The 109,588-nt window shown below is 69.2% G+C and carries 104 protein-coding genes, 5 tRNA genes, 2 pseudogenes and 2 riboswitches; of the genes and pseudogenes, 45 read left to right on the plus strand and 66 right to left on the minus strand.

The features are described 5' to 3' along the window. The first annotated feature begins 277 nt into the window (after positions 1-277). A complete protein-coding gene (locus tag Tfont_RS05620) occupies positions 278-1,171 on the plus strand; it encodes a LysR family transcriptional regulator (protein ID WP_012614048.1) in 894 nt (297 codons plus the stop codon). Positions 1,172-1,197: 26 nt separating this feature from the next. On the opposite strand, the gene Tfont_RS05625 is transcribed toward Tfont_RS05620, so the two are convergent. Beyond that, a complete protein-coding gene (locus Tfont_RS05625; RefSeq protein ID WP_021205759.1) occupies positions 1,198-1,506 on the minus strand; it encodes a helix-turn-helix domain-containing protein in 309 nt (102 codons plus the stop codon). Positions 1,507-1,595: 89 nt separating this feature from the next. Here Tfont_RS05625 and Tfont_RS05630 point away from each other — a divergent pair, with 89 nt between their 5' ends. Next, positions 1,596-2,237, plus strand: coding sequence for a substrate-binding domain-containing protein (locus tag Tfont_RS05630; protein WP_012614047.1), 642 nt, complete (start codon positions 1,596-1,598; stop codon positions 2,235-2,237). 66 nt (positions 2,238-2,303) lie between these two features. Here Tfont_RS05630 and Tfont_RS05635 read toward each other — a convergent pair whose 3' ends face one another. From Tfont_RS05635 to Tfont_RS05695, 13 genes are all read right to left on the minus strand, one after another. Then, positions 2,304-4,247 carry a tyrosine-type recombinase/integrase gene (locus tag Tfont_RS05635; protein WP_012614046.1) on the minus strand — a complete coding sequence of 648 codons (1,944 nt, stop codon included), beginning with the start codon at positions 4,245-4,247 and terminating at the stop codon, positions 2,304-2,306. 226 nt (positions 4,248-4,473) lie between these two features. Further along, a tRNA-Gly gene (locus tag Tfont_RS05640) sits at positions 4,474-4,549 on the minus strand. Between the two features lie 33 nt (positions 4,550-4,582). Beyond that, positions 4,583-4,656 (minus strand) — tRNA-Cys (locus Tfont_RS05645). 62 nt (positions 4,657-4,718) lie between these two features. Continuing rightward, positions 4,719-4,794: transfer RNA gene (locus Tfont_RS05650), tRNA-Gly, on the minus strand. Between the two features lie 109 nt (positions 4,795-4,903). Further along, a complete protein-coding gene (lon, locus tag Tfont_RS05655; protein ID WP_143968715.1) occupies positions 4,904-7,324 on the minus strand; it encodes an endopeptidase La in 2,421 nt (806 codons plus the stop codon). 80 nt (positions 7,325-7,404) lie between these two features. Further along, the gene (clpX, locus tag Tfont_RS05660; protein WP_143968716.1) at positions 7,405-8,670 is read right to left on the minus strand and encodes an ATP-dependent Clp protease ATP-binding subunit ClpX; all 1,266 of its coding nucleotides are present in this window, start codon (positions 8,668-8,670) and stop codon (positions 7,405-7,407) included. 51 nt (positions 8,671-8,721) lie between these two features. Continuing rightward, positions 8,722-9,330, minus strand: coding sequence for an ATP-dependent Clp endopeptidase proteolytic subunit ClpP (gene clpP / locus Tfont_RS05665; RefSeq protein WP_068609070.1), 609 nt, complete (start codon positions 9,328-9,330; stop codon positions 8,722-8,724). Positions 9,331-9,484: 154 nt separating this feature from the next. After that, on the minus strand, positions 9,485-10,795 hold the full coding sequence (gene tig, locus Tfont_RS05670; protein ID WP_143968717.1) for a trigger factor: 1,311 nt from the start codon (positions 10,793-10,795) through the stop codon (positions 9,485-9,487). Positions 10,796-11,081: 286 nt separating this feature from the next. Then, entirely contained in the window at positions 11,082-12,353 is a 1,272-nt protein-coding gene (locus Tfont_RS05675) for an anion transporter (RefSeq protein WP_143968718.1), read from the minus strand. Between the two features lie 6 nt (positions 12,354-12,359). Beyond that, positions 12,360-12,758, minus strand: coding sequence for a type II toxin-antitoxin system VapC family toxin (locus tag Tfont_RS05680; RefSeq protein WP_143968719.1), 399 nt, complete (start codon positions 12,756-12,758; stop codon positions 12,360-12,362). Beyond that, positions 12,755-12,991, minus strand: a complete 237-nt coding sequence (locus tag Tfont_RS05685) for a ribbon-helix-helix domain-containing protein (protein ID WP_185974480.1) — start codon at positions 12,989-12,991, stop codon at positions 12,755-12,757. The genes Tfont_RS05680 and Tfont_RS05685 overlap by 4 nt, the downstream gene beginning before the upstream one ends. A gap of 164 nt (positions 12,992-13,155) precedes the next feature. Then, positions 13,156-13,242: transfer RNA gene (locus tag Tfont_RS05690), tRNA-Leu, on the minus strand. Positions 13,243-13,321: 79 nt separating this feature from the next. Beyond that, positions 13,322-14,356, minus strand: a complete 1,035-nt coding sequence (locus tag Tfont_RS05695) for a GGDEF domain-containing protein (protein WP_143968721.1) — start codon at positions 14,354-14,356, stop codon at positions 13,322-13,324. A 102-nt stretch (positions 14,357-14,458) separates the two neighbouring features. Between Tfont_RS05695 and hpnC the strand changes: the two genes are divergently transcribed. Genes hpnC through hpnE form a run of 3 tightly spaced genes read left to right on the plus strand, consistent with a single transcriptional unit; the run spans position 14,459 to position 17,678 of the window. Then, on the plus strand, positions 14,459-15,397 hold the full coding sequence (gene hpnC / locus Tfont_RS05700; protein WP_260682289.1) for a squalene synthase HpnC: 939 nt from the start codon (positions 14,459-14,461) through the stop codon (positions 15,395-15,397). Then, a complete protein-coding gene (gene hpnD / locus Tfont_RS05705; protein WP_143968722.1) occupies positions 15,394-16,278 on the plus strand; it encodes a presqualene diphosphate synthase HpnD in 885 nt (294 codons plus the stop codon). Before hpnC ends, hpnD begins: the two co-directional genes overlap by 4 nt. 5 nt (positions 16,279-16,283) lie before the next feature. Continuing rightward, positions 16,284-17,678: a hydroxysqualene dehydroxylase HpnE gene (hpnE, locus tag Tfont_RS05710; protein ID WP_185974481.1), complete on the plus strand. Its 1,395-nt coding sequence runs from the start codon at positions 16,284-16,286 to the stop codon at positions 17,676-17,678. Here the strand turns inward: hpnE and Tfont_RS05715 are convergent. Then, the gene (locus tag Tfont_RS05715; RefSeq protein WP_143968724.1) at positions 17,650-18,312 is read right to left on the minus strand and encodes a glutathione S-transferase family protein; all 663 of its coding nucleotides are present in this window, start codon (positions 18,310-18,312) and stop codon (positions 17,650-17,652) included. The genes hpnE and Tfont_RS05715 overlap by 29 nt on opposite strands. A 44-nt stretch (positions 18,313-18,356) precedes the next feature. Continuing rightward, positions 18,357-19,133, minus strand: a complete 777-nt coding sequence (locus tag Tfont_RS05720; protein WP_143968783.1) for an HAD-IA family hydrolase — start codon at positions 19,131-19,133, stop codon at positions 18,357-18,359. 22 nt (positions 19,134-19,155) lie between these two features. Between Tfont_RS05720 and hemH the strand changes: the two genes are divergently transcribed. Continuing rightward, positions 19,156-20,247 carry a ferrochelatase gene (hemH, locus tag Tfont_RS05725; RefSeq protein WP_143968725.1) on the plus strand — a complete coding sequence of 364 codons (1,092 nt, stop codon included), beginning with the start codon at positions 19,156-19,158 and terminating at the stop codon, positions 20,245-20,247. Between the two features lie 37 nt (positions 20,248-20,284). Here hemH and Tfont_RS05730 read toward each other — a convergent pair whose 3' ends face one another. The 7 genes and pseudogenes from Tfont_RS05730 to Tfont_RS05760 form a co-directional block, all read right to left on the minus strand. Continuing rightward, the gene (locus Tfont_RS05730; RefSeq protein ID WP_143968726.1) at positions 20,285-21,157 is read right to left on the minus strand and encodes an alpha/beta fold hydrolase; all 873 of its coding nucleotides are present in this window, start codon (positions 21,155-21,157) and stop codon (positions 20,285-20,287) included. Continuing rightward, on the minus strand, positions 21,154-22,245 hold the full coding sequence (locus Tfont_RS05735; RefSeq protein ID WP_143968727.1) for a branched-chain amino acid ABC transporter permease: 1,092 nt from the start codon (positions 22,243-22,245) through the stop codon (positions 21,154-21,156). Before Tfont_RS05735 ends, Tfont_RS05730 begins: the two co-directional genes overlap by 4 nt. 13 nt (positions 22,246-22,258) lie before the next feature. Next, positions 22,259-23,191: a branched-chain amino acid ABC transporter permease gene (locus Tfont_RS05740; RefSeq protein WP_143968784.1), complete on the minus strand. Its 933-nt coding sequence runs from the start codon at positions 23,189-23,191 to the stop codon at positions 22,259-22,261. A gap of 110 nt (positions 23,192-23,301) precedes the next feature. Continuing rightward, positions 23,302-24,057: an ABC transporter ATP-binding protein gene (locus Tfont_RS05745; protein ID WP_143968728.1), complete on the minus strand. Its 756-nt coding sequence runs from the start codon at positions 24,055-24,057 to the stop codon at positions 23,302-23,304. Further along, on the minus strand, positions 24,054-24,809 hold the full coding sequence (locus Tfont_RS05750; RefSeq protein WP_143968729.1) for an ABC transporter ATP-binding protein: 756 nt from the start codon (positions 24,807-24,809) through the stop codon (positions 24,054-24,056). Before Tfont_RS05750 ends, Tfont_RS05745 begins: the two co-directional genes overlap by 4 nt. Before the next feature lie 15 nt (positions 24,810-24,824). After that, positions 24,825-26,011: pseudogene (locus tag Tfont_RS05755) on the minus strand (substrate-binding domain-containing protein). Between the two features lie 174 nt (positions 26,012-26,185). Beyond that, a complete protein-coding gene (locus tag Tfont_RS05760) occupies positions 26,186-27,739 on the minus strand; it encodes a sigma-54 interaction domain-containing protein (RefSeq protein WP_143968730.1) in 1,554 nt (517 codons plus the stop codon). A 63-nt stretch (positions 27,740-27,802) separates the two neighbouring features. Between Tfont_RS05760 and Tfont_RS05765 the strand changes: the two genes are divergently transcribed. Together Tfont_RS05765 and Tfont_RS05770 are read left to right on the plus strand one after the other, a co-directional pair. Beyond that, entirely contained in the window at positions 27,803-28,264 is a 462-nt protein-coding gene (locus Tfont_RS05765) for an RNA-binding S4 domain-containing protein (protein WP_143968731.1), read from the plus strand. Between the two features lie 29 nt (positions 28,265-28,293). Continuing rightward, positions 28,294-28,881, plus strand: coding sequence for a peroxidase-related enzyme (locus tag Tfont_RS05770; RefSeq protein WP_068609039.1), 588 nt, complete (start codon positions 28,294-28,296; stop codon positions 28,879-28,881). A gap of 56 nt (positions 28,882-28,937) precedes the next feature. Here Tfont_RS05770 and Tfont_RS05775 read toward each other — a convergent pair whose 3' ends face one another. Next, the gene (locus Tfont_RS05775; RefSeq protein ID WP_068609860.1) at positions 28,938-29,366 is read right to left on the minus strand and encodes an acyl-CoA thioesterase; all 429 of its coding nucleotides are present in this window, start codon (positions 29,364-29,366) and stop codon (positions 28,938-28,940) included. A gap of 134 nt (positions 29,367-29,500) precedes the next feature. On the opposite strand from Tfont_RS05775, the gene Tfont_RS05780 reads away from it, so the two are divergent. From Tfont_RS05780 to gcvP, 5 genes are all read left to right on the plus strand, one after another. Further along, positions 29,501-31,186, plus strand: a complete 1,686-nt coding sequence (locus tag Tfont_RS05780; protein ID WP_068609037.1) for an electron transfer flavoprotein-ubiquinone oxidoreductase — start codon at positions 29,501-29,503, stop codon at positions 31,184-31,186. A 48-nt stretch (positions 31,187-31,234) separates the two neighbouring features. Continuing rightward, positions 31,235-32,116, plus strand: a complete 882-nt coding sequence (locus Tfont_RS05785) for a DUF6671 family protein (protein ID WP_143968732.1) — start codon at positions 31,235-31,237, stop codon at positions 32,114-32,116. 65 nt (positions 32,117-32,181) lie between these two features. Further along, positions 32,182-32,278, plus strand: a riboswitch (glycine riboswitch). A gap of 15 nt (positions 32,279-32,293) precedes the next feature. Next, positions 32,294-32,428: riboswitch (glycine riboswitch) on the plus strand. Positions 32,429-32,475: 47 nt separating this feature from the next. Continuing rightward, positions 32,476-33,615 (plus strand): glycine cleavage system aminomethyltransferase GcvT, encoded by a 1,140-nt coding sequence (gene gcvT, locus Tfont_RS05790; protein WP_143968733.1) that lies wholly within the window; start codon positions 32,476-32,478, stop codon positions 33,613-33,615. Positions 33,616-33,650: 35 nt separating this feature from the next. After that, positions 33,651-34,016 (plus strand): glycine cleavage system protein GcvH, encoded by a 366-nt coding sequence (gene gcvH, locus Tfont_RS05795; protein WP_068609031.1) that lies wholly within the window; start codon positions 33,651-33,653, stop codon positions 34,014-34,016. A gap of 13 nt (positions 34,017-34,029) precedes the next feature. Further along, a complete protein-coding gene (gene gcvP, locus Tfont_RS05800) occupies positions 34,030-36,963 on the plus strand; it encodes an aminomethyl-transferring glycine dehydrogenase (protein ID WP_143968734.1) in 2,934 nt (977 codons plus the stop codon). 9 nt (positions 36,964-36,972) lie between these two features. Here gcvP and Tfont_RS05805 read toward each other — a convergent pair whose 3' ends face one another. After that, positions 36,973-37,605 carry a trimeric intracellular cation channel family protein gene (locus tag Tfont_RS05805; protein WP_143968735.1) on the minus strand — a complete coding sequence of 211 codons (633 nt, stop codon included), beginning with the start codon at positions 37,603-37,605 and terminating at the stop codon, positions 36,973-36,975. Between the two features lie 120 nt (positions 37,606-37,725). On the opposite strand from Tfont_RS05805, the gene Tfont_RS05810 reads away from it, so the two are divergent. After that, a complete protein-coding gene (locus Tfont_RS05810; protein WP_068609024.1) occupies positions 37,726-38,028 on the plus strand; it encodes a hypothetical protein in 303 nt (100 codons plus the stop codon). 24 nt (positions 38,029-38,052) lie between these two features. Here Tfont_RS05810 and Tfont_RS05815 read toward each other — a convergent pair whose 3' ends face one another. Then, a complete protein-coding gene (locus Tfont_RS05815) occupies positions 38,053-38,904 on the minus strand; it encodes a DODA-type extradiol aromatic ring-opening family dioxygenase (RefSeq protein WP_068609022.1) in 852 nt (283 codons plus the stop codon). A 106-nt stretch (positions 38,905-39,010) separates the two neighbouring features. On the opposite strand from Tfont_RS05815, the gene aroE reads away from it, so the two are divergent. From aroE to Tfont_RS05845, 6 genes are all read left to right on the plus strand, one after another. Beyond that, positions 39,011-39,844, plus strand: coding sequence for a shikimate dehydrogenase (gene aroE / locus Tfont_RS05820; protein WP_143968736.1), 834 nt, complete (start codon positions 39,011-39,013; stop codon positions 39,842-39,844). A 32-nt stretch (positions 39,845-39,876) separates the two neighbouring features. Then, positions 39,877-40,833, plus strand: a complete 957-nt coding sequence (gene tal / locus Tfont_RS05825) for a transaldolase (protein WP_143968737.1) — start codon at positions 39,877-39,879, stop codon at positions 40,831-40,833. Between the two features lie 22 nt (positions 40,834-40,855). After that, positions 40,856-41,551 (plus strand): glutathione S-transferase family protein, encoded by a 696-nt coding sequence (locus Tfont_RS05830; RefSeq protein ID WP_143968785.1) that lies wholly within the window; start codon positions 40,856-40,858, stop codon positions 41,549-41,551. Positions 41,552-41,593: 42 nt separating this feature from the next. Continuing rightward, complete coding sequence (locus tag Tfont_RS05835; protein ID WP_068609016.1) at positions 41,594-42,070, plus strand: MerR family transcriptional regulator; 477 nt, start codon at positions 41,594-41,596, stop codon at positions 42,068-42,070. A 10-nt stretch (positions 42,071-42,080) separates the two neighbouring features. Next, positions 42,081-42,157: transfer RNA gene (locus Tfont_RS05840), tRNA-Pro, on the plus strand. A 243-nt stretch (positions 42,158-42,400) separates the two neighbouring features. Further along, on the plus strand, positions 42,401-45,232 hold the full coding sequence (locus Tfont_RS05845; protein ID WP_143968738.1) for a DNA methyltransferase: 2,832 nt from the start codon (positions 42,401-42,403) through the stop codon (positions 45,230-45,232). Positions 45,233-45,354: 122 nt separating this feature from the next. On the opposite strand, the gene Tfont_RS05850 is transcribed toward Tfont_RS05845, so the two are convergent. From Tfont_RS05850 to pmbA, 5 genes are all read right to left on the minus strand, one after another. Beyond that, positions 45,355-45,933 carry a DUF3782 domain-containing protein gene (locus tag Tfont_RS05850; protein WP_221934269.1) on the minus strand — a complete coding sequence of 193 codons (579 nt, stop codon included), beginning with the start codon at positions 45,931-45,933 and terminating at the stop codon, positions 45,355-45,357. A 52-nt stretch (positions 45,934-45,985) separates the two neighbouring features. Further along, positions 45,986-46,876 carry a hypothetical protein gene (locus Tfont_RS05855; protein WP_143968739.1) on the minus strand — a complete coding sequence of 297 codons (891 nt, stop codon included), beginning with the start codon at positions 46,874-46,876 and terminating at the stop codon, positions 45,986-45,988. A 7-nt stretch (positions 46,877-46,883) separates the two neighbouring features. Beyond that, the gene (locus tag Tfont_RS05860) at positions 46,884-48,404 is read right to left on the minus strand and encodes a hypothetical protein (protein WP_143968740.1); all 1,521 of its coding nucleotides are present in this window, start codon (positions 48,402-48,404) and stop codon (positions 46,884-46,886) included. A 203-nt stretch (positions 48,405-48,607) separates the two neighbouring features. Beyond that, positions 48,608-48,970, minus strand: coding sequence for a Co2+/Mg2+ efflux protein ApaG (apaG, locus tag Tfont_RS05865; protein ID WP_143968741.1), 363 nt, complete (start codon positions 48,968-48,970; stop codon positions 48,608-48,610). A 41-nt stretch (positions 48,971-49,011) separates the two neighbouring features. Beyond that, positions 49,012-50,430: a metalloprotease PmbA gene (pmbA, locus tag Tfont_RS05870; RefSeq protein ID WP_143968742.1), complete on the minus strand. Its 1,419-nt coding sequence runs from the start codon at positions 50,428-50,430 to the stop codon at positions 49,012-49,014. A 22-nt stretch (positions 50,431-50,452) separates the two neighbouring features. Here pmbA and yjgA point away from each other — a divergent pair, with 22 nt between their 5' ends. The 3 genes from yjgA to Tfont_RS05885 are packed head-to-tail and all read left to right on the plus strand — an operon-like array spanning position 50,453 to position 52,497. After that, entirely contained in the window at positions 50,453-51,082 is a 630-nt protein-coding gene (gene yjgA / locus Tfont_RS05875; protein WP_143968743.1) for a ribosome biogenesis factor YjgA, read from the plus strand. Positions 51,083-51,090: 8 nt separating this feature from the next. Next, positions 51,091-51,690 (plus strand): molybdopterin adenylyltransferase, encoded by a 600-nt coding sequence (gene mog / locus Tfont_RS05880; RefSeq protein ID WP_143968744.1) that lies wholly within the window; start codon positions 51,091-51,093, stop codon positions 51,688-51,690. Between the two features lie 9 nt (positions 51,691-51,699). Further along, the gene (locus Tfont_RS05885; RefSeq protein ID WP_143968745.1) at positions 51,700-52,497 is read left to right on the plus strand and encodes a PDC sensor domain-containing protein; all 798 of its coding nucleotides are present in this window, start codon (positions 51,700-51,702) and stop codon (positions 52,495-52,497) included. On the opposite strand, the gene cysE is transcribed toward Tfont_RS05885, so the two are convergent. Both cysE and Tfont_RS05895 read right to left on the minus strand, forming a co-directional pair. After that, on the minus strand, positions 52,378-53,148 hold the full coding sequence (gene cysE, locus Tfont_RS05890) for a serine O-acetyltransferase (RefSeq protein ID WP_068608997.1): 771 nt from the start codon (positions 53,146-53,148) through the stop codon (positions 52,378-52,380). The two genes, Tfont_RS05885 and cysE, sit on opposite strands and share 120 nt — an antisense overlap. Positions 53,149-53,177: 29 nt before the next feature. Beyond that, positions 53,178-54,035, minus strand: a complete 858-nt coding sequence (locus tag Tfont_RS05895) for an RNA methyltransferase (RefSeq protein ID WP_143968746.1) — start codon at positions 54,033-54,035, stop codon at positions 53,178-53,180. On the opposite strand from Tfont_RS05895, the gene Tfont_RS05900 reads away from it, so the two are divergent. From Tfont_RS05900 to Tfont_RS05920, 5 genes are all read left to right on the plus strand, one after another. Beyond that, positions 54,034-54,987 (plus strand): inositol monophosphatase family protein, encoded by a 954-nt coding sequence (locus Tfont_RS05900; RefSeq protein ID WP_068608993.1) that lies wholly within the window; start codon positions 54,034-54,036, stop codon positions 54,985-54,987. The genes Tfont_RS05895 and Tfont_RS05900 overlap by 2 nt on opposite strands. Positions 54,988-55,017: 30 nt before the next feature. Continuing rightward, the gene (gene mutS / locus Tfont_RS05905) at positions 55,018-57,696 is read left to right on the plus strand and encodes a DNA mismatch repair protein MutS (RefSeq protein WP_390612329.1); all 2,679 of its coding nucleotides are present in this window, start codon (positions 55,018-55,020) and stop codon (positions 57,694-57,696) included. Positions 57,697-57,782: 86 nt separating this feature from the next. Then, positions 57,783-58,475 (plus strand): protein-L-isoaspartate O-methyltransferase family protein, encoded by a 693-nt coding sequence (locus Tfont_RS05910; protein ID WP_068608989.1) that lies wholly within the window; start codon positions 57,783-57,785, stop codon positions 58,473-58,475. 10 nt (positions 58,476-58,485) lie between these two features. After that, positions 58,486-58,836, plus strand: coding sequence for a rhodanese-like domain-containing protein (locus tag Tfont_RS05915; RefSeq protein ID WP_143968747.1), 351 nt, complete (start codon positions 58,486-58,488; stop codon positions 58,834-58,836). A gap of 74 nt (positions 58,837-58,910) precedes the next feature. Continuing rightward, on the plus strand, positions 58,911-60,281 hold the full coding sequence (locus Tfont_RS05920; RefSeq protein ID WP_143968748.1) for a TolC family outer membrane protein: 1,371 nt from the start codon (positions 58,911-58,913) through the stop codon (positions 60,279-60,281). On the opposite strand, the gene Tfont_RS05925 is transcribed toward Tfont_RS05920, so the two are convergent. From Tfont_RS05925 to Tfont_RS05935, 3 genes are read right to left on the minus strand one after another with little or no spacing between them, the layout of a single operon-like run. After that, positions 60,256-61,602 (minus strand): 3-deoxy-D-manno-octulosonic acid transferase, encoded by a 1,347-nt coding sequence (locus Tfont_RS05925; RefSeq protein WP_260682290.1) that lies wholly within the window; start codon positions 61,600-61,602, stop codon positions 60,256-60,258. The genes Tfont_RS05920 and Tfont_RS05925 overlap by 26 nt on opposite strands. A 58-nt stretch (positions 61,603-61,660) precedes the next feature. Further along, positions 61,661-62,752 (minus strand): glycosyltransferase family 4 protein, encoded by a 1,092-nt coding sequence (locus Tfont_RS05930; protein ID WP_143968750.1) that lies wholly within the window; start codon positions 62,750-62,752, stop codon positions 61,661-61,663. Positions 62,753-62,776: 24 nt separating this feature from the next. Continuing rightward, positions 62,777-64,183 carry a phosphomannomutase/phosphoglucomutase gene (locus Tfont_RS05935; protein WP_143968751.1) on the minus strand — a complete coding sequence of 469 codons (1,407 nt, stop codon included), beginning with the start codon at positions 64,181-64,183 and terminating at the stop codon, positions 62,777-62,779. A 138-nt stretch (positions 64,184-64,321) separates the two neighbouring features. Here Tfont_RS05935 and Tfont_RS05940 point away from each other — a divergent pair, with 138 nt between their 5' ends. Then, the gene (locus Tfont_RS05940; RefSeq protein WP_143968752.1) at positions 64,322-65,227 is read left to right on the plus strand and encodes a DMT family transporter; all 906 of its coding nucleotides are present in this window, start codon (positions 64,322-64,324) and stop codon (positions 65,225-65,227) included. On the opposite strand, the gene Tfont_RS05945 is transcribed toward Tfont_RS05940, so the two are convergent. From Tfont_RS05945 to thrS, 7 genes are all read right to left on the minus strand, one after another. Beyond that, positions 65,172-65,534: an integration host factor subunit alpha gene (locus tag Tfont_RS05945; RefSeq protein WP_068608977.1), complete on the minus strand. Its 363-nt coding sequence runs from the start codon at positions 65,532-65,534 to the stop codon at positions 65,172-65,174. The two genes, Tfont_RS05940 and Tfont_RS05945, sit on opposite strands and share 56 nt — an antisense overlap. 47 nt (positions 65,535-65,581) lie before the next feature. Continuing rightward, the gene (pheT, locus tag Tfont_RS05950; protein WP_068608975.1) at positions 65,582-68,002 is read right to left on the minus strand and encodes a phenylalanine--tRNA ligase subunit beta; all 2,421 of its coding nucleotides are present in this window, start codon (positions 68,000-68,002) and stop codon (positions 65,582-65,584) included. A gap of 21 nt (positions 68,003-68,023) precedes the next feature. Continuing rightward, a complete protein-coding gene (pheS, locus tag Tfont_RS05955) occupies positions 68,024-69,094 on the minus strand; it encodes a phenylalanine--tRNA ligase subunit alpha (RefSeq protein WP_143968753.1) in 1,071 nt (356 codons plus the stop codon). 109 nt (positions 69,095-69,203) lie between these two features. Beyond that, positions 69,204-69,584, minus strand: coding sequence for a 50S ribosomal protein L20 (gene rplT / locus Tfont_RS05960; RefSeq protein ID WP_068608971.1), 381 nt, complete (start codon positions 69,582-69,584; stop codon positions 69,204-69,206). 38 nt (positions 69,585-69,622) lie between these two features. Further along, positions 69,623-69,826, minus strand: a complete 204-nt coding sequence (gene rpmI, locus Tfont_RS05965; protein WP_068608969.1) for a 50S ribosomal protein L35 — start codon at positions 69,824-69,826, stop codon at positions 69,623-69,625. Between the two features lie 255 nt (positions 69,827-70,081). After that, the gene (gene infC, locus Tfont_RS05970; protein ID WP_082955447.1) at positions 70,082-70,684 is read right to left on the minus strand and encodes a translation initiation factor IF-3; all 603 of its coding nucleotides are present in this window, start codon (positions 70,682-70,684) and stop codon (positions 70,082-70,084) included. 15 nt (positions 70,685-70,699) lie between these two features. Then, entirely contained in the window at positions 70,700-72,625 is a 1,926-nt protein-coding gene (thrS, locus tag Tfont_RS05975; protein ID WP_068608965.1) for a threonine--tRNA ligase, read from the minus strand. Positions 72,626-72,910: 285 nt separating this feature from the next. On the opposite strand from thrS, the gene Tfont_RS05980 reads away from it, so the two are divergent. Continuing rightward, on the plus strand, positions 72,911-73,489 hold the full coding sequence (locus tag Tfont_RS05980) for a malonic semialdehyde reductase (RefSeq protein WP_143968754.1): 579 nt from the start codon (positions 72,911-72,913) through the stop codon (positions 73,487-73,489). 123 nt (positions 73,490-73,612) lie between these two features. Here Tfont_RS05980 and aceA read toward each other — a convergent pair whose 3' ends face one another. The 4 genes from aceA to nadC form a co-directional block, all read right to left on the minus strand. Then, positions 73,613-74,932, minus strand: a complete 1,320-nt coding sequence (gene aceA / locus Tfont_RS05985; RefSeq protein ID WP_143968755.1) for an isocitrate lyase — start codon at positions 74,930-74,932, stop codon at positions 73,613-73,615. 277 nt (positions 74,933-75,209) lie between these two features. Further along, positions 75,210-75,866, minus strand: a complete 657-nt coding sequence (locus Tfont_RS05990; protein ID WP_143968756.1) for a hypothetical protein — start codon at positions 75,864-75,866, stop codon at positions 75,210-75,212. A gap of 67 nt (positions 75,867-75,933) precedes the next feature. Beyond that, positions 75,934-77,031 (minus strand): quinolinate synthase NadA, encoded by a 1,098-nt coding sequence (gene nadA, locus Tfont_RS05995; RefSeq protein WP_143968757.1) that lies wholly within the window; start codon positions 77,029-77,031, stop codon positions 75,934-75,936. 11 nt (positions 77,032-77,042) lie between these two features. Continuing rightward, positions 77,043-77,939 (minus strand): carboxylating nicotinate-nucleotide diphosphorylase, encoded by an 897-nt coding sequence (gene nadC / locus Tfont_RS06000; RefSeq protein ID WP_143968788.1) that lies wholly within the window; start codon positions 77,937-77,939, stop codon positions 77,043-77,045. A gap of 118 nt (positions 77,940-78,057) precedes the next feature. Here nadC and panB point away from each other — a divergent pair, with 118 nt between their 5' ends. After that, positions 78,058-78,933 carry a 3-methyl-2-oxobutanoate hydroxymethyltransferase gene (gene panB, locus Tfont_RS06005; RefSeq protein WP_068608958.1) on the plus strand — a complete coding sequence of 292 codons (876 nt, stop codon included), beginning with the start codon at positions 78,058-78,060 and terminating at the stop codon, positions 78,931-78,933. Between the two features lie 51 nt (positions 78,934-78,984). Next, positions 78,985-79,836 (plus strand): pantoate--beta-alanine ligase, encoded by an 852-nt coding sequence (gene panC, locus Tfont_RS06010; RefSeq protein WP_143968758.1) that lies wholly within the window; start codon positions 78,985-78,987, stop codon positions 79,834-79,836. Between the two features lie 15 nt (positions 79,837-79,851). On the opposite strand, the gene Tfont_RS06015 is transcribed toward panC, so the two are convergent. From Tfont_RS06015 to Tfont_RS06030, 4 genes are all read right to left on the minus strand, one after another. Continuing rightward, positions 79,852-80,874, minus strand: coding sequence for an NAD(P)H-dependent glycerol-3-phosphate dehydrogenase (locus Tfont_RS06015; RefSeq protein ID WP_143968759.1), 1,023 nt, complete (start codon positions 80,872-80,874; stop codon positions 79,852-79,854). A gap of 58 nt (positions 80,875-80,932) precedes the next feature. Further along, a complete protein-coding gene (secB, locus tag Tfont_RS06020; RefSeq protein WP_068608952.1) occupies positions 80,933-81,391 on the minus strand; it encodes a protein-export chaperone SecB in 459 nt (152 codons plus the stop codon). A gap of 142 nt (positions 81,392-81,533) precedes the next feature. Continuing rightward, the gene (gene grxC, locus Tfont_RS06025; protein WP_143968760.1) at positions 81,534-81,800 is read right to left on the minus strand and encodes a glutaredoxin 3; all 267 of its coding nucleotides are present in this window, start codon (positions 81,798-81,800) and stop codon (positions 81,534-81,536) included. 24 nt (positions 81,801-81,824) lie between these two features. Next, positions 81,825-82,235, minus strand: coding sequence for a rhodanese-like domain-containing protein (locus tag Tfont_RS06030; RefSeq protein WP_068608948.1), 411 nt, complete (start codon positions 82,233-82,235; stop codon positions 81,825-81,827). 108 nt (positions 82,236-82,343) lie between these two features. Here Tfont_RS06030 and gpmA point away from each other — a divergent pair, with 108 nt between their 5' ends. From gpmA to Tfont_RS06045, 3 genes are all read left to right on the plus strand, one after another. Then, the gene (gene gpmA, locus Tfont_RS06035; protein WP_143968761.1) at positions 82,344-83,087 is read left to right on the plus strand and encodes a 2,3-diphosphoglycerate-dependent phosphoglycerate mutase; all 744 of its coding nucleotides are present in this window, start codon (positions 82,344-82,346) and stop codon (positions 83,085-83,087) included. An 86-nt stretch (positions 83,088-83,173) separates the two neighbouring features. Next, positions 83,174-84,637, plus strand: coding sequence for a S41 family peptidase (locus Tfont_RS06040; protein WP_143968762.1), 1,464 nt, complete (start codon positions 83,174-83,176; stop codon positions 84,635-84,637). A 7-nt stretch (positions 84,638-84,644) separates the two neighbouring features. Beyond that, entirely contained in the window at positions 84,645-85,406 is a 762-nt protein-coding gene (locus Tfont_RS06045; protein WP_068608942.1) for a HesA/MoeB/ThiF family protein, read from the plus strand. On the opposite strand, the gene Tfont_RS06050 is transcribed toward Tfont_RS06045, so the two are convergent. The 7 genes from Tfont_RS06050 to Tfont_RS06080 are packed head-to-tail and all read right to left on the minus strand — an operon-like array spanning position 85,339 to position 91,302. Further along, positions 85,339-86,301 (minus strand): DUF429 domain-containing protein, encoded by a 963-nt coding sequence (locus Tfont_RS06050; protein WP_143968789.1) that lies wholly within the window; start codon positions 86,299-86,301, stop codon positions 85,339-85,341. The two genes, Tfont_RS06045 and Tfont_RS06050, sit on opposite strands and share 68 nt — an antisense overlap. Positions 86,302-86,319: 18 nt before the next feature. After that, positions 86,320-86,745 (minus strand): BLUF domain-containing protein, encoded by a 426-nt coding sequence (locus tag Tfont_RS06055; protein WP_068608940.1) that lies wholly within the window; start codon positions 86,743-86,745, stop codon positions 86,320-86,322. Positions 86,746-86,749: 4 nt separating this feature from the next. Then, positions 86,750-87,469 carry a GTP cyclohydrolase I gene (gene folE / locus Tfont_RS06060; protein WP_143968790.1) on the minus strand — a complete coding sequence of 240 codons (720 nt, stop codon included), beginning with the start codon at positions 87,467-87,469 and terminating at the stop codon, positions 86,750-86,752. Between the two features lie 41 nt (positions 87,470-87,510). After that, the gene (clsB, locus tag Tfont_RS06065) at positions 87,511-88,761 is read right to left on the minus strand and encodes a cardiolipin synthase ClsB (protein WP_260682291.1); all 1,251 of its coding nucleotides are present in this window, start codon (positions 88,759-88,761) and stop codon (positions 87,511-87,513) included. Continuing rightward, positions 88,758-89,525 carry an endonuclease/exonuclease/phosphatase family protein gene (locus Tfont_RS06070; RefSeq protein WP_143968763.1) on the minus strand — a complete coding sequence of 256 codons (768 nt, stop codon included), beginning with the start codon at positions 89,523-89,525 and terminating at the stop codon, positions 88,758-88,760. The genes clsB and Tfont_RS06070 overlap by 4 nt, the downstream gene beginning before the upstream one ends. A gap of 15 nt (positions 89,526-89,540) precedes the next feature. After that, a complete protein-coding gene (gene nudB, locus Tfont_RS06075; protein WP_143968764.1) occupies positions 89,541-90,002 on the minus strand; it encodes a dihydroneopterin triphosphate diphosphatase in 462 nt (153 codons plus the stop codon). A gap of 13 nt (positions 90,003-90,015) precedes the next feature. Further along, on the minus strand, positions 90,016-91,302 hold the full coding sequence (locus Tfont_RS06080) for an HD domain-containing protein (RefSeq protein ID WP_143968765.1): 1,287 nt from the start codon (positions 91,300-91,302) through the stop codon (positions 90,016-90,018). Between the two features lie 188 nt (positions 91,303-91,490). Here Tfont_RS06080 and Tfont_RS06085 point away from each other — a divergent pair, with 188 nt between their 5' ends. The 3 genes from Tfont_RS06085 (at position 91,491) to Tfont_RS06095 (ending at position 94,870) form a co-directional block, all read left to right on the plus strand. Next, positions 91,491-92,327: a flagellin N-terminal helical domain-containing protein gene (locus Tfont_RS06085; RefSeq protein ID WP_143968766.1), complete on the plus strand. Its 837-nt coding sequence runs from the start codon at positions 91,491-91,493 to the stop codon at positions 92,325-92,327. Positions 92,328-92,472: 145 nt separating this feature from the next. Beyond that, positions 92,473-93,882, plus strand: a complete 1,410-nt coding sequence (gene fliD / locus Tfont_RS06090) for a flagellar filament capping protein FliD (RefSeq protein ID WP_143968767.1) — start codon at positions 92,473-92,475, stop codon at positions 93,880-93,882. A gap of 145 nt (positions 93,883-94,027) precedes the next feature. Further along, a complete protein-coding gene (locus tag Tfont_RS06095) occupies positions 94,028-94,870 on the plus strand; it encodes a flagellin N-terminal helical domain-containing protein (RefSeq protein ID WP_143968768.1) in 843 nt (280 codons plus the stop codon). A 24-nt stretch (positions 94,871-94,894) separates the two neighbouring features. Here Tfont_RS06095 and Tfont_RS06100 read toward each other — a convergent pair whose 3' ends face one another. Genes Tfont_RS06100 through Tfont_RS06130 form a run of 7 tightly spaced genes read right to left on the minus strand, consistent with a single transcriptional unit; the run spans position 94,895 to position 101,738 of the window. Then, a complete protein-coding gene (locus Tfont_RS06100) occupies positions 94,895-95,584 on the minus strand; it encodes an acylneuraminate cytidylyltransferase family protein (RefSeq protein WP_221934270.1) in 690 nt (229 codons plus the stop codon). 16 nt (positions 95,585-95,600) lie between these two features. Further along, a complete protein-coding gene (locus Tfont_RS06105) occupies positions 95,601-96,662 on the minus strand; it encodes a nucleotidyltransferase family protein (protein WP_143968770.1) in 1,062 nt (353 codons plus the stop codon). Next, positions 96,659-97,306: an acetyltransferase gene (locus tag Tfont_RS06110; protein WP_143968771.1), complete on the minus strand. Its 648-nt coding sequence runs from the start codon at positions 97,304-97,306 to the stop codon at positions 96,659-96,661. The genes Tfont_RS06105 and Tfont_RS06110 overlap by 4 nt, the downstream gene beginning before the upstream one ends. Beyond that, positions 97,299-98,396, minus strand: coding sequence for an N-acetylneuraminate synthase (gene neuB, locus Tfont_RS06115; protein WP_143968772.1), 1,098 nt, complete (start codon positions 98,394-98,396; stop codon positions 97,299-97,301). The genes Tfont_RS06110 and neuB overlap by 8 nt, the downstream gene beginning before the upstream one ends. After that, positions 98,389-99,564, minus strand: a complete 1,176-nt coding sequence (gene neuC, locus Tfont_RS06120) for a UDP-N-acetylglucosamine 2-epimerase (protein WP_143968773.1) — start codon at positions 99,562-99,564, stop codon at positions 98,389-98,391. The genes neuB and neuC overlap by 8 nt, the downstream gene beginning before the upstream one ends. 4 nt (positions 99,565-99,568) lie before the next feature. Then, positions 99,569-100,729: a LegC family aminotransferase gene (locus Tfont_RS06125; RefSeq protein ID WP_143968774.1), complete on the minus strand. Its 1,161-nt coding sequence runs from the start codon at positions 100,727-100,729 to the stop codon at positions 99,569-99,571. Next, positions 100,722-101,738 carry an NAD-dependent 4,6-dehydratase LegB gene (locus Tfont_RS06130; protein WP_143968775.1) on the minus strand — a complete coding sequence of 339 codons (1,017 nt, stop codon included), beginning with the start codon at positions 101,736-101,738 and terminating at the stop codon, positions 100,722-100,724. Before Tfont_RS06130 ends, Tfont_RS06125 begins: the two co-directional genes overlap by 8 nt. A gap of 75 nt (positions 101,739-101,813) precedes the next feature. On the opposite strand from Tfont_RS06130, the gene Tfont_RS06135 reads away from it, so the two are divergent. The 3 genes from Tfont_RS06135 (at position 101,814) to Tfont_RS06145 (ending at position 105,290) form a co-directional block, all read left to right on the plus strand. After that, on the plus strand, positions 101,814-104,375 hold the full coding sequence (locus Tfont_RS06135) for a motility associated factor glycosyltransferase family protein (protein ID WP_143968776.1): 2,562 nt from the start codon (positions 101,814-101,816) through the stop codon (positions 104,373-104,375). Between the two features lie 167 nt (positions 104,376-104,542). Beyond that, the gene (gene fliS / locus Tfont_RS06140; protein ID WP_185974482.1) at positions 104,543-104,938 is read left to right on the plus strand and encodes a flagellar export chaperone FliS; all 396 of its coding nucleotides are present in this window, start codon (positions 104,543-104,545) and stop codon (positions 104,936-104,938) included. A gap of 13 nt (positions 104,939-104,951) precedes the next feature. Further along, entirely contained in the window at positions 104,952-105,290 is a 339-nt protein-coding gene (locus Tfont_RS06145; RefSeq protein ID WP_260682292.1) for a flagellar protein FliT, read from the plus strand. A 24-nt stretch (positions 105,291-105,314) separates the two neighbouring features. Here the strand turns inward: Tfont_RS06145 and fliE are convergent, their stop codons facing one another. After that, positions 105,315-105,680, minus strand: coding sequence for a flagellar hook-basal body complex protein FliE (gene fliE, locus Tfont_RS06150; protein WP_143968778.1), 366 nt, complete (start codon positions 105,678-105,680; stop codon positions 105,315-105,317). Between the two features lie 136 nt (positions 105,681-105,816). On the opposite strand from fliE, the gene fliF reads away from it, so the two are divergent. From fliF to Tfont_RS06170, 4 genes and pseudogenes are all read left to right on the plus strand, one after another. Continuing rightward, on the plus strand, positions 105,817-107,559 hold the full coding sequence (fliF, locus tag Tfont_RS06155) for a flagellar basal-body MS-ring/collar protein FliF (protein WP_143968779.1): 1,743 nt from the start codon (positions 105,817-105,819) through the stop codon (positions 107,557-107,559). 27 nt (positions 107,560-107,586) lie between these two features. After that, positions 107,587-108,588, plus strand: coding sequence for a flagellar motor switch protein FliG (gene fliG, locus Tfont_RS06160; protein ID WP_143968780.1), 1,002 nt, complete (start codon positions 107,587-107,589; stop codon positions 108,586-108,588). Next, the gene (locus Tfont_RS06165; protein WP_143968781.1) at positions 108,575-109,279 is read left to right on the plus strand and encodes a FliH/SctL family protein; all 705 of its coding nucleotides are present in this window, start codon (positions 108,575-108,577) and stop codon (positions 109,277-109,279) included. The genes fliG and Tfont_RS06165 overlap by 14 nt, the downstream gene beginning before the upstream one ends. Beyond that, positions 109,272-109,588: pseudogene (locus Tfont_RS06170) on the plus strand (hypothetical protein); the annotation flags it as partial. The gene Tfont_RS06165 and the pseudogene Tfont_RS06170, both read left to right, overlap by 8 nt.

Raw genomic sequence — 109,588 nt, forward strand, 5'->3', positions numbered from 1 at the left:
ACCGCCCGCGCGCCATCCACGGCTTCTACCCTCCGATCGCGGTCTACCAGGCCATGCTGCAGAAGGCCACCCAAGCCAGCCACTCCCTTCAGTGATTCCACCGTTGCACTTGGTGGTTGACACCGCCCATGAACATATGTATTCTTATTCAGATACACCGATGGCCTTTTTCCTCGCCCTGAAGAGGGACCCAGCACTACGTCGCCCCCTCTAAGCGCACTTCGGCAGCAATGCGCCGTGGCCAACCCAATGACCAGGATTGCTGAAGGACGTGCCCATGGAACTTCGTCATTTGCGCTGCTTCGTGGCTCTCGCCGAAGAGCTGCATTTCACCCGTGCTGCGGAGCGCTTGCACATCGAGCAGCCGCCGCTGTCCCGCACGATCAAGGAATTGGAAGACGAACTGGGGGTGCTGCTCTTTGACCGCGATCGGCGGGGAACGCGGTTGACGCCAGCGGGCACCACCTTCCTTCAGGACATTCGCAGGCTGTTCACCAACCTGGAGCAGGCACGAGAAAACGTCAGGGCGATCGCCGCAGGCCTAAGAGGCAGCGTGCGCATCGCCATCTCCGATGGCGCCATCGACCCGCGGCTGTCTGCACTTCTTGCCCTGTGCCGCCAGGAGGAGCCGGAGATCGAAATACGGCTCTCCGAGGTCACCCTGGCGGAACAGTTGCGGGGACTGCGATCCGGCGACTTCGCGATCGGTTTCGCACACACCGCGGACGTCGGCGACGGACTGGTGACGGAGCCCATCTGGCAGGACCCGCTGGTGGTGACCGTGCCGATCCGGCACCCGTTGCTGGCCCACAAGGAAGTGTCGCTACGTGAACTCGTGAGTTACCCGCTGGTGATGTGCGATCCGCAGCTTTGCGAGGGCTACTGCCGCGAATTGACCCGGCTGCTACATCCCCTGGAGCGCGAGTCCACCATCGTTGAGCATGTCTCGTCGCTGGACATGATGCTCACATTGGTCGGAGCTGGTTACGGCATCGGCTTCGCAACGGCGACCCGAATCGCGGCGTGTCAACGTCCCGACGTGGTGATCCGGCCGTTGGCGCTCGATTCGGCCGTCATCATCACCTACCTGCTTCGGCCCGAAGGCGGTAGCGGACTATCCGCACCCGTAGAGCGCTTCATCGAGCGTTTGCGTTCGCCAAAGAGCGATTAGCTACGACGCCTGCGCCACATCCGGCGTCACGCATCGCCCTGAAGGTAGAGGTTGCGCTCCGTGGCCGTCATCAGTTCGGCCGAGCTGATCTTGAGAGCCAGGGAAATTTTTAGAATGAGAGCGAGTGTCGGCATGTGCTCGCCGCGCTCAATCTTGCCCATGTGCGAGCGCGCGATCCCCGCCAAGCCCGCGAACTCATCCTGAGCAATCCCCTGAGCCAGGCGAGCGGCTCGCACCGCTTGCCCGAACGCCAACGCCGGTGCGGACTCATAGGTGGTTACTCCGGCGGGCCGTCCAGGCCGAATAGTGCGCTTCTGCATTCGCAGAAGCGTCATGGAATCACTGATCTTTAACCACGTTAAAGATATCTCTTGAGTATGATGTCGGCTGCTCTTTTCGATCCCGTTGCCTCTTGGGGGCATCCATGCACAACGCCATCAGACCGTCCCCGAATTTCACACTCGCCATAGCGCCAGGTGTGCCGTCTTCACGGCTGTCGGCGCTGCTTGCACTGCAGCGAGCGCACGAGCCGGGTGTCGCGATCGCCGTGCGTGAAGTTTCGGATCAAGAGCTGGTAACGGGCCTGCATGAGGGCCGCTACGACGCGGGGCTATCTCTTAGCAGTGCGGGGGATCACCTGACGAGTAGCCGGAGGCTGTGGTGCGAAAGCATGGCCGTCGCGATACCACCGCGGTTCCGTTTGGTTGATCAGGCGAAGCTCACCATCTCCGATCTTCAGGACTATCCAATCTATCGCTGGCAGGCGGAGGCTTGTCCCTTGCTGGACGAGAGGTTGGCCTCCCTGATGCCAGTGGACCAAGAGAACATCCTGCCTGCAACTTCATTCGAGATGATGGCGCTGTGGGTTTCAGCCGGCTACGGCATCGGCGTATGCGCGCAATCGCGCATCGAGCGTGCCCATCAATGGGGGGTAAGCATGCGACCGCTCGCCGATGGCCCCTATGAGATCGTGACGTACCTCCAACGGCCCCACGCGCAAGCAGATTCTGCTGCCAAGCGTTTCGAGCGCAGGGCGCTGCAGATCGCCGAGGCAGGCGCCCTGTAGCAGGCACTCCTATAGGCCGGAGCCGTCTCATCCCGGCCATAGGTTGCAGCATGGGACTAGACCGGACTAGACCCCTTCAAGCACCGCTGCGCTGTCCACCAGTCGGCGGACGCTCTGCCGCACGTCCTCGGGGATGGGCCGCGGGGCAACGGCCTCGGGCACATCCGCATGGTGCTGGTAGTCGCCCATGAGAACCCGGATGATTGCGGGCACGTTCGTTGGCGTGACCGCATCAATGGCCGCACGATCACCCAGGTCGGGGTGAGGCTGGGTCAGCATGCGGTACAGGTCCCACGAATCGGCGTGCGGGCATTGGTTCATGAGCACTTGGGCCAGCTTGTGCTTGAGCGGCACCAGTTGCCAGTCGGGAACCCGCTGCCCCCGGTTGCCCAGGCTGATCGACAGCAGCTTGCCCGCCTTCAGCTCGCGGTTGATCTGGTCCTTGGACTTCCCGGCCAGCTTGCCGAACAGCGGGACCGGCAGATTGTTCGGCGACTCGTAGATGGCCAGCATTTCCTCGCGCTCGCGCTGGATCGCGGAGACTTCCGGCTCCGGGGCATGCACCGGAGGCGGCGGCACCTGCGACAGCCGCTGGAACATGATTCCGCCGCTGTTGGGGGTCACGACGATAGGCGTGGCCACCACGGGCGGCACGCCGGGGACAACAGGCTCAGCAGTCGTGGAGACCGCGCCCACCACTTCCTCCACTTCCGCCATTGCCGGCACCCCGTCGATACGGATGGTCAGATGCGCGCTCGCGGCTTCGACTTCACCCTGTTCGAGCAGGTCAAGACGGTCTGCCCAGTCCTGCATCATGCGACGCCGAGGCTCCACGTACTTGGCGTGGTTGTAGGCCGAACTCACCTTGTTGGGGTCGGAGTGCGAAAGCTGAGCGTCCACCCAAATCTTCGGGTATCCGATCTCGTTGAGCGCGGTCGAGATGGTGCCGCGGATGCCGTGGCCGGTCAGGCGCCCCTCGTAGCCCATGAGCTGCACGGCCTTGTTGAGGGTGTTCTCGCTGATGCGCTTCTTGAGTTCGCTGCGATGCGACAGCAGGTACTTCTGCGCTGGACGCATCACGCCCAGGAGATAGCGCACGATCTCGATGGCCTGCAGGGACAGGGGCACGATGTAGGGCGGCACGTCCTGCGGCCGCTTGCCGGCCTTGCGCATTTCGTCCTGGAGTTGCTTGACGACCTGCGGCGGGATGATCCACAAGCCGCGGTCGAGGTCGAATTGCTCAGGCTCGGCCAGGCGCAACTCGCCCGTGCGCACCCCCGTCAGGAACAGCAGCCGGACGCCAAGCTGGGTCTGCCAGCCCCGGGGGTTGTAGCGCCGGAGCTTCTGAAGGAACTCGGGCAGCTCGGGCAGGTGCAGATAGGGGTTGTGGGCCACCGGGGGCTTGGGCTCGGCCACCACGTCCAGGTCCGCGGCCGGATTGACTTCCAGCCCTTCGGCGATGACCAGGGCATAGCGGAACATCTGGTTGAACCAGGTGCGGACCTTCTCGGCGGTGGTGAACGCCTTGCGTTTCTCGATCGCCGCCACGACGCCCACGAGCTGGGGCCGTCGAATGTCGTAGATCGACATCTTCCCCAGGGTAGGCAGCACGTCCTTGTTGAAGATGCGCAGGATCTGCGAAAGCGTGCTCTGACGGCCTTCCTTGAGTTCCTTGCGGCGATGCTCGACCCAAGCATCGAAGACGTTCTTGAAGGTGTATTCGCCCGCCAGCTTGGCCGCGTGCCGGCGCTGGTCGCGTTCGATTTGGGGATCAATGCCCTTGGCGAGCAGAACCTGAGCCTTGTCCCGCTCGGCGCGGGCCTCGCGCAGACTGAGGGCGGGATAGCCACCCAGGGACATGCGCTTTTGCTTGCCCAGCCAGTAGTATCGGAAGATCCACGACTTGCCGCCTGCGGCAGAGACCATCAGGCCCAGGCAGTCGTTATCGGAGAGGGTGTAGCGCTTGCCGGTGGTTCTTGCCTGCCGGACTGTCAGATCAGAGAGTGCCATTTCGAGGCTCCTAAGTTATGACTTAGGCCTAATGCTCGTCATGGTTCCCGCTCAGCCCCAGCAACTATCCGGTAGCCGTCCCAACCGTATTCTTGTGCCTCAATTGGTCACTCAAAAACGGTAGCTGTGGGTGGATTTCCGTGGCGCTCGCTGGAATGAAAAAAGGGGCCAAAGCCCCTCTTTTCAACGACTTACAGACGTCAGTAGAAGTCTGTAGATCACTATCTGGAGCGGGAAACGAGTCTCGAACTCGCGACCTCAACCTTGGCAAGGTTGCGCTCTACCAACTGAGCTATTCCCGCCTGTGTCCCCGCCTGTGGCAGGGAACGTGACCCTGGAGGCGCGGGCCGGAGTCGAACCGACCTACTCGGATTTGCAATCCGGTGCATAACCGCTTTGCTACCGCGCCTTGTCTGGTTCAACCCGACAGACCGCCGGATTGGGCGACTGGCCAGCCAGCCACCCGGGATCTGGAGCGGGAAACGAGTCTCGAACTCGCGACCTCAACCTTGGCAAGGTTGCGCTCTACCAACTGAGCTATTCCCGCGTTGTTTCAGAGGTCTGCGACGTTGGTGGCGTCGCGTCGTCTGAAGCCATTATTCTACACCAAAAATCGGCGACTTTCCCTGCGGATCGCCGCCGATATCGGCAAGCGGTCAGTGCTTGACCGCGGGCGGCTCCACGCTCGGGGCAGTCGCCGCTTCCAGAACCGGCTCCACCTCCGGCAGCGGCACCGGCTGGCGCTCCAGCGCCAGCTCCAGCACGCGGTCGATCCACTTGACCGGCACGATCTCCAGCCCCTGCTTGACGTTGTCCGGGATCTCGGCCAGGTCCTTGACGTTTTCCTCCGGGATCAGCACGGTGCGGATGCCGCCGCGCAGCGCCGCCAGCAGCTTTTCCTTCAGCCCGCCGATGGCGGTGACTTCGCCGCGCAGCGTGATCTCGCCGGTCATCGCCACGTCGGCGCGCACCGGGATGCCGGTCAGCGCCGAGACGATCGCGGTGGTCATCGCGATGCCGGCGCTCGGGCCGTCCTTCGGCGTGGCCCCGTCGGGCACGTGGATGTGGATGTCCTTCTTTTCGAACAGCTCATCGGCAATCCCTAACTGCCGGGCGCGGCTGCGCACCACCGTGCGCGCGGCCTCCACCGACTCCTTCATCACGTCGCCCAGCGACCCGGTGCGGATCACGTTGCCCTTGCCAGGCATGATCGCCGCCTCGATCGTCAGCAGGTCGCCACCGACCTCCGTCCACGCCAGCCCGACCACCTGCCCAACCTGGTTCTGCTGCTCGGCGCGGCCGAACGCATACTTGCGCACGCCGAGGAAGTCGGCCAGGTTGTCCGGCGTGACGACCACGGGCTTGGTCATCTTGCCCAGCAGCAGGCCCTTGACCACCTTGCGGCAGATGCGCGAAATCTCGCGCTCCAGCGCGCGCACGCCGGCCTCGCGCGTGTAGTAGCGCACGATGTCGCGCACGGCGGCCTCGGTCACCTCCAGCTCGTCGTCCTTGACCCCGTTGTGGGCGCGCTGCTTCGGCAGCAGGTAGCGCAGCGCGATGGCCACCTTCTCGTCCTCGGTGTAGCCCGAGAGGCGAATCACCTCCATGCGGTCCAGCAGCGCCGGCGGGATGTTGAGCGAGTTGGACGTGGCCACGAACATCACGTCCGACAGGTCGAAGTCCAGCTCGACGTAGTGGTCCTGGAAGGTGTGGTTCTGCTCCGGATCCAGCACCTCCAGCAGCGCCGAGGCCGGGTCGCCGCGGAAGTCCATGCCGAGCTTGTCGATCTCGTCCAGCAGGAACAAGGGGTTGCGTACGCCCACCTTGGTGAGGTTTTGCAGCACCTTGCCCGGCAGCGCGCCGATGTAGGTGCGCCGGTGGCCGCGGATCTCGGCCTCGTCGCGCATGCCGCCCAGCGCCATGCGCACGTACTTGCGCCCGGTGGCCTTGGCGATCGACTGGCCCAGCGACGTCTTGCCGACGCCGGGCGGCCCGACCAGGCACAGGATCGGCGCCTTGACCTTGTCGACGCGCTGCTGCACCGCCAGGTACTCCAGGATGCGCTCCTTGACCTTCTCCAGCCCGTGGTGGTCGGCGTTGAGCACCTCATCGGCGTAGGCCAGATCGTGCCGGATCTTGGTCTTCTTGCTCCACGGCAGGTTGACCAGCACGTCGATGTAGTTGCGCACGACGGTGGCCTCGGCCGACATCGGCGACATGAGCTTGAGCTTCTTGAGCTCGCTCTCGGCCTTCTTGCGCGCCTCCTTGGGCATGCGCGCGGCCTTGATCTTCTTCTCCAGCTCCTCGAGGTCGGCGCCCTCCTCGCCCTCGCCGAGCTCCTTCTGGATCGCCTTGACCTGCTCGTTGAGGTAGAACTCGCGCTGGTTCTTCTCCATCTGGCGCTTGACGCGCCCGCGGATGCGCCGGTCGACGTTGAGGATCTCGACCTCGGCCTCCAGTTGCGCAAACAGATTTTCCAGCCGCGCAACCAGCCGCTCCAAATCCAGCACGCTCTGCTTGGCCTCGAGCTTGAGCGGCAGGTGGGCAGCGATGGTGTCGGCGAGCCGCCCCGGATCGTCGATGCTCGCGATCGAGGTCAGGATCTCGGCCGGAATCTTTTTGTTGAGTTTGACGTACTGGTCAAACTGCTGCATGACCGCGCGGCGCAGCGCCTCGATCTCGGTCGGGTCGGCGTCGCGCCGCTCCGCCTCGGCATCGACCGGCATGACGCTGGCGGAAAAATGCGTCTCGCCTTCTTCCACCTGCAGCACCTTGGCGCGCTGCACGCCCTCCACCAGCACCTTGACGGTGCCGTCGGGCAGTTTGAGCATCTGCAGGATGCTGGCGACGCAGCCCATGTCGAACAGGTCGCCGGGTTGGGGCTCGTCCTTGGCCGCGGTTTTCTGCGCGACCAGCATGATGCGCCGCTCGTTGGCCATCGCGGCCTCGAGCGCCTTGATGCTCTTGGGCCGCCCCACGAACAGCGGGATGACCATGTGCGGAAAGACCACCACGTCGCGCAGCGGCAGCAGCGGCAGCTCGACGGGCTGAGGGGGGAGCGCGGGGTGTCCGGACATCGGGAATTCCTTTCTCGCGGCTAAGTTGGGGGCGGCGAAGCCGGACTTCAAGCCCGCCCCCCTGCGCCGCCGGCACGGGGTCAGGCCTGCTTGGCCGCTTCGCGGTAAACGAGCAGGGGCGCCTTGCCTTCGGTGATCGTGGCCTCCTCGACGACGACGCGCTCGACGTTGTGCAGGCTGGGCAGCTCGAACATGGTGTCCATCAGCGCCTGCTCCAGGATGGAGCGCAGGCCGCGCGCGCCGGTCTTGCGCTGCAGCGCCTTGCGCGCGATCGCGCGCAGCGCGGCGGGACGCACCTCCAGCTCCACCCCCTCCATGCCAAACAACTCGGCAAACTGCTTGACGACGGCGTTCTTGGGCACCGTGAGGATGTCCACCAGGGCGTCCTCGGTCAGTTCGGCCAGCGCGGTCACCACGGGCAGGCGGCCCACCAGCTCCGGGATCAGGCCGTAGCGCACCAGGTCGTCCGGCTCCACCTGCGCGAACAGCTCGGTCAGCGGGCGCTCGCGCTTGCTGCGCACGGCCGCGCCAAAACCGATGCCCGAGGCTTCGGTGCGCTGCTCGATGATCTTTTCCAGGCCGGCAAACGCGCCCCCGCAGATGAACAGGATGTTGGTCGTGTCGACCTGCAGCATGTCCTGATTGGGGTGCTTGCGCCCGCCCTGCGGCGGAACGCTGGCGATCGTGCCTTCGATCAGCTTGAGCAGGGCCTGCTGCACGCCCTCGCCCGAGACGTCGCGGGTGATGGACGGGTTCTCGGACTTGCGGGTGATCTTGTCGATCTCGTCGATGTAGACGATACCGCGCTGGGCCTTTTGCACGTCGTAGTCGCAGGTTTGCAGCAGCTTGGCGATGATGTTTTCGACATCCTCGCCGACGTAGCCGGCTTCGGTCAGCGTGGTGGCGTCGGCCATCACGAAGGGCACATCCAGCTTGCGCGCGAGCGTGGCGGCCAGCAGCGTCTTGCCGCTGCCGGTGGGGCCGATCAGCAGGATGTTGCTCTTGGCCAGCTCGACACCGCTCTTTTTGACCGCGTCGTTGTGGCGCAGGCGCTTGTAGTGGTTGTAGACCGCGACGGCCAGGGTCTTTTTGGCGGCCTCCTGGCCGATGACGTACTGATCCAGGTGTTCCTTGATCTGCCCCGGCGTGGGCAGCGCGTCGGTCAGCGCCGCGGTCCCCAGTTCCGTGGCCGGTGCTTCGTCACGGATGATGTCGTTGCACAGGTCGATGCACTCGTCGCAAATGAAGACCGAAGGGCCCGCGATGAGCTTTTTGACCTCGTGCTGGCTCTTGCCGCAGAACGAGCAATACAGAGTCTTGTCGCGGCTACCTTTCTTGTCGGCCATGGGGAGTGCTGTATAGAGGGGTCGAAAAGGAAACGGTCGGACGGACCCGGATCACGCGCGCTTGTCGATGACTTTGTCGACCAGCCCGTACTCGGCCGCCTCGGCCGCGGACATGAAATAGTCGCGCTCGGTGTCGCGCTCGATCTTCTCCAGCGGCTGGCCCGAGCGCTCGCTCAGGATGCGGTTGAGGTCGGCGCGCAGGCGCAGGATCTCGCGCGCGTGGATCTCGATGTCGGTGGCCTGGCCCTGGGCGCCGCCCAGCGGCTGGTGGATCATCACCCGGGAGTTGGGCAGCGCAAACCGCTTGCCCTTGGCACCGGCCGCCAGCAGGAACGCGCCCATGCTGGCCGCCATGCCCACGCACAGCGTGGAGACATCCGGCTTGATGAAGTTCATCGTGTCGAAGATGGCCATGCCCGCGCTGACCGAGCCGCCCGGCGAATTGATGTAGAGCGAGATGTCCTTGTCCGGGTTCTCGCTCTCCAGGAACAGCAGCTGCGCGACCACCAGGTTGGCGGACTGGTCGTTGACCGGTCCGACCAGGAACACGACGCGCTCCTTCAGGAGGCGGGAGTAGATGTCATAGGCCCGCTCGCCCCGTCCCGACTGCTCGATGACCATGGGGACCAAGCCGAGGTTCTGTACGTCCAATGCGCTCATGCGTCGTCAGCTCCGAATCAAAGGGGTGTCCTTGGGGGCTTACTGTAACCGCTCGGGGCGGTTTGCGACGGCACCCCAAGAAAAAGGGCGGACCGGGGTCCGCCCTCGTGGGTGGGGCCATGCCGCCCCATGGACGGCAGCGGCCGCGCCAAGATCAGCCCTGGCCCATCAGCTCGGCAAACTCGATGCGCTTGGGCGTGACCTTGGCCTTGCCGAAAACGAAGTCGGCCACGTTGTTTTCGAGCACGATGGCCTCGATCTCCGACAGGCGCTCGGCGCTGGACTTGTACCAGCGCACGACCTCTTCCGGGTACTCGTAGGACGCGGCCAGCTCGCGCAGGTGGGCGTCGATCTGCTCCGGCGTGGCGCGCAGGTCGTTGGCCTTGATCAGCTCGGCCACCACCAGACCCAGGCGCACGCGGCGCTCGGCCTGCTGCTGGAACAGCTCGCGCGGGATGGGCGCCTTGTCGGCGTCCTTGATGCCGCGCTGCTTCAGGTCGTTGCGCGCGCCCTCGACCAGGCGGTCGATCTCGGCCTCCACCGCGGCCTTGGGCAGGTCGAGCTCGGCCGCCGCCGCCAGCGCATCCAGCGCGGCCGTCTTGTTGCGCGCCTGCAGGCGGAACTTGACCTCGCGCTCCAGGTTGCGGCGGATGTCCTCGCGCAGCGCCTCGAGCGTGCCCGCCTCGATGCCGAGGGACTTGATGAAGGCCTCGTCGACTTCGGGCAGGTGTTGCTGCTCGATCTTCTTGACCGTCACCAGAAAGTCCGCGGTCTTGCCGGCCACTTCCTTGCCGTGGTAGTCCTCGGGGAAGGCGAGCGGGAAGGTCTTGGACTCGCCGACCTTCATGCCCAGCACGGCGTCCTCGAACTCCTTGAGCATCTGGCCATCGCCCAGCACGAAGGCAAAGTCGGTGGCCTGACCGCCCTGGAAGGGCTCGCCGTCGATCTTGCCCTCGAAGTCGATGGTGACGCGGTCACCCGACTGCGCGGCCTCGCCGTCGGCACGGGCGGCAAAGGTGCGGCGCTGCTTGCGCAGAATGTCCAGCGTACGCTCGATGGCGGCCTCGTCGACCTCGGCCTGCAACTGCTCGACCTCGGTGGCCGACAGGTCCCCGATCTTGACTTCGGGGAACACCTCGAACACCGCCTCGAACGCCACCACGCCCTCGGGGGCGCCGTCCTTCTCGGTGATGCGCGGCTGGCCCGCCACGCGCAACTGCGCCTCGGCGACGGCGGCGTTGAAAGCCTGACCGACCTGGTCGTTCATGACCTCGTAGTGGACCGAATAGCCGTAGCGCTGCGCGACGACCGACATCGGCACCTTGCCGGGGCGAAAGCCGTCGAGCTTGACCTGGCGCTGCAGACGCTTGAGGCGGGTGTCCACCTCTTTCTGGATCGCCTCGAGCGGCAGCTCGAGCGTGATCTTACGCTCGAGCTTGTCCAGGGTTTCGACATTGACTGCCATGATTGCTCCTGTGTATCGAAGACGGACCTGCCCGCAGGACAAATCCAGGGATATTCCGCGGCGGCGAATCGCCCCCATCGGCACGCCAGCGACCTTCTTTGGCGGTTGCAGCGGTCTCAGCGACGATCGGTTGCCGCTTTGACCGCTCAGCCTGGCGATGCTGCCAACGGGGCGAACGCCACCCACACCCGACGGATCGGGCAAACTGGCAATTGTAGCGAAGCCCGCCGAGGGCCCCACGCGGGGAACCCCAAGCGGCAGCCCGCACCCATCTCCGCGCCCCGGCTCAGAGCCCCAGGACCGCGCTGCCCCATTGCCACGCCCACCACGTCAGCAGGCTGATCGCCGTGGCCGGCACCCCCACGGCCGCGTGCCGGCGCCAGTCGATCGCGACGCCGTCACGTCCGGCCAGATCGGCCACGATCAGGTTGGCGATGGAGCCGACGAGCAGCAGATTGCCCGCGTAGGTGCTGACCAGCGCCAGCGTGACCGCCTGGGCGTGATCGCCCAAATGTGGCAGCAGCAGCATGACCGCCGGCACGTTGGAGACGAGGTTGGACAGCGTCACGCCCGTGACGGCCAGCACCAGCGGGTCGGCCAGAGTGATGCCCTGGGCCGCCAGCGCCGCCACCGCCCGCGCCGCCAGCCCCGTACCTTCGAAGCCATGGTTGACGATGAACAGCCCGGCAAAGAGCAACAGCAACGGCCAGTCCACCAAGCCCATGACCTGGGAGGAGTGCATGCGCCGGCTCAGCAGCAGCACACCGGCCGCCACCAGCGCCGCAACCTCCCGCGGCCAGTCGGTGAACAAAAAGACGACGAGCAGCGCCCCCGCGACCAGCAAGCCCTTGGTGGCCTGCCACCGGTCGAAGGGCGGGCCGTCATCCACCTCGCTCGCACTGGCGGGCACGACCACGGCGCCGCTGCGCTGGCCGACCCGCAAGCGCCAGACCATCAGCCCCCACAAGCCGACCAGGGCCAGCAGCACCGGCGGCAGCGCGGCCTGCAGATAGGCGCCGAAGGGCACCCCCATGACGGAGCCGATCAGCATATTCTGCGGATTGCCGATCAGCGTCGCGGCGGAGCCGATGTTCGACGCGCAGGCCACCCCAACCAACCATGGGATCGGATCCCAGCCGCGCCGCCACGCGATGCGCACGACGACCGGCGTCACCGCCAGACACACCACATCGTTGGAGAACACCGCCGACAGCACCGCCACGACCGCCAGCAACGCCCCCATGAGCGCCGCGGGCGGCAGGGGCCAGCCCCCGACGGCACGCGTGACGGCCGCGTAAAAGCCCCCCAGGCGCATTTGCGCCGACACCAGCATGAAGGCAAAGAGCAGCACCACCGTCGGCAGATCAATGGCGGCCGCAGCCTCCGCCACCGACCAGCCATTGACCGCGATCATGGCGATGGCCCCCAGCACCGCCACGCCGGTGCGGTCCAGGCGCAGCCGCGGCAGCCCCCCGAGGAACATGCCCAGATAGACGACGGCAAACACCGCCGCGGTGGCGGCGTGGCGGACATCGGGATCGGCCCAGAACGCAATCATGGAGTACTACCGCCAGTTCTCCACCTGCAAGCCGCTGACCCGATGGAATTCGCCGACGTTGGAGGTGACCACGATCAAGCCACGTGCCACAGCGGTGCCGGCAATCACAGCATCATAGGCGCCGATGGGCTGGCCCTTCGACTTCAGGGCAGCGCGAATCGCCGCCGTAGCTCGCGCATCCGCCTCATCGAACGGCACAGTGCTGACGACCGAGAAAAAGGCGTCGAGCACCGGGGTCAGTTTCCGGGCACGCTCACTGTTCAAAGCCAACCCGTAGTCGATCTCCATGCGCGTCAGCGCGGAGACGACGATTTGTCTTGGTGAGAGCGCTTTGATGCGCGCCATCACGCCCGGCTGGCCCTTGACGAAGTCCGAGACCGTGCAGGTGTCGAGCAGGTACTTCATGCCAGCGGATCGTCCACTGGCGGCTTCAGCCGATCACGACCGGCCTCGAACCGGGGCGCATCGGCCATGCCCGTGAAGTCCAACACGGCTTGCGGCCACTGTGGCTGGGACTGGTGGGCCAGCCATTCGCTAACCGCCCTGCGGATCAGCGCGTTGCGGCTCTCGCCGACCTGCTGGGCCATGGCGTTCAGCTTCTGCCCGGTGGCGTCGTCGAGATAGATGTTGAAGTGCATGGCGCCCACCCCAAGCAACATATAACACGTGCATATGTTATGCGCTGCGGTGAGCCATGACATGGCTTCAACCTCTGCGCGCCCCCCCCCAGTAGCCATCGCACGAAGACGTATCTGGCGACCGAACCGTGTGGAAGGCCCGCTCGCCACCCGGGCCATGATCGTGGTGCGCGGGGGGGGACTCGAACCCCCACGGTGTCGCCACCATCAGGACCTAAACCTGGTGCGTCTACCAATTTCGCCACCCGCGCGCTGGCGGGCCGGATGGTGCCCGCACAAACGAGGGCCGATTGTAGCCGGGCGTCGCACTGCCCTCGGCGGCGCGGCGGGTCAAAACAGCTCGACGTCGCGTTCCGCGCCGCGCTGCGGGGACGGCTCGCCGATCTGGACGGCGGTTTCGAACCCCCGAACGGCGTTGCGCCCCTCGGCCTTGGCCAGGTAGACGGCCCGGTCGGCGCGCTCGAAGGCGTCGGAGGGGGTGTCGTGCTCCCGCACGACCGTGTAGCCGATGCTGACCGTGATGCGCCCCACCTGCGGAAAGGGGTAGTCCTCGACGTTGCGGCGCAGGCGCTCGAAGGCCGCAGCGGCGGCCTGCGCATCGCAGGCGCGCACCAGTGCCACGAATTCCTCGCCGCCAAAGCGGTACAGCCGATCGTCGTGCCGGAAGGTGCTGCGCAGAATCCGTGCGATCAGCAGCAGCACCTCGTCGCCGATCAAGTGGCCGTAGCGGTCGTTGACCGATTTGAAGTGGTCGACATCGACCACGGCCAGCCAGTAGGGCCCGTGGCAGCGGCGCTGCTCGCCCGGAGCATCTGCGGGGGCGGGGTCGCGCTGCGTGGCCTTGAAAAACGTGTCGTCGAACGACTTGCGGTTGAGCAGCCCGGTCAGGGTGTCGCGCTCGCTGGAGTCGAGCAGGTTGATGAAGTTCTCGAAAATCCGCGCCATGCCCTCCACCACGCGCACCGAATGCGTGGCCGGGGCATGGTCCAAGCGGGCTTCGATGAGCAACCGGCGCTCGGACTCGGTGATCAAGGGCACCAACAGGTGCGCTTCGCCCTCCCCGACGATGACGCGCGATTGACCGGTGCGCCATGCTTCGACCCGGGCCGGGTCATCGTCCACCCGGGGCAGATCGGCCAGGGGAGCCCAGGGGGCGGAGGATTGCGGAACGGCCATGCCCCGTTCCAGCCGCGCGCGGGTCAGCAATCGGTCTTGCCCTTCGTCAGGCAGGGCCTCCCACAGCACGACGCTGCGCGCCTCCAGCAACGGCAGCAGCACCTCCACCAGCGTGGCGTCCATACTGTCGCGGTCTTTCCCGCGCGTCAGGCGCGCGAGCTGCTCGAGATGTTGCAAGACCTGACGCATGACTCCCCGCCTAGCTTGTTTGTTGATGTTTTTGTGAGGGGACTGATGACCCTAAATGATCTATCGTAACACCCCTCGGTCGCCGGACAAAATCGTTGCGACATGGCGCTGTGGCAACATCGCGACATGTCGCTGGCCTCCGGTATCGATCATTACGAGAACTTTCCCGTCGCGTCCATCCTGTGCCCGCGGCGCTGGCGCTCGGCGGTGGTGGCGATTTACCGCTTTGCCCGCACGGCCGACGATCTGGCCGATGAGGGGGACGCGGCGGCACCGGACCGATTGGCGGCATTGGCCACCTTGCGCCAGGCACTGCGGATCATGTGGCACGGCGGGCAGCCGTCACTGGCGCTGCCCCCGGCATGGACGCCCATGCTGACCGCTCTGGACGATGCGCGGCGCCGCCACGATCTGCCGCTGCCCCCCCTGGAGGCGCTGCTGGATGCGTTCCAGCAGGATGTGCGCTGGAGCGCCGAGGGGCGGCGCTACCGCGACGACGCGGAGCTGCTGGCGTATTGCGCCCGATCGGCCAACCCGATCGGCCGCCTGCTGCTGCACCTGGCGGGTGTACGCGGCGCCGAAGCCGAGCGCGAAAGCGATGCCATCTGCACGGCCCTGCAACTCATCAACTTTTGGCAGGACCTGGGGCAAGATCTGGCGCGGGGGCGCTGCTATCTGACGGACGCCACCCTGCGGGCGCACGGACTGCCCGCGCAGGGGGATGTGCGCGCGCTGCCGGAAGCGGCGCTCGCGCCCCTCGTGCTGGAAGGCTGCCGCCGCGCGCGGGCGCTGCTGCGGCAGGGCTGGGGGCTGCCCACTCGCCTGCGCGGGCGCTTTGGCTGGGAGTTGCGGCTGGTCCTGCAGGGCGGGCTGCGCGTGCTGGAGCGGATCGAGGCCGTTGGCGGCCGCACCCTCACCCACCGGCCCCGCCTGCGCGGCGGCGACTGGCCGATGCTGCTGGCCCGCGCCATCCGGCACCGCCCCCCGGCAGCGCCGGCGAGCGGCTCGACGCGCCCGACCCGTGACGCGGAGGGGGCATGAACGCCACGGACCCCTTGCAGCAGGCCCAGGCCTACGCCCAGCAGCGGGCCGCCGCCTCCGGCAGCAGCTTTTATTACGCCTTTTTGTTTTTGCCGCCGGCGCGGCGGGCGGCGATCACGGCGTTCTACGCCTTCTGCCGCGAGATCGACGACGTGGTCGACGAGGTGAGCGACCCCGGCGTGGCGCAGACCAAGCTGGGCTGGTGGCGCCAGCAGGTGCTGCGCGCTTTTGGCGACGGCGCGCCGCCCGAGCACCCCGCCCTCGTGGCGTTGCGCCCACACATCGCGCCGTACGGCCTGACGGCCGAGCCGTTGTTGCAGATCATCGACGGCTGCGAGATGGATCTGCAGCAAAGCCGCTATCTGGACTACCCGGGGTTGCAGCGCTACTGCCACCTGGTCGCCGGCGTGGTGGGCGAGGTGGCGGCCCGCATCTTTGGCCAGACCGAAGCGCAGACCACCGCCTACGCGCACCGGCTGGGGCTGGCGTTTCAGCTCACCAACATCATCCGCGACGTGGGCGAGGATGCGCTGCGCGGCCGCATCTATTTGCCGATCCAGGAGCTGCAGCGCTTCGACGTCAAGGCGCACGAGCTGCTCAAACGCGGCATTGGGGCCGAGCCGTCGTTCCCGCAGCGGTTTGCGGCGTTGATGGCCTTCCAGATCGAACGCGCACTGGCCACCTACGACGAGGCGATTGCCCTGTTGCCCAGCGCGGATCGGCGCGCGCAAAAACCGGGGCTGATGATGGCCAGCATCTACCGCACGTTGCTGCGCGAAATCGCGCGGGAGCCCGCCCTGGTGCTGACCCAGCGGGTCGGGCTGACGCCGCTGCGCAAATTCTGGCTGGCGTGGAAGATGCAAGCCTTGGGGCGGTTTTGAACACGGTGGCACCGCGCACGCTCACGGTCATCGGCGGGGGCTGGGCGGGGCTGGCCGCCGCCGTGGCCGCCTCCGACGCTGGCTGGGGCGTGACGGTGCTGGAAGCCGCGCCCCATTGGGGCGGACGGGCGCGCCGGCTGCCAGCCGACGACCGGCACGGCAACACCGCCGCCTTGGACAATGGCCAGCACATCCTGATCGGCGCCTACACCGCCACCCTGCGCCTGATGCGCCGCCTGGGGGTGGACCTGGAGGCTGCCCTGCAACGCATGCCGCTGGCCTTGCCCTACCCCGACGGCACCGGTCTGGCACTGCCCCGCTGGGCGGATCGTCTGCCGGGGCGGCTGGCTCCCTGGGGCCTGGCCGCTGCCCTGCTGTGCGTGCGCGGTTGGTCTGCGGGTGAGCGGTGGGCGATGCTGCGTGCCGCCGGCCGCTGGCAGCGCCAAGCCTTTGCCTGTGCGGCAACGGCCACGGTGGCGGACCTGTGCGCCGAGCTGCCGCCGCGGGTGGTGGCGGAGCTGATCGAGCCGCTGTGCGTCGCCGCCCTCAACACCCCGATGGCGCGGGCGAGCGGGGCGGTGTTTTTGCGTGTGCTGCGCGATGCGCTGCTGGGGGAGGCGGTGCCGCCGTTCGCGCCCAGCGACTTGCTGATTCCACGGGTCGACCTGGGGCAATTGCTGCCCGACCCCGCCACGGCCGCGCTGCGCCGCGCGGGGGCACACTTGCTGACCGGCGCCCGTGCGGTCGCGCTCGACCGTGCGCCCGACCGCAGCGATTGGCGCATCACTTTGGGCAGTGGCCGGGTCGTCCAATCGACCGCCGTGATCCTGGCCTGCCCGGCGTGGGAGGCGGCACGGCTGCTGGCTGGCATGCGCGACCTTGCGGGGGATGGGCCGGACGGTGTTGCCCCGTGGATAGAGCAGGCGCGGGCGTTGACACACACCCCGATCGCCACGGTCTATCTGAATCCGCCCGCTGGTTGGCGTTGGCCCGCCGCCACCCCGATGCTGGCGCTGCGCAGCGATGGCCGCGGGTCCCCCGCGCAATTCGTGTTTCGCCGGGCGGTGCCGAAGGACGGGTGGGATGGCCTGGCCTTCGTGGCCAGCGCACCCGACCCCGCCCTGGCGGCCAACCGGTCGGCCCTGACCGAGGCGGTTCAGGCGCAGGCGGCGTCAGCGCTGGGATTGCACGGTGGTGCGGTTCGACAAACCGTCATGGAAAAGCGCGCCACCTTCGCCTGCACGCCCGGCCTGCGCCGGCCGGCCGCGCGCATCGCCGACGGGCTGGTGGCTGCCGGCGACTACGTGACGGGCCCCTACCCCGCCACGCTGGAGGGCGCCGTGCGCAGCGGGCTGGCGGCGGTGGCGGCGCTCACCCCTGCCCCTTCGCTGCGGCCTTGAGCACCTGATAGGCGGGCCGGGCGTGGCAGCGCTGCAGCCAGTCGTGCACGCGCGGGAAGGCGTGCATCAGCTCCTGCGACGGGCGCGCCCAGTTGGCCACGCAGGCCACGCACAGGTCGGCGATGGTGAAGCGCGCTGCCGCCAGATGGTCGTGCCCCTGCGCGGCGCGCGCTGCCAGATGGTCTTCCAGCACCCGCAGCGGCACGCGCAGGCGCTTTTCGGCGGCGGCGAGCTTGTCGGCATCGCGCCGCTCGGGCGGCAGGCCCAGGCGGTGCATCAGCACGCACAGCGCGTCGGCCTCCAGCTCGGTGACGGCCCAGAACGCCCAGCGCAGCGCCTCGGCGTCCTCCGCCGGGCCGGCCGGCGCGAGGTCGCTGCCGTCACCCTTGCCGTAGTGCCGCGCCAGATACAGCGCGCAGGCCATCGACTCCCACACCACCACGCGCCCCTGCGGCCGCTCGTCGACCAGCACCGGGATGTGGCCGTTGGGGTTGAGGGCCAGGAACTCCGGCGTGCGCGTCGCCCCGCCCTGATACGGCGTCGGCACGTGGGTGTAGGGCAGGCCCAGCTCCTGCGCGGCCCACAGCGGCCGCACCGCGCGCGAGGCAAAGATGCCGTAGATCGTCAGCGCCATCGGTTCATGCTCCTCAATGCTCATTGCCTTGGCCGCCCAGTGCCTCACACCAGGCCCAGCCGCTCACACAGTTCTAGCAGATGCGCCACCTGCGCGTTCGGGCGCTCGTGCGGCTGCGGCTGCACGCTGCCGGCGTGCAGCGCGCGCGCCATGTCCCCGCCGCCGCAGCCGCAGTCCTTCGGCTGCACGGTGGCGTCCCAGTCGTGGCCGTGGCGGTTGACCCAGACGGCGGCCAGCCCCGCGCGGCGCGCGCCGACCACATCCAGCAGCGGGTCGTCGCCGACGTGCAGCGCCGCCTGCGGCGCCGCGCCCGCCGCCGCCAGCGCCGCCTGGTAGATGCCGGGGTGCGGCTTGGCCACACCCGCCTCGCGCGCGCCGACGTGGGCGACGAAGTAGTCGCCCAGGCCCACGCGGCGCACGTCGGCGTTGCCGTTGGAGACCGCCACCAGCGGCCAGCGCGCCGCCAGCCGCTCCAGCGCCGGGCGCGCGTCCGCGAACAGCTCGACGCGCTGGCGCTCGGCGTAGAACACCTCGAACGCCGGTTCCGCCAGCGCCGGGTCGTCGCCGCTTTCACGCAGCGCGACGCGGATCGCCTCGCGGCGCAGGAAGGTCAGGTCGTGGTGGCGGTCCGGGTGATCGCGCTGCACGCCGGCGCGCACCGCGCGCGCCCAGACGCGGTCGCGCAGCCGCGCGGCGGTGGCAGGCGCGTGCGCCTCCAGCCACGCCTGCAGCGCGGCCTCGGCGCGCTCGATGGTGGGCCGCATCGGCCACAGCGTGTCGTCCAGGTCGAGGGTCAAGGCCCGCAGGCCGGCAATGTCCATCATCGTGCTCCAGAATACCACCATGCGCATGCACCCCGAACCCGCCTACACCCACGGCCAGCCCGCCCGCACGGGCATCCTGTGGATCAACCTCGGCACGCCCGAGGCGCCGACCCCGGCGGCGCTGCGGCGCTACCTGGGCCAGTTCCTCGGCGACCCGCGCGTGGTGGAGTTGCCGCGCGCGCTGTGGTGGCCGATCCTGCACGGCATCATCCTGAACGTGCGGCCGCGCAAGTCGGCGGCCAAGTACGCCACCATCTGGACGCCGGAGGGCTCGCCGCTGAAGGTGTGGACCGAGCGGCAGGCCAAGCTGCTGCAGGGCCTGCTGGGCGAGCGCGGCCACCACGTGACGGTGCGCTGGGCCATGCGCTACGGGGAGCCGGCTATCGCGCGCGAGCTGGAGGCGCTCAAGGCCGCCGGCTGCACGCGCGTCCTGATCCTGCCGGCCTACCCGCAGTATTGCGCCGCCACCACCGCCAGCGCCTTCGACGAGGTGTGGCGCTGGGCTGGCGCGCGGCGCTGGGCGCCGGAGCTGCGCTTCGTCAACCACTACCACGACGACGCCGGCTACATCGGGGCGCTGGCCGCGCGCGTGCGCGCGCACTGGGCCGAGCACGGACGGCCCGAGCGGCTGGTGATGAGCTTCCATGGCATGCCGGCGCGCACGCTGCAGCTCGGCGACCCCTACCACTGCGAATGCCACAAGACCGGCCGGCTGCTGGCCGAGGCGCTGGAGCTGCCGCCCGGGCAGGCGGTCGTGACGTTCCAGTCGCGCTTCGGCAAGGCGAAGTGGTTGCAGCCGTACACCGAGCCGACGCTGGTGGAACTCGCGCGCCAGGGCGTGGGCCGGGTGGACGTGGTGTGCCCCGGCTTCACCGCCGACTGCATCGAGACGCTGGAGGAAATCGACCAGGAGGCGCGCGCAGCCTTCCTGTCCGCCGGCGGGCGGGAGTTCCATTACATCCCGTGCCTGAACGACGACCTGGGCTGGCTGCGGGCGCTGGCGGATCTGGCCGAGCGGCACCTGGCCGGCTGGCCGACGCGCACGCCGCACGACCCCGCCGCCGCCGAGGCCACGCGCCAGCGCGCGCGGGCGCTCGGTGCGGCGATGTGAGGCGCGATGGACCCGCCGACGAGCGGAAACCGCCGCGTCAAACGTCGCCCTCCAGAAACCGCTGCACCAGATCCAACTGCGCCGGCACATTGAGGGCGGGGGCATGGCCGCAACCCGCCACGGTCACCACCACCGCCCGCGGCCCCCGGTCGCGCATCGCCTCGGCCGTCTCGGGCAACAGCAAATCGGAGTCGGCCCCGCGCAGGCACAGCACGGGCACGTCCAGGCTGTCGTAGACCGGCCACAGGTCGTAGTCGTGCGGATGGTGGATGAACTGCTGCACCATCGCCGGGTCGTAGTGCGGCGTTACCCGACCGTCCGGCAGCCGGCGCACCGACGTCTCGGTCAACCGCCGCCACTGGGCATCGGACAGGTAACCGTACGGCTGGTACACCGTGCGGAAGTAGGCCTCCAGCGCCGACACGGTGTCGAACGCTGCCGGATTGCCGGCGTAGGTACGGATGCGCTGCACGGCGGCGGGCGCCAGCGCCGGGCCGATGTCATTGAGCACCAGACGGCGAATGCGCCCCCGCAGCGGCCCGGCCGCGCAGACCATGCCGATGGCGCCCCCCATCGACGTGCCCACCCAGTGCGCACGCTCGATGTCGAGTTGATCGAGCAACGAGGTGGCCAGCCGCGCGTAGAAGGCCAGGCAGTACTCCTGGGCCGGATCGGGGCTCCACTGGCTCAGCCCGCGGCCGATCGTGTCCGGGCACAGGACGCGATAGCGCGGACTCAGCCAGGCGGCCAGTTCGTCCATGTCGCGGCCGGTGCGGGCCAGCCCGTGCCAGGCCAGGACGACCGGCGCATCCTCCGGCCCCCAGTCCATGAAGTGGATCTCGCGGCCCTCGCACACGAGGTAGCGCGAACGCGGGGCGGCCACGGTGGCGGATGCGGAAGCGGTGCTCATGCGGACGTCTCCGGACGAAGGGGGGAACGGTCGGCGCGCTCGCGCAACCAGCCGACGATGCCATTGGGAAAGCGATAGACGCACACCACGAACAGCACCCCCAGCCACAGCAGCCAGCGGTCCGGCGAAACGAGCTGCGACAGCACCGGCACCCCCTCGACACCGCCGGCCGCCAGCCGCATCAGATCCTGCAAGTAGTTTTGCGCCAGCACGAACAGCACGCTGCCGACCACCGCGCCGTACAGCGTGCCCATGCCCCCGATCACCACGATGAGCAGCACATCGAGCATGATCTCGAAGCTCAACGACGTGTCCGGCCCGTTGTAGCGCAGCCAGATGGCCAGCATCGCCCCCGCCAGGGTGGCAAACAGCGCCGCCAAAACATTGCCCAGCGTGCGATAGACGACGGTGCGGTAGCCGATGGCTTCGGCACGGAAATCGTTCTCGCGGATGGCCTGCAGCACCCGCCCGAACGGTGAATTGACAATGCGCAGCATCAGCAGCACCAGCGCCACGGCCAGCACGAGCAGGCCGTAGTAGGTGATCAGCCGGCCGTCGATCAGCACGCCCAGCACCTCTTCCTCGAACGGCTCGAAGCTCGGGCTCAGCAGCTCGGGCAGGCGAAACGTCAGCCCATCCTCGCCCCCGGTGAACTCGGACAACTGCGACGCCAGCGTCTGGAACGCCGAGGCCACCGCCAGCGTCACCATGGCGTAGAAAATGGCGCGCACCCGCAGGCTGAACAGGCCGATGGCCAGGGACAGCGCCAGCGACAGCAGCAGCGCCAGGACGATGCCGGTGCCCAGCGCGGCCCAACCCTCGCCCATGCGGGTGGAGGCGATCGCCACCCCATAAGCGCCGATGCCAAAGAACATGGTGTGCGCGAAGCTGACGATCCCGGTGTAGCCCAGCAACAGGTCGTAGCTGGCCACGAGCACGACGAAGATCAGGATCTTGGCCGCGACATTGAGCGATTTGCTGCCGGGCAGGGCAAACGGCGCCACCAGCAAGGCCAGCACGATCAGCACCAGGGCCAACGCGAGCCAACGGCTGCGCGGCAGGTCGTGGGAGAGCAGTCGATGCAGCATGGTCGCCCCCCGTTCAGCGTGCGGCCACCGGATACAGCCCGTTGGGCCGCCACAGCAGGATGGCGACCATCAGGCCGATGTTGGAAAACAGCGCCACCTTCGGCGCCAGAAAGCCGGTGTAATTGGCCATCAGCCCCACCAGCAGCGCCCCCACCAGGCAGCCAAACGAGGACCCCAGCCCGCCGATGATGATGACGATGAACAGCAGAACATTGATCTGCGCGCCCATCTGCGGCGTCACCATCTGCTGGTACAACCCCCACATCACGCCCCCCAGCCCGGCCAGCGCCGAGCCGGCGACGAACACGCCGACGAACAGGCGCCGCACGCGGTAGCCCAGGCTCTCCACCATCTCCAGGTCCTGCACGCCGGCGCGGATCAGCAGGCCGATCTTGGTGCGGTTGAGCAGATAAAGCATGGCCAGCAGCACCGCGGAACCGATCGCCACCGCCAGCACGCGGTACTTCTCCACCGCGGCATCGCCCCACAGCAGGGCACCACGCAACGCCTCGGGCAGCGGCAGCGGGGTCTGCTCCGGCCCCCAGATCACCTTGATCAGCTCCTCCCCGATGATCATGCCGCCCATGGTGATGAGGATTTGCTTGAGGTGCTGGCCATACACCGGCCGCACCACCACACGCTCGAAGGCATAACCGATCGCCCCGGTGACCGCCATCGCCACCCCCATCGCCGCGAAGATGGCGATCAGGTTGGCCGCCAGCGAGGCGCTGCCGGTCCAGTCCGCCATGCCCGCCAACACCGTCGTCGCCACGAAGGCGCCCAGCGCGATGAACACACCGTGGCCGAAATTGAGCACATCCATCAGGCCGAAAACCAGCGTCAGCCCCGACGCGATGACGAAAATGATCATGCCCATGGCCAGACCGGCGACGGTGAGCGTCAGCCACGTCGGTACAGAACCTACCAGTGGCAGTGCCACGGCCATCAAGGCGGCCACCAGCAGCAGCGGAATCCAGTCCAGCCGGACCTTGGCGAGGGCCACCTCGGCCGCCGGCAGGGGGGAAGTGACGGTGTTCACGTCGGTGTGCTCCTCGTTCAACCGTGGGCCGCCAGCGACAGGCCCAACAGGCGCTGCTGCAGCGCCGCATCCTCGACCAGCTCGGCCATCGACCCGCGGTGCACGACGCGCCCGTCGTCCATCACCGCCACGGTGTCGCCCAGGGCCTTGGCCATGGCAAAGTTCTGCTCCACCAGCAGTACGGTGGTCTGGGTTTGCTTGAGCTCGCGCAAGGCACCGATCAAGTTCTGCACGATCGCGGGGGCCAGGCCCTTGCTCGGCTCGTCGATGAGCAGCAGCTCGCGCGGCTCCACGATGGCGCGCGCGACCGACAGCATTTGCTTTTGCCCGCCCGAGAGTTTGCCGGCCGGATACAGCCAGAATTTGCGCAGCGCCGGAAACAGCGAAAAAATCCATTCCAGCCGGGCGGTGTCGATGTCGTCCACCCTGCGAGCGCTGCGCGCCGCCAGCAGCAGGTTGTCCTTGACCGACAAGTCACCGAAGATCCCCATGTTCTCTGGCACGTAGGCGATGCCGCGGCGGGCGATCTCGGGCGTGGACAGGGCGACGCCGGCACCGCCGATCGGTTGCCCCGCGAAGGCGATGCGGCCGCTGCGCGCGGGCCACAGCCCCATGATCGTGCGCAAGGTGGTCGTTTTGCCGGCGCCGTTGCGCCCCAGCAGCATGGTCACCTGCCCGCGCGGCACGGACAGGTCCACCCCGTGCAGGATGTGGTACTGGCCGATGTACGTGTGCACACCCTCCAGGCTCAGGACGGGGGGCGCTGCACTCATGCCGCGACCTCCACATCCAGGCCCAGATAGGCCCGTTGCACCACCGGGGAGGCGATCACCGCCTCCGGCTCGCCATCGGCCACGAGCTGCCCGTTGTGCAGCACGATGATGCGGTCGGCCAGCTCCCGCACGACGTCCATCTTGTGCTCGACCAGCAAAATGGTCTTGGTCTTGTCCGCCTTGAGCGCACGGATCAGGTTCAGGACCACGGGCACGTCATCCACACTCATGCCCGCGGTGGGCTCGTCGAACATGAACACCTGTGGCTCAAGCGCCATCAGAATCGCAACCTCCAGCTTGCGTTGGTCACCATGAGGTAACGCGGCGGCAGGAACATCCTGCTTGTCGGCCAGGGCAACGGCGGCAACGATCTCGCGTGCGCGCCCCAGCAACTCGCGGCGGTCACTCCAGATCTGCCACAGGTTTAGCCCCTCCCCCGCGCGCGCCTGCACCGCCAAGCGGACGTTCTCCAGCACCGTCAGGCGCGGGAACAACTGCGTCAACTGAAAGGCTCGCCCCAGGCCGGCGCGGGTGCGCTCGGCCGCGCCCAGACCGGTCAGGTCCTGACCGTTGAGCCGCACGCGGCCCGCGGTGGCGCGGATCTGCCCCGAGATGAGGTTGAAGTACGTCGTCTTGCCCGCCCCGTTGGGGCCGACGATGGCCGTCAGCGTCCCCGGCGCGAAGGTGCAGCTCACCCCATCGACCGCGACGTGCCCGCCGAAGCGGACCGTCAGTCCCTCCGTCTGCAGCATGGTGGCCCCCGGCGCTCAGCGCTTGTTGCGGATGGGCACCTGCATTTCCTCCGGCTTGATTTCGCGCACCAGCTCGGGCACGCCCCACGGGAAGGCCGGGTCCACCTTGATGCGGAAGTGGTACATGGCCTGCATCGCCTGATGGTCCTCGGGGCGGAAGGTCATCTCCCCCTTCGGCGTCTGGAAGCGCATGCCCTCCATCGTCTTGATCAGCTTGTTGGTGTTGGTGTCGCCTTGGGTCTTTTTCAGCGCCTCGACGATCGCGATGGCCGCGCTCATGCCCCCGCGGTGAAGAAGTCCGGCGGCGACTTGAAGCGCTTATAGTGGTTGGCCACCAGCCATTCGTTGACCGGATTTTTGGGGATACCGAAGTAGTAGTACGTGGCGCCCTCCATGCCAGGGAAGTTTTTGTAGGCCGCCATGGCGGGCAGAATGTTGCCGCCCGTGGCGATTTCGATGCCGTGGCGCTTCAGATCGAGGTCGGCGATCTTGAACGGGTTGCCGGCCCCGGCCCAGATGATGAAGATGACCTTGCGGCCGGGCTGGTCCTTGAGCTTGTCGATCAGTCGCTGCGCCCCGGCCGTGAAGTCGGTGGTGTTGGTGGGCAGATATTCCTCGTGGACCAGCTTGGCCTTCTTGAGCGCTTGTTTGAAGGCGGCGACCCCATCGCGGCCAAAGGCGTAGTCCTGCGCCAGCGTGGCGATGACCGTGCCCTCTTTGTCCAGCGCCACGGCGTTGGAGATCGCATCCTGCGAACTGTTGCGCCCCGTGCGGAAGATGTACTTGTTCCACTTGTCGCCGGTGATGGAATCGGCCACGGCCGGCTCCACGAGCAGGATCTTTTTGTACTCCTCGGCCACGGGCAGCATGGCCAGCGCCACGCCGGAGGACGTCGGACCGACCGCGATGTCGGCCTTGTCGTCGCCGTACGCGGCGGCGAGCAGGCTCTTGCCCACGTCGGGCTTGCCCTGGTCGTCCTTCTCGATCACGACGATCTTTTTGCCCGCCACGGTCATGGTGCCGCCCGTGGCGTACTCCAAGCCCATCATCAGGCCGCTCTGCGTCTGCTTGCCGTAGGCTTCCAGCGGCCCGGTCTTGCTGTAGACGTGGGCGATGCGGATTTCCTGCCCCGACTGGGCGTGCGCCACGACGGCGGAACATGCCAAGGCCACGACGGCCAGACGGCGGGTGAAGTCAACCATATCTGTCTCCTCTGTGCGGTGGGACCCGGCGGCGCCGATGCGCGCGCGGTCCCCGCCACAGAAGCAGAACCCATGCCAAGCGAAAACGGGGCCAAACACCCCGGGTTAACCCGCAAATGGGGGCGGTCTATGTCCAGATTTCAGACACCCGCGACGGTTGGCGGTGTCCAACTTTCAGGCAACGGTCAAATTCTGGACACCCCAAGCGGACAGCTTGGCATACAGCGTGGCGCGAGAGATCCCCAACAGCCGCGCTGCCCCCACGCGGTTGCCTGCGCAGCGGCGCAAGGCCGCTTCGATCGCTTCGCGCTCCACACGAGCGATGCGCTGCGGCAGGGGCTCGAATGGCTCGGCGGGCGGCGCGGGCTCCGGCTCCGCCACCACGGCGGACAGCGTCGCGCCTGGCTCCGGCGGCTGGGCGCCATCGAGGCCCCCGGCTGCCGCCACCGGCTGCGGGGATGCCTGCAGCGGCGCACCGGCCGCGGCCAACACGGACGCGACTTCGGGGGCATCGACCCGAGGGTTGTCGCACCGCAGGGCGATTTGCTCGAGCGCATTGCGCAGCTCGCGCACATTGCCGCGCCAGGGCTGCTCCATCAGCAGGGCCAAGGCCGCCGGCGTCAGCTCCAGCGCGGGAGTGCCGCTGCGCAGCGCAATGTCCTCGCACAGCATATCGACCAGCAAGGGGATGTCGCTGCGCCGCTCCCGCAGCGGGGGCACGCGGATCGGCAGCACGTGGAGGCGGTAGTACAGATCCTCCCGAAACCGTCCTTGCGCAACCATCTGCGCCAGGTCGCGCGAGGTGGCGGCGATCACCCGCACATCCACCGGCTCGACGCGGTTGGACCCCAGCGGTTCGATCTCGCCTTCCTGCAGGGCACGCAGCAGCTTGACCTGCACCGCCGGCGGCATGTCGCCAATCTCGTCCAGAAAGAGCGTGCCCCCATCGGCCAGCTTGAATTTGCCGTCGCGCGCCTTGCGATCGGCCCCCGTGTAAGCGCCGGGTGCCACGCCAAAGAACTCGGCCTCCAGCAGCGTCTCGGGCACGGCGGCGATGTTGACACCCACGAAGGCCCGCCCGGCCCGCGCCGACGCCGCATGGATGGCATGGGCGAGCAGTTCCTTGCCGGTGCCAGTCTCGCCCAGCAACAGCACGGGCGATGTGCTTTGCGCCGCGCGCCGCGCCTGTCGCTTGACCTCCAGCGCCGCGGGGCTGCGCCCGACGAAGCTGGCAAAGGTGTATTTGCTGCGCCGCTGGCGGGCCAGCTCGCGCCGGGCATCGTCCAAGTCCTGCTGCAGCCGGGCAAACTTGGCGATCAGGGGCTGCAGGGTCGTTTCGGGATGGTCGAACAACACGATGCCCAGCGCCCCGATGACCGTCCCCTGGTCATCGCGCAACGGGATGCGGCTGACGACGAAGGTGCCGGCGCGGTTGCTCAGCAAATCCACGAGGATCGGCTGCCCCGTCTCCAGCACGCGGTGCATTTGCGTGTTTTGCACCACCGCCGACACCGGCTGGCCGACGAAGTCCGATTCGCGCTCGAAGCCCAGCGCCGGCAGAAAGCGCCGGTACTGGTCGTTGATCCAGACCACGCGCGCCTGCCGGTCCACCAGCATCATGCCTTGGCTGGCGTTGGCAAACAGCTCGAACATCGAGCGCGCTGCCAGCTCCAGGATGCTGCGGGCATCGCTGGGCAGCTCGCCGGTCGGGGGCCTGTGCATCGCCATGGGCAAATGGTAGCCGCTGTCCGGGGAGATCGCGCCACGGCAGTCGCGCTACCATTGCCGGCCATGAGCCGCTCGCCCAAGCCCGACGACGACAGCCCCGGCCGCGTGCGCCTGGACAAGTGGCTGTGGGCGGCGCGCTTTTACAAGACCCGTGCCCTGGCGGCCGAGACCATCGACCGCGGCCGCGTGCTCGTCAACGGCACGGTGGCCAAAGCCAGCCGCGAACCGCGCGTGGGCGACGTCATCCAGATGCGCACCGGCGACGTCGTCCGCACCGTGGTCGTGCGGGGGCTGAGCACCGTGCGCGGCCCGGCCCCACAGGCCGCGCTGCTGTACGAAGAAACCCCCGAATCGATCGCTGCGCGCGAGCGGTATGCGGAGCTGCGCCGACTGGCGCCCGAGCCCGCCGCTACTCTTACCCAGGGCCGCCCCACCAAACGCGACCGCCGCCGCATCGAAGAATGGCGCGCAGCCCCCGGGCGCCGCGACTGGAACGCGCGCTGGAGCGCATCCCTGGACGATTGAACCCCCCATACCCCACCGGAGGAGGCCCCATGACCACCCGCTATCCCCTGCCCGATCTGGCCGACGTGCCCGAGGACATCCGCGCCCGCATCCTGGAGGTGCAGGAGAAAGCCGGCTTCGTGCCCAACGTCTTTTTGATGTTCGCCCGCCGCCCGGCGGAGTGGCGCGCCTTTTTCGCCTACCACGACGCGCTGATGATGCCGGAGACGGTCGGGCGCCCCTCCAACCTGACCAAGGGCGAGCGCGAGATGATCGTCGTGGCCACCAGCGCCGCCAACCAGTGCCTGTACTGCGTGGTGGCGCACGGCGCCATCCTGCGCATCTACGAGAAAAAGCCGCTGGTGGCCGACCAGGTGGCGGTCAACTACCGCAAGGCGGACATCTCGCCGCGCCAGCGCGCGATCCTGGACTTCGCGATGAAGGTGTGCCAGCGCTCGCACGAGGTCGAGGAGGCCGACTTCGCCGCGCTGCATGCGCACGGCCTGAACGACGAGGATATCTGGGACATCGCCGCCATCACCGCCTTCTTCGGCCTGTCCAACCGCATGGCCTCGTTCAGCGGCATGGTGCCCAACCCCGAGTTCTACCTGATGGGGCGGTTGCCGAAGGCCAAGTGACCGCGGCCGCGCGGCCCGGCCGGCGCCAGGGGGCGCCCCTGCCGGCGCGGCCGGCCTCAGGCGCCGGCGGTCAGCCGCGCGCGCAGCGCCTCGGGCAGGGGCAGCGAGCGCTGCGCCGGAAAGTCCACCCACACCACGGTGGCGCCGCCGTTGGCGTAGACGGTGTCGCCGCCGTCGCTGCGCCGCATCTCGTGGAACATGTCGAACGAGCGCTGGCCCAGCGCGCCGACGTAGCTGTGCACGATCACCTCGCCCGGGTACTCCAGCTGACGAAAGAAGTTGCAAAACGCGTTGACGATCACCGGCCCCTGGCCCTGCGGGTTGGCGGGCATCCCCCACTCGCCCATCCACTGCAGGCGCGCCGTCTCCATGTAGCGGAAGTAGATCGTGTTGTTGACGTGGCCCATCGCGTCCATGTCGCCCCAGCGGATCGGGATGGTCATGGTGTGGACGAGGCGTTTGTCGGCGGGTAAATCGAGTCGCATCGAGGGGTCCATCGTGTCGGTGGCTTGACAGCGATGGTACGGCAGGCGCCACTACAATCCGTCGCGCATCCGACAACGACGCCGGTGCGACACGCACCCGGCGAACGGCCACCCCCGAGGAAGACCCCAACGCCATGAAAACCCCGGCGCATCTGATCGAGCAATTCGGCCCCCGTGAGGCCATGGAGTACGACGTCGTCGTGGTCGGCGCCGGCCCGGCGGGGCTGGCCACCGCGATCCGGCTCAAGCAACTGGCCGCCGCCCAGGGGGCGGAGGTGTCGGTCTGCGTGCTGGAAAAGGGCTCCGAGCCGGGCGCACACATCCTGTCGGGCGCGGTGATGGACCCGCGCGCGATCACCGAGCTCTTCCCCGACTGGAAGGAGCGCGGCGCGCCGCTGAACCAGCCCGTCAGTGGGGACGAGGTGCTGTTCCTGCAACCCGAGGGGGCCATGCGCACCCCGGGCTGGCTGATGCCCGAGTGCTTTCACAACGAGGGCAACTACGTCATCAGCCTGGGCGCCGTCACCAAATGGCTGGGCGAGCAGGCCGAGGCGCTGGGCGTGGAGATCTTCCCCGGCTTCACCGCCGCCGAGGTGCTGTTCGATGACAACGGCGCGGTCAAGGGCGTGGCCACCGGCCACATGGGCTTGGGCAAGGACGGCGAGCCGACCGATGCCTTCCAACTGGGCATGGAGCTGCATGCCAAGTACACCGTCTTTGCCGAGGGCGCGCGCGGCCACCTGGGCAAGGAGCTGATCGCGCGCTTCCGGCTGGATGAGGGCCGCGACCCGCAGACCTACGGCATCGGCATCAAGGAGCTCTGGGAGATCCCGCCCGAGAAGGCCAAACCGGGCCTGGTCGTGCACACCGCCGGCTGGCCGCTGGACGAGCACACCTACGGCGGCGGCTTCCTCTACCACATGGAGGGCAACAAGGTCACGCTCGGCTTCGTCGTCGGGCTGGACTATCAGAACCCGTGGCTGAGCCCCTTCGAGGAGATGCAGCGCTGGAAGACCCACCCGGCGATCCGCGCCCATCTGGAGGGCGGCAAGCGCATCGGCTACGGCGCGCGCGCCATCACCGCCGGCGGGCTGCTGAGCCTGCCCAAGACCATCTTCCCCGGCGGGGCGCTGGTCGGCTGCGACGCGGGCTACCTCAACGCCGCGCGCATCAAGGGCAGCCACGCCGCCATCAAGACCGGCATGCTGTGCGCCGAGGCGGCCTTCGAAGCGCTGCGCGCCGGCCGCGCGCACGACGAGCTGACGGCCTACCCGGCCGCGTTCGAGCGGAGCTGGCTCTACGAGGAGCTGCACCGCGCGCGCAACTTCAAGACCTGGTTCAAGAAGGGCAACACGATCGGCGCGCTGATGACCGGCATCGAGCACTGGCTGCTGCCGCGCCTGGGCATCAAGAGCCCGCCGTGGACGGTGCACCGCCACACGCCCGACCACGCGCGCCTGCACGCCGCCAGCCAGGTCGAGCCGATCCGCTACCCCAAGCCGGACGGCGTGCTGACCTTCGACCGGCTCTCCAGCGTCTTCCTCTCCAACACCAACCACGAGGAAAACCAGCCCGCGCACCTGACGCTGAAGGACGCCTCGGTGCCGGTGGCGGTCAACCTCGCCGTTTACGGCGGGCCGGAGGGCCGCTACTGCCCCGCCGGCGTCTATGAGTTCGTCGAAAAAGCCGACGGCCCCCAGCTCGTCATCAACGCGCAGAACTGCGTGCACTGCAAAACCTGCGACATCAAGGATCCGACGCAGAACATCGTCTGGGTCACGCCCGAAGGCGGCGGCGGGCCCAACTACGCGGGCATGTGACGCCGCCGCAGCGGTGACCGCCTCGGGCCGCCGAGCGCGGCCTCTCGCATGGATTCGACCCCAACGTCCCCTGCTCCGGGCACCTACGCCGCGCACTGCCGCGGCCGGCGCGTGGCCCTGCTGACCCAGCACGGCAAGGAGGCGCTGCTCGGCCCGCCGCTGCAGGCCCTGCTGGGCTGCACCGTGCAGCGGGTGGACGGTTTTGACACCGACACGCTGGGCACCTTCACCCGCGACGTCGAACGCGCCGGCACCCAAATCGAGGCCGCGCGGCGCAAAGCGCGCATCGGCATGCAACTGAGTGGCCTGCCCCTGGGACTGGCCAGCGAGGGGGCGTTCGGTCCGGATCCGTTCACGGGTCTGTTGCATTGGGACATCGAGCTGGTGGTCTGGATCGACGACGAACGCGGGCTGGAAGTCGTCGGCATGGCCCAGGGGCCGGCGCGCAGCGCGCATGCAACGGTGCGCGACTGGGCCGAGCTGGAGGCCTTTGCCGCGCGGGCCGGGTTCCCCGGTCACCAGCTGGTCATCCGGCCGGAACACGCGGACCACCCCGATGTAGCCAAGGGCCTGGGCGACCCCAACGCCCTGCGCCGTGCCTTCGAAGACGCGCGCGCACGCGCCGCCAACGGCCAGGTCTTCGTGGAAAACGACCTGCGCGCCCACACCAACCCCACGCGCCAAGCGCTCATCCGGCAAGCGGGGCTGGATCTGGCCCGGCGGCTGACCTCCGACTGCCCGGCGTGCGGACGGCCCGGCTACTGGATCACGGCGCAGGTGCCCGGCCTGCCGTGCGCCCGCTGCGGCCTGCCCACGCGCGAGCCGCTGCGCCAGCGCTGGAGCTGCGCCGGCTGCGGCCACAGCGAGGAGCGCCTCCGCCCCGGCCCCGACCGCGCCGACCCGAGCCGCTGCGACCACTGCAACCCTTGAGCCAGCGCGCTTTGCGGTCCGCACCCCGATGCCCGCGCGCGAACGCGAGCGGCTACAATCCGCGCCATCAGGAGAGAGCCAGCCCGGACACCCCCACGGGTTCCGCCCAGCGGCCGCCGAAGGCGCAGGCCCCCGCCGAACGCTCAGGCAAAAGGACTGATGCAGCACCCCGCGGGGTGCTTGCCTGCTGGAGAGAGGCGTCGCCGCCGGCCCCGCGCCCGGCGCCGTCCACCGAAGGAGCAAGCGGGCCCACCACCGCACGGGCGGCGTCGGCGCGTGAATCTCTCAGGTAAAGCGGACAGCAGGTGTGCCCCGGCGCCCTTGGGCGCCGGCCGTGACCACCTGTTTGGAACCGTTCCATGTCCGCCGCCGACGCCCTGCTCAAGACCCCTCTGCACGACCTGCACCTCGCGCTCGGTGCGCGCATGGTGCCGTTTGCCGGCTACCACATGCCGGTGCAGTACCCGGCGGGCCTGATCCGCGAACACCAGCACACACGCCAGGCGGCCGGCCTGTTCGACGTGTCGCACATGGGGCAACTGCGCCTGGTCGGCCCGGAAGCCGCCGCCGCGCTGGAAAGCCTGATCCCCATGGATGTGATCGGACTCGCCGCGCACCGGCAGCGCTACGGGCTGCTGCTGGCCGATGACGGCGGCATTCTGGACGACCTGATGTTCGTCAACCGCGACTGGGCCAACGGCGGCGACCTGTTCCTGGTGGTCAACGGGGCGTGCAAGCAGGCCGACATCGCCCACATCCAGGCCCGCATCGGCCAGCGCTGCCGGGTGGAACCCCTGCCCCAGCAGGCCCTGCTGGCGCTGCAGGGTCCGCAGGCCGTCACGGCCCTCGCCCGCCTGCTGCCGGGGGTGGAGGGCCTGGTGTTCATGGCGGGTGGGGCGTTCGACTGGCAGGGCGTGCCGCTGTACGTGACCCGCAGCGGCTACACGGGGGAGGACGGCTTCGAAATCTCGCTGCCCGGCGAAGCAGCGACCGCCTTCGCCCAGGCGCTGCTGGCCCAGCCGGAAGTCCAGCCCATCGGTCTGGGGGCCCGCAATTCCCTGCGGCTGGAAGCCGGCCTGTGCCTGTATGGCAACGACATCGACACCGGCACCACGCCGGTGGAGGCCGCGCTGACCTGGGCCATCCAGAAAGTGCGCCGCAGCGGCGGCGCGCGCGCGGGGGGCTTTCCCGGCGCGGCGCGCGTGCTGGCGCAATTGGACGGCACGCAGCCCGTGGCGCGCGTGCGCGTTGGCCTGCAGGCCCTGGAACGCGTGCCCGTGCGCGAGCCGACACCGCTGCAAACCCCCGACGGCACCCCCGTCGGCCAGGTGACCAGCGGCCTGCTGTCGCCGACGCTGGACCGCCCGATTGCCATGGGCTATGTGACCCGCGAACACGCCGCCGCCGGCACCCGGCTGCAGGCGCTGGTGCGCGGCAAGCCGGTGCCGATGGAAGTGACCGCCCCGCCTTTCCTGCCCCCGCGCTACCACCGCGGCTGACCCGTTTTCCCACCCTTGATCCCCAGGAGCCTGCCATGACCCTGAAGTACACCCCCGACCACGAATGGATCCGCGTCGACGGCGACATTGCCACCGTTGGCATCACCCACCACGCCCAGGACGCGCTGGGCGATGTGGTGTTCGTGGAACTGCCCGAGGTGGGCAAGACCCTGGCGCAAAAGGACGTCGCGGGCGTCGTCGAGTCCGTCAAGGCCGCAGCCGATGTGTACATGCCCGTCAGCGGCGAGGTGGTCGAGGTCAACGAGGCGCTGCGCGCCGACCCCTCGCTGGCCAACAGCGACCCACTGGGCGCGGGCTGGTTCTTCAAGGTGCGCCTGAGTGCCCCGGCCGAGGTCGATGCCCTGCTCGACGAGACGGCCTACGGCCAACTGACCCAGTGAGCGGAGCGGCCCCATGACCACCCCCACCCCACTGTCGGCGCTGGAAAACGCCGGCGAGTTCGTCGACCGCCACGTCGGCATCGGCCCGGCGGACGAGCAGCGCATGCTCGCCGCGATCGGCGAAGCCAGCCGCCGCGCCCTGACCGACAGCATCGTGCCGCGCGCCATTGCCCGCGTGCGCGCGATGGACCTGCCCGCCCCGCTGCCCGAGGCGCAGGCGCTGGCCGAACTCAAGGCCATCGCCCAGAAAAACCGCCTTCTGCGCAGCTTCATCGGCCAGGGCTACTACGGCACCCACACGCCCGGCGTCATCCTGCGCAACATCCTGGAAAACCCCGCCTGGTACACCGCCTACACCCCGTACCAGGCCGAGATTTCGCAGGGCCGCATGGAGGCGCTGGTCAACTTCCAGACCATGGTGACCGACCTGACGGGCATGGACATCGCCAATGCGTCCATGCTGGACGAGGCCACCGCCGCCGCCGAAGCCATGACGCTGGCGCGCCGCTCGGTCAAGGCCACGGGCAACGCCATCGTCGTCTCGGGCGACTGCCACCCGCAAACCATCGAAGTGGTGCAGACGCGCGCCCGCCCGCTGGGCCTACAGGTGATCGTCACCCATTCGGCCGAGGCTTGGCAGCAAGCCCTGCGCGGTGACGGCTACTTTGCCGTGCTGATGCAGTATCCGGCCACCCATGGCCGCATCGACGACCTGCGCGCCGATGCGGAAGCCGCCCACGCCAAGGGCGCGGCAGTCATCGTCGCGTCGGACCTGCTGGCGCTGACGCTGCTGACGCCCCCCGGCGAGTGGGGGGCCGACATCGTGGTGGGCAGCAGCCAGCGCTTTGGCATGCCCATGGGCGCAGGGGGGCCGCACGCCGGCTTCATGGCCTGCCGCGACGCCTACAAACGCTCGCTGCCCGGGCGCCTGGTCGGTGTCAGCGTGGACGTGCACGGTCAGCCCGCCTACCGGCTGGCGCTGCAGACGCGCGAGCAGCACATCCGCCGCGAAAAGGCCACCTCCAACATCTGCACCGCGCAGGTGCTGCCCGCCGTCGTGGCCAGCATGTACGCCGTCTACCACGGCCCGCAGGGGTTGCGCCGCATCGCCGAGCGCGTGACCAGCTACACGGCCATCCTGGCGCGCGGACTGACCGCCCTGGGGCACGCCCCGGCCAACGGCACCGCGTTCGATACCCTGTGCCTGCACACCGGCAACGCCACCGCGTCGCTGCTGGCCCGCGCGCGCGAGCGCGGCATGAACTTGCGCGACCTGGGGCATGGCAACCTGAGTATTTCGCTGGACGAGACGACCACGCGCGCCGACATCGAGGCCCTGTGGGCCGTGTTCGCCGCGCCGGGGCAGGCGCTGCCGTCGTTTGCCGACTTCGAGGCCGGCATCGAGCCGCTGATCCCCGCTGCGCTGCGGCGCACCAGCGCCTATCTGACGCACCCGGTGTTCAACACCCACCACAGCGAAACCGGCATGCTGCGCTACATCCGCAGCCTGTCGGACAAGGATTTGGCGCTGGACCGCACCATGATCCCGCTGGGCTCGTGCACCATGAAGCTCAACGCCACCAGCGAGATGATCCCCATCACCTGGCCCGAGTTCGCGCAGGTGCATCCCTTCGCGCCGGCGGATCAGTTGGAGGGCTACCGCCTGCTCGACGAGCAGCTGCGCGCCTGGCTGTGCCAAGCGACCGGGTACGCCGCCATCAGCCTGCAGCCCAACGCCGGCTCGCAAGGCGAGTATGCCGGCCTGCTGGCCATCCAGGCCTACCACGCGGCCCGGGGTGAATCCCACCGCAACATTTGCCTCATCCCGCAGTCGGCCCACGGCACCAACCCCGCCAGCGCCCAGATGGTGGGGCTGCAGGTCGTGGTGGTGGCCTGTGACGCCCAGGGCAACGTGGACCTGGACGACCTGCGCGCCAAGTGCGAGCAGTACAGCGAGCGCCTGTCCTGCGTAATGATCACCTACCCCAGCACGCACGGGGTGTTCGAGACCGGCGTCAAGGCCTTGTGCGAGCTGGTGCACCAGCACGGGGGGCGGGTGTACATCGACGGGGCCAACATGAACGCCCTGGTCGGCACCGCCGCACCGGGCGAGTTCGGCGGTGACGTCAGCCACCTGAACCTGCACAAGACCTTCTGCATCCCGCACGGCGGCGGGGGCCCGGGCGTGGGCCCGGTGTGCGTGGTGGCGGATCTGGCCCCCTACCTGCCGGGGCACGCCACGGCCCATGCAGCGGGCGCCTACGCCGGCGGCGCACGCGCGGATGCGACGGTCGGCGCGGTCTCGGCCGCCCCGCTGGGCAACGCCGCCGTGCTGCCCATCTCGTGGATGTACATCCGCATGATGGGTGCCGACGGCCTGCAGCGCGCGACCGAGACGGCCATCCTGGCGGCCAACTACGTCAGCGCCCGCCTGCGCGAGCACTACCCGACGCTCTACGCCAGTGCCAACGGCCATGTGGCGCACGAGTGCATCCTGGACTGCCGCGGCTTCAAGGACACCTGCGGCGTGATGGCCGAAGACATCGCCAAGCGGCTGATGGACTACGGCTTCCACGCGCCGACGCTGTCCTTCCCCGTCGCCAACACGCTGATGGTGGAGCCGACCGAAAGCGAGACGCTGGAGGAGCTGGACCGCTTCATCGACGCGATGATCGCCATCCGCGAGGAGATCCGCGCCGTGGAGCTGGGCGTCTGGCCGCGGGAGGACAACCCGCTGAAAAACGCCCCGCACACCGCCAGCCGTTGCCTGACGGAGGATTGGCCCCACCCGTATGCCCGCGAGCTGGGCGCGGCGCTGCCATTCCACCGCGCCCACGGCCGCGCGGGCACCAAGTACTGGCCCCCGGTGGGGCGCGTGGACAACGTCTACGGCGACCGCAACCTGTTCTGCAGCTGCGTGCCGGTGGCGGAACTGGCCACGACCTGACGCGGGGGGTCAGGGTCGGCGGGGATGCCAGCGGGGCAGACGCCACCCCAGTGCCACGGCGGCCAGTCGGCTGCCGGTGGCCACCGCCACCCCGGCTGCGCTGGCCCACTGGGCCCCTGCACCCGCGGCCGCCAGCCCCAGGTAGGCCGCGCTGCCCGCCAGCGCACACACCGCATACGGCCGGTGGTCGTGATAGACCTGCGGCACCTCGTTGCACAGCACGTCGCGCGCCACACCGCCGACGATGGCGGTCGTCACCCCCATCAGCGCACTGACCAGCGGTGACATGCCGCTGGCCTGGGCGATGCTGGTGCCCGCAATCGCAAACAGCCCCAGTCCCAGCGCGTCGGCCACGTGCATCAGCCGCGCGCCCGTCTCGCGCAGGGCCATGGGCAGCCAGGCCGGCGCCGTCAGCGCCATCGCCAGCACCAGCCACAGGTAGGCTTCGTGCTCGATCCAGAACAGCGGCCGGCGATCCAACAGCAAATCGCGCACCGTCCCGCCACCAAAAGCACTCACGAACGCCACCGAGAACACCCCCACCGCGTCCATGCGCTTGCGCATGGCCTCGATCAGACCGGAGGTGGCGAACGCCACGACGCCACCGACTTCGATGGCGATGAGCAAGCTGGACAACTGCATGGGACGACCGTGGGTAGAACGGGGTGGAGCAAGGTTTCGCAGCGGATGACCCATCCTATCCCGAAGTCTGTGGGAGAGAGAGTTGCGGCCCCGCGCGGCCGTGCGCATAATGACCCGATCATGGCCGATACCGACGTGCCCACCCTGTTGCCCGAGACCGAGGCGTGGTTGCGCGCCCTACCCGGGGTGGCGTACCCGCAGGCGCTGGCGGCGCAGTTTCCGCGCATCGCCAACGCGCTGGCCGCCGTGCGGCACGATCCGCAGGCCCTGCGCGAGCGGTTTCACGAGCTGACGCACGACCACCGCGGGGGGCGGCGGGGCTTTCCGTTCGATGTGATGATGGACCTGTTGGTCCTGCGCGAGGCCCTGATCAAGGACGACGACCTGCCCGGTGACAACGACGCGACCAAGTGGGTGTCGTGATGCCGGACGCGAGCCGGCGCCGGATCACACGAAGGCATAGCTGTCCATCGCCAGATAGCGGTACTGCACCTCGCGCGTGATCGCATGCACGACGGGCTGACCGTCTGGCGCCCCGGCCTTTGGCCAGCCCGCGGCCCCCAGCGCAAAGAACAACGGCAACAGGTGCTCTTCGCTCGGGTGGGCGCGCGCCGCCTGCGGGGCCCGGTCCCGGTAGTCCAGCAGCGCCGGCAAATCGCCGGCCTGCAGCGCCTGCCACACCCACGCCGAAAACGCCTGCACATAGGGGTCGGCCGCCTCGTCGATGGCCGGCCGGCCGCCAAAAAACTCCATCAGGTTGTGCGTGAGGCTGCCGGAGCCGACCATCAACACACCGTCCCGGCGCAGATCGGCCAGCGCCGCACCGATGGCGTATACCTCGGCCGGGCCGGCATCGGCCGGCAGGGCCACCTGCACCACGGGCCAGCGCGCTTGCGGCAACAAAAACCGCAACGGCGCCCACGCGCCGTGGTCGCGCGGGCGCTGCGGGTCCTCCCCCGTGGGGATGCCGGCGGCTTGCAGGCGCTCGGCGACGGCGCGGGCCAACGCCGGATCCCCGGGCGCGGGATACTGCAAGCGGTACAGCGCAGGCGGAAAACCGCCAAAGTCGTGCCACGTCGGCGGCATGGGGTGGCTGCCCACCGCCGCCACGGGTGCCATCCAATGGGGCGACATCACCACCACCGCACGCACATCGTCACGCGCGGTCAGCGACTGGCCCCAGCGCTGCAAAGCCGCCCCGGCCTCGCCTGGGGCCAGGGCCATCATCGGCGATCCATGGGAGACGAACAACACGGGCAAGGCAGACACAGGCAACTCCGCACGACGGTCACGACGCATCCATGCTAGCGGTTGCCCGCCTCACGGCCCATCAAAGGCTTTGACGACACCGTTCAGCCGCGCACGGGTAGCCAGCACCCCGGCCGGGATCGGCGACAATGCCCGCATGGACCGTTATGCCGTGATCGGCCACCCCATCGGCCACAGCCAATCGCCCCGCATCCACACCCTGTTCGCCCAGGCCACGGGCCAGGCCCTCACCTACACCGCCATCGAGGCTCCGCTGGACGGCTTTGCCGCCACGGTGGACGCGTTTCGCGCCGCGGGCGGGCGGGGCGTCAACGTCACGCTGCCGTTCAAAGTCGAAGCCTGCGCCTACGCCAACGACGTCAGCGAGCGTGCCCGCATCGCCGGCGCGGCCAACGCCCTGGCTTTCGACGGCCCCCGCTGCCGGGCCGAGAATTTCGACGGCATCGGCTTGGTGCGTGACATCACGGCCAACCTGGGCCAGCCCATCGCCGGCCGGCGCGTGCTGGTGCTGGGGGCCGGGGGGGCCGCGCGCGGCGCCTTGCAGCCGCTGCTCGCGGCGGGCCCCGAGCGGCTCTTCGTCGCCAACCGCAGTGCGGACAAAGCACATGAACTGGTGCAGTCCTTCCACGCCCTCGGACTGGGCCGGGGTGTGCTGGCCGCGGGCGGCTGGGCGGACTTGCCGGCCACGGGGGCGTTCGACATCGTCATCAACGCCACGTCGGCCAGCCTGACGGCCGATGCGCTGCCCCTGCCCGCGGGGGTGTTTGTGCGCGATGGCTTGGCCTACGACATGGTGTACGGCAAGGGGCTCACACCCTTTCTGCGTCAGGCGCGCGAGGCCGGCGTCGGCCACCTGGCCGATGGCGTAGGCATGCTGGTCGAGCAAGCCGCGGAGGCCTTTGCCTGGTGGCGCGGCGTGCGCCCGGACACCCGGCCCGTGATCGATCAACTGTCCGTTCCCCTGACCTGACCCCGCGCACTCCCCTTCCCCTGCACGGCACCATGAACCAGCTCGACGCCCTCAAGCGCCACACCACCGTCGTCGCCGACACCGGCGACTTTCTGCAGATGGCGCAATACCAGCCGCGCGACGCGACCACCAACCCTTCCTTGATCCTGAAGGCCGCGCTCAAGCCCGAATACGCCCCGTTGGTGGACGAGGTACTGGCTCGCCACCGCGATCGACCGCTCGACGAGCGCGTGGATCGGCTGCTGGTGCGATTCGGCACCGAGATTTTGCGCATCGTGCCGGGCCGCGTCTCCACCGAGGTGGATGCGCGCCTGAGCTTCGACGCCGCCGCCACCGTGGCGCGCGCCCGCCGCCTCATCGCGCTCTACGAGGCCGAGGGCGTGCCGCGCGCGCGCGTGCTGATCAAGATCGCCGCCACCTGGGAGGGCATCCGCGCCGCCGAGCTGCTGGAGCGCGACGGCATCCACACCAACCTCACGCTGCTGTTCAGCTTCTGCCAGGCGGTGGCCTGCGCCGACGCCGGCGTCCAGCTGATCTCGCCGTTCGTCGGCCGCATCTACGACTGGCACAAGGCGCGCGCCGGCGCGCAGTGGGACGAGGCCGCGATGGCCGGCCCGAACGACCCCGGCGTGCAGTCGGTGGCGCGCATCTGGCGCCACTACCGGCACTTTGGTATCCGCACCGAGGTGATGGGCGCCAGTTTCCGCAACACCGGCCAGATCCTGGCGCTGGCCGGCTGCGACCTGCTCACGATCAGCCCGGAGCTGCTGGCGCGCCTGGCTGCCACCCCGGGCGACGTGCCGCGCGCGCTGGACGAGGAGGAAGCCCGCCGCGCCGACCTGCCGCAGGTGCACTACCGCGCCGACGACGAGGCGGCGTTTCGCCTCGCGCTCAACGACGACGCCATGGCCACCGAGAAGCTCGCCGAAGGCATCCGCCTGTTCTGCGCCGACGCCCAGCGGCTCGATGCGCTGATCCGGTCCCGCTGACCCAACGGAGCCCCCCATGACCCTGCTGGTCGTCCACCACCTGGAGCACTCCCGCTCGCACCGCGTGCTGTGGTTGCTGGAAGAACTGGGCGTGGCCTATGAGCTGCGCACCTACCCCCGCGACGCCCGCACCCGGCTGGCGCCGCCCGAGCTGAAGGCCATCCATCCCCTGGGCAAGGCGCCCGTCATCACCCACGGCGACGTCACCGTGGCCGAATCGGGCGCGATCCTTGAATACCTGGCCGAGTCCTTTCCGCCCGCGCCGGACGGCGAACTGGGGAATCTGGTGCCGCCGCCGGGCACCGCCGCCCACCGCGACAACCGGTTCTGGATGCACTTCGCGGAAGGCTCGCTGATGAACTGGGTGGTCATGAAGCTCGTGTTCGTCAACATCCCCAAGCAGCGCATGCCGTTCTTCGCACGCCCGATCGCGCGCGAGATCAGCCGGCAGGTGCTGCAGCGTTTTGTCGACCCCAACATCGACGCCGCGCTGGGCCTGCTGGAGCAGACGCTGCGCGACCGCCCCTGGCTGACGGGCCAGCGGCTGGCCCTGGCGGATTTTCAGATGAGCTTTGCGGTGGAGGCCGCACTGGCCCTGGGCGGACCGCAGACGGCTGCACGCTTGCCCGGCGTCGCCGCCTACCGCGAGCGCTACCGTGCCCGACCCGCGTACCAGCGCGCGCTGGCCAAGGGCGGGCCGGAAATCATGGGCGTCTGACGCGGTTGCGGTAAATTTGCGGGTTTGGGAGTCCCGAACACCATGTCCAGCGACGACGCGCTGCCCCCCATTCCGCCCAAGCGCTACTTCACCATCGGCGAGGTGAGCGAGCTGTGCGGCGTCAAGCCACACGTGCTGCGCTACTGGGAGCAGGAGTTCACCCAGCTGCGACCGATGAAGCGCCGGGGCAACCGCCGCTACTACCAGCACCACGAGGTGCTGATGATTCGCCGCATCCGCGAATTGCTGTACGACCAGGGCTTCACCATCCACGGCGCACGCAACCGGCTGGCCGAGCTGGCCCAGCAGGAGCGCGACCAGCGCAAAGCCCCCCCGGACGCGCCCGCCGGCGCCCCCGAAGCGCCGCAAGCGGCCGCCGGAACCCAACCCACCCCTGTGTTGCCCCTCACCGCTGGCGCGGAACAGCGGCATGCCCTGCTCGCGGAGCTGCGCGCCATCCGGGCATTGCTCGAACCGGCGACGCTGGCGCCGGGGAAGGCCGCGGAAAACACCGTATAATCCCGGTTCTCGGCGTGTAGCGCAGCCTGGTAGCGCACTTGCATGGGGTGCAAGGGGTCGCGAGTTCGAATCCCGCCACGCCGACCAATCCAACCAAGGGCTTACGTGAGCGATCGCGTAAGCCCTTTTTCCTTTTTCCTTTTTCAGCGACGCAACGGACGCCGTGCGCCGCTGCTGACGCCCGCCGCAGGCCCCCGCTGGACGCGGGTCAATGCCGCGAGCTACCGCGCCGAGGCCGCGGCCGGCTCGCCCGATCTGGCTGCGCTATGCTGCTACCCTTGGCGGCGCCACTCGCACGCCGCGCCGCCGCCAAGAGGGAGGAGCCGACCCGTGCCGCTGTCGTGGAACGAAATCAAGCACAAGGCGCTGGCCTTCGCCAAGCGCTGGGAAGACGCCAGCCGCGAAGACTCGCAGGCCAAGCCGTTCTGGCTGGATTTCTTCGACATCTTCGGCATCAGCGACAAGCGCGTGGCCACCTTCGAGCACGCCGTCAAGCGGCTGGGCGGCCCCAGGGGACGCACCGACGGCTTCGTCGATCTGTTCTGGCCCGGCATGCTGCTGGTCGAGCACAAAAGCCGCGGCAAGGACCTGGACCGCGCCATGGAGCAGGCGATGGGCTACCTGCACGGCATCGCCGAGCGCGACTTGCCGCAGCTCGTCGTGGTTTGTGACTTCGCGCGCTTTCGCGTGCGCATGCTGGCCAGCGGGGAAGAACGCGAATTCGCGCTGGCGGACCTGCACAAGCACATCCGGCTGTTCGGCGCGCTGGCCGGCTACAAAGTCCACGCCATCCAGCCGCAGGACCCCGTCAACATCCGCGCCGCCGAACGCATGGGCCGGCTGCACGACATGCTCAAGGCCAGCGGCTACGGCGGCCATGCGCTGGAAGTGCTGCTGGTGCGTTTGCTGTTCTGCCTGTTTGCTGACGACACCGGCATCTTCCAACCCGCGCAGGCGCTGCGCCAGTTCATCGAGGAACGCACCGCCCCCGATGGCAGCGACCTCGGCCCGAGGCTGGCGCAGCTGTTCCAGGTGCTCAACACCCCCGAGGCCCAGCGCAGCCGCACGCTGGACGCGCAACTGGCCGCGTTCCCCTACGTCAACGGCCGATTGTTCGAGGAAGTGCTGCCGATGGCCGACTTCGACGCCCAGATGCGCGATGCGCTGCTGGACGCCTGCGCGCTGGACTGGTCGGCCATCAGCCCCGCCATCTTCGGCAGTCTGTTCCAGTCCATCATGGACGAGCAGGCGCGCCGCCAGCTCGGCGCGCACTACACCTCCGAGGACAACATCCTCAAGCTGATCCGCCCGCTGTTCCTCGACGCGCTGTGGGAAGAGTTCGAACGCGTGCGCCACCACCGCCAGCGGCTGTGGGAGTTCCACCAGAAGCTGCGGCGGCTGACCTTCTTCGACCCGGCGTGCGGCTGCGGCAACTTTCTGGTCATCAGCTACCGCGAGCTGCGCCGGCTGGAGCTGGAGGTGCTGCGGGCCAGCTACCAGGACGGCCAGCAGATGCTGGACATCCACCAGTTCATCCGCGTGGACGTGGACCAGTTCTACGGCATCGAGATCGAAGAGTTCCCGGCCCAGATCGCACAGGTGGCGTTGTGGCTGGTGGACCACCAGATGAACCTGCGCGTCAGCGAGGAGTTTGGCCTCTACTACGCGCGCATCCCGCTGCGCTCCAGCCCGCACATCGTGCACGGCAACGCGTTGGCGCTGGACTGGAACACCGCGCTGCCCGCCGCACGCTGCAGCCATGTGCTGGGCAACCCACCGTTCGTCGGCGCGAAAAACATGGACGACGGGCAGCGGGCCGAGATGCGCGCCGTCTGCGCCGGCATCGACAACGCCGGGCTGCTGGACTACGTGGCGGCGTGGTACGTGAAGGCGGCCCGCTACCTGCAGGATGCCCGCGCCGCCCAGCCCGACGGCTCACCGTCCCCCACCGCGGCTTTTGTCTCCACCAACAGCATCACGCAGGGCGAGCAGGTGGGCGTGCTGTGGAGCTGGCTGCTGGCGCAGGGCGTGCGCATTCACTTCGCGCACCGCACCTTCCAGTGGACCAACGAGGCGCGCGGCAAGGCCGCGGTGCACTGCGTCATCGTCGGCTTTGGGCTGCACGACGCGCAGGCCAAGCGCCTGTTCGACTACGAACACCCCCGGGGCGAACCGCTGGAGCGCCGCGTCGAGCGCATCAATCCGTATCTGGTGGATGGCCCCGATGTGCTGCTGCCGCGCCGCAGCCAGCCGCTGGCGGCGGTGCCGCCGATCGGCATCGGCAACAAGCCGATCGACGGCGGGCACTACCTGCTGACGCGCGAGCAGCGCGACGAGCTGTTGGCCCGCGAGCCGGCCGCCGCGCCGTGGCTGCGCCGCTGGCTGGGGGCCGAGGAATTCCTCAACGGCGCCGAGCGCTGGGTGCTGTGGCTGCGCGACTGCCCGCCGGCGCAGCTGCGCGCCATGCCCGAGGTGATGCGGCGCGTGCAGGCGGTGCGCGACTGCCGGCTGCGCAGCCCCAGCGCCCCCACCCGGCGGCTGGCCGACACCCCGACGCGCTTTCACGTCGAAAACGTCCCGGAGGCGCCGTATCTGGTCATCCCCAAAGTCTCATCCGAGCGCCGAGAATACCTGCCGATCGGCTTTGAGCAGCCCAGCACACTTTGCAGCGATCTGGTGTTCATCGTGCCCGGCGCCACGCTCTACCACTTCGGCGTGCTGTCCAGCGCCATGCACAACGCCTGGCTGCGCGCGGTGTGCGGCCGGCTTGAAAGCCGTTTTCGCTACTCCGCCGCCATCGTGTACAACAACTTTCCGTGGCCCGAGTTGCCCGACGACGCCCCGCCCGGCAGCCCCGCGCAGCGTGCCCGCGCCGCCATCGAAGCCGACGCGCAGGCGGTGCTGGACGCGCGGGCGCTGTTTCAGCAAGGGCCGCAGCCGGCGACGCTGGCCGACCTCTACGACCCGCTGACCATGCCGGCGGAGCTGCGCCGCGCCCACCAGCGGCTCGACGCTGCGGTGGACGCCGCCTACGCGTTGTCGGGCGGCCCGCGCCGCTACGCCGGCGACGCGCAGCGGGTGGCCGAGCTGCTGCAGCGCTACCAGCGCTTGACCAGCCTGCTTCCGGCGGGGCCGGTGCGGCGTGCCCGGGCGCGCCGCTGAACGGCCGCTGCCGGCCGACACCGGGCCCGACAGCCGTTCGTGGCCGATGGCCACGATACGTCACCGCCTCGTGGCCGGCTGGGTCGTCTGCCACCGTGCGAGGCGCGCCCCTGGCCAGCCCGTCACCACTTGCGCGGCTTGAAGCCCTTCGGTGTCGTCAGCTCGAACATCTCGTCGCGGATGCGTGCGGTGTAGAGCCCAGCGGCCTGCGCCTCCTCCTCCACCCCCGCGTCCCAGTCGATGCCCGCCAAGATCCCCACGCGCGCCTTGCCCTTGAGCTCAGGCAAGAAGTCGAACAACGTCTCTAGCTGCTCGATCAGTTGAGCAATCGCCTCGAGCTTGACGCGGCTTTTGACCTCCACCACCACGACCGTGTTGACCTTACCGTTGGCCCAGGCCAGCACGTCGTATTCGCGCTCGCAGCCGTCCTTGCGGATGCGGCTGCGCGGGTTGACGATCTCCATGTGAAAGCGCCGCCGCAGCAGCTTTTCCATCGTCGGCAGCGCCATGCCCTCGGCAAAGTAGCCGAACTTGTCCCCGATGCCGCCGATCTGGCGACCCTGCTCGGCGATCTGGCGCTTCAGTTCCCGCAGCTGACGGTCGGTCTCCTGAATGCGGCGGTCGGTCTCGCGGCTCTGCTCGGCCAAGGCGGCGATCATGGCCTTGAGTTCGTCCCACGAGAGGTCGGTGGTGGCGGTCATCTCGGTCCAAGCGGTATCAGTCAGCGCAGTCCCAGTCTAGCAGAGGCTAGTGTTACTCATCGGCCCCCCAAGCACTGCCGATCCACAGCCCAATCAGCAGCGGCCAGACCCAGCTGCCGCGCCGCGGTGGGGCGGATGGCGGCGTGGCAGCGGCTGCCTGCGCCCACGCTGCCCGTTGGGCCGCGGCGTGCTGCACCACCGCTTGCCGTTGCAGCGGCGTCAGCCCCGCCCCGACCGCCAGCGCCGAGGCCAGGGCCAGCAGCCCCGCCGCGAGGGGAATGACCAGGATCACCGAACCGATCAGCCACAGCAGCACGCCCAGGATCAGTGCAACCAGGAACATCTGATCCTCGACCAGCCAAAACCACAGCGTGACGGCCACCGGCGCGGCAAGCATCCAGACTACCCAGTGCTGCTCGAACACCTCGCGGAGGTAGCTGCCCAGCCCCTGCGCGGACCACGAGGGACGCCCAGGCCGGTGTCGCGCGACGCGCGGTGCCGTGCGGGTTGCGCGCGCGGCAGGCCATGCGATGATCGCAGCGCCCGCCCTCGCGCGGGCACGCTCGCGCCGCAAGCGGCGCAGCCGCCTGCGTTGCCACAGCGCGAAGGGATGGCTCAGGAAGGGCTCGCGCGGCTGGGGCTGGCGGCGCCACGGTCGATGCCCCCGCTGTCGCCATGCCCACTCGACGGCCATCGACAGGAAGGCCAGCGGCGCCAGCAGCCACCACGGTATGCGCAGCATCGCCGCCACCACCACCCCGATGGCGACGACGAAAAACGCCACGATGAACGCCACCGGCATGAGCAGCCAGAGTGGCTCGTGCGGAAACAGGCTGACGTAGTAGCCCGCCAGCCCGGCAACGCCCAGCATCAGCCAGCCCTGCACGTGTGCGCGGTAGCGGTGGCGCAAGAAGGCGGCAAAAGGAGTCAAGCGCTCGCTCATGTCGGCCTCAGTCAGGGTAGCCGCGCAGCCGGTTCCAGCGCCGCCACATCTCCAGGGGCTTGCGCTCGGGGTCGGGCTCGTTCAGCCAGGCGTCCCATTCGGCCATGTAAGCCCGCACGAGGACGCGGTAGCGCGGATCGCGCATCCGCGCCCGGTAGCTTTCGGGGTCCACATCCTCATCCTCGGGGCCGGACCAGGTCGTGCGCCGGAAGCGCTCGCGCGCCTCGTTCAGCCGCGGGGTCAGCCACTGGCCGTCGTCGGTTTCCGTCAGGTCCTCTGCCAGAAGGCTGTTGACGGCTTCATCCAGCCCGAAGCCGCAAACGTCGCAGTCTTGGACCTCGATCCACACGTCATCGGTGGACGGGTAGCCGCACACCGGGCAGACGATGTCCACCGGCGAGGCGTCGAGTTCCCAAAAGCGCAGCCGGCGCTGGTCGATCGGGTCGAGGCTGGCACGGTTATCGAAGCGGGGGCCATGCGCCACCGGCCAGCGCCAGTTGGAGCCATCGCAAGCGGCCAACAACTGCTCCCGGGTGATGCGGCCGTCCTCCCAATACAGCAGCGCATGGCCGCCGCGCACGTCGATGACCACCGCACGCCGACCTTGCCCGTCGGCCACGTGGCTGCCTCGGGCCATCGGCAGCCGGGGCCGGATCGCCTGCACGATGGCGGCCTTGGCATCGCGACAGGCCTCGCTGACCTGCATGCAGGCCTGGAAAAGTTCTCGTTTGTTGGCGGCGCGGAAACCCTCCTGCCCAGCGCGCACGGCATCGCAGACGCTCTGGATCTGCCGCACCGCCTCCTCCCCCGGGGGATCGTCGTCGAACAACATGCTCCACGCCGCCTGCGTGGCATCCAGCGCAAAGGACTCGCCCTTGAGCAGGCTCAGCGTCCAGCCGACCGGATCGTCCGCGAACGCTTCCGAGAACCGGCCGAACTCCACATGGCGCACCAGCAGCAGGTAAAACCACGCCACGCGCGCCGGCAAGGGCCAAGGCGGCGGCTCCAGGGACGGCACCTCGGCCACGGACAGCCAAGGCTTGCGCCACCGGCGTCCTTTTGCCTCGTGCGCCGGCGCCTCGCCGGAGGCCGCACTGGGCAGGATGGCATCCCACATCGCACCCAGGCGGCGCACCAGGTCGGCCCGCGGCTCGCGCCAACGGATACCGGCCAGCGCGCGAGCCTTGTCGAAGGGCTCGTCCCCATCGGCCCGCATCAGGCCGAGTTGCAGGCGACCGTCGGGCTCGGGCTGCGCCCACAGCCAGAGGGTGTGCGCCTGCGTGTCCAGAGGCACCGCGGCGGGCAGCAACCCCCAGGCCACCGCCAGCGACCAGAACCACAGGTCGAAGAACTGCGCGCCGTTGTCACCGAGCGAAACGACGGTGCGCTCATCCCACGACGGCTCGACCACGAAGTCGATTGTGTCGGGCTCGGGGTTGAGCAGACGCAGCGCGGGCGGCGTGGTCAGCTCGCGCACGACGGTGGGTTCGACCGAGGGCGTGGCGCCGTAGTGCAGATCGAAGGTCATGGCGAAACCCTCCCTGGGCCGGCATGCGCCGTCGCTCGCAGTTCTTCGGATCCGGGTGGCCTCTCTGCCCCATGCACCCGCAACCGCGGTCCCGAGGCTCAAGCGTCCGAAACGATGAGAGGCTAGATTCATTCTAGCCCTTGACGCGGCAGCTTGTCACTCTGCCGCCGCCCTGTGGGCATCGAGGCCAAGCCCCACCCGCGTCACGACGCCTTGAGCACGAACGGCGCAATCGCCGCCTCGAACCGGGTGCCGTCCACGGCGACGCAGAAGTAGTGCCCGCTCATGATGCCCATGGGCGTGCGCAGCTCGGCCGAGCTGGTGTAGCGAAATGCCTCGCCGGGGTGCAGCAGCGGTTGCTGGCCCACGACGCCCAGACCATCGACCACCTGCGTGCGGCCTTCGGCGTCCTCGATCTCCCAATGGCGGGCGATCAGTTGGGCGGCGACGTCGCCCACGTTGTGGATGGTGATGGTGTACGCGAAGCGGTAGATGTCGTCGCCGGGCGACGAGTGCTGCGGCAGATATTCCGGTTCCGCGTCGCAGGTGAAGTGGTAGCAGGCCATGGTCGGATGGTAAACCCGGATCCATTGGCCCTGCGCCCACCTCAGCTGCCGGCCACCTTCATGCGGTTGACCAGCACCGAGCCGACGTTCTTGGCCCCCAGGTTGTACACATCGGCGCCGATGGCTTCGATGCCGAGGAACATGTCCTTCAGGTTGCCGGCGATGGTGATTTCCTGCACCGGGTAGGCAATGGTGCCGTCCTCGACCCAGAAACCGGCCGCACCGCGCGAGTAGTCTCCGGTCACGGGGTTGACGCCCTGGCCCATCAGCTCGGTCACGAACAGCCCGCGGCCCAGCCGGCGCAGCATGGCCGGCAAGTCGTCGTCCGGCTGGGTGAGGCGGCTGGTCATCAGCAGGTTGTGCGACCCGCCGGCATTGCCCGTGGTGCGCATGCCCAGCTTGCGCGCCGAGTAGGTGCTCAGAAAATAGCCTTTGACACAGCCCGCGCTGACCACGGGGCGGGCCAGCGTGCGCACCCCCTCATCGTCGAAGGGCGCGCTGCCCTTGGCCCCGATCAGGTGAGGGTCCTCCTGGATGTCGATATGCGCCGGAAACACCTGCCGCCCCAGGCTGTCGGGCAGGAAGGTGGTGCGCCGGTACAGCGCGCCGCCGCTGACCGCCTGCACGAAAGCGCCCAGCAGCCCTGCGGCCAGCGGGGCATCGAACAGCACGGGGCATTCGGTGGTCGCGATCTTGCGCGGCTTCAGCCGCGCCAGGGCGCGCTCGGCGGCGTAGCGGCCCACCGCCTCGGGGCTGGCCAGCTCGGCCGGGTTGCGCTGCGAGCTGTACCAATAGTCGCGCTGCATGCCATCGCCCTTGCCGGCGATGGGCGACACCGACAGGCTGTGGCGGGAGCTGGCGTAGCCGCCGGCAAAAATGCCCTGCCGCCCGCGCGCCCCGCCGCGCATGTGCTCGGCCCAGAAGTGCGATTGCTGCGCCGAAACCGCCGCGCCCTCGCTGTTGGTGATGCGCGGGCTCACGGCAAAGGCCGCGGCCTCGCAGCGCAGCGCCAGCTCCACCGCCTGCTCGGCCGTGATCGGCCAGGGGTGGAAGAGCTCCAGATCGGGGTAGTCGTTGGCGACGTCGATCTCGTCCGGCAGGCCCGCGGCCGGGTCCTCGGCGGTGAAGCGCGCGATGTCGTACGCCGCCTGAACCGTGCGGCGGATCGCCTCGGCCGAGAAATCCGACGTCGATGCATTGCCCCGCCGCTGCCCCAGATAGACCGTGACGCCCAGCGACTTGTCGCGGTTGCGCTCGACGTTCTCAAGCGCGCCGCAGCGCACCGACACACTCAGGCCGCTGCCCTCGGACACCTCGACACCGGCGTCGGCCACCCCCAGTTGGCGGGCGTGCTGCAGCGCCAGGTCGGCCAGGGCACGAAACTGTTCTTGCGAAAACTGAAAACCCGGGAGCGCGCCGTCGTTGGCGCGGGGGGGCTTTTTGGAACGGGTGGCTTTCATGTGGCTGGCTATGATACCGGCCATGCCACGCAAGCCACCCAAAGGGTATTTCGTCAAGGGTCACTTCGTCGCCTACGGCAGCGAAGAGGACGCCGAACTCAAGCGTGCCGCGAAGTGGGACGCCGAGCACAGCAAGACCGACCTGAAAAAGCACAGCGCCCACCTGCAGACCGTGGGGGAGCAGTTGTTGACGCTCAAGGCCTCGCTGTTGCAGCGCCTGACCCTGCCCGATGCGCTGCTGGACGCCGTCGCCGAGGCCAAACGCATCAGCGACTTCGAGGGCCGGCGCCGCCAGTTGCAGTACGTCGGCAAGCTGATGCGCCGGCTGGACGAGGACCAGGTCGCCGCCATCGAAGCCGCGATCGCCGAGCAGCACCAGGGCAGCGCCGCCGAGACGCAGCGCCTGCACGAGGCCGAGCGCTGGCGCGAGCGGCTGATCGCCGACGACGCTGCCCTGGACGCATGGCGCGACGTGGAGCCGCAGGCCGACTGGCAGCGGCTGCGCGCCCTGGTCCGCCAAGCGCGCAAGGCCGCGGAGGCCCGCCCCGACACGGCCCCCGGCCAGGCGCAGCGCCAGGGCCGCGCCTATCGCGAGCTGTTCCAACATGTGCGCGCCGCGCTCGACGCCCGCGCCGATTCCACCCCCGAATGACCCCGACCATGAGCGCCTTCGATCCCGTCACCATCGGCATCGTCTCCATCAGCGACCGCGCCAGCCAGGGCGTGTACGAGGACAAGGGCCTGCCCGCGCTGCGCGACTGGCTGGGCCGCGCGCTGAAAAACCCCATCACCTTCGTCGAGCGGCTCATCCCCGACGAGCGCGAGCGCATCAGCGACACATTGATCGAGCTGGCCGACCAGGCCGGCTGCAGCCTGATCCTGACCACGGGGGGCACCGGCCCGGCCCCGCGCGATGTGACGCCCGAGGCGACGCTGGCCGTGGCCGACAAAGAGATGCCGGGCTTTGGCGAGCAGATGCGCCAGATCAGCCTGCGCTTCGTGCCCACGGCCATTCTGTCGCGGCAGGTGGCGGTGATCCGCGGGCGCAGCCTGATCATCAACCTGCCGGGGCAGCCCAAATCGATCGCCGAAACGCTGGAAGGCCTGCGCGACGGCGACGGCAAACCCGTGGTGCATGGTATCTTTGCCGCCGTGCCTTATTGCATCGACCTGATCGGCGGACCGTATCTGGAAACGGACGACGCCGTGTGCGCGGCCTTTCGGCCCAAGTCGGCCGTGCGCCCGCCGCGCGCCCCTTGATCGCCCACCGTGGACGCCCCCGTCCCCCCACACGCCGCCACCGAGCAGCCGCCGTGGCGCGTCTGGGCGGCGGGCGTGGCGGTGAGTTTTTCCCAAGGCGGTGAGGTGCGCGCCCTGCTGCATGCGCTGGCGCAAAACCCCACGCCGCCTCCGCCCGCGATCGCGCAGCGGCTGCGGCAACTGGATGCGCGGCTGGACATTGGCGTGCGCGAGCTGGGGCTGGGCCTGATCGCCGTCGCCGACCGGGAGGGGGTGGTGGTGGCCTCAGGCGAGCCCCCGGGCATCCGCTCCTTCGTGGGCAATCGCTACCGCGACGGGCCACTGTACGCTGCCACCCGCGAGGGGCAATCGGCGCGCATGTTCATGGTCGGCGAGACGACCGGCCGGCGCAGCGTGGTTTTTGCGGAACCGGTGATGGTGGACGGCCGCTTCGTGGGGTATGTGGGGGTGTCGATCACCTTGGACGAAGGCGTGCTGCCCGCCGAAGCGGACAACGCCATCGTCAGCGACGCACACGGCGTCGTGGTGCTGAGCCGCGAGCGGCGCTGGTTGTTCCGCCGTCTGGTGCATGTGCCCACCTGGCCCCCGCCGCCAGCGGAAGGCTGGCCCATCTATGGCGGCCAGCCGCCACGGCTGTGGCCCTGGCAGCCGGGCGCGACCGGGTTCGCTGGGCCAACGGCACCGACCTCATTTGCCCACCAGCTGATTGAGCCGCTCCGCCTCGAAGTGCTCGGTCTTCGCGGCATCCGACGGCACGCAGTCGCCGCGCTGTGCGCACGCCAGCTTCTCGATGGCCTGCCACAGTAGCGCGATCTGGTGCTCGTGGCCGGCGGCGTTGTCGATCAAACCGCGCAGCGCCTGACTCAGCGGGTCGTCGTTTTGCGTCACGCCGTACGCCGAAAAGCCCATCTTGGCCGCTGCGGCCTCGCGCTTTTCGTCCGCATCGGCCACGATGATGCGCGCCGGGTTGCCCACCGCCGTGGCGCCGGCCGGCACCGGCTTGGTCACGACGGCGTTGCTGCCGATCTTGGCCCCGTCACCGACCGCAAAGCCCCCCAGCACCTTGGCGCCCGCGCCTACGATCACATTGCAGCCCAGCGTGGGGTGGCGCTTGGCGCCCTTGTAGAGCGACGTGCCGCCCAGCGTGACCCCGTGGTAGATGGTGCAGCCGTCGCCAATCTCGGCGGTCTCGCCGATCACCACGCCCATGCCGTGGTCGATGAAGACGCGCTCGCCGATGCGCGCGCCGGGATGAATCTCGATGCCCGTGAGCCAGCGGTTCCAGTGCGAAATCCAGCGTCCCAGCCACTTCCAGCCCGCGTTCCAGCACGCGTGCGCCAGCCGGTGCAGCACGATGGCGTGAAAGCCCGGGTAGCACGTCACCACCTCCCAGCGCGAGCGCGCCGCGGGGTCGCGCTCCAGGATGGCGTCGATGTCGGCTTTGAGGCGTCGAAACATGGCGGGCGGGCGGCGGTGGGATGCAGAGTCTAGCGCCTGCCGCCCCGGGCGGCGGCGATCATCGCGCGCGCCACCCCGCGCAGGATGTGGACTTCGGACGCGGTCGGCGCGGCGCGCTGGAACAGCAGGCGCAGCCGCGGCATCAGCTTCTTGGGCGCGGCGGGGTCCAGATAACCCACGGCGACCAGCGCCTCCTCCCAATGCGCCAGCATGGCCGAGACGGTCGGCGCGTCCGCCGGTGGCTCGGCCGCGGGGCCGCGGGCCCGCGCCGGCACCGACTCGGCGTCGAAGCCGCCCAGGGCCTGCCGCCACTCGTACGCGATCAACTGCACCGCCGCCGCCAGATTGAGCGAGCCGTAGTCCGGCGCCGTGGGGATGCGCAGACACACGTGGCAGCGGTAGACGTCCTCGTTGGCCATGCCGTAGCGTTCGGGGCCGAACAAAAACGCCACCCCGCCCACCTCGCCGGCACGGGCGCGGGGCGCCAACGCGGCCAGATGTTCCCGCGGCGCGGCCGTCGGGGGGCCAAAGTCGCGCGGGGTCATCGCGGTGGCGCACACATGATCCATGCCCCCCAGGGCTTCGTCCAGCGTATCCACCACGCGGGCGCGGGCCAGCACATCCGTCGCGCCGCTGGCCCGCTCGATGGCCTCGGGGCGCTGCAGCACGTCCGGCCAGCGCGGCCGCACCAGCACCAGATCGCCAAAACCCATGACCTTGAGCGCGCGCGCCGCCGCGCCGACGTTGCCGGCGTGGCTGGGCTCGATGAGGACGAAGCGGGTGGGTGTATCCGGGCGCACGGTTTGGCGAAACGGTGGGGCATCGGTAGAATCCCGCGTATTGTCGCTGCCATCGCGCAGCCCCCGTCGCTCTTGCCCACAATCCATGTCCTCCCACCTTCATCCCATGCTCAACGTGGCCATCAAGGCCGCGCGCGCCGCCGGCGCCCTCATCAACCGGGCCTCGCTGGACCTCGACACCCTGCGCGTCGGCGCCAAGCAGACCAACGATTTCGTCACCGAGGTCGACCACGCCGCCGAAGCCGCCATCATCGAGACGCTGCTGGGCGCTTACCCCGACCACGGCATCTGGGCCGAGGAATCCGGCCGCCGGGAGGGCAAGGGCAAAGGCCGCGCCTTCACCTGGATCATCGATCCGCTGGACGGCACCACCAACTTCATCCACGGCTTTCCGGTCTATTGCGTGAGCATCGCGCTGATGGTGGACGGGCGGCTGGACCAGGCGGTCATCTACGACCCGTCGCGCAACGACCTGTTCACCGCCAGCAAGGGCCGCGGCGCCTATCTCAACGACCGCCGCATCCGCGTGGCCAAGCGCACCCAGCTGCGCGACTGCCTGTTGAGCACGGGCTTCCCCTTCCGCCCCGGCGATGCGTTCCAGACCTATTTGCGCATGCTGGGCGACGTGATGCCGCGCGTGGCGGGCGTGCGCCGGCCCGGTGCCGCGGCGCTGGATCTGGCCTATGTGGCTGCGGGCTTCAGCGACGGGTTTTTCGAGACGGGTCTGAGCCCATGGGACGTGGCAGCCGGCGCGTTGCTGGTCACCGAGGCGGGCGGCCTGATCGGCAACTTCACGGGCGAAGCCGACTTCCTGGAACAAAAGGAATGCCTGGCGGCCAACCCGCGCATCTACGGGCAACTGGTGGGGGTGCTGGGCAAGTACAGCAAGTTTGCCCCGGTGCGCGACAAGATGGCGCTCGACAGCCAAAGTGCCGAAGGCGTGTCGCGCGAACGCGCTGCCGACGAGCGCACGGGCGAACGCGCGAAGGATGACGCGCCCGCCGGCGAAGCGCCGGGCGCCGGCGATGCCCCGTGGTGATCGCTGCGTGATTGGTCCCCGCTGCTGACGATGGTGACGGCCTCCGCGTCGCCCCCCGGTGCCATCGGCGGCGCGCCCCCCGCGCCGCTGGAAGCGCACACGCCCATGATGGCGCAGTGGCTGCGCATCAAGGCAGATTACCCCCACACGCTGGTCTTTTACCGCATGGGGGATTTTTACGAGCTGTTCTACGACGACGCCCACAAGGCCGCGCGGCTGCTGGACATCACGCTGACCACGCGCGGGCAGTCGGCCGGCGCCCCGGTGGTGATGGCCGGCGTGCCGGTCCATTCGGTGGAGACCTACTTGGCCCGGCTGATCCGGCTGGGCGAGTCGGTGGCCATCTGCGAGCAGGTGGGCGACGTGGCCACCGCCAAGGGGCCGGTGGAGCGGCAAGTGGTGCGCGTGGTGACACCCGGCACCCTAACCGACAGCGAACTGCTGGCCGACAAGACCGATGCGCTGCTGCTGGCCTTGCACGTGGGGGCACGCCGGCGCTGCGGGCTGGCCTGGCTGGCCGTGACCGAAGGCACCGTCCACCTGGCCGAATGCGACTGGGCCGAGTTGCGCGGCTGGCTGCAGCGCCTGGCCCCGCACGAGGTGCTGCACGGCGGCGACCTGGCGCCAGCAGCCGAAGCGGAGCTGCGCAGCTGGCTGGACGCCGCGGCTGCCGCCGTGCGCCCGGCCCTGACGGTGCGGCCGGCCTGGGCCTTCGACGCGGCCCTGGGCCAGCGCAAGCTGTGCGACCAGCTGCAAGCGGCCACGCTGGCGGGCTGGGGGGCGCAGGACCTGCCCGAGGCGCACGCCGCGGCATCGGCGCTGCTGGACTACGCCGAACACACCCAGGGCCGGCAACTGGGGCATGTGCGTGCGCTGCGCGTGGTGCGGCCGCAAGAGTGGATCGAGCTGCCCGCGACCACGCGCCGCAACCTGGAGCTGACGCAAACCCTGCGCGGCGAGTCCGCGCCGACCCTGCTGTCCCTGCTGGACACCTGCGCCACCGGCATGGGCAGCCGACTGCTGCGGCGCTGGCTGTTGGAGCCACCGCGCGACCGCGCCGTCGCGCGCGAGCGGCTGGCCGCCATCGGCGTGCTGCGCACCCACGGCCCCGACGATCTGCGCCGCGGCCTGCGCGGCCTGAGCGACGTCGAGCGCCTGGCAGCGCGCATCGCGCTGCGGCAGGCACGCCCGCGCGAGCTGGCCGGCCTGACGCAAACGCTACAACGCGCCGACCACCTGGCCCAGGCGGTGGCGATGTTGGCCGACACGCACCCCGCCACGCTGCTGCAGCGCTTGGCCGCCGACCTGCGCCCGCCGCTGGAGGTGGCAGCACTGCTGGCGCGCGCGCTGCTGCCCGAACCCGCGGCCCTGATCCGCGACGGCAGCGTGATCGCACCGGGTTACGACGCCGAGCTGGACGAGCTGCGCGCCATCCAGGCCAATGCGGACGCCTTTTTGCTCGACCTGGAAGCGCGCGAGCGCGCCCGCACCGGCATTGCCAACCTGCGCGTGCAGTACAACAAGGTGCACGGCTTCTACATCGAGGTCACGCAGGGGCAGCTCGACAAGGTGCCGGACGACTACCGCCGCCGCCAGACGCTGAAAAACGCCGAGCGCTTCATCACGCCGGAACTCAAAGCCTTCGAGGACAAGGCGCTCAGCGCCCAGGAGCGCGCGCTGGCGCGCGAGAAGTGGCTCTACGAGCGGCTGCTGGACGAGCTGCAGCCCTTCGTGCCCGCGCTGGGCACCCTGGCGCGGGCGCTCGCCACGCTGGACGTGCTGGCGGCGCTGGCAGAGCGGTCGCTAACCCTGGGCTGGCAGGCCCCCACCTTCGGGCCCGAACCGCGCATCGAAATCCGCCAGGGCCGCCATCCCGTGGTGGAAGCGCGCCTGCAGGAAACCGGCGCCGGCCCCTTCATCCCCAACGACACGGTGCTGGACGCGCGCACACGCCTGCAGATCATCACCGGCCCCAACATGGGCGGCAAGTCCACCTACATGCGCCAGGTGGCGCTGATCGTGCTGCTGGCCAGCATCGGTAGCTACGTGCCCGCGGACGCCTGCCGCCTGGGGCCGATCGACGCCATCCACACCCGCATCGGCGCCGCCGACGACCTGGCCAACGCGCAGTCCACCTTCATGCTGGAAATGACCGAGGCGGCGCAAATCCTGCACAGCGCCACCGAGCACAGCCTGGTGCTGATGGACGAGATCGGCCGCGGCACCTCCACCTTCGACGGGCTGGCGCTGGCCAGCGCGATTGCCACCCATTTGCACGACCGCGTGCGCGCCTTCACGCTGTTTGCCACGCACTACTTCGAGCTGACCGAGTTCCCCGCGCGCCACCCCGGGGCCGTCAATGTGCACGTCAGCGCAGTGGAAGGCAAAGGCCGGGAGATCGTTTTTCTGCACCAGATCGAGCCGGGCCCGGCCAGCCGCAGCTACGGTGTGCAGGTGGCCCGCCTGGCCGGGGTGCCGGCCGCCGTCGTGCAACAGGCCCGGCACACCCTGGCGCAACTGGAGGCGGAAAGCGCCCGCGCGCAGCAGCAGATCGACCTCTTTGCCGCCGCGCCCGAGCCCGAACCCACCGTGGCCGACGCACACCCGGTGCTGCAACGGCTGGCCGAGCTGGACCCGGACGCCCTGAGCCCGCGCGACGCGCTGGACGCCCTCTACCGCCTGCGGGCGCTGCTGGAGCGGGGCGGCTGAGCATGGCCGCCTCGGCCCCCGGCCCCAACCCATGCTTCGGTAGAATTGATCGAATTGCCCGCCAGATATACCCACAGGAGTACGGCATGAGCGCCACCGCGTTCGACTTCGAGAAAGCCCGCTTCAACATGATCGAGCAGCAGATCCGGCCCTGGGAGGTGCTCGACGCCACGGTGCTGGCGCTGCTGGGCCAGATCAAGCGCGAGACCTTCGTGCCGCCCGCCTACCAGGCCCTCGCCCTGTCCGATCTGGAAATCCCGCTGTCGCAGCCGGCCGTCGAGGGCGAATGCATGCTCGCGCCCAAGGTCGAGGCCCGCACCCTGCAAGACCTGGCCCTCAAGCCCACCGACAACGTGCTGGAAATCGGCACCGGCTCCGGCTACATGGCGGCACTGCTCGGCCGCCTGTCGCGCCAAGTGCTCACGCTGGAAATCAACCCCGCGCTGGCCGAGACGGCGCGCGCCAACCTCGCGCGCGCGGGCGTCGGCAACGTGCAGGTCAAGACCGCGGACGCAGCCGCCGGCCGCTTTGCGCCGTGCGTGAGCGAAGCGCCGTACGACGTCATCGTGTTGAGCGGTTCGGTCGCGGAAGTGCCCGCCGACCTGCTGGAGCTGCTGCGCGTGGGCGGCCGCCTGTTCGCCGTGGTGGGTGACGAGCCCATCATGCGTGCCACCCTGGTGCAGCGCACCGGCGAAGCCAGCTACCACAGCGAGCAGCCCTGGGACATCGTGATCCCGCGCCTGCGCAACTTCCCGGAACCCACCCGCTTCCGCTTCTGAGACCGCCACCATGGTGCCCCACATCCGCCCCGCGCAACTGGCCGACTGGCTGCGGCAATGCCGCGCGCAAACCCCGGACGCCGAGCCCATCGTGCTGGATGTGCGCGAGCCCTGGGAAGTCCAGACCGCCAGCGTGCGCCCGGATGGCTTCGAGCTGCGGCACATGCCCATGGCCAGCATCCCCATGCGGCTGAGCGAGCTGCCGCGCGAACGGCCCATCGCCTGCCTGTGCCACCACGGGGGGCGCAGCGCCCAGGTGGCGTTCTTTTTGCACCGGCAGGGGTATGAACACGTCGTCAACATCGCCGGCGGCATCCACGCCTGGGCGGCCGAGGTCGACCCCTCGATCCCGCAGTACTGACCCGACGGGGCTGCAGGATTCGGCCATTCGTCATATACTCCCACCTGTATAAACCTCTCCAGGGACTGCACGCCATGCCGAAACTCGCCCCATCCTTGGTGCCCCATCGGCCCGCCGCCCGGATCCTGCGCCTGCCAGCGGCTTTGCTGCTCGGCACACTGGCCGGGGTGGCTGGTGTGGCCCACGCCCAAAGCCTGCAATCGCTGCTGGAAGCAGCCCAGAGCTACGATGCCGCCTACCTGGCCGCCAAGGCGCAGTTCGAGGCCAACCGCGCCAAGGCGGAACAGGCCCGCGCCCGGGTGCTGCCCTCCGTCGGCCTGTCGGCCGAGGCCTTCGTCAACCGCCGCGACAGCTCCGCCTCGGTGCTGGACGACACCTTCAACAACCAGACCGTGCGTCTGGCGGCCACCCAGCCGCTGTACCGCCCCGGCAACCAGTTGGAGGTGGAGCAGGCCCAGCGCTCGCTGCAGGCCGCCGAGGCCCAGCTGCAATCGGTCGAACAGGATCTGATCGTGCGCCTGTCGCAGGCGTACTTCGACGTCTTGGGCGCGGAGGACACGTTGACTTTCGTGCGGGCGCAGAAGGCCGCGGTCGAGCAGCAGCTTGCCGCCGCCCAGCGCAACTTCGAGGTCGGCACCGCCACCATCACCGACACGCGCGAGGCGCAGGCGCGCTTCGACCTGGTCGTCGCGCAGGAGATCGCCGCCGAGAACGACCTGCGCGTCAAGAAGCTGGCGCTGGATCAGCTGGTGGGCCGCAGCGGCACGCAGCCGTGGCGGCTGCCCACGCCCGTCACCTTGCCCACGCTGGCTCCCAACGACGTGAACGCGTGGGTGCAGCGTGCGGCGGCCGAGCACCCGAGCGTGCGCGCCGCCCAGGCGGCGCTCGACGTGACCCGCCTGGAAGTCCGCAAGGCCGAGGCGGCCAAGGGCCCGACGCTGGACGCCGTGGCGCAGTACCAGTTCGCGCGCGCGCCGTCGTCGGTTGCGGCCATCCCCGGGTATCTGCGCAACCAGACCGCCAGCATCGGCGTGCAGTTCAACCTGCCGCTGTACTCGGGCGGCGCCCTGGACAACCGCGTGAAGGAAACCGTGGCGCTGGAAGACAAGGCGCGCAACGACGTCGAAGGCGCGGTACGTGGGGTGAGCCAGGCCACCCGCGCCGCCTTCTTTGGCGTGCAGTCGGGCCTGGGCCAGGTGCGGGCCCTGGAAGCGGCCGAGGCGTCCAGCCAGAGCGCACTGGAGGCCAACCAGCTCGGCTACCAGGTGGGCGTGCGCATCAACATCGACGTGCTCAACGCCCAGAGCCAGCTCTACCAGACCAAGGCCCAATTGGCCAAGGCGCGCTACGACGTGCTGGTCGGCAACCTGCGCCTGCGTCAGGCGGCCGGGGTGCTCAAGCCCGAAGATCTGCAGCCCATCAACGCGCTGTTGCAGGCGCGCTGAGGTCCCACCAGCGCAGCACGGCATCCACGCAGCGCGCCGCGGCGCCGGCGTGCGTTTGCAGTAACGTTTGGCAACCCGCCTGGGCACGGGCCAGGGCGGGCGGATCGGCCAGCCAGTCCAGCGCCCGGGCCACCGCGTTGGCGAGGTCTGGCACACGCTCGGCGGCACCGGCCGCGATGGCCGCCTCCGACGCCTCGGCAAAATTGAAGGTGTGCGGCCCCATGACCACGGGGCATTCGCAGGCGGCCGCCTCGATCAGGTTCTGGCCGCCCAAGGGCGCAAAGCTGCCCCCGAGCAGCGCCACTTGCGCCAGCCCGTAATACCAAGGCATTTCACCCAGGCTGTCGCCCAGCAGAACGTCGGCCCCCCGCGCTGCCGAGGGCCAGACGGGTTCGGCAGCGTCCAGCGGCCCCAGCGCGCTGCGCCGCACGACGCGCAGTCCGGCCTGGCGCAGCAGCGCCTCCACCGCATCGAAGCGCTGGGGATGGCGCGGCACGATCAGCCACAGCGGGCGAATCGGGCAGGTGCCCGCCCCCCGTGTGGCTTGGACTTGGGCCTGCCATGCGTCGCACCAGGCCGCTTCCTCCCCTTCCCGGCTGCTGGCCAGCATCAGGATCGGCCGCCCGCTGGGCGCGTCTGGGGCGGCGGTCGCGGCCTGCCACGCCAATCGCCATGTCCGCCCCAACGCCCATGGTCCGGGGTGCCACGGCACGTCGAATTTGACATTGCCCATCGTGCCACCGGCCGGCGGATCGACCGGCGCCCCCAGCGTCCGCAGCCGGTCCGCATCGCCGGCCGTCTGGGCCAACACGCCGGACAAGCCCGCATAGGCCGGCCCCGCCAGCCAGCGCAGACGCTGCGCGCGCCGCCACGAGCGCGCGTTCAGCCGCGCATTGGCCAGCAGCAGCGGCACCCCTGCCGTGCGGCAGCCCTGCACCAGGGCGGGCCAGACTTCGGTTTCCATCAGCACCCCCAACCGGGGGCGGAAATGCGCCAAAAACCGCTGCACAGGCCCCGGCGCATCCCAGGGCAGCCAGACCTGCACATCCCCCGGGCGCAGGTGGCGCCGCCCCTCGGCGCGACCGGTCGCCGTGCCATGGGTCCAGAGGATGCGGATGTCGGGGCGGCGCTCGCGCAAGCGGTCGATCCACAAGGCCGCGGCCCGGGTTTCGCCCAACGACACGGCGTGCACCCACAACCAGCCCTGGGACGGCTCGACGGCATAGCGCCCGAACCGCTCCTCGATGGCTTCCAGATAGCCGGGTTCCTGCCGGCCACGGCTCGCCAGCTTGCGGCGCAACAGGGGTTGCAGCGCGGTCATCACACCCCCGTACAGACCGAGGGCCAGCCGCTCGCTCCACCGCATAGGCGCAGGCGCGTCAGCCGGTAGCGAACAGCCGCGCATACACCGCCCCGATGCCGGCCGCCTCGCGCTCGAGCGAAAACTGCCCCGCCACGCGCGCCCGCGCGGCCTGCCCCATCCGCACCGCCGCCTGCGGGTCGGCCAGCACCTGCCGCAGCGCCGCGGCCAGCCCTGCGGCATCGCCGGTGTCCACCAGCGCGCCGTTGACGCCGGGCTGCACCAGCTCCTCGAACGCCCCGGTGCGCGAGCACACCACGGCGCAGCCGCACGCCGCCGCCTCGAACGGCGTGAGCCCGAACGGCTCGTAACGCGGGCAGGCCACGCACACCAGGCAGCGCTGATACCAGCGGTGCACCTCGGCCGCCGGCACTTCGCCGAGGAAGCGGATGCGATCCGACAGGCCCGCGGCGTCGATGCGCGCCTGCAGCTCGCGCTGGTAGGCCTCGTGCTGCGGCATCGCGCGGCCGGCGATCACCGCCGTCACGTCCGGCAGGTGCGGCAGCGCGGCGATCATCGCGTCCACGAACACGTCGGTGCCTTTGTCCGGCCGCACGCGCCCGAACACGCCGACGCCAAAGCGCCCCGGCAAGCCGCTGTCGGCCCACGCCGCCAGCTTGTCCGGCGGCGGCGCAAAGCGGGTCAGGTCGATGCCGTGCGGCACCACCGCCGTGGTGTTCGGCACGAAGCTGGCGGCCTTCGGCGTGGTGGCGATCACCGCGTCCATGCGGCTGATCAGCCAGCGCGGAAACCAGCCGTGCCGGTGCTGCGCCGCCGAGGTAAACACCAGCCGCACCGGCAGCCGCAGCACGTCGCGCGCCCACAGGCCGGCGGCCATCTCGTGGTCACGCCGCACGTGCCAGATGCGGAAAGGCCGCCCCGCCGGCGGCCGGCGCGACAGCGCGATCGCCTGCCGCAGCGTCAGGCCCGGCATGCCGTGCGGCAGCGGCGTGCCGCAGTAGGCCAGCCGCCACTGGCGCGCCTGTATCGGCACCAGCGCGTTGACGGTGGCCGACACGCCGGTGTAGCGCCGCTTCAGGTTGAAGACGATGACCTCCGGGTCGGGGTCCGGGGTGAGGGCGGCGGGGGCGGCGGACGAGGCGGAGGACACGACGGATTCCTGCACGGGCGGGCGTCAATGGGCCGCGTCGCCCACCACCGCATCAGGCTTGACGCGGCGCAGCCAGCCCAGCATTTCGGCCTCGATGCGCGCCAGTGCCTCGGGCGTCTGCCCCTCGAAGCGCAGCACCAGCACCGGCGTGGTGTTGGAGGCGCGGATCAGCCCGAAGCCGTCCGGCCAGTCGACCCGCAGGCCGTCCACGGTGCTGACCTCGGCCGGCGGGGCGAAGCGGGCCACGCGCTGCAACTCGGCCACCAGCCGGTGCGGCTCGCCCTCGGCGCAGGCGACGTTGAGTTCCGGCGTCGAGTGGCTGGTGGGCAAGCCGTCGAGCACGGCACCGGGGTCGGCGTGACGGCTCAGGATCTCCAGCAGCCGCGCGCCGGCGTAGCTGCCGTCGTCGAAGCCGTACCAGCGCTCCTGGAAGAAGATGTGCCCGCTCATCTCGCCGCCCAGCGGCGCGCCGACCTCGCGCATCTTGGCCTTGATCAGCGAGTGGCCGGTGCGGTGCATCAGCGGCACGCCGCCGGCGGCGCGGATCGCCGGCGCCAGCCGCTGGCTGCACTTGACGTCGAACACGATGGTCCCCCCGGGCACGCGCGACAGCACGTCGGCGGCAAACAGCATCATCTGCCGGTCGGGAAAGATGTTCTGGCCGCTGGGGGTGACGACGCCCAGCCGGTCGCCATCGCCGTCGAAGGCAAAACCCAGATCGGCGCCCGTGCGCTGCAGGGTGGCGATGAGGTCGCGCAGATTCTCCGGCTTGGAGGGGTCCGGATGGTGGTTGGGGAATTCGCCATCGACCTCGCCGTACAGCACCGTCACGTCGCAGCCCAGCGCCCTGAACAGCGCGGGGGCGGAGGCCCCCGTGACGCCGTTGCCGCAGTCGATCACGAGCTTGAGCGGCCGCGCCAGCCGCACCTCGCCGGCGATGCGCGCGATGTACTCCGGCTGAATATCCAGCCGGCGCACCTGCCCGCGCGCGGACGCTGGTGTCAAGCCAGATGCCATGGCCTCGCGCAGGGCCTGGATTTCGTCGCCGTAGATGGCGCACCCCGCCAGCACCATCTTGAAGCCGTTGTGGTGCTTGGGGTTGTGGCTGCCCGTGACCTGAATGCCACTGCGGCAGTGCGTGGCCGCCGCAAAGTACAGCATGGGCGTGGTGACCATGCCGATGTCCAGCACGTCCACCCCCGCCATCGACAGCCCGTCGATCAGCGCGGCGGCCAGGGCCGGGCTGCTCAGCCGCCCATCGCGCCCCACGGCCACGGTCTGCTCGCCGGCCGCTCGGACCCGGGCCCCAAAGGCGTGCCCCAGCGCCCGGGCAAAGGCCTCGTCGATCACGTCGGGCACCACGCCACGGATGTCGTACGCCTTGAAGGCGTGGGCAGGCAGCGGACGGTGGGAAACGGTCGAATCGGTCATGGGTCTGTGGACGGTCGAGACGGGTGTGTGACAGTGCGCCGATTGTAGGAGGGCTTATGATCGCCCTCCCTGTCGCTCCCCCTGTCGTGCCCCGGCCGGCGACGGCCCGGGCGCCATCACCCCATCCCATCCCGCGCCATGTCGCCCAAGCTTGCGGCCGAGTTTTTGTTTCTGGCAGCCCTGTGGGGTTCGTCCTTTCTGTTCATGCGCCAGGCGGCGCTGGAATTTGGGCCGGTGGCCACCGCCGGCCTGCGCGTGGCCGTCGCGGGCGCGGTGCTGCTGCCGATTCTGGTGCTCAGCGGCCACTGGCGCGCGTTTCGCGTCCACGCGGGGCGCATCCTGTTCGTCGGGCTGATCAACTCGGGCATTCCCTTTGGGCTGTTCGCCTACGCGGTGCTGTCGATCAGCACCGGCCTGACGGCGATCCTCAACGCCACCGTGCCGCTGTTCGGTGCGCTGGTGGCCTGGCTGTGGCTGGGTGATCGCCCAGGGCGCTGGCGCGCCGTGGGGCTGGCGCTGGGGTTTCTGGGGGTGGCGCTGCTGTCGTGGAACAAGGCCAGCTTTACCCCCGGCGGCACGGGCTGGGCCGTGCTGGCCTGTCTGGGCGCCACCATCCTCTATGCCGTGGCGGCCAGCTACACCAAAAAATACCTGATGGGCATTCCCCCCATGGCCACAGCCGCGGGCAGCCAGTTCGGCGCCACCTTGGGCCTGCTGCTGCCCACCCTGTGGACCTGGCCCGCGCAGCCCGCCAGCGCCGGTGCCTGGGCCGCCGTCGGGGTGGCCGGCGTGCTTTGCACCGCGCTGGCCTACCTGCTGTACTTTCGGTTGATCGAGGCCGCCGGCCCCGCCAAAACGCTCACCGTGACCTTTCTGATCCCGGTGTTCGCCATCGGCTACGGCGCGCTGCTGCTGGGCGAGACCATCACCCCCTGGATGGTGGGGTGCGGCATCGTGATCCTGGCCGGGGTGGCGCTGGCCACCGGCCTCATCGATCCGGGTCGCTGGCGGCAGACGCGCCCGAACCCTGCATCGCTCCCTTGAGCTTGGGCGAGGCGTGGAAGGTCACCACGCGCCGCGCCTCGATCGGTACCAGCTCGCCGGTGCGTGGATTGCGCCCCGGGCGCGGGGCCTTCATGCGCACCTGAAACTGCCCGAACCCGGCGATGCGCACATCCTCGCCGGCGATCAGGCGCTCGGCGATCAGCGCAAAAAACGCATCGACGATGTCCTTGGATTCCCGCTTGTTGAAGCCGATGCGATCGAACAGTCGCTCGGCCAACTCGGCCTTGGTCAGGGTCGCGCCGTCACCGGCGTCTTCGGGTTCCGTTCGGGGGTTGCGCGTGGCCATGGCGGCAATCGTAGCAGGACCGCCACGGCCTTCGACACACCCCGGGGTCACGCCCGCAGGCGGGCCCCGACGCGCTGTTGCAGCGATGCCAACACGGCCTGCACGACGGCGTCGATCTCCTCGTCGGTCAGGTTGGCGTCGTGGCGCTCCAGGGTCAGGCGCACGGCCAGGCTCTTTTCGCCCTCGGCCAGGGCGCCGCCCGCCGTCCCCGCCTTGGGCCGATAGACGTCGAACAGCACCGCCTCGCGCAGCCACGGCTGCTCGACCGCCCCAATGGCCGCCATCAGCTCGGCGTGGGTGACGGCCTCGCGCACGACCACCGCCACGTCCCGCTGCACGGGCTGGTGCCGACCCAGCGGCTGGGCCTGGGGCACCGGGCGCTCGACGACCGCATCCCAGTCCAGCTCGAACAGCACCGGCGCCTGGGTCCAGCCTTCGGCCTGGCGCCAGCGCGGATGCAGCTCGCCCACGATACCCACGGGGCGGCCGTCGAGCAGCACGCGGGCGCAACGCCCCGGGTGCAGCGCGGGGTGCTGCGCCGGCTCGAACACCGGGCGGCGCGGGGCCAGCAGGGCCTCCACATCGCCTTTGACGTCGTAAAAATCCAGCGGCCGGGCGGGTACGCCCCACTGCAAGGCGGACTCGTCGCCCCACGCCAGCCCGGCCAGCCGGCGCGGCTGATCCAAGCCCGCCACGGTGGTGTCGCTGTCCGGCACCGCCGGATCGCGGCGGAATACGCGCCCGATCTCGAACAGGCGGGCGCGCGGCACCTTGCGGTCGGTGTTGTACTTGAGCACAGCCAGCAGGCTGCCGATCAGACTGGAGCGCATCACACTCAGGTGGCTGGCAATCGGGTTGAGCAGCCGGATCGGCGCGTCATTGCCCGCGTAGTCGCGCTCCCAGCGCTCTTCGACGAAGCTGAAGTTGATCGTCTCCTGATACCCCAGATCCGCGAGCTGGCGCCGCACCGCATGGGCGCTGCGCTGGGCCTCCGGCCGCACGCGCGGCACCACCGGGGCCAGCGGCGGCGTATCCGGCAGGCGGTCGTAGCCGATGACGCGCGCCACCTCCTCGATCAGATCCTCCTCGATCTGCAGGTCGAAGCGGTACGGCGGCGGCGTCACCGTCAGCACGCCGTCGCCCTCGGCCACCTCCAGCCCCAGCCGGCGCAGCGGCTCGGCGCACTGCGCCTGCGTCAGCGGCATGCCGATCACTTTGGCCGCGCGCGCCACGCGCAGCGTCACCGGCTGCGGCTGCGGCACGTTGACGACGTGGTCGTCGATCGGGCCGACCTCGCCGCCGCAGATCTCCAGGATCAGCTGGGTGATGCGCTCCACGTGCTCGCGCGTGGTGCTCGGATCGACCCCGCGCTCGAAGCGGTGGCCGGCGTCCGTGCTGAAGTTGAAGCGGCGCGAGCGGCCCGCGATCGCGCGCGGCCACCAGAACGCCGCCTCCACATAGACGTTGCGCGTGGCGTCCGACACCGCCGTGGCCTGCCCGCCCATGATGCCCGCCAGCGACTCCACGCCGCGGTCATCGGCAATGACGCCCACCGTCTCGTCCAGCGTCACGGTCTGGCCGTTGAGCAGCTCCAGCGTCTCGCCGGCGCGGCCCCAGCGCACCTGCAAGCCGCCGTGGATGCGGTCCAGGTCGAAGATGTGCGAGGGGCGGCCCAGCTCGAACATCACGTAATTGGAGATGTCCACGAGGGCCGAGATGCTGCGCTGGCCGCAGCGCGCCAGGCGCTGCACCATCCAGTCGGGCGTCTTGGCCGTGGGGTCGATGCCGCGGATGATGCGGCCGGTGAAGCGCCCGCACAGGTCCGGCGCGTCGATGCGCACCGGCAGCACCTCGCCGTGGCGCGGTGCCACCGGCGCAAACACCGGGGCCTGCAGCGGCGCGCCGGTCAGCGCCGCCACCTCGCGCGCCACGCCGTAGACGCTCAGGCAGTGCGCGAGGTTGGGCGTGAGCTTGAGGGTGAAGATGCGGTCGTCCAGCGCCAGCGCCTCGCGCAGATCGCGCCCGACCGGCGCGTCGGCGGCGAGTTCCAGCAGCCCGCCGTGGTCGTCCGACAGGCCCAGCTCGCGCGCCGAGCAGAGCATGCCGTGGCTTTCCACCCCGCGCAGCTTGCCGACGCGGATCTCGAACGGCTTGCCGTCCTCGCCGGGCGGCAGCACCGCGCCCACCAGCGCGCACGGCACGCGGATGCCGGCGCGCGCGTTCGGCGCGCCGCAGACGATCTGCAGCGGTTCGCCCTGCCCCGCGTCCACGCGGCAGACGCGCAGCCGGTCGGCGTTGGGGTGCGGCTCGGCGCTCAGGATCTCGCCCACCACCACGCGGGTGAAGGGGGGAGCCACCGGCTCCCATTCCTCCACCTCCAGACCCGCCATGGTCAGCAGATCGGCCAGCGCGCGGCTGTCGAGGGGAGGGTTGCAAAAGGCACGCAGCCAGGATTCGGGGAATTGCATCGGGGGCTCTTTCTCTCAACCTCAACGGAACTGCGACAGAAAGCGCAGGTCACCATCGAAGAACAGGCGCAGGTCGTTGACGCCGTAGCGCAGCATGGTCAGCCGGTCCGGCCCCATGCCAAATGCAAAGCCAATGTAGTGCTCCGGGTCCAGCCCCATGTTGCGCACCACGTTGGGGTGCACCTGGCCGGAGCCGGCCACCTCCAGCCAGCGCCCGGCCAGCGGGCCGCTGGCAAACTGGATGTCGATCTCGGCGCTCGGCTCGGTGAACGGGAAGAAGCTCGGCCGGAAGCGCAGCACCAGGTCGTCGGTCTCGAAAAAGGTGCGGCAAAACGCCGTGAAGACCACCTTCAGGTCCTTGAAGCTGACGTTGCGGCCGATCCACAGCCCCTCGCACTGGTGAAACATCGGCGAGTGCGTGGCGTCGCTGTCCACGCGGTAGGTGCGCCCCGGGGCGATGACGCGGATCTCCGGCATGTCGCCGGCGAACAGCCCCGCCCCGCCGTCGCCGGCCGCGGCACGCGCGCGCTTGACGTGCTGCACCGCGTGGCGGATCTGCATCGGGCTGGTGTGGGTGCGCAGCAGCAGCGGCGCCTCGGGCGTTCCCCCTTCGACATAGAAGGTGTCGTGCATCGAGCGCGCCGGGTGGTCCGCCGGGGTATTGAGCGCGGTGAAGTTGAACCAGTCGGTCTCGATCTCCGGCCCGTCGGCCACCTCGAAGCCCATCGAGCCGAAGATGGCCTCGATGCGCTCCAGCGTCAGGCTCACGGGGTGCAGCCCGCCCTGGCCGCGCTGGCGGCCCGGCAGCGTCACGTCCAGCGCCTCGGCGGCCAGCTGGCGCTGCAGCTCGGCCTCGGCCAGCTCGGCGCGGCGCGCCTGCAGCGCCGCTTCGATGGCCTGCTTGGCCTGGTTGATGGCCGCGCCCGCCGCCTTTTTCTCCTCGGGGCTCAGCGCCGCCAGCCCCTTCATGCGCTCGGTGATCGCGCCGCTCTTGCCCAGAAAGCGTGCCTTGGCGTTTTCCAGGTCGTTGGGGGTTTGGGCCTGCGCGAACTGCTCGCGCGCCGACTGCACCAGGGATTCGAGGTCGTTCATGCGGTGATCCGTTGCGGGGCGCGCTCGGCCCCAAAAACGAACGGGCCAGCGCGCAAGGCGACTGGCCCGTGGAAAGACGGACGGCCACCCGGGTGGGCGGCCTGGGACGTCAGGCGGCCGTCGCTGCGCCCGGGGCCTGCAGATGGGCCTTGACGCGCTCGACGATGGCGCCGAAGGCCGCCTTGTCGTTGACGGCCAGATCGGCCAGCACCTTGCGGTCGATCTCGATCGCCGCCTTGCGCAGACCGTTGGCAAACTGGCTGTAGGTCAGACCCAGCTCGCGCACGCCAGCGTTGATGCGGGCGATCCAGAGCTGACGGAAGACACGCTTGCGGGCACGGCGGTCGCGGTAGGCGTACTGACCGGCCTTCATCACCGCCTGCTTGGCGACGCGGAACACATTCTTGCGGCGGCCACGGAAACCCTTGGCCAGGGCGAGCACCTTTTTGTGGCGGGCGCGCGCGGTGACACCACGTTTGACGCGAGGCATGGTTTACTCCTTGTTCGTTACGGGGGTACCGCCGCCCATCACAGGCCGGCAAAGGGCATCATCTGCGCGATGTGGCCCATGTTCGTCTCGTGGACGTTGGCCGCGCCACGCAGCTGGCGCTTGTTCTTGGTCGTCTTCTTGGTCAGGATGTGGCGCTTGAAGGCCTGACCGCGCTTGACGGTGCCACCGGGACGAACGCGAAAACGCTTCTTCGCGCTGCTCTTGGTCTTCATCTTGGGCATGATGACTGCTTCCTGTTGAATTGTGCTCGTGAGGCGCCCCGGCTTTGCCGCCAGGGACTTGTCGGCCCCGAGCCACTTGTCGTTCCAGCCCCGGGATGACCGGGCCGGCTTCGCACACCGCCATGCGCCATGACACACCGCGAAACGCCGCAACGCACCAAAGCGCACGCTTGGTTGCGTGCGAAGCCTGTGATTATAGCAACGACGGCGCCGCGCGGCTGCGCAGCCGCACCCATGCAGCACGGGGCGCGGCGATCAGGCCGCCGGGGCGGCAGCTTCCGCCTTGCCGGCGCCAGCGCCCTTTTTGCGCGACGGCGCGATCATCATGATCATCTGCCGCCCCTCCAGCTTGGGGAACTGCTCGACCACGATGCTGTCGCCCAGCTCGGTGCGGATGCGCTCCAGCAACGCCAAGCCCAGCTCCTGGTGGGTGATCTCCCGGCCACGGAAGCGCAGGGTCACCTTGCACTTGTCGCCGTCTTCCAGGAAGCGGCGGATGTTGCGCATCTTGACCTGGTAGTCGCCCTCGTCGGTCCCGGGCCGGAACTTGATTTCCTTGACCTCGATGACCTTTTGCTTGGCCTTGGCCTCGGCCGCCTTCTTCTGTTCGGCGTATTTGAACTTGCCGTAGTCGATCAGGCGGCACACCGGCGGGGTGGCCATCGGCGCGATTTCGACCAGATCGACGTCGAGGTCGCCCGCCATGCGCAGCGCCTCTTGGATGGACACGACACCGATTTGCTGCCCATCGGGGCCGGTGAGGCGGACCTCGGGCGCGGTGATCTCGCGGTTCAAACGGTGCTGGCGCTCCTCGCGCTGGCGACGGTCACGGAAGTTGCTGGGGCGGGCGGTAGCGATGGTGTGGTTCCTTTGTCAATGTTTGGACGCGATGTCCGAACGCAGGCGCTGGGCGAAGTCCGCCAAGGGCATGACGCCGAGGTCCTGGTTGCCGCGCGCGCGCACGGCGACCGTCCCGGCGGCCTTCTCCTTGTCGCCGACGACCAGGATGTAAGGCACCTTTTGCAACGCCTGCTGGCGGATTTTATAGGTGATCTTCTCGTTGCCAAGATCCAGCGCCACCCTAAACCCTTGATCCTGAAGCGTTTTGGCAATTTCGCCACAGTAGCCGGCCTGCGCATCGGTGATGTTGAGCACCGCCACCTGGATCGGCGCCAGCCACGCCGGCAAGGCGCCCGCGTGCTGCTCGATGAGGATGCCGATGAAGCGCTCCAGGCTGCCGACGATGGCGCGGTGCAGAATGACCGGGCGCTGGCGGCTGCCGTCCTCGGCCACGTACTCGGCATCCAGCCGCTCACTCAGGTTGAAATCCACCTGGATGGTGCCGCACTGCCACTCGCGGCCGATGGCGTCCTTGAGCGTGTACTCGATCTTGGGGCCGTAGAACGCGCCATCCCCTTCGGAGATGACGAAGTCGCAGCCGGAGTCGCGCAGGCTCTGCATCAGCGCCGCCTCGGCCTTGTCCCAGAGTTCATCGGAGCCGATGCGCGCCGCCGGCCGCGTCGAGACCTTGTAGAGGATCTCGGTAAAGCCAAAGTCCGCGTACACCTTCTTCAGCAACCGCGTGAAGGCGTCGCACTCGGGCAGGATCTGGTCCTCGGTGCAGAAGATGTGGCCGTCGTCCTGCGTGAAGCCGCGCACGCGCATGATGCCGTGCAGGCCGCCGCTGGGCTCGTTGCGGTGGCACTGGCCAAACTCGCCATAGCGCAGCGGCAGGTCGCGGTAGCTCTTGACGCCCTGCTTGAAGATCAGGATGTGGCCGGGGCAGTTCATCGGCTTGATCGCGTAGTCGCGCTTCTCGCTCTCGGTGATGAACATGTTGTCCCGGTACTTGTCCCAGTGGCCGGTCTTCTCCCACAGCGCCTTGTCCAGGATCTGCGGGCCCTTGACCTCCAGGTAGCCGTTGTCGCGGTAGACCTGCCGCATGTACTGCTCCACCTGCTGCCACAGCGTCCAGCCCTTGGGGTGCCAGAACACCAGCCCCGGCGCATGGTCGTCGATGTGGAACAGGTCCAGCTCCTTGCCGAGCTTGCGGTGGTCGCGCCGCTCGGCCTCTTCCAGCAGGGTCAGGTACTGCTGCAGGTCCTCCTTGCTGGCCCAGGCCGTGCCGTAGATGCGCTGCAGCATCTCGTTGCGGTGATCGCCGCGCCAATAGGCCCCGGCCACCTTCATCAGCTTGAAGTGCTTGAGCTTGCCGGTGCTGGGCACGTGCGGGCCGCGGCACAGGTCCTCGAAAGCGCCTTCGCGGTAGAGGCTGACCTCCTCCCCCGCCGGGATGCTGCCGATGATTTCGGCCTTGTAGTGCTCGCCCAGCCCCTTGAAGTAGGCCACGGCTTCGTCACGGGGCAGCACGCGCCGGACCACCGGCTCGTCCTTGGCGGCCAGTTCGGCCATCTTTTTCTCGATGGCGACCAGGTCCTCCGGCGTAAAGGGCCGCTTGTACGAAAAGTCGTAATAAAAGCCGTTGTCGATGACCGGGCCGATGGTGACCTGCGCATCCGGGTACAGCTCTTTGACGGCATAGGCCAGCAGGTGCGCCGTCGAGTGGCGGATGATTTCCAGCCCCTCCGGATCCTTGGGCGTGACGATCCACACCCGCGCATCGCGCTCGACACGGTAGGCCGTGTCTACCAGGCGCGGCGCATCGTCACCGGCGGTCTGCACCTTGCCCGCGACAGCCGCCTTGGCCAGCCCGGCGCCGATGGCCGCCGCAATCTCGGCGACGGTGACCGGCGCATCGAAGGTGCGCTGCGACCCGTCGGGGAGCGTGATCTGGATCATGGGTGAGGGTCCTGAAAAACGAAAAACGCGGCTCGGGGCCGCGCAAGAAGGTGTTGATCGAGCAGGCGCGAACTGCCGCCGGCCTGTTCAGGCCGGGGTGACCTCCGGGGAAGTTCGCGGTGTCATAACCGTATCGCCTGCGGGTTGGGTACTCTCAGCTCGACGGTATTTTCGCACAGATCCGCTAACCCCTCTCACTGCGCGCCACGCGCGGCACTGCCGTACGAACCCGCTGCACGAACCCATTGCAAAATGGGCGCTTTGGCTCTGAATCCCATCGACACCATGCAGATCACCACCGAGCAACTGTTCGACGACGCCCGCACCCACAACGCCTGGCAGGACAAGGCCGTGGCGGACGAGACGCTGCACCGCCTGTACGACCTGATGAAATGGGGCCCCACGTCGGCCAACTGCGGCCCAGCGCGCATCCTGTTCGTCAAGTCGCCGCAGGCCAAGGCCCGGCTGCTGCCGTGCCTGAGCGAGGGCAACCGCGCCAAGACGGCCGCCGCGCCCGTCACGGCCATCATCGGCATGGATCTGGCGTTCTACGAGAAGCTGCCGCAACTCTTTCCCCACAACCCCGATGCGCGGAGCTGGTTCGAGGGCCAGCCCGAGGCGATCCAGGCCACGGCCTTTCGCAACTCCAGCCTGCAGGGTGGGTATTTCATCCTGGCCGCGCGGGCGCTGGGGCTGGACTGCGGCCCGATGAGCGGCTTCGACGCCGCCGCGGTGGACGCCGCCTTCTGGGCCGGCACCTCGGTGCGCACCAACTTTTTGTGCAACCTGGGCTACGGCGACCCGGCCGGCCTGCACCCGCGCGGCCCCCGGCTGGCTTTCGACGAGGCGTGCCGCATCGTCTGACGGCCGCGCTCCCGCCCGCCCTGCTCGGCACCGGCCACGGACCTCGCCGCGGAAGCAAAAAGGCCCGGCAAGCCTTCGCCTGCCGGGCCGCGGTCTCCTCCGCCGCTCTGGGGCGGTTTGGGATCAGTGGAACTGCTCTTCTTCGGTCGAGCCGGCCAGCGCCTTGACGCTGGAGGAACCGCCCTGGATGACGGTGGTCACGTCGTCGAAGTAGCCGGCGCCGACTTCCTGCTGGTGCGACACGAAGGTGTAGCCCAGTTCGCGGGCGGCGAATTCCGGCTCCTGCACCATTTCGACATAGTGCTTCATGCCTTCGCCGCGGGCGTAGTTGTAGGCGAACTTGAAGGTGTTGAACCAGTTGATGTGGATGCCCGCCAGGGTGATGAACTGGTACTTGTAGCCCAGCGCCGACAGTTCGTCCTGGAACTTGGCGATGGTCTTGTCGTCCAGGTTCTTCTTCCAGTTGAAGGACGGCGAGCAGTTGTAGGACAGCAGCTTGCCCGGGTACTTGGCGTGGATGGCCTGCGCAAACTCGCGCGCAAAGCCCAGGTCCGGCGTGCCGGTCTCGCACCACACCAGGTCGGCGTACGGCGCGTAGGCCACGCCGCGGCTGATCGCCTGCTCCAGGCCGTTCTTCACGCGGAAGAAGCCCTCTTGCGTGCGCTCGCCGGTCAGGAACGGACGGTCGTTGGCGTCGTGATCGCTGGTCAGCAGGTTGGCCGCTTCGGCGTCGGTGCGCGCCAGCACGATGGTCGGCACGCCCATCACGTCGGCCGCAAAGCGCGCGGCGATCAGCTTCTCGATCGCCTCTTGCGTGGGCACCAGCACCTTGCCGCCCATGTGGCCGCACTTCTTCACCGCGGCCAACTGGTCCTCGAAGTGCACGCCGGCGGCGCCCGCGGCGATCATGTTCTTCATCAGCTCGAAGGCGTTGAGCACGCCGCCGAAGCCGGCTTCGGCGTCCGCCACGATCGGCAGGAAGTAGTCGATGTAGCCGGCATCACCGGGGCCGATGCCGCGGCTCCACTGGATCTCGTCGGCGCGCTTGAAGGTGTTGTTGATGCGGCGCACCATCGTCGGCACCGAGTCGTACGCGTACAGCGACTGGTCGGGGTACATCGTCTCGCTGGTGTTGCCGTCGGCGGCGACTTGCCAGCCAGACAGATACACGGCCTCCAGCCCCGCCTTGGCCTGCTGCATGGCCTGACCGGCGGTGATGGCGCCAAAGGCGTTGACGTAGCCCTTCTTGGCCTCGCCGTTGATCAGGCGCCACAGCTTTTCGGCACCGCGCTTGGCCAGCGTGTACTCAATCTGCAGCGAGCCGCGCAGGCGCACCACGTCGGCGGCGCTGTAGCCGCGCTTGATGCCCTTCCAGCGCGGATTTTCGGCCCAGTCTTTTTCGAGGGCGGCGATCTGCTGATCGCGGGTGAGGTTTTGCGTCATGACAACACTCCTGTGGTGATGGGAAACCCTGGCGGGGACCGGTGCAGCCGGGTGGCGATACCCCGTCCCGTTGCCCACAGTATAGGTCTTATATAAGACATAAAACTTGTCTTGTGTCTTATACAAGACATTTTTAGCACCATGAAAATCAACGCCTTGGACGCTTTGTTTCGTATCACGGAATTTTGATTGCACCCCGCAAAACCCGGCGTAGCGGCGAACCGAATCGGGTTTCATGATTGCGCATCCGTTTTCCATGATGCGCAATCAACATCGGTCACCGCTCGGCGCCGGGGCCCGCGGTGCGGCGCAGCTCCCACCGCGCGGACAGGCGGCCGGCAAACGTCACCTGCAGCCGCGCCCCGTCCGGGCCTGCCGTGAGCCGCACGCCGGGCTGCGGCGCGGGATCGACCGCCGCAACCGACAGCAGGCCGTCCGGCCAGGTCACGGCCAGATCGGCCTCCATGGGCAAAAAGCCATCCAGGTAGCGGCGCATCAACGGCCCGGCGTGCAGACGCCAGCGGCCATCGCCCAGCGGATCGAGCGCACGCGAGCGCAGTTCGATGCACACCGTGGCGCCCCGCCCCACCCCCGCCAGTTCGACGCGGTGGTCCTCGACCCAGGCGCGCTCCACCCCGCGCGCCTGGGTGATGCGGATGGATTCGACCCGATCGCGGTTGAACAGCACCACCACGCGGGCGTTGGGGTCCAGGCGCAGGTGGCAGGTCTCCACGCGCACGACGCCCGTGCGCAGGCTGTCGTCGTCGATGCGCACGCGCGACTCGTAGCCATAGGCGTGGGGATCGGGCCGCTCCGCCAGCAGCCGGAGCTCGCCCTCGCGCGCAATGTCGTCGAACTCGAGCGGACGGGCCTGCGCCCCAGCGGCGAGGGCGAGGGCGCCGAGCGCCCCCCAGACAATGCGCAAGACGGCCATGGGCACACCTCCGGGCAATCGATGCCCCATTGTGCCCGGATGCCGCGCCGCGCGTGCGCGCAGGGGATCAGGCCGCGCCGATGCCGGGGACCAAGGCCCCCGCCGGCTCGCCCCGCTTGAGGGCGGCGGTGAAGGCCAACATGCGATCGATGGGCTGCCGGGCGCGGGGAATCAGGGCGGGATCGACGTGGATTTCGTTGCGCCCGGTCTCCAGCACCTCCAGCACGCCGCGCAAGCCGTTCATCGCCATCCAGGGGCAATGGGCGCAGCTCTTGCACGTGGCGCTGTTGCCGGCCGTGGGCGCTTCGATGAAGCGCTTGCCCGGGTTGAGCGTGCGCAGCTTGTGCATCATGCCGTTGTCGGTGGCGACGATGAACACCGTGGCGTCCAGCTCGGCTGCGGCCTTCAGGATTTGCGAGGTGGAGCCCACCACATCCGCCTGCGCCACCACCTCGGCCGGGCTTTCGGGGTGCACCAGCACCTTGGCGCCGGGGTGATCGCGGCGCAGTTGCTCCAGCTCGAAGGCCTTGAACTCGTCGTGCACCACGCACGAGCCGCGCCACAGGACCATGTCGGCCCCGGTCTCGCGCTGGATGTAGGCCCCCAGGTGCTTGTCCGGCGCCCACAGGATCTTGTGGCCCTTGTCGCGCAAGGCCCGCACGATGTCCAGCGCGCAACTGGACGTCACCAGCCAGTCAGCCTGCGCCTTGACGGCCGCACTGGTGTTGGCATAGACGACCACCGTGCGGTCCGGATGCTGGGCGCGAAAGGCGGCAAAGTCCCCTTCCGGGCAACCCAGGTCCAGCGAGCAGGTCGCATCCAGATCGGGCATCAGCACGGTTTTTTCGGGCGAGAGGATCTTGGCCGTCTCCCCCATGAAGCGCACGCCCGAGACGATCAGGGTGCGCGCCGGGTGGTCGCGCCCAAAGCGCGCCATCTCCAGCGAGTCGCTGACGATGCCGCCCGTCTCCTCGGCCAAATCCTGCAGGTCCGGGTGCACATAGTAGTGCGAGACCATGACCGCGCCGCGCTCGCGCAACAGCGTCCGGATGCGGGCTTTGAGGGCCTCGCGCTCGGCGGGCGAGGGCTCCTCGGGCACGCGTGCCCAGGCGTGGCGGGTGGTGCAGGCCGGCTGCTCGACGTCGATTTCGATGAGGGATGCCATGGTGGGGATACTCAAAGGGGTTGCAGCCGCATGGACAGGTCGATGGCCTGGACATCCTTGGTCAGCGCCCCGACCGAGATGCGGTCCACGCCGGTTTCGGCCAGCGCGCGCACGGTCTGCAGGTTGACACCGCCGGAGATCTCCAGCACGGCGCCGCCGCCCGGGTGGGCGTCGTTCAGGGCGACCGCCTCGCGCAGGGTCGGCAAATCCATGTTGTCGAGCAGAATCACGCGCGCACCGCCATCCAGCGCTTCGCGCAACTGCGCCAGCGTCTCGACCTCGATCTGCACGAACAGCGCCTGGGGCGCGAGGGCCTGCACCCGCGCGAGCGCCGCCCGCACGCCGCCGGCGGCGGCGATGTGGTTTTCCTTGATCAGCACCGCGTCGTGCAGGCCCATGCGGTGGTTCAGCCCGCCGCCCGTGCGCACGGCGTACTTTTGCGCCACGCGCAGGCCAGGCAGCGTCTTGCGCGTGTCGCAGATGCGCGCACGCGTGCCCGCCACCGCCGCCACATAGCGCGCGGTCTGCGTGGCCACGGCCGACAGCGTCTGCAAAAAATTCAATGCGGTACGCTCGGCCGACAGCAGAGCGCGGGCATGGGCCTCGACTTCGAACACGACCCCATCGCGCTCGACCTGCTGGCCATCCGGCACCCGCCAGTGCCATTGCGCACCGGGGTCCAGCGCATGCACGGCCGCGCGCACCCAGGGCTCGCCGCACACCACGGCCGGCTCGCGCGCGATCACCCGCGCCCGCATGCGCAGGCCGGGATCCACCAGCGCGGCGGTCAGATCGCCGCCGCCCAGGTCCTCGGCCAGCGCACGGGCGACGTCGGCCGCCGCCTGCGCGGCGATGTCCGGCAGCGGCGGCTGCAACGACAGGGGGTCGGGGCGTGCGGGGTCGCTCATCGGCATGCCAAAAACTCCGGAAACCGCAAGCATAGCGGCATCCACACCCCTGCGCCTGCCCCGCGCTGCAAGGGCAGACGCATCGACTAGACTTGCGCGTCTTGGAGGACAGGACGCCATGACCGACACCACACCGCGCACCCCGTACGGCACCTTGCCAGCTGCCGCGCCCTTGCCGCCGCGCAAGCCCATCAGCCTGCCGCGCCTGCAGGAGATGCGCGAGCGTGGCGAGAAGATCGCCATGCTCACCGCCTACGACGCGACGTTTGCCGCCGTGGCCGACGCCGCCGGCGTGGACTGCCTGCTGGTGGGCGACTCGCTGGGCATGGTGTGTCAGGGGCGCCCCAGCACGGTCGGCGTGTCGTTGCAAGAGATGTGCTACCACACCGAAAGCGTGGTGCGCGGCCTGCGCCGCGTGCAGGGCACCGTGTGGGTGATCGGCGACCTGCCCTTCGGCAGCTATCAGGAGTCGCGCGAGCAGGCCGTGCGCAGTGCCGCCGCGCTGATGCAGGCCGGCGCGCACATGGTCAAGCTCGAAGGCGGTGGCTGGACGGTGGAGACGGTGCGGTTTTTGGTGGAGCGCGGCATCCCCGTCTGCGCCCACCTGGGCCTGACGCCGCAAACGGTGCACGCCATCGGCGGCTACCGCGTGCAGGGTCGCAACGACGCAGAGGCGCAGCAACTGCGCCGCGACGCGCTGGCGCTGCAGGATGCCGGCGCGACGATGCTGGTGCTGGAGATGGTGCCCGCCGCGCTGGCAGCCGAAATCACCCAGCAACTGCCGCGCTGCCACACCATCGGCATCGGAAGCGGCAACGGCACCGCCGGCCAGGTGCTGGTGATGCACGACATGCTGGGCATCCACCTGGGCAAGACGCCGAAGTTCGTGCGCAACTTCATGGACGGGGCGGCCAGCGTGCGCGACGCCATGGCCGCCTATGTCGCCGCCGTCAAGGCCGGCACCTTCCCCGACAACACCGCGCACGCGTGGTAAACCGCGGCCTGCCGCGCCCCCACGCCCCCCGTTTGCCTCCCCGCCATCCCGATGCAAGTCATCCACACCATCGCCGAGCTGCGCCAGGCGCTCGCCCCGTTCGACCGCCCCGCCTTCGTGCCCACCATGGGCAATCTGCACGACGGCCACCTGAGCCTGGTGCGCCATGCGCGCACCCTGGGCGACGTCACCGTGGCCAGCATCTTCGTCAACCGGCTGCAATTTCTGCCGCACGAGGACTTCGACACCTACCCGCGCACGCTGCAGGCCGACTGCGAGCGCTTGGCGGAAGTGGGCTGCGACATCGTCTTCGCGCCCGCCGAAAGCGAGCTGTACCCGGAACCGCAAACCTTCAAGGTGCAGCCCCATCCGGCGCTGGCCGACATGCTGGAGGGGCATTTCCGCCCCGGCTTTTTCACCGGCGTCTGCACGGTGGTGATGAAGCTGTTCCAGTGCGTCTTTGCCCAGGCCAAGGGCGAGCGCCACGCCGTGTTCGGCAAGAAGGACTACCAGCAGCTCATGGTGATTCGCCAGATGGTGCGGCAGTTTGCCCTGCCGGTCACCATCCACGGCGGCGACATCGCGCGCGCGCCGGACGGGCTGGCGCTGAGTTCGCGCAACGGCTATCTCTCGTCCGAGGAGCGAGCCGAGGCGCCCCAACTGGTGCAGGCGCTGCGCCTGCTGGCCGCCGACGTGCTGGGCGGCGAGCGCAACCTGGCCGCGCTGGAGCGCCACGCCGAGCAGGCGCTGGCGGCCCGTGGCTGGCAGCCCGACTACCTGACCGTGCGCCGGCGCGAGGATCTGCAGCCCCCCACGGTGGCCGACCTGCAACCGGGCCGCTTGGTGGCGCTCGGCGCGGCCCGCCTGGGCCGCACCCGCCTGATCGACAACTGGGAGTTTTGACGCCCCCGAAGGACATCACTCCGCCACCGGATCGCGCGCCATCAACCGCGCGACCGCATCGCGCGGCTGCAGGGCGCCGTCCAGCAGCGCCACCACGGCATCGGTGATCGGCATGCGCACCCCCAGCGAACGGGCGCGCTGCGCCACGGTGCGCGCGCTGTACACCCCCTCGGCCACGTGCCCGAGCGAATCCACCGCCTGGGTCAGCGTCAGGCCCTGGGCCAACAGCAGCCCGACCTGGCGGTTGCGGCTCAGGTCGCCGGTGGCGGTCAACACCAGATCGCCCAAGCCGGACAGGCCCATGAAGGTCTCAGCCCGCGCCCCGAGCGCCAGCCCCAGGCGGGTCATCTCGGCCAGGCCGCGGGTGATCAAGGCCGCCCGGGCGTTGTGCCCCAGACGCAGGCCATCGCACAACCCGGTGGCGATGGCCATGACGTTTTTGACCGCACCGCCGACTTCGACGCCGACGATGTCGTCGTTGGCATAGACGCGCAGGGTCGGGCCATGGAAAGCGGCCACCAAGGCGTCGCGCACCGGGGCCTGGGCACCGGCCGCCACCAACGCCGTCGGCAGGCCGGCCGCCACTTCCTGCGCAAAGCTGGGGCCGCTCAGCACCCCGACGCGCAGGTCCGGGGCCACCCGGGCGGCGATTTCGTGCCCCAACAAGCCGTCGGCGCTGGGCTCGCACGCTCGCTCGAAGCCTTTGCACAGCCAGGTGACGGGAATGTCGCCACGGCCCGCGGCGGGCAAGGCGCCGGACAGCCACTGCAACCATTGCCGCAACCCCGCCATCGGGGTGGCGATGACGACCAAGTCGGTGGCCGCCAGCGACGGCGCCAGCGATGCCGGGTCGCCCCCGTCGCACTCGAGCGACTGCGGCAATGCCGCCCCCGGCAGATAGCGGGCATTGACGCGCTCGCTTTGCAGACGCTCGGCCTGCGCGCGGTCGCGGGCCCACAAGCGCACTCGGTGGGTGCCGGCCGCCGCGATGGCGAGGGCCGTCCCCCAGGCGCCGGCGCCGATCACGGTCAGGTGCATGGCAGCGGCAGAAAAGCGGTTGGCGACAGGGCGGGCCGGTCACCCGCCGCGGCGCCCATCAGGCGGTGACGATGCGCGGCGCGTCGTCCTGCTGCTGGGCCTGCTGCTGCTCGTACATGGCCTGGAAGTTGATCTCGGCCAAATGCACGGGCGGGAAGCCGGCGCGCGTGATCACGTCGGCCACGTTGGCGCGCAGGTAGGGATAGATGATCTGCGGGCAGGCGATGCCCATGATCGGGCCCATTTGCTCCTGCGGCAGGTTGCGGATCTCGAAAATCCCCGCCTGCTTGCACTCGACCAGAAACACGGTGCGCTCACCGATCTTGGTGTGCACGGTGGCCGCGACCGCCACCTCGTACACGCCATCGGCCACCCCCTTGGCTTCGACACCCAACTGGATGTCCACGCTGGGTTGCTGCTGCTCCAGGAAGATGGCAGGGGAGTTCGGCTGCTCCAGCGAGGCCTCTTTCAGATAGATGCGCTGGATCTGGAAAACGGGGGTTTGATCGTCGGACATGGTCGAAGTCGGTTGAGCGGCACCCGCCGGCGGCGGATGCCCGGGTATAGCCGCCCCCAGGAGTGCGGGATGCGCCGCACGGGGGCCGGCGAGACGGGTGGATTATGACAGCGGCAACCGAGCCGGCGGGGAGCGGCCGACCTCAGCCGCCCTGACCCTGCAGCAACGGCACCAGGCCGCCGCGGGCATCGAGGGCGTGCAGGTCATCGCACCCCCCGATGTGGCGCCCGTCGATGAAGATCTGCGGCACGCTGGTGCGCCCGACCAGCCGCGCCATCTCCTGGCGAACCTCCGGCTGGCCATCGACGTTGATCTCCTCCCACTCGGTCACGCCGCGCGCGCGCAACAGCGCCTTGGCCCGGTGGCAATAGGGGCAGTAGTCACTGCTGAAAATCTTGACATGTGCCATGCGGTTGCCCTTTGCGGTGCGCGATCAGGCCTTTTGGACCGGCAGGTTGGCGCCGCGCCAGGCGGCCATGCCGCCCGACAGCGAGACCGCCTTGTCGTAACCCAGCTTCTTGGCGATGGCCACGGCGCGGCGCGAGCGCATGCCCGACGCGCACACCAGCACCAGCGGCGTCGCCTTGTTTTTGACGGCCTGGGGCAACTGCTGCTCCAGCGCGTCCAGCGGAATGTTGCGCGCCCCCGCCACATGCCCGGCAGCAAACTCGGCGGGCGAGCACACGTCGATCACGGCCGCCTTCTCACGGTTGATGAGTTGCACCGCCTCGGTCGGCGACACACCCGCTCCGCCCGCCGCGCCGCCCAACGCCGGCCACATGAGCATCACGGCCGAGCCGACCGCCACCGCCACCAACATCCAGTTTTCGATCAAAAAATCCACGGTCCGCCTTGGTTTGGAATCGATCGGGACAGCCCCGTCCCGGCAGACCGGTATTCTAGAATGTGGGTTTTCCCTTTGTCGCCCCACCCGGGAATCCCCCCTGCCGCCATGCACAAGCTCGTCCTGATCCGCCACGGAGAGTCCACCTGGAACCTCGAGAACCGCTTCACCGGCTGGACCGATGTCGACCTCACGCCCACGGGGGTGTCGCAGGCCATGTCGGCGGGGCGGCTGCTCAAGGCCGAAGGCTGGGACTTCGACCTGAGCTTCACCAGCGTGCTCAAGCGCGCCATCCACACGCTGTGGTACGTGCTGGACGAGATGGACCGCGTCTGGCTGCCGGTGATCAAGGACTGGCGGCTCAACGAACGCCACTACGGCGCCCTGCAGGGCCTGAACAAAGCGGACATGGCCAAGCAATACGGCGACGAGCAGGTGCTGGTCTGGCGCCGCAGCTACGACACGCCGCCGCCGCCGCTGGCCCCCAACGACCCGCGCGGCCAGCGCCAGGACCGGCGCTACGCCGCCCTGCCGCCGGAGCAGATTCCCCTGACCGAGTGCCTGAAGGACACCGTGGCGCGCGTGGTGCCCTGCTGGAACGACACCATCGTGCCCGCCATCCGCAGCGGCCAGCGCGTGCTGATCGCCGCGCACGGCAACTCCATCCGGGCGCTCATCAAACACCTGGACGGCATCTCGGACACGGACATCGTCGGGTTGAACATCCCCAACGGCATCCCGCTGGTGTACGAGTTCGACGACGACATGAAGCCGCTGCGCCGCTACTACCTGGGTGACGCCGTCGCAGCGGAAGCGGCCGCGGCCGCCGTCGCCCGCCAAGGCAAAGCCTGAGCCCAGGCCCCGCCCGACGGGAACCGCGCCGGCGCGCCGCCGGTCCAACGTGTATAGTGGCGCGAGACGCGACGACAGGGATTGCGATGGGGCAGAAACTGAAGATTGCCGGCTGGGTGGCCCTCGGGGCGCTGGCCGGCGCACTGACGACGGTGCAGCTGCAGGCGACCGCGCGGGCGACGCTCGCGCCGCTGCCGCTGGAAGAACTCCAGCAACTGGCCGCCGTCTTCGGCATGATCAAGAGCGACTACGTCGAGCCCGTCGACGACAAGAAGCTCATCACCGACGCCATCGTCGGCATGGTGTCGTCGCTCGATCCCCACTCGCAGTATTTCGACCGCAAGAGCTTCAAGGAATTCCGCGAAGGCACCTCCGGGCGCTTCGTCGGTGTGGGCATCGAAATCACGATGGAAGACGGCCTCGTCAAGGTCGTCACGCCGATCGAGGACTCGCCCGCCTTCCGCGCGGGCCTCAAGGCCGGTGACCTCATCACCAAGATCGACGACACCGCCGTCAAGGGCCTGACCATCAACGACGCTGTCAAGCGCATGCGCGGCGAGCCCAACACCCAGGTGACCCTGACCGTCTTCCGCCGCGACGAAAACCGCACCTTCCCGGTGACCATCACGCGGCAAGAGATCAAGACCGTCAGCGTGCGCGCCAAGGTGGTGGAGCCCGGCTACGCCTGGGTGCGCGTGTCGCAATTCCAGGAACGCACGCTGGAGGACTTTGCCCGCAAGATCGAAGAGATCGCGCGCTCGGAGCCCGCGCTCAAGGGCCTGGTGCTGGACCTGCGCAACGATCCGGGCGGGCTGCTGGATGCGGCGGTCGGCCTGTCGGCGGCCTTCCTGCCCGACAACGCCGTGGTGGTCACGACCAACGGCCAGCTGGAGGAAAGCAAGGCCACCTACCGCGCCACGCCGCGCGACTACCTGCGCCGTGCCGGCAACGACCCGATCGCGCGGCTGACGGCGCAAACGCAGGGGCTGTTCAAGCGCATCCCGATCGTGGTGCTGGTCAATGAGGGCTCGGCCTCCGCCAGCGAGATCGTCGCCGGTGCGCTGCAGGACCACAAGCGCGCCGTCATCATGGGCAGCCAGACCTTTGGCAAGGGCTCGGTGCAGACGGTGCGCCCGCTCGGCCCCGATACGGCGCTCAAGCTCACCACCGCGCGCTACTACACGCCCAGCGGCCGCTCCATCCAGGCCAAGGGCATCGTGCCCGACGTGTGGGTGGACGAAACGCCCGAAGGCAACCTGTTCGCCGCGCTGCGCACGCGCGAGGCCGACCTCGAGAAGCACCTGGCCGGCCCGGACGAGGCCAAGTTGACCGAGGCCGAGCGGGAGGCGCTGCGCCAGCGCGAGCGCGAACGCGAGCAGGCGCGCCAGCGCCTGGAAGAAGAGCAGCGCAAGAACCCGGGCGCGCGGCTGCTGCCGGAGTTTGGGTCGGACAAGGACTTCCAGCTCCAGCAGGCGCTCAACCGTCTCAAGGGCCTGCCGGTGGTGGCCAGCAAGACCGCCGCCGAGCGCCCTGCCAAGGCCGACAACTGACGCTCGCATGACCGACGAGCAACTGCTGCGCTATTCGCGCCACATCCTGCTCGACGACATCGGCGTCGAAGGCCAGGAGCGGCTGCTGGCCGCTCATGCGGTGATCGTCGGCGCGGGCGGGCTCGGCTCGCCGGTGGCGCTCTATCTGGCCAGCGCCGGGGTGGGCCGCATCACCGTGATCGACCACGACACGGTGGACGCCACCAACCTGCAGCGCCAGATCGCGCACGACCTGTCGCGTGTGGGGCTGCCCAAGGCCCTGTCGGCGCAGGTGGCCATGCGCGCTATCAATCCGGAGGTGCGCATCCAGCCGCTGCTGCAGCGCGCCGACGACGCCGTGCTCGACGGTGTGTTGCCCGGCGCCGATGTGCTGCTGGACTGCACGGACAACTTCCGCACCCGCCACCTGATCAACCGCGCCAGCGTGCGGCACGGGGTTCCGCTGGTGTCGGGGGCGGCGATCCGGTTCGACGGGCAGTTGTCGGTGTACGACCCACGCGATCCGCACTCGCCCTGCTACGCCTGCCTGTTCCCGGAAACCGAGGGGCTGGAAGAAACCCGCTGTGCGACCATGGGCGTCTTCGCGCCGCTGGTCGGCATCATCGGGACGATGCAGGCGGCCGAGGCGCTCAAGCTGATCGTGGGCTTGGGCTCGCGCCTGATCGGCCGGCTGCTGATGCTGGACGGCCGTGGCATGGCGTTCACCGAGGTGCAGCTCGCCCGACACCCCGACTGCCCGGTGTGCGGGCCGCGCCATCGGCCGGCCTGACGGGGGCCGACACTCCCGCCGTTACCCCCGCCGTGACGATCCATCCTTCCAAGGGATCGAACGGCGGCAGACCCCAGCAGGGGTGACCGGCCTCGTGCTGCAGGCAGCCCCAAGCCGCTTGCACCAGACACAGCACGGCGTCCAGGGCATCGCCGCGGGGGTCGTCCACCAGCGCCTCGTGCTGCGCCGGGCTCAGATGCAGGCGCAGGCCCGCTGCGGCCAGCAGCGGTGCGGTTCCGGCCTCCAAGGCATGGAGCAGGTCCTTGCGGGCGATCAGGCGCTCCGGGGTCTGCCGGGCCCGCTCGTCGCTTTTGTACGACCGCGGGCCCAGCACGCTGCGGGCCAGCAGACCCGGATAGGCCTCCAGCGCCACGCGATCCGAGCCGCCCGGCGGCTCGTGCAATCCGGGCAACGCCACCCCGGCCGCCAACAAGCGCGGCACGCCCGCGTGCAGCATGTAGGCCACCGGCGGGTTGACCCACTTCATGCTGGGGCTGGAGCCGGCCGGGCCATCGGTGGCGCGGTGCGCCAGCTTGGCCCCCGCCGGCCGCGCCGCGCAGTAGGCGGCAAAAATTTCGCGGATCTGCGAGCGCGACAGCCCCGCATAGTGGGCCATGCAGGCCCGCCACGTCGTCGGCCAGCCCAGGGCCTGCACCAAGGCCCGCGGCAGCCCAAACGGCAAATCGAAACCGCCCACCCACGGGCCCGGGCGCTCCAGCGCGGCGGTCCATGTGGCCAGCGACGCAAAGCGCTCCAGCCCGTCCAGCACCACGCGTCGGCCGCGATCACCCTGCCCCACCACGCGCCCCACGGCATGCACGATGGGCTTGCGCGCCGACGGGGCGCTGGTGAAGTCGCACCCGAGCAGCCGCGGGCGCTCCGCCGGGGTCGCCAACGCCGGCCTCTCGGGCACTCAGACGCGGCCGATGATGCTGGCCGTGGCCATCAGTTCTTCCAGCAGCGCCAGCGACACCTGGCCCGAGACGGTGTAGGGATCGAACTCCGGCCGCTCGGAATACTTCAGCACGATGGACGTGTTGAGCTTGGTGAGGTTGACCTGCCCCATGGTCCAGCCGCCAAAGCGGCGTTCGGTGATTTCTTCGTAGAGCAGCAGCTCGACATCCTGATGGCGCGGATCGTCGACGATCTGCTTGTACAGCCGGTTGACCGCACTGCGCCCCCCCTCGATGGCCTGCAAAAAGATGCCGCCGCCGTAGCACAGGATCCCGGTAATGCCGTTGTGCAGATTGTGGCGCCGCGCCGAGGCCAGGATCGACTCGATGGCGTGCGAGGTGTCCGGATCCACGGCCCGGCTGACATAGAGCAAACGCACCAGCATGGCCTCAGCTCCGCGGAATCAGGGACAAGAACTCGCGGCGCAGGTTCGGATCTTTCAGAAAGACGCCGCGCATCACCGAGTTGATCATGCGGCTGTCCATGTCCTTGACGCCGCGCCACGCCATACAGTAATGGGTGGCTTCCATGACGATCGCCAGCCCGTCGGGCTGGGTCTTTTCCTGGATCAGGTCGGCCAGCTGCACCACGGCCTCTTCCTGGATCTGCGGGCGGCCCATCACCCACTCCGCCAGACGGGCGTATTTGCTCAGCCCAATGACGTTGGTGTGCTCGTTGGGCATGACGCCGATCCACACCTTGCCGATCACGGGGCAGAAGTGGTGGCTGCACGCACTGCGCACCGTGATCGGGCCGACGATCATCAGTTCGTTGAGGTGCTCGGCGTTGGGGAACTCGGTGATCGACGGCGCCGGCACATAACGGCCCGCAAACACCTCCTTGAGGTACATCTTGGCCACGCGGCGCGCGGTGTCCTCGGTGTTGTGGTCGTTGGCGGTGTCGATGACCATGGCATCCAGCACGGCCTGCATCTTCTCCGACACCTCGTCGAGCAGCTGCTCCAGCTCGCCCGGGCGGATGAACTCGGCGATGTTGTCGTTGGAGTGAAAGCGCTTGCGCGCCGCCCGGATCCGCTCGCGGATCCGCACGGAGACGGGCACGCCCTCGTCGGGCCGGGTGTCGTCGGTCATGGTCTCGGGGGCTTTCATGAGCATGCGCGGATGCTAACACCGGGTCATCAACCCCACCATCAGTACCGGTGCCCGGTCAAAAACAGCACCGCCCGCATGACGGCAAAGGCGATCCAATCCCGCGCGCGCTCGCGCCAGGGGCGACGCTGCAGGGACTCCATGTCGAGCGCCACCCCGGCGGTGCGCATCAGGTGATCGAGCCGCGCGCGCAAGTGGCGCACGAAGCGCGCATCGGTGGTGACGACGTTGGCCTCGCGCGCCAGCAACAGACTGATCGGATCCAGATTGGTGGAGCCCACGGTGGCCCAGCACTCGTCGGCCACCGCCACCTTGGCGTGCAGGGCGCTGGGTGCGTACTCGTGGATTTCCACCCCCGCGCGCAACAGCCATGCGTGCACCGGGCGCGGCGCGTGGTATTGCAAAAAGCGTTCGTACTTGCCCTGCACCAGCAGGCGCACGCGCACCCCGCGCGCTGCAGCCTGCGCCAGTGCGTGGCGCAGCCGGCGCCCGGGGATGAAATACGCATTGGCAATAATCAGCTCGTGCCGCGCCTGCGCAATCGCCTGCAGGTAGGCATGCTCGATGTCGTGGCGATGGCGCACGTTGTCCCGCCACAACACGGCCGCGGCGGCCCCGTGGATGGGCGGCACGCTCTCGGGATCGGTCGACGCCGCATCGCGCTCCGTCAACCAGCCGTGCCACCAGGCGTGCAGATCGTCGCCGGCCCGGGCGGCACGCCACGCCTGCCAGGCCGCGCGAAACTCGCGCTGGCGCGCCCGCCGCGCCGCGAGCAGGCGCCACCACAGCCGCTCCATCGTCGCCAGCATGTCGCTGACCAGCGGCCCGCTCACTTCCACGGCGTAATCCAGGCGGGGGACGGCCAGCCGGCCCAGCACCACGTCATCCCGGTCGTCGATCAGGTTGATCCCGCCGCAAAACCCCACCACCCCATCGACCACACACAGCTTGCGGTGCAGACGCCGCCATCGGCTCGGAATCAGCAGCCCGAGTCGCCCCAGCGGCGCGTAGATCCGCCACTGCACCCCCGCCGCCCGAAAGCGCTGCACCCACTCGGGGGGCACCTGGGGCGTGCCGACCGCATCGACCACCAGCCGCACCTGGACGCCGCGCCGCGCCGCGCGCTCCATGGCCTCAGCCACGGGCAAGGCATCGTGGGCAAAGACGAAGATGTACGTCTCCACATGGATCAAATGGCGCGCACGATCCATGGCCTGCACCATGGCCGGGAACAGGGCCCGCCCTCCCTCCAGCAGCCGCAGGCGATGCCCAGGACGCAGGGGTGCGGTCACGGCAACGCCAACTCCGCCACCAGCGGCAAATGGTCCGACCAACGGCCCCAACCGCCCCCGTGGGGGGCGGACAGCGCCCGCACCGCCACCCCGCGCGCATAAATGCGGTCCAGCGGCAGCAGCGGCCAACGCGACGGATACGTGGGCACGCGCGACCGCGGGGCCGTGTGCAGGCCCAGCGCCGCCATCGGCTCGTGCAGCCGCTCGCTCCAATCGTTGAAGTCACCGGCGACGACCAAGGAGGCATCAGCGGGCACGGACTGGTCGATGAAGCGCCCCAGCGCCTCCACCTGGCGCTCCCGGCTAGCGTGGATGAGCCCCAGGTGCACGACGATCACATGCAAGGTCCGCACGGGCGGACAGGTGGCACCGACCTCGCCCGCACCGCCCGGCACGGCCAGGCTGACATGCAACAACCCGCGCTGCTCGAAACGGTGATCCGACACATCCTGATGGCCGTGGGCCAAGACCGGAAAGCGGCTCAGCAACGCGTTGCCGTGCTCGCCATGGCGGGTGACGGCATTGGTGCGATAGACGACGTGGTAGCCCGGCGGGGCCAAGAACTGCGCCTGATCGCCAGCCGGCCAATGGCCAAAACGCCGCTGCAGCCGGCGATGAAAGGCCCGCACCTCCTGCAGGCAGACCACATCCGCCTGCAGCGTGGCCACGGCACGGACCAGGTTGTGGATCTCCAGCCGCTTGAGCGGCCCCACCCCCTGCACGCCCTTGTGGATGTTGTAGGTCGCCACGCGCACGGTCGTCATGCGCAAATCATGCCATCAGCCCTGCCGCAAGTACCGCGGCAGCCACAGAATGGCCTCGGCGTTGGAGGGCGAGAAGCAGCGATCCGCCGCCTCGCGCCACGGCAGCCAGAGGTAGGCCTTGTGCTCCCGGGGCGCCAGCCGCGCCGCCGTCCCCGGCGGCACGCACAGGCCGAACACCCGCTCGGTGTTGTGCGTCACCCCCGGTGCATACCGGTGGCGCCAGCGGGGGTAGATCGCGTACACATTCTCCAACCCCCAGTCGCTCAAGGCGCAACCCGCCGCGCGGGCGTCGATGCCGGTTTCTTCGGCCACCTCCCGCACCGCAGTCTGTTCCCACGGTTCCTCCGGCGTGTCCTTGGCTCCCGTCACCGACTGCCAGAAGCCCGGCGCATCGGCCCGCTCCAGCAGCAGCACATCCAGCGCGCTCGTGTGCACCACGACCAGCACCGATTGCGGGACCTTGGGCGGGCGGTCCATGCCGTCAGTGCCCTCAGCGCAACCCCGAACCGGGCGTGCGCGCAAAGGCCAGCAGCTTGACCATCTCGTCCAGATTGATGCGCGCACGCACCGACGACCCCGGCACCGCATCGGCGGGGGCATATTCCGGACGCGCGGTACTGACCAGCTTGGGCGCCCCCAGCGGTTCGCCCGCGCGGTTGGCCACCACGGCGGCGACAGGCGTGCCGGCCCGCGCGCCGCGGCGCAACACCATCGCCGTCTCGCCCCCCGTCAGGCGCACGAACGTGCCGGGGGGGTACAAGCCCAGCAACTGCACCAGCGCCAGCCCCACCTCGTCCTGCGCGCCCCCGGTGCGAAACAAAATCGCCGTGCGCGCCGCGTCCTTGGCCGTGCGGCCCGGGCGGCTGGCGCGCGGACTCATGGCCGCCGTGTAGCGGTCCAGCACCTGCACGATGTGCGCCAGCCGCTGGCCGGGCGGGCGTTGCGCCAACGCCACACCCGGCGCCAGGGGCGTGTGGTGCAAGCGCACCGCCTCCAGCCACAGCGGGTCGGCCACCCCCGCAGCACGCAGCAGCCGCTCGCCCTCCGCGGCGTGGGCGTCGATCTGCGCGCGCTGCACCGGCGATGGGGCCACACGCTGCTGCGCCAGCGCATCCTGCAGCCGCAACATCGCCACATTCATGCTCGCCGTGGCCAGCACCACGGTGCGCGACTCCTCCACCGACAGTTTGAGCAGCGGCGCCACCTGCCGCGCCAGCACCGCGCACTGCAGCGCGTGCAGCACGCTGTACTCGGCCGGGCTGGTGCAGGCGCGGTAGGTCAGCACCAGCGTGCTCGCCTCCGCCACCGCCTCGTTGGCGGTGAGCTGCCCAATGTCACGCCACAACTGCTCGAAGCGCGCCGGACTGTCCGCCGGTGCTACGCCGCCCATCTCGATGCCCGCCAGCAGCCGGCGCAGCCGCGCGGCCACCTCGGCACACTGCTCCGGCAGCGTACCGCGCAACGGCTCCGCCTCCTTGGCCACGCCGTCATCGCTCAACTGCACATAGCGGTCCAGGTCCTTGATCGCCCCGCCGCGCCGGTCCAGCTCCAGCAGCCCCGCCATGAAGACCTTGACCGCCAGCTCCGACTCTTCGAACGGCACGAAGACCTGCCGCCGCTCGCGCAGCAGACGCAACTGCTGCTCGTCCTCGATGCGCTGCCCTTTGGCCAGCAACACCCGCCCCTCCGCGTCCTGCAACGTGAACGGCAAAACCAAACCGATGCGCAACTGCTCCGTGGGCAGCGGGACGGGGGAGGATCGGTCGATTCGACTCATGCAGCACTCGGCAGACGAGGCCCACGCGCAGCACGCGACAGGCGTGCGCAGATTCTATGGGGAGGCCCTCAAGTTTTGCCGCGGGGGCCCGATATATCACTCAACCGGACACCAAACGGTTCAACGGCAGAAGGCACGGGGCCAACTGCGCTGGGCCACCCGGGTTGTCAACCACAGGAGCGACCGCTATGAGCCTGTCTATCAACACCAACGTCATCTCGCTGAACGCGCAGCGCAACACCGTCAACAACATGCAGTCGCTGCAGACGACCATGGCTCGCCTGTCGTCCGGCCTGCGCGTCAACACCGCCAAGGACGACGCCGCGGGGCTCGGCATCGCCGAGCGCATGAACAGCCAGGCGCGCGGCATGACCGTCGCCCTGCAGAACACGGCCGATGCCCTGTCGATGGTGGAGGTCGCCGATGGCGCCCTGTCCACCGTCACCGACGTGCTGCAGCGCATGCGTGACCTGGCCCTGCGCGCCGGCAACGGCACCAACGGCGCGGCCGAGCGCACCAACATCAACCAGGAGTTCCGCCAGCTCGCCGACGAGCTGACGCGGATCCGCGACCAGACCAACTTCAACGGCCAGGCCATCCTGGGCAGCGCCGCCGGCCAGTTCGTGTTCCAGATCGGCGCGCAAGGCGGACAAACCATTTCGGTGGCGTTCTCGGACCTGAACGGGGTTTCCGGCCTCAGCACGATCGCGAACACCCTGTCCATCGACGCGAGCACCAGCGCCGGAAACATCACCAGCATCTTGACGGTGCTGGACAACGCGATCCAGGGCATCGTCGGCCGCCGCGCCGAACTGGGTGCCTACATGAGCCGCTTCGAAAACGTCATGACCAACCTGCGCGTGGGCATCGAAAAACAAACCGCCGCCCGCGGCCGCATCATGGATGCCGACTTCGCCGCTGAAACCGCCAACCTCAGCCGCACACAGATCCTGCAGCAAGCCGGCACGGCTATGATCGCGCAGGCCAACCAGCTGCCGCAGAACGTGCTGGCTCTGCTGCGGTAACCACCACCTGCTGTTTGAGGACAGAAGGCCGGCACCAGTCGGCCTTCTGCACTTAAAACAGGGCCACCGCACACCCGCTGCTTCGCGGCTTGCCGAAGTTGCGCTCAAGGTATAAAAACGAGGTTCAGGAAACAAGGAGCACCCCATGGCCATCTCCTCCCCCGGCGTGGGCAGCGGCCTCGACGTCAACAGCATCGTCTCGCAGTTGGTGGCACTGGAGCGCAAGCCGATCGCCAACATCCAGTCGCAAATTGGGTCGCTGCAGTCCAGCGTCTCGGCTTGGGGGCAAATCAAGGCTGGTCTGGCCAAGTTGCAGGACGCCGCCGGCAAGCTCGCAACGGCGTCGACGTGGCAGGCCCTGCGCGCGCAGTCCAGCGCGCCAGATTCTGTTTCGGTCTCTGCGCAGACCGGCGCTGTCAGCGGCCAGTACACCGTGCAGATTCAGGCTCTGGCCCAGGCCCAGAGCACCCGCACCATGGCCTTCAATCTCGGCGAACAGATCGGCGAAGCGGGGCGGCTGGAGATATCGTCTGGCCAATGGAGCGGAGGCCTCTTCACCCCGGGCAGCGGCAGTCCGGTCAGCATCTCGATTGCCGCAACCGACACCTTGAGTACGATCGCCAGCAAGATCAACACCGCTGATGCAGGCGTGCGCGCGGTGGTGGTCCGCAGCGGCAACGAGGAGCGTTTGGTACTGCGGGGCACGAACACGGGGCAGACCAATGGGTTCGAGATCCGTGCTTTCGACACCGCAAACAATCTCGTCACGGATACGAGCACGGGTATCGGCCGGCTGGCCTTCTTTGAAGATGGCGGCGGACCGGTTGGCCAGACACTCGTGCAGAACGCCGCAGATGCTCAAGCGACCGTCGAGGGGATTGCGGTCGCCTCCGCGAGCAATACCTTCGATAACGTACTGTCGGGTGTCTCCTTCACCGCCAATGCCGTCACGTCCCAGCCGGTAACGCTCACCGTCAGCGATGATCGGGACAGCATGCGCAAGGCCATCGAGGACTTCCGCACCGCCTTCAACGACCTGAGCCGCACCATCCGCGACCTGACACGCAGCGATCCGACAGGCCAAGGCAATGGTCCCTTGCGCGGCGACTCTGCCGCTATAGGCATTCTGACGATGTTGCGCCGTTATGTGTCCGACACGGTCAGCGGCAACACCCCTGCCACGCTGAACGAAGCAGGCGTGTCCTTCGACCGCAATGGGCAGTTGGTCACCGACGCGACCCGGCTGGATGCGGCATTGGCCAACCCCCAGGGTCTCGCCGGTCTGTTTGGCAACGGCGGCGTGGGAGAACGGCTGCGCAACTTTGCACGGGATGCGCTCACAGCCAGTGGGTCCGCCAGCGCGCGCGAACGCAGTCTGCAAGACACGATCAAACGCAAAAACCAGGAGATCGACCGCATCAACGAACGCGTCCAGCGCACAGAAACGGCACTGCGCGCGCAGTACACCATGTTGGATACGAAGATGGCGGGCTACAGTGGCCTGAGCAGCTTTATCAACCAACAACTGGCGAGTTGGAGCGCGAACAAACGCTGACGCTCGGAAATAGGCACGCTAAGCCCCGTTAATCGGGGCTTTGTTTTTTTCTGGCTCGCCGATGATCACAACCATGGAGGCGCTGGACGGGCCCCAACCGCACGCCAGGCCACTGATTCCCTGGAACCACCGCTAGGAGCGCACCATGGCCCTGACCATCAACACCAACGTGATGTCGCTGAACGCGCAGCGCAACACCGTCAACAACATGCAGTCGCTGCAGACCACGATGGCTCGCCTGTCGTCCGGCCTGCGAGTCAACACCGCCAAGGACGATGCCGCCGGCCTCGGCATCGCCGAGCGCATGAACAGCCAAGCCCGCGGCATGACCGTCGCCCTGCAAAACACGGGCGATGCGCTCTCGATGGTGGAAGTCATCGACGGGGCGCTGTCCTCCGTAACCGATGTCCTGCAGCGCATGCGCGACCTGGCACTGCGCGCTGGCAATGGAACGAACGGCGGGGCAGAGCGGCTCAATATCAACCAAGAATTCCGCCAGCTCTCTCAGGAACTCGTGCGGGTGCAAAACCAGACGAGCTTCAACGGGCGCGCCGTTTTGGGCTCACAGGCTGGCTCGTTCGTTTTCCAAATCGGTGCGCAAGGCGGCCAGACGATCAGTTTCAACCTGACGTCGCTCGCCGGCCTGTCCGGTGTGAGCGGTGCGATGACCTCCGGGTTCTCGATCGCTTCGAATGCGACTCCATCCAACATCGCGTCGATTCTGGGCACTCTGGACACTGCCATCCAGGGCATCGTTGCCCGCCGTGCCGAACTCGGCGCCTACATGAGCCGGTTCGAGAACATCATGACCAACCTGCGCGTCGGCATCGAGAAGCAGCAGGCCGCCCGCGGCCGCATCATGGACGCCGACTTTGCCGCCGAGACCGCGAACCTCAGCCGCACGCAGATCCTGCAGCAAGCCGGCACCGCCATGATCGCCCAGGCCAACCAGCTGCCGCAGAACGTGCTGCGGCTGCTGCAAGGTTGACGTCGCGCATCGGCGGCGGCACACTCACGCGCCGCCGTCGTGCCGCAGCCGCTCGCGCAACAGGCATGCCGCGATCGTCAGATCCAGCGGTGTGTCGATGTCGATGGAGCGCTCGGGCGGCATCACGTACGCCACCGTCTCGTCCGTCAGGAACGACCGGGTACGCCGCAGCCAGTCGGCGCGGGCCACGTACACCGCCCCATTGAGCGCGTAGAGCAGCGGCGCATCCTGCCGCCGCTGTGGGCGCTCCCCCTCGGGGAGGAACGAGCGCAGTCGGCCTTCGCCGGACATGCGGAACATCCACCACGGCGGCGTCGCGGCCTCGGTGACGCTGACGCAGGCCGGCGCGCCCTTTTCCTGACAGAGCGCGAACGCCGCATCGATGTCCCGCGCCGTGCGCAGCGGCGACGTCGGCTGCAGCAGCGCCACCCACGTCACGCCAGGCAGTTGCTGCAGCGCGTGCAGCACCACGTCGATGCCGGGCGTCTCATCGCGCGCGAGCTCCGCCGGCCGCACGAACGGCGTCTGCGCCACCCATGCGCGCGCGACGTCGAGGATCCCTGCGTCGTCGGACGAGACCACCACCCGGTCGATGCAGGCCGCCTGGCGGGCCGCCTCGATGGTCCAGGCGATCAGCGGCTTGCCGGCCACCTCCCGGACGTTCTTGCCCGGCACGCCCTTGCTGCCCCCGCGCGCGGGAATCAGGGCGAGCACGGTTCCGCCGGCTGCGTCAGCCACGTTCGATCACCCGCAGCGCGTCGCGCTGCGCGAGTTCGAAGTCCCCCGGGCGACCGATGTCCAGCCAGTACTCGTGCACCGGGAACATGCGCACCTCCCGGCCGGCCTCGATCTGGCGCTTCAGCAAGTCGGGCATGTCCAGGCGGACGTGCGGCTCCACCGCATGCACCACCTGCGGCGCCAGCACGTAGATGCCGGCGGCGACGAAGAAGTGGTGCACCGGCTTTTCGATGATGTTGGTGACGCGCTGCTCGTCGTGCTCGATCACGCCGTACGGCACCTGAAAGTCGTACTGGCGGGTGCAGACGGTGGCCGCCGGGGTGTGGCGGTCGTGATCCTGCAGCAGGGCCTCGTAGTTGATGCGCGTCATGATGTCGCCGTTGACGACGATCAGCGGGCGCTGCACGGCTTCCTTCGGCAACAGCCCCAGCGCCCCGGCGGTGCCCAGCGGTGTCTCCTCGTGCACATACTGGATCGTCACGCCCCAGCGGCTGCCATCCTGAAAGTGCTGGATGACCTTCTCGCGCAGGTAGTGCACGGAGATGTAGAAACGGTAGAAACCGTAGTCGACCAGATCCTGCAGGATGTGCTCCAGCATCGGCCGCCCGCCCACGGGCAACATCGGCTTGGGGCAATCGTCGGTCAGCGGCCGCAGGCGCGTCCCGAACCCCCCGGCCATCAGGAACACCGGGTTTTCCAGCCGCGGGCGCTTGAGCAGGTCGGTCAAGGTCTCCAGCCCGACCAGCATGCCGTCCTCGCCCACGATCGGCACCTGCAGCACCTGCGCGCTGCCCAGCAGGCGCAGCGCCTCCTCTCGCCCATAGCCCGGCCGCAGCACGCGCGGCTGCGGGTTCATCACCTCCGCCACGGGCGCGTCCAGGCTCAGGTGGCGCAGGATGCCGCGGCGCACGTCGCCGTCGGTGACGGTGCCCAGCAGCCGCCCGGCCTCGTCCACAACCAGCGCGATGCGCTTGGCACCGCGGTCGATTACCTCGATGGCGCGCCGGATGGTGTCGTCGCGCCGCAAAAGCAGGTCCTGCCAGTCACCGATCATGCCTCGTCCTCCACCGCCTTGAGCGGCTGCCCCGAAATGTAGCGGCACCGCGGCGGCACGTCCCGCCGCACGACAGCCCCGGCGGCTACTTCGGCGCCTTCGCCAACGGTCACGCCGGGCAGCACCACCGCCCCGGCGCCGATGAAGGCCCGCGCTCCGACCTGCACGTCACCGCACAGGATCGCGCCGGGAGCGACGTGCGCCCCCTCGCCGATCGCGCAGTCGTGATCCACCCGCGCGCCGGTGTTGAGCAGCACCCCGGCGCCGAGACGCACCCCCGGCTGCACGATCGCGCCGGCCATGACCTGCACCGCCCCGGCCACCTCGGCGGCCTGCGACACCACCGCCGCCGGATGCACCAGCGCCGGCATCCGCAGCCCCAGCCCCCGGAGCCGCTCGAAAACCGCCTGCCGGCGCGACCGGCGACCGGGTACCAGGCCGACACCGATCGCAAACAGGCACGCGCGTGCCTGCGGCTGCTCCAGCCAGGCATCATCGCCGAGCACCGGCAGGCCGTGCCAGTCCGCGCCGGCGGGCCGCCCAGGCATCAACACCCCGAGAACCGGTCGGCCAAGGCTGCGCAGCACGTCCAGCACCACCCGCGCATGCCCGCCTCCGCCGAGGATGACGAACGGATCACTCATCCAGCAGATCTCCGGCGGCGTAGTCGCGCGACGCCACCCGCCCGATCACGTCCCAGTACGCCATCGGCGGCATGCCGGTGCCGGGCCGCATCACCGCGACGTCCTCCGCGCCGAGCACATGCCCGGCGCGGATCGCCCGACGGGCGACCAGGCTCTTGCGCGCCACCGCCGCCGTGGCCAGCTCGGCGGGCTGCGGCCGCTTGATGCCATCCCCCAGCGCCGCCGAGACCGTGCGCACACCGGCCACCAGACGCGCCAGCTCCGGCGGTTCCAGCGACGCCGCATGGTCCGGGCCCGGCAGCGTGCGATCCAGCGTGAAGTGCTTCTCGAGCACGCGGGCGCCACGCGCGACGGCGGCCAGCGCCACCTCGATGCCGAGCGTGTGGTCCGAGTACCCCACCGGCAGGCCGAAGGCGGCCGCCATGGCGTCCATCGCGCGCAGGTTGACCGCCTCGGCTGCGGCCGGGTAGTCGCTGGTGCAGTGCAGCAGGGTCACCCCACGACGCAGCGTCGCCTGACCTTCAGGCGACGCGTAGGCGGCCCGGAACGCGGCCGGGCCCGGCCGCTCCTGCGCGCCGGCGATGCGCCCGAAAGCGATCACGCCGAGCGCCTGCTCGACCTCCGCCAGCGTCGCCATGCCGGTGGAGACGATCAGCTCGGCCCCGCTGCGCGCGTGCTGCAGCAGAAACGGCGCGTTGGTCAGTTCGCCGGACGGAATCTTCAGCAGCGTGAGACCAAGCTCGTCGACCAGCAGGCGCAGGCTCGGCTCGTCGAACGCCGTGGACAGAAACCGCAGCCCGCGCTGCTCGGCATGCGCCTTCAGTTCCCGGTGCAGCGCCGCCGGCAGCTCCAGCCGGCGCAACATGGCCTGCTGGGACTCCCCGGCCCCGGTGGTGCGCTGCTGGTAGGCGGCCTTCGGCGCATCGGCGGTGACTAGGCTGTCGGCCCGGAAGGTCTGGAACTTGACCACGTCCGCCCCCGCCTGCGCGGCCACCTCGACGAGCCGGAACGCCCAGTCGGGACGACCATTGTGGTTGACGCCGGCCTCGGCGATCACCAGCACCGGCTCCGGAGCCTTCACTTCATCCATCGGTCACTCCCGGCAGGTCATGAAAGGGCTTGCGCAGCAGAGCTCGCGGATCGACCTCGCGCAACACCCGCAGGATACGGGCCGCGACGTGCCCGTCGCCATAGGGGTTGCGCACCTCGCGCAGCGTCGCGCGGAAGGCCGGGTCGAGGGCCCGCCGGATCGCCGCCTCGATGTCGGACCGGCGCGGCGCGCAGTCGATCACGCTGGCCGCACGCAGCCGGCCGCGCTGGCGGTCGCCGATGTTGACGGTGGCGCAACCGGCGCTGGGCGCCTCGATGATGCCGCTGGAAGAGTTGCCAACCACCGCCTGCACGTGGCGCAGCAGCGACAGGTAGCGTTGCTGGCCGAGCGAGGCGAACAGACGACAGCGCTGCGAATGACGAGCCACGTACTCCTCCAGGAGCGGGATGATGGCCGCCCCGCCCGGATCGGCATTCGGCATCGTAAAGACGATGTGCGCCTGACCGAACGAATCCAGCGCCGCCAGCAGCTCGCGGCACTGGTCGGCCGGACTGCCCTCGTCCAGCGTCGCAGGATGGAAGGTCACGAGCAACGTCGGCTCACCGAGTTCGAAGTCGAGCGCGTGCTCCAGCTCGCTGCACGACAGCAGGGGCGTGCGTACCCAGTGCTCCAGCCCCGGCGCCCCGACGTTGTGGACCCGCTCGGGCGGCTCCCCCATCTGGATCACCCGGCGGCGGTACGGCTCGGCCGCGGTAAAGTGCAGCGCCGCGAGCTTGGTGATGGCATGCCGGTAGCCGTCATCCAGCGCGCCTTCGGTGATCTCCCCGCCGTGCAGGTGCGCGATCGGCAGGCGCAAGGTGAAGGCGGCACAGGCCGCAGCCAGCGCCTCGAAGCGATCCCCGAGGATCACGACCCAGTCCGGCTGCAGGCGGGCGAACGCATCGGCCAGCCCGGCCGTGCCGGACCCGATCGCCCGCGCCACCGACAGCGGGGCGTCATCTTCCAGCCCCAGATCGACCGTGGCCGCGATGGGGAAGCCATCGCGCTCGATCACCTCCACCGTGCGGCCGAAACGCGCCATCAGGTGCATGCCGGTGACGACCAGCTGCAGCTCGAAGTCCGGCGCCTCGTGCAGGTCGTGAATGAGCCAGTACAGCAGGCCGTAGTCCGCCCGGGTGCCGGTGACGACGGCGATGCGGCGCGCCACGCGTTCACTCCCCAAGTCCAGGCAGTGGCGAGCTCGGCACGTTGACCACGCTGTCGGCCAGCCGATCGGTCAACTCCAGCGCGTCGCGCCGGCAGCGCGCGTACATCGGCAGGCGATGCATCGGGGTCCACAGCGGCCGCGTCATCACCCCGACCGCGTTGGTGGCCTGCAGGAAAGCGTCGCGCGCGGCCACATCAGGCAGCCGCAGCGCGTTGAGCCAGTAGTTGCTGCGCGCGCCGGCCGGCTCTGGCAAGAAGTGCCAGCCGTAACGCTGCGCCGCGTGCGCGTAGGCCGCGGCCACCTCGCGCTTGCTGGCCAGCAACGCCGGCAGACGCTCCATCTGCGCCACGCCGAAGGCGGCGTTCAGGTTCGGCAGGCGGTAGTTGTAACCCACCTCGTCATGCTCGAAGGCCCAGGCGTGCGGCCGCTTGGCGGTCGTCGTCAGGTGCCGGGCCCGCCGGGCCAAGGCCTCGTCATCGGTGACGATCATGCCGCCGCCACCCGTCGTGATGACCTTGTTGCCGTTGAAGCTGAACACCCCCAGGCGGCCGAAGGTGCCCGCATGGCGGCCGTGGCGCATGCTGCCGAGCGCCTCGGCCGCGTCCTCCACCAGCGCCAGCCCCCATTCGGCGCAGATTTCGGCGATGGCCTCCATGCGCGCGGGGTGACCAAGCGTGTGCATCGGCACGCAGGCGCGCACGGCACGGCCGCTGGCCCGCTCCACGCAGGCGCCGTGCCGGACGGTGGCATGCTGGCGCAGCCACGCCTGCAGCGCCCGCGGATCCATGCCGAGCGTCTCCTCCTCCACGTCGACGAACACCGGCTCCGCCCCGCAGTAGGAGATCGCGTTGGCGGTGGCGACGAACGTCAGCGCCTGGGTCACCACCAGGTCACCGGGCTGGACACCCGCGACCCGCAGCGCCACGTGAAGCGCGGCGGTGCCGTTGACGGTGGCCACGGCATGACGCGCCCCCACGAAAGCCGCCACCGCCTCCTCGAACCGGTTCACGAACGCCCCGACGCTGGAGACGTACGTCGAGTCGATGGCCTCGGCCACCAGTGCCTTCTCGAACGCCCCCATGACCGGGGCATGCAGGGGAACGACGCCCTGCGGCTGGCCGTACAGCCCGCGCACGAAGCGGATGAAGGCGTCGACGTCAGACATTGTATCGATGCGGCTTGTAACGCTGCAGGTTGGCCGGATCGGTGAACCACGCGATCGTGCGCCGCAGCCCCTCGCGCAGATCGACGCGGGGACGATAACCGGTCAGTCGCTCGATCTTGCGGTTGTCGCACCACAGGCGAAACACCTCGGACTGCGGCGGGCGCAGGCGTTCGTCCTCCTGCTGCACTTCGACGTCGGCGCCCATTAGCTCCAGGATCAGCCGGACCGTATCGCCGATGGAAATCTCGTAATTGGAGCCGATGTTGACCACTTCGCCGACCGCCGCGTCGCACTGCGCCAGCGCCAGCAGGCCACGGCAGGTGTCTTCCACGTAGTTGAAATCGCGCGTCGGGCGCAGATCGCCGAGCTTGAGGACACGGCTGCCGGCGGCCACCTGGCTGATGATCGTCGGGATCACGGCGCGGGCCGACTGCCGCGGCCCGTAGGTGTTGAACGGCCGCGCCACCGTCACCGGCAGCCCGAAGCTGCTGAGGAAGCTCAGCGCGATGGCATCGGCGCCGACCTTGGAGGCGCTGTAGGGCGACTGCGGCTGCAACGGGTGCGCCTCGTCGATCGGCACGTAGCGCGCGGTACCGTACACCTCGCTGGTGGAGGTGTGCACGAGGCGGCGCACGCCGGCGGCCCGCGCCGCCTGGCAGACGTTGAGCGTGCCGCGCACGTTGGTCTCGACGTAGCTGTCGGGGGCCGCGTACGAGTACGGGATCGCGATCAGCGCGGCGAGATGGAACACCACGTCCACCCCCTGCATGATCTGGTGGCAGAAATGCGGGTCCCGGATGTCCCCGCTCACCACCTCCACCTGCGGCAGACACGGCAGGCCCTCCAGCCACCCCCAGTGATTGAAGCTGTTGTACTGCGCCAGCGCCCGCACCCGGCAGCCCTGCGCCACCAGCAGCTCCACGAGGTGCGAACCGATGAAGCCATCGGCCCCCGTCACCAGACAAAGCCCCGTGAGAGGGGTCGATGCATCGGTTTGTCCTTGGTCCATCGAGCTGTTCCACGCACCGCAGTGCTTTGCACACACTAAGATGCTATCGCACCTGGCCCACGGGAAATCTGCGAAATGTCCGCTCAAACCCTGTCTGCAATCTCGAACGACAGTGCCCCTTCATCTCAAGCAGCTCCCCTGCAGTGGCGGGTCAACCGGTTTGGCGAGCAGACGCTGGAGGCCGTCAACGGCGTAACGTTCGACAAACTGGGAGTGACGCCAACGCTGGAAGAAGCATTCCGCGGCGAGCTTCGTTCCGAGGATACGCTGTACATCGTCGCTGGCAGCGACTCGGGCCATTTGATCCGCCACGTTCTGCGGGAGGCCGCGCCCGCGGGCACCCGCTACCTGTTCGTCGAACCGCCGCAGGTGCACGCCGCGCTGCGCGCCGTGGGATTGCTCGACGCCCTGCCACCCCACGTTCGCTGCGCGACGACCGACGACTGGATGGAGGCCGCCAGCGACCTGCGCCTGGCGGACTACCTGTTCATCGACCGGGTCGAAGTGGTGTTTTCCCTAGCTGCACGATCCGCCGAGGCCCCGGATCACACGCAGCTCGGCTGGACGCTGCGCGAAGCCGTGGCCTCGCTGCATTGGCGAACGGTCGGGCTGCGAGGCAACGAGACGTTCATCGCATGCCAACTGGCCAACGCGGTGGATAACGTACAACCCGCGGGCATCTGGCGGGGCCGACTCAAAGGCCGAACAGGCGTGCTGCTGGCGGGGGGACCGTCGCTGGACACGGCGCTCGACTGGGTACGGCAACACCGGGAACGTTTGGTCGTTCTGGCCGTCTCGCGCATCAGCCGTCGGCTGCTGCAAGTGGGGCTTGAGCCGGATTTCGTGTTTTCGGTGGACCCCACCGAGATGAGTTACGAAATCAGCCGGGACATGCTGCGTTTCGGACCCGCGGTGGTCTTCGTGCATCAGTACCACGTCAATCCCCGGTTGCTGGCCCAATGGCCACACTCCAGCTACTACCTCGGATCGCTGCTGCCCTGGTCGTCCCCGCTGAATCCCCCTGAACCGCTGCACGGCGTTGGCCCCACCGTGACCAACACGGCCTTGCAGTTTGCGGGAGAACTGGGCTTGAACCGTGTGATCCTGGCCGGGGTCGATTTGTGTTTCACCCCAGAGGGCTATACCCACGCCGAAGGCAGCAATGAGCGCAAGGCCGGGCCGCGCTTCGACTTGACCAACCTGGAAGTGGAAACGAATGACGGCCGTCGGGCCAGCACGACGGCCGATTTCGCGGCCGCTATCGATACGCTGGCGCAGCAGGCGCGCCAACTGCGCGACCGGGGTATTCGACTTGTCAATCCCTCCCCAGGTGCGGCTCGGGTCGAGGCGGTCGATTATGTCCCTTGGGTCGAACTCGGCTTGGATGATGCGGAACGCGGCGAAACGATTCCGCCGCCTGACCCCCAGGCGTTCACCAACGGCCAACGCCTGCGACATACGGAGCGTGTAGCCCGCGACATGCAGCGACGGATCGACGAACTGGGACAACTGGAAGACCGGCTGCGCCACGCACGCAAGGTCACCGACAAGCTGTTCGCGGAAGATGGCACCATCCGCAACCGAAACCTGCGTCTGCGCCTGGAACGTTTTGAAGCGGAACTGGACGCCGAACACCCCGATCTGTCGCGGCTGATCAAGCAATGCAGCCTGCACGCGCTGCTTCGCGGCATGAAGGCGGTGCGTGACGTCGAAACGCTCGACGCGCGCGAGGCACAAGACGCCCTGCGGGGCTATTACGACGCATTCCTGGACGGCGCACGCCGCCTGCGCGGCTGGATCGAACACGCCATGGTCAAGATCCGACGGCGGCGCCATGAGTACGCCGGGTCTTGGTCACTGAACCAATTGGGGGTGGAGTGGGCCAAGCATGGCGAACCCGGCCGGATCCAGGGCTGGCTCGTTCGAAATGGCCCGTTGCCGGCCGACACACCCATGCCCCTGCGCTCGGTGATCGAGGGCTTGCAGCAGGCGCTCCAGCGGGACCTGGACGCCACCGACGGGGCACACCTGCGTCGAGCCCGCTCCCATGGCGACCTGCGCGCCGCGCGCGTGCGGCTGGAGCAATTGTTTGTACAGCACAACGCCGACGGGGTACGCAACACGCTGGCCGGGCTGAATCGCGTGCAGGATGCCAAAGCCGCTGCGCCCTACATCGCTCTCGCACGGGGTTTGCTGGCCGAGTTGGAGGGCCGCCCCGATGAGGCGCTTGGGCACTACGACCGTGTGCTGCAAGCCCCCGATCGGACGCTGTGGAAACTGGCGCTGGTGCGTATCGCGAACTGGGCCCTGGAACACGGCGAAGCCACCATGGCTGAGCAGGCATTGCAGTGCTTGGCCGACCTGCAGCCGGGGTACCGCATGCAATACGGTGATTTCCTGGCAGCCACAGGCCATATCGATCGGGCGATCGATGTGTACGAGCGCCACCTGACCGAACATCCCTCGGACAAGGATGCGATGGTGCGGCTGGCACGCCTCATGGTCAATGCGGGTGCCCACGAGGCTGCGCGAATGATGGCCGACCATCTGACGCGGCTGCCCGGCGGGGAGGCGTTGGCAGCCTCGATCCACCGCTGGGCGGACGCCAGCCTATGCCCGCCCGGCGGAAAGACGTAGCTGTTTGCGGTTGCTGCCCCGGCATCGACCGCAGACTGCGCTACAGTGACAACGATACCACCGGTCAGGCGCTGTTCGCACGATCACGGACGGGCGCCGGGGCTCAAGCGAGGTGACAGATGGCCGATAACACAGGCAAAGACCAACCCCTGACACGGAGCGACACGATGTACACCTCCCCCGCGACCCGCAGCGTCAACGCCTACACCCAGCAAGCGGCCGCCAGCCGCGTGGCGGCTGCGAGCCCGCACGAGCTGATCGCCATGCTGTTCGACGCGGTGGACGAGCAGATCGCGCTGGCCATGGCCGCAACCGAAGCCCGGCAGACCGAGCAGCGCGGGCGCGCGGTCAACAAAGCGATCCGCCTGGTGGACGAGGGGCTGCGCGGAGGCATCGACCTCGAGAAAGGTGGCGAGCTGGCCCAGCGGCTGGACGCCCTGTACCAGTACTGCACCGCGCGGCTGGCCGAGGCCCACGCCAAGCGCGACCGCGCGATGTTCGAAGAAGTGCGCCAGCACCTGCGTGGCGTAGCCGACGCCTGGAACCAGATCCGTCCCCAGTGAAGCCGAGTCAGGCATGACAAACGACCGAAAGACGGCGATCATGGACACCCCGGAGATGAACGTGCTGGACTACTACCGCGCGCTGGAGCAGGCCAGCGAACACATGCTGCAGGCCGCCGAGTCGGACGATTGGGACCGTGTGGTCGAGCTCGAAGGCGCCTGCGCCGTGCTGATCGAGCGGTTGCGCGAAGTGGGCAGCACCGCGCAGCTCAGCCCGACCGAGCGGGCCGAGAAGCACCGCATCATGCTGGCGATCCTGAAGCACGACGCCCGCATCCGCGCCCTGGCCGAGCCGTGGCTGGACCTGTGGGAAGCAACCCCGCCGGGCAGCCGCTCGACCCTGCTGCACTGAACGGGCAGCGCGGCCGCTTGGGGCTTACACCTGCATGTTCATGACGTCGGTGTAAGCCTGCATCATGCGGTTGCGCACATGCAACGCGGCCTGAAAGCCGATCTGCGCCTTCTGCATCGCGACCATCGTTTCTTCCAGACTGACGTTGCGGTTGCCCATTTGCACTTGGTTTTGCAACTCGCTGGCGCGGTTTTGGGCCGCGCTGACATCTTGGAGTGCGGTGCGCAGCGCGTCGCCAAACCCGCGCGCCGGCGCTGCCGCCGTAGGGGCAGACGGTTGGGCCGCGCCCGCGGCGGCCTGAGCGGCCAGCGCTTTTTGGGCCGCGCGCAAGGCGGCGGCTTGGGCGGGGCTCATCGAAGCGGTATTCATGGGGAGCAGGCGCAGGTCCATGGCGGCTCCGATCGGGTGGATAACGATGGCGCCGATGGTAGCGGCGCATCGCCCGCCGACTTAAGCGCAAAGAGGCCGATAAAAACCCGGGTGTTCGGGCTTTAGCGCGCGGGGACGGGTTTTGATAATCCGTGCCATGGCTACTTCCACCGCTGTCGCCGAACTGGACCCCGCCCTGCCCGCCCCGACGGGCCAGCCCTCGCCGCTGGTTGCCGGCTGGCAACGCCTGAGCACGGGACGCAAGTTGTCGCTGGGCGCGGGCGTGGTCGCGATGATCGCCGTGCTGGCCGCGGCGTTTTATATGGCCAACCGCCCGGACTACCGCGTGCTGTACGCCAACCTGTCGGACAAGGACGGCGGGGCGGTGCTGGCCCAACTGTCGCAAATGAACGTGCCGTACAAGCACGCCGACGGCGGCAAGGCCATCCTGGTGCCGGCCGACCGCGTCAACGACCTGCGCATGAAGCTGGCCAGCCAGGGGCTGCCCAAGGGCGCCGTGACGGGGTTCGAGCTGATGGACCAGACACGCCTGGGTATGACGCAGTTCCAGGAGCGGGTCAACTTCCAGCGCAGCCTGGAGGGCGAGCTCACCCGCACGATTCTGTCGATCAACTCGGTCGCCGATGCGCGCGTGCATTTGGCGCTGCCCAACCAGAACGGGTTCTTCCGCGAGCAGCAAAAGCCCTCGGCCAGCGTGGTGCTGACGCTGCACCCGGGCCGCACGCTGGACCGCACCCAGGTCGCGGGCATCGTGCACCTGGTGGCCAGCTCCGTGCCGGAGATGGACCCCAAGGCGGTCAGCGTGATCGACCAGCACGGCACCCTGCTGTCGCAACGGGCCGAGGGCGATGGCGGCATCGATTCGCGCCAACTGGAATATGTGCGCATGCTGGAGCAGATGTACACCCAGCGGGTGCTGGACCTGCTGGAGCCGGTCGTCGGGCGCGACAATGTGCGCGCCACCGTGACGGCGGACGTGGACTTCTCGATCACCGAGCGCACGAGCGAACAGCACCGGCCCAACCAGGGCACCGAACCGGCGGCGGTGCGCAGCTCGCAGACCGTGGAGGAAAACGGGCCTGGCACACCGCAGCCCAACGGAGTGCCCGGGGCCGTCTCCAACGTCGCCCCGACCGGGACGACCGCGCCCATCAACGGGGCTGCGCCGCCGGTGGGCGTCGTGGGCAATGGCAACGTCGCCGGCACCACGGCGGAAGGGCCGCGCCGGCGCGAGCAGGTGGTCAATTACGAGGTGGACAAGACCATCTCGGTCACCCGGGGCGCGACGGGGACGGTGCGCCGGCTGAGCGCGGCCGTGGTGATCAACCACCTGCCCAGCCCGGACGCCAAAAAAGGCCCGGCCGCCGCCGCCCTGCCGCCCGAGCGGCTGGAGCAGATCCAGGCCCTGGTGCGCGAGGCAATCGGCTACAACGGCGAGCGCGGCGACTCGGTCAACGTGGTCAACGCACCGTTCAACCAGCCGCGGGTGGAGCCGGTGGAAATCCCCTGGTATCAAAACCCCGACACCCAGGCTTGGCTGCGCAGCCTGGCCGGCCCCCTGGGTATGCTGGCACTGGGTCTGATCCTCTTCCTGGGCATGGTCCGTCCGGCGCTGAAGATGATGCAGGCCCCGCCAGCCGGCAATGCGGGCGCGGGGGCGAATGCGGCGGGCACAGCCGCCCTGCCCGGCCCGGGCAGCCAGCTCGAAGCCGTGGTGGGCGAGGTGGTGGAACGCCCCAGCCTGCCCCAACCGGTGCACAATGAGCCCACCCCTGAAGAGCTGCGGCTGGCCGACGCGCGCCGGCTGGCGAAAGAAAATCCGGTCGCCGTGGCCAACATCATCAAGGGCTGGATCAGCGGCGAAGGGGCCACCGCCTGAGCCAGCCGGCAACGGGTTTGAGCGCACATGGCTGATACGGACGACGGATTGCAGGAAGCGGCCATCTTCCTCATGTCGCTGGGCGAGGAGGAGGCCGCCGAGGTCTTCAAGCACTTTTCGCCCAAGGAGGTGCAGCGCTTGGGCGAGGCGATCGCACGCATGCGCGCCGTGCCCAAAGAGAAGGTCGAATCGGTCATCGAGCGCTTCACGCGCGAAGCCCAGTCGCAAAGCCTGCTGGTGTCGGACACGGACAACTATGTGCGCTCGGTGCTCAAACGCGCGCTGGGCGACGACAAGGCGGCGCTGCTGATCGACCGCATCCTGCAGGGCGGCGACGTCTCCGGCATCGAGAGCCTGAAGTGGATGGACCCGATCTCGGTCGCCGAACTGCTGCGCAACGAGCATCCGCAGATCCTGGCCGCCATCCTGGTGCACCTCGACCAGGACCATGCCGCCAACATCCTCAAGCACTTCACCGAGCGCACGCGCAACGAGGTGATGCTGCGCATCGCGACGCTCGAGGGCATCCAGCCCACGGCGCTCAAGGACCTCAACGAGGCGCTCTACCAGGTGCTGGCCGGTGGCGACAAGATCCGCAAGAGCTCGCTGGGCGGCGTCAAGACCGCCGCCGAGATCATCAACCTGCTGGGCACGAGCCTGGAGGCCAGCGTCATCGACGCCATCCGCGAGCAGGACCCGGATCTGGCGCAAAAGATCATGGACAAGATGTTCACCTTCGAGGACCTGCTCAAACTGGACAACAAGTCGCTGCAGATGGTGCTCAAGGAGGTGTCGTCGGACGCGCTGGTGGTCGCCCTCAAGGGCGCCTCGCAGGAGCTGCGCGACAAAATTCTGTCCAACATGTCCAGCCGCGCGGCCGAGGCGCTCAAGGAAGATCTGGAGTCGCGCGGGCCGGTGCGGCTGTCGGAGGTGGAGGCGCAGCAGAAGGAAATCCTCAAGATCGTGCGCCGTCTGGCCGACGAGGGCCAGATCGTGCTGGGTGGAGGCGGCGACGATGCCTTCGTCTAACCGCGGGGGCCACCCCTACCAGCGCTTCATCCCGCGCGAGGAGGTGCAGGCCGTCTCGTCCTGGACGTTCGAGCCCGTGGACGATGCCGCCCGGCGCGCCGCCCGCCAAGCGCAGGAGGAGCCCGCCGTCACCGCCGAGCAGCTCGAGGAGGTCCGCGCCCAGGCGTTTGCGCAAGGTTTCGAGCAGGGCCGCCAGACAGGCGCGCAGGAGGCGCGCGAGGCCCTGACCGAACCGCTGCGCCAGCAGGCGGAGGAACACGCGCAGCGCTTTGCTGCCCTGCTGGCCACCGCGCAAGCCCAGCTGGATGCGGTGCAGCGCACGCTGGCCGACCAGGTGCTGCTGCTGGCCTGCGACATTGCGCGCCAAGTGGTGCGGCGGGAGCTGGCCCAACCGCTGGAGCCCGTGCGCGCCGTGGTCGACGAGGCGCTGTCGCTGTTGACCAACGACGCGCGGCCCGCGGTGCTGCGACTCCACCCCGACGATGCCCAGCGGCTGGAGCCGCTGATGGCCGACGCCCTGGCCCGCCAGCGCGTCACCCTGGTGCCGGACGCGCGGGTGTCCGCGGGTGGCTGCGTGCTCGAGACGGCCCAGGGCTCGGTGGACGCGACCGTCGAGCGCCGCTGGGCCCGAGCGGTGGGCAACCTGGGGCTGGACCTGTCGTGGGCAAGTGAGGGTGCCGACCATGGCTGAACCGTCCACCTGGGAGCAGTTTTTGGCCGCCGCGCGGCAGGCCGCCCAGCAGCCGACGCCGCTGGAGGCCAGCGGCCGGCTGACGCGGCTGGCCGGTCTGGTGCTGGAGGCGCAGGGCATCCGCACGCCGGTCGGCTCGCAGTGCATCATCGACCCCAACCCCGATCCGCTCGCCCCCCCCACCGCGACGGAGGCGGCCGTCCTGGCCGAAGTCGTGGGCTTTTCGGGCGACCGGGCGTTTTTGATGCCGGCCAGCGAAGTCATGGGCCTGGCCCCGGGCGCCCGTGTGCGGCCGCTGCCCCCCTACCG

This window comes from Tepidimonas fonticaldi, from assembly GCF_007556755.1.
Lineage (GTDB): Bacteria > Pseudomonadota > Gammaproteobacteria > Burkholderiales > Burkholderiaceae_C > Tepidimonas > Tepidimonas fonticaldi.

Excerpts from the sequence above, each read along its gene's own strand:
- Tfont_RS05620 (WP_012614048.1), top strand. The coding sequence starts at position 278 with ATGGAACTTCGTCATTTGCGCTGCTTCGTGGCTCTCGCCGAAGAGCTG.
- Tfont_RS05625 (WP_021205759.1), bottom strand. The coding sequence starts at position 1,506 with ATGACGCTTCTGCGAATGCAGAAGCGCACTATTCGGCCTGGACGGCCC.
- Tfont_RS05630 (WP_012614047.1), top strand. The coding sequence starts at position 1,596 with ATGCACAACGCCATCAGACCGTCCCCGAATTTCACACTCGCCATAGCG.
- Tfont_RS05635 (WP_012614046.1), bottom strand. The coding sequence starts at position 4,247 with ATGGCACTCTCTGATCTGACAGTCCGGCAGGCAAGAACCACCGGCAAG.
- lon (WP_143968715.1), bottom strand. The coding sequence starts at position 7,324 with ATGTCCGGACACCCCGCGCTCCCCCCTCAGCCCGTCGAGCTGCCGCTG.
- clpX (WP_143968716.1), bottom strand. The coding sequence starts at position 8,670 with ATGGCCGACAAGAAAGGTAGCCGCGACAAGACTCTGTATTGCTCGTTC.
- clpP (WP_068609070.1), bottom strand. The coding sequence starts at position 9,330 with ATGAGCGCATTGGACGTACAGAACCTCGGCTTGGTCCCCATGGTCATC.
- tig (WP_143968717.1), bottom strand. The coding sequence starts at position 10,795 with ATGGCAGTCAATGTCGAAACCCTGGACAAGCTCGAGCGTAAGATCACG.
- Tfont_RS05675 (WP_143968718.1), bottom strand. The coding sequence starts at position 12,353 with ATGATTGCGTTCTGGGCCGATCCCGATGTCCGCCACGCCGCCACCGCG.
- Tfont_RS05680 (WP_143968719.1), bottom strand. The coding sequence starts at position 12,758 with ATGAAGTACCTGCTCGACACCTGCACGGTCTCGGACTTCGTCAAGGGC.
- Tfont_RS05685 (WP_185974480.1), bottom strand. The coding sequence starts at position 12,991 with ATGCACTTCAACATCTATCTCGACGACGCCACCGGGCAGAAGCTGAAC.
- Tfont_RS05695 (WP_143968721.1), bottom strand. The coding sequence starts at position 14,356 with ATGCGTCAGGTCTTGCAACATCTCGAGCAGCTCGCGCGCCTGACGCGC.
- hpnC (WP_260682289.1), top strand. The coding sequence starts at position 14,459 with ATGGCGCTGTGGCAACATCGCGACATGTCGCTGGCCTCCGGTATCGAT.
- hpnD (WP_143968722.1), top strand. The coding sequence starts at position 15,394 with ATGAACGCCACGGACCCCTTGCAGCAGGCCCAGGCCTACGCCCAGCAG.
- Tfont_RS05715 (WP_143968724.1), bottom strand. The coding sequence starts at position 18,312 with ATGGCGCTGACGATCTACGGCATCTTTGCCTCGCGCGCGGTGCGGCCG.
- Tfont_RS05720 (WP_143968783.1), bottom strand. The coding sequence starts at position 19,133 with ATGGACATTGCCGGCCTGCGGGCCTTGACCCTCGACCTGGACGACACG.
- hemH (WP_143968725.1), top strand. The coding sequence starts at position 19,156 with ATGCGCATGCACCCCGAACCCGCCTACACCCACGGCCAGCCCGCCCGC.
- Tfont_RS05730 (WP_143968726.1), bottom strand. The coding sequence starts at position 21,157 with ATGAGCACCGCTTCCGCATCCGCCACCGTGGCCGCCCCGCGTTCGCGC.
- Tfont_RS05735 (WP_143968727.1), bottom strand. The coding sequence starts at position 22,245 with ATGCTGCATCGACTGCTCTCCCACGACCTGCCGCGCAGCCGTTGGCTC.
- Tfont_RS05740 (WP_143968784.1), bottom strand. The coding sequence starts at position 23,191 with ATGGCCGTGGCACTGCCACTGGTAGGTTCTGTACCGACGTGGCTGACG.
- Tfont_RS05745 (WP_143968728.1), bottom strand. The coding sequence starts at position 24,057 with ATGAGTGCAGCGCCCCCCGTCCTGAGCCTGGAGGGTGTGCACACGTAC.
- Tfont_RS05750 (WP_143968729.1), bottom strand. The coding sequence starts at position 24,809 with ATGCTGCAGACGGAGGGACTGACGGTCCGCTTCGGCGGGCACGTCGCG.
- Tfont_RS05760 (WP_143968730.1), bottom strand. The coding sequence starts at position 27,739 with ATGGCGATGCACAGGCCCCCGACCGGCGAGCTGCCCAGCGATGCCCGC.
- Tfont_RS05765 (WP_143968731.1), top strand. The coding sequence starts at position 27,803 with ATGAGCCGCTCGCCCAAGCCCGACGACGACAGCCCCGGCCGCGTGCGC.
- Tfont_RS05770 (WP_068609039.1), top strand. The coding sequence starts at position 28,294 with ATGACCACCCGCTATCCCCTGCCCGATCTGGCCGACGTGCCCGAGGAC.
- Tfont_RS05775 (WP_068609860.1), bottom strand. The coding sequence starts at position 29,366 with ATGCGACTCGATTTACCCGCCGACAAACGCCTCGTCCACACCATGACC.
- Tfont_RS05780 (WP_068609037.1), top strand. The coding sequence starts at position 29,501 with ATGAAAACCCCGGCGCATCTGATCGAGCAATTCGGCCCCCGTGAGGCC.
- Tfont_RS05785 (WP_143968732.1), top strand. The coding sequence starts at position 31,235 with ATGGATTCGACCCCAACGTCCCCTGCTCCGGGCACCTACGCCGCGCAC.
- gcvT (WP_143968733.1), top strand. The coding sequence starts at position 32,476 with ATGTCCGCCGCCGACGCCCTGCTCAAGACCCCTCTGCACGACCTGCAC.
- gcvH (WP_068609031.1), top strand. The coding sequence starts at position 33,651 with ATGACCCTGAAGTACACCCCCGACCACGAATGGATCCGCGTCGACGGC.
- gcvP (WP_143968734.1), top strand. The coding sequence starts at position 34,030 with ATGACCACCCCCACCCCACTGTCGGCGCTGGAAAACGCCGGCGAGTTC.
- Tfont_RS05805 (WP_143968735.1), bottom strand. The coding sequence starts at position 37,605 with ATGCAGTTGTCCAGCTTGCTCATCGCCATCGAAGTCGGTGGCGTCGTG.
- Tfont_RS05810 (WP_068609024.1), top strand. The coding sequence starts at position 37,726 with ATGGCCGATACCGACGTGCCCACCCTGTTGCCCGAGACCGAGGCGTGG.
- Tfont_RS05815 (WP_068609022.1), bottom strand. The coding sequence starts at position 38,904 with ATGCGTCGTGACCGTCGTGCGGAGTTGCCTGTGTCTGCCTTGCCCGTG.
- aroE (WP_143968736.1), top strand. The coding sequence starts at position 39,011 with ATGGACCGTTATGCCGTGATCGGCCACCCCATCGGCCACAGCCAATCG.
- tal (WP_143968737.1), top strand. The coding sequence starts at position 39,877 with ATGAACCAGCTCGACGCCCTCAAGCGCCACACCACCGTCGTCGCCGAC.
- Tfont_RS05835 (WP_068609016.1), top strand. The coding sequence starts at position 41,594 with ATGTCCAGCGACGACGCGCTGCCCCCCATTCCGCCCAAGCGCTACTTC.
- Tfont_RS05850 (WP_221934269.1), bottom strand. The coding sequence starts at position 45,933 with ATGACCGCCACCACCGACCTCTCGTGGGACGAACTCAAGGCCATGATC.
- Tfont_RS05855 (WP_143968739.1), bottom strand. The coding sequence starts at position 46,876 with ATGAGCGAGCGCTTGACTCCTTTTGCCGCCTTCTTGCGCCACCGCTAC.
- Tfont_RS05860 (WP_143968740.1), bottom strand. The coding sequence starts at position 48,404 with ATGACCTTCGATCTGCACTACGGCGCCACGCCCTCGGTCGAACCCACC.
- apaG (WP_143968741.1), bottom strand. The coding sequence starts at position 48,970 with ATGGCCTGCTACCACTTCACCTGCGACGCGGAACCGGAATATCTGCCG.
- pmbA (WP_143968742.1), bottom strand. The coding sequence starts at position 50,430 with ATGAAAGCCACCCGTTCCAAAAAGCCCCCCCGCGCCAACGACGGCGCG.
- yjgA (WP_143968743.1), top strand. The coding sequence starts at position 50,453 with ATGCCACGCAAGCCACCCAAAGGGTATTTCGTCAAGGGTCACTTCGTC.
- mog (WP_143968744.1), top strand. The coding sequence starts at position 51,091 with ATGAGCGCCTTCGATCCCGTCACCATCGGCATCGTCTCCATCAGCGAC.
- cysE (WP_068608997.1), bottom strand. The coding sequence starts at position 53,148 with ATGTTTCGACGCCTCAAAGCCGACATCGACGCCATCCTGGAGCGCGAC.
- Tfont_RS05900 (WP_068608993.1), top strand. The coding sequence starts at position 54,034 with ATGTCCTCCCACCTTCATCCCATGCTCAACGTGGCCATCAAGGCCGCG.
- Tfont_RS05895 (WP_143968746.1), bottom strand. The coding sequence starts at position 54,035 with ATGGATTGTGGGCAAGAGCGACGGGGGCTGCGCGATGGCAGCGACAAT.
- mutS (WP_390612329.1), top strand. The coding sequence starts at position 55,018 with ATGGTGACGGCCTCCGCGTCGCCCCCCGGTGCCATCGGCGGCGCGCCC.
- Tfont_RS05910 (WP_068608989.1), top strand. The coding sequence starts at position 57,783 with ATGAGCGCCACCGCGTTCGACTTCGAGAAAGCCCGCTTCAACATGATC.
- Tfont_RS05915 (WP_143968747.1), top strand. The coding sequence starts at position 58,486 with ATGGTGCCCCACATCCGCCCCGCGCAACTGGCCGACTGGCTGCGGCAA.
- Tfont_RS05920 (WP_143968748.1), top strand. The coding sequence starts at position 58,911 with ATGCCGAAACTCGCCCCATCCTTGGTGCCCCATCGGCCCGCCGCCCGG.
- Tfont_RS05925 (WP_260682290.1), bottom strand. The coding sequence starts at position 61,602 with ATGACCGCGCTGCAACCCCTGTTGCGCCGCAAGCTGGCGAGCCGTGGC.
- Tfont_RS05935 (WP_143968751.1), bottom strand. The coding sequence starts at position 64,183 with ATGACCGATTCGACCGTTTCCCACCGTCCGCTGCCTGCCCACGCCTTC.
- Tfont_RS05940 (WP_143968752.1), top strand. The coding sequence starts at position 64,322 with ATGTCGCCCAAGCTTGCGGCCGAGTTTTTGTTTCTGGCAGCCCTGTGG.
- Tfont_RS05945 (WP_068608977.1), bottom strand. The coding sequence starts at position 65,534 with ATGGCCACGCGCAACCCCCGAACGGAACCCGAAGACGCCGGTGACGGC.
- pheT (WP_068608975.1), bottom strand. The coding sequence starts at position 68,002 with ATGCAATTCCCCGAATCCTGGCTGCGTGCCTTTTGCAACCCTCCCCTC.
- pheS (WP_143968753.1), bottom strand. The coding sequence starts at position 69,094 with ATGAACGACCTCGAATCCCTGGTGCAGTCGGCGCGCGAGCAGTTCGCG.
- rplT (WP_068608971.1), bottom strand. The coding sequence starts at position 69,584 with ATGCCTCGCGTCAAACGTGGTGTCACCGCGCGCGCCCGCCACAAAAAG.
- rpmI (WP_068608969.1), bottom strand. The coding sequence starts at position 69,826 with ATGCCCAAGATGAAGACCAAGAGCAGCGCGAAGAAGCGTTTTCGCGTT.
- thrS (WP_068608965.1), bottom strand. The coding sequence starts at position 72,625 with ATGATCCAGATCACGCTCCCCGACGGGTCGCAGCGCACCTTCGATGCG.
- Tfont_RS05980 (WP_143968754.1), top strand. The coding sequence starts at position 72,911 with ATGCAGATCACCACCGAGCAACTGTTCGACGACGCCCGCACCCACAAC.
- aceA (WP_143968755.1), bottom strand. The coding sequence starts at position 74,932 with ATGACGCAAAACCTCACCCGCGATCAGCAGATCGCCGCCCTCGAAAAA.
- Tfont_RS05990 (WP_143968756.1), bottom strand. The coding sequence starts at position 75,866 with ATGGCCGTCTTGCGCATTGTCTGGGGGGCGCTCGGCGCCCTCGCCCTC.
- nadA (WP_143968757.1), bottom strand. The coding sequence starts at position 77,031 with ATGGCATCCCTCATCGAAATCGACGTCGAGCAGCCGGCCTGCACCACC.
- nadC (WP_143968788.1), bottom strand. The coding sequence starts at position 77,939 with ATGAGCGACCCCGCACGCCCCGACCCCCTGTCGTTGCAGCCGCCGCTG.
- panB (WP_068608958.1), top strand. The coding sequence starts at position 78,058 with ATGACCGACACCACACCGCGCACCCCGTACGGCACCTTGCCAGCTGCC.
- panC (WP_143968758.1), top strand. The coding sequence starts at position 78,985 with ATGCAAGTCATCCACACCATCGCCGAGCTGCGCCAGGCGCTCGCCCCG.
- Tfont_RS06015 (WP_143968759.1), bottom strand. The coding sequence starts at position 80,874 with ATGCACCTGACCGTGATCGGCGCCGGCGCCTGGGGGACGGCCCTCGCC.
- secB (WP_068608952.1), bottom strand. The coding sequence starts at position 81,391 with ATGTCCGACGATCAAACCCCCGTTTTCCAGATCCAGCGCATCTATCTG.
- grxC (WP_143968760.1), bottom strand. The coding sequence starts at position 81,800 with ATGGCACATGTCAAGATTTTCAGCAGTGACTACTGCCCCTATTGCCAC.
- gpmA (WP_143968761.1), top strand. The coding sequence starts at position 82,344 with ATGCACAAGCTCGTCCTGATCCGCCACGGAGAGTCCACCTGGAACCTC.
- Tfont_RS06040 (WP_143968762.1), top strand. The coding sequence starts at position 83,174 with ATGGGGCAGAAACTGAAGATTGCCGGCTGGGTGGCCCTCGGGGCGCTG.
- Tfont_RS06045 (WP_068608942.1), top strand. The coding sequence starts at position 84,645 with ATGACCGACGAGCAACTGCTGCGCTATTCGCGCCACATCCTGCTCGAC.
- Tfont_RS06055 (WP_068608940.1), bottom strand. The coding sequence starts at position 86,745 with ATGCTGGTGCGTTTGCTCTATGTCAGCCGGGCCGTGGATCCGGACACC.
- folE (WP_143968790.1), bottom strand. The coding sequence starts at position 87,469 with ATGAAAGCCCCCGAGACCATGACCGACGACACCCGGCCCGACGAGGGC.
- Tfont_RS06070 (WP_143968763.1), bottom strand. The coding sequence starts at position 89,525 with ATGACGACCGTGCGCGTGGCGACCTACAACATCCACAAGGGCGTGCAG.
- nudB (WP_143968764.1), bottom strand. The coding sequence starts at position 90,002 with ATGGACCGCCCGCCCAAGGTCCCGCAATCGGTGCTGGTCGTGGTGCAC.
- Tfont_RS06080 (WP_143968765.1), bottom strand. The coding sequence starts at position 91,302 with ATGAGTCGAATCGACCGATCCTCCCCCGTCCCGCTGCCCACGGAGCAG.
- Tfont_RS06085 (WP_143968766.1), top strand. The coding sequence starts at position 91,491 with ATGAGCCTGTCTATCAACACCAACGTCATCTCGCTGAACGCGCAGCGC.
- fliD (WP_143968767.1), top strand. The coding sequence starts at position 92,473 with ATGGCCATCTCCTCCCCCGGCGTGGGCAGCGGCCTCGACGTCAACAGC.
- Tfont_RS06095 (WP_143968768.1), top strand. The coding sequence starts at position 94,028 with ATGGCCCTGACCATCAACACCAACGTGATGTCGCTGAACGCGCAGCGC.
- Tfont_RS06105 (WP_143968770.1), bottom strand. The coding sequence starts at position 96,662 with ATGATCGGTGACTGGCAGGACCTGCTTTTGCGGCGCGACGACACCATC.
- Tfont_RS06110 (WP_143968771.1), bottom strand. The coding sequence starts at position 97,306 with ATGAGTGATCCGTTCGTCATCCTCGGCGGAGGCGGGCATGCGCGGGTG.
- neuB (WP_143968772.1), bottom strand. The coding sequence starts at position 98,396 with ATGGATGAAGTGAAGGCTCCGGAGCCGGTGCTGGTGATCGCCGAGGCC.
- Tfont_RS06125 (WP_143968774.1), bottom strand. The coding sequence starts at position 100,729 with ATGTCTGACGTCGACGCCTTCATCCGCTTCGTGCGCGGGCTGTACGGC.
- Tfont_RS06130 (WP_143968775.1), bottom strand. The coding sequence starts at position 101,738 with ATGGACCAAGGACAAACCGATGCATCGACCCCTCTCACGGGGCTTTGT.
- Tfont_RS06135 (WP_143968776.1), top strand. The coding sequence starts at position 101,814 with ATGTCCGCTCAAACCCTGTCTGCAATCTCGAACGACAGTGCCCCTTCA.
- fliS (WP_185974482.1), top strand. The coding sequence starts at position 104,543 with ATGTACACCTCCCCCGCGACCCGCAGCGTCAACGCCTACACCCAGCAA.
- Tfont_RS06145 (WP_260682292.1), top strand. The coding sequence starts at position 104,952 with ATGACAAACGACCGAAAGACGGCGATCATGGACACCCCGGAGATGAAC.
- fliE (WP_143968778.1), bottom strand. The coding sequence starts at position 105,680 with ATGGACCTGCGCCTGCTCCCCATGAATACCGCTTCGATGAGCCCCGCC.
- fliF (WP_143968779.1), top strand. The coding sequence starts at position 105,817 with ATGGCTACTTCCACCGCTGTCGCCGAACTGGACCCCGCCCTGCCCGCC.
- fliG (WP_143968780.1), top strand. The coding sequence starts at position 107,587 with ATGGCTGATACGGACGACGGATTGCAGGAAGCGGCCATCTTCCTCATG.
- Tfont_RS06165 (WP_143968781.1), top strand. The coding sequence starts at position 108,575 with ATGCCTTCGTCTAACCGCGGGGGCCACCCCTACCAGCGCTTCATCCCG.